Origin of the sequence: Bifidobacterium pseudocatenulatum DSM 20438 = JCM 1200 = LMG 10505 (genome assembly GCF_001025215.1) — a bacterium.
Classification (GTDB): Bacteria; Actinomycetota; Actinomycetes; order Actinomycetales; family Bifidobacteriaceae; genus Bifidobacterium; species Bifidobacterium pseudocatenulatum.
On record NZ_AP012330.1, the window covers coordinates 1,325,757 to 1,441,099 of the forward strand.

Annotated in this window: 97 protein-coding genes, 1 other RNA gene and 6 pseudogenes (2 of these 104 cut by a window edge); 36 read left to right on the forward strand and 68 right to left on the reverse strand. The window is 57.9% G+C overall.

Translation table 11 applies throughout. The annotated features are described in order from the left end of the window. The 5 genes from lanKC to BBPC_RS05590 form a co-directional block, all read right to left on the reverse strand. Positions 1-1,360 carry the 5' portion of a class III lanthionine synthetase LanKC gene (lanKC, locus tag BBPC_RS05570; RefSeq protein WP_033524048.1) on the reverse strand. Its footprint begins 1,298 nt before the window's first position, so 1,360 of the gene's 2,658 nt are visible here — the first part of the coding sequence; the start codon lies at positions 1,358-1,360; the stop codon falls past the left edge of the window. 22 nt (positions 1,361-1,382) lie between these two features. Further along, a complete protein-coding gene (locus BBPC_RS05575) occupies positions 1,383-2,132 on the reverse strand; it encodes an ATP-binding cassette domain-containing protein (RefSeq protein WP_004222520.1) in 750 nt (249 codons plus the stop codon). Between the two features lie 2 nt (positions 2,133-2,134). Then, a complete protein-coding gene (locus BBPC_RS05580) occupies positions 2,135-3,052 on the reverse strand; it encodes an ABC transporter transmembrane domain-containing protein (protein WP_004222521.1) in 918 nt (305 codons plus the stop codon). Next, positions 3,045-3,914, reverse strand: a complete 870-nt coding sequence (locus tag BBPC_RS05585; RefSeq protein ID WP_033524049.1) for a DsbA family protein — start codon at positions 3,912-3,914, stop codon at positions 3,045-3,047. The genes BBPC_RS05580 and BBPC_RS05585 overlap by 8 nt, the downstream gene beginning before the upstream one ends. Positions 3,915-4,559: 645 nt before the next feature. Continuing rightward, complete coding sequence (locus BBPC_RS05590; RefSeq protein WP_004222523.1) at positions 4,560-5,273, reverse strand: GNAT family N-acetyltransferase; 714 nt, start codon at positions 5,271-5,273, stop codon at positions 4,560-4,562. Positions 5,274-5,457: 184 nt separating this feature from the next. Between BBPC_RS05590 and BBPC_RS05595 the strand changes: the two genes are divergently transcribed. Further along, positions 5,458-6,207 carry an ElyC/SanA/YdcF family protein gene (locus BBPC_RS05595; protein WP_004222524.1) on the forward strand — a complete coding sequence of 250 codons (750 nt, stop codon included), beginning with the start codon at positions 5,458-5,460 and terminating at the stop codon, positions 6,205-6,207. A 144-nt stretch (positions 6,208-6,351) separates the two neighbouring features. Here BBPC_RS05595 and tig read toward each other — a convergent pair whose 3' ends face one another. The 8 genes from tig to BBPC_RS05635 all read right to left on the reverse strand — a co-directional run bounded on the left by tig (position 6,352) and on the right by BBPC_RS05635 (position 16,608). Beyond that, positions 6,352-7,713: a trigger factor gene (gene tig, locus BBPC_RS05600; RefSeq protein WP_004222525.1), complete on the reverse strand. Its 1,362-nt coding sequence runs from the start codon at positions 7,711-7,713 to the stop codon at positions 6,352-6,354. Between the two features lie 52 nt (positions 7,714-7,765). After that, positions 7,766-9,061, reverse strand: coding sequence for an HRDC domain-containing protein (locus tag BBPC_RS05605; RefSeq protein WP_033524050.1), 1,296 nt, complete (start codon positions 9,059-9,061; stop codon positions 7,766-7,768). Beyond that, on the reverse strand, positions 9,054-9,686 hold the full coding sequence (locus BBPC_RS05610) for a DUF3000 family protein (protein ID WP_033524051.1): 633 nt from the start codon (positions 9,684-9,686) through the stop codon (positions 9,054-9,056). Before BBPC_RS05610 ends, BBPC_RS05605 begins: the two co-directional genes overlap by 8 nt. A gap of 193 nt (positions 9,687-9,879) precedes the next feature. Beyond that, positions 9,880-10,761, reverse strand: a complete 882-nt coding sequence (gene pflA / locus BBPC_RS05615) for a pyruvate formate-lyase-activating protein (RefSeq protein ID WP_033524052.1) — start codon at positions 10,759-10,761, stop codon at positions 9,880-9,882. Positions 10,762-10,880: 119 nt separating this feature from the next. Then, positions 10,881-13,256: a formate C-acetyltransferase gene (pflB, locus tag BBPC_RS05620; RefSeq protein ID WP_004222538.1), complete on the reverse strand. Its 2,376-nt coding sequence runs from the start codon at positions 13,254-13,256 to the stop codon at positions 10,881-10,883. Between the two features lie 187 nt (positions 13,257-13,443). Then, complete coding sequence (locus BBPC_RS05625) at positions 13,444-13,638, reverse strand: hypothetical protein (RefSeq protein ID WP_003834504.1); 195 nt, start codon at positions 13,636-13,638, stop codon at positions 13,444-13,446. Between the two features lie 46 nt (positions 13,639-13,684). After that, entirely contained in the window at positions 13,685-15,382 is a 1,698-nt protein-coding gene (locus BBPC_RS05630) for an NAD+ synthase (RefSeq protein WP_004222539.1), read from the reverse strand. A 77-nt stretch (positions 15,383-15,459) separates the two neighbouring features. Continuing rightward, positions 15,460-16,608: a M20 metallopeptidase family protein gene (locus BBPC_RS05635; protein ID WP_004222540.1), complete on the reverse strand. Its 1,149-nt coding sequence runs from the start codon at positions 16,606-16,608 to the stop codon at positions 15,460-15,462. A gap of 132 nt (positions 16,609-16,740) precedes the next feature. Here BBPC_RS05635 and BBPC_RS05640 point away from each other — a divergent pair, with 132 nt between their 5' ends. The 6 genes from BBPC_RS05640 to BBPC_RS09920 all read left to right on the forward strand — a co-directional run bounded on the left by BBPC_RS05640 (position 16,741) and on the right by BBPC_RS09920 (position 21,299). Further along, positions 16,741-17,541 (forward strand): Cof-type HAD-IIB family hydrolase, encoded by an 801-nt coding sequence (locus BBPC_RS05640; RefSeq protein ID WP_004222541.1) that lies wholly within the window; start codon positions 16,741-16,743, stop codon positions 17,539-17,541. A gap of 196 nt (positions 17,542-17,737) precedes the next feature. Next, positions 17,738-18,583, forward strand: coding sequence for a MetQ/NlpA family ABC transporter substrate-binding protein (locus tag BBPC_RS05645; RefSeq protein WP_004222542.1), 846 nt, complete (start codon positions 17,738-17,740; stop codon positions 18,581-18,583). A gap of 87 nt (positions 18,584-18,670) precedes the next feature. Further along, a complete protein-coding gene (locus tag BBPC_RS05650) occupies positions 18,671-19,489 on the forward strand; it encodes a methionine ABC transporter ATP-binding protein (protein ID WP_004222543.1) in 819 nt (272 codons plus the stop codon). A gap of 1 nt (position 19,490) precedes the next feature. After that, complete coding sequence (locus tag BBPC_RS05655) at positions 19,491-20,171, forward strand: methionine ABC transporter permease (RefSeq protein ID WP_004222544.1); 681 nt, start codon at positions 19,491-19,493, stop codon at positions 20,169-20,171. A gap of 502 nt (positions 20,172-20,673) precedes the next feature. Next, positions 20,674-21,084: a hypothetical protein gene (locus tag BBPC_RS05660; protein ID WP_004222545.1), complete on the forward strand. Its 411-nt coding sequence runs from the start codon at positions 20,674-20,676 to the stop codon at positions 21,082-21,084. A 77-nt stretch (positions 21,085-21,161) separates the two neighbouring features. Continuing rightward, positions 21,162-21,299: a hypothetical protein gene (locus tag BBPC_RS09920; RefSeq protein WP_163237493.1), complete on the forward strand. Its 138-nt coding sequence runs from the start codon at positions 21,162-21,164 to the stop codon at positions 21,297-21,299. Positions 21,300-21,587: 288 nt separating this feature from the next. Here the strand turns inward: BBPC_RS09920 and BBPC_RS05665 are convergent, their stop codons facing one another. The 4 genes and pseudogenes from BBPC_RS05665 to BBPC_RS05675 all read right to left on the reverse strand — a co-directional run. Continuing rightward, a complete protein-coding gene (locus BBPC_RS05665) occupies positions 21,588-22,379 on the reverse strand; it encodes an Abi family protein (RefSeq protein WP_072043451.1) in 792 nt (263 codons plus the stop codon). A 9-nt stretch (positions 22,380-22,388) separates the two neighbouring features. Further along, entirely contained in the window at positions 22,389-22,592 is a 204-nt protein-coding gene (locus tag BBPC_RS10065) for a hypothetical protein (RefSeq protein WP_072043452.1), read from the reverse strand. A 254-nt stretch (positions 22,593-22,846) separates the two neighbouring features. Next, positions 22,847-23,668 (reverse strand): IS3 family transposase, encoded by an 822-nt coding sequence (locus tag BBPC_RS05670; protein WP_080704293.1) that lies wholly within the window; start codon positions 23,666-23,668, stop codon positions 22,847-22,849. Next, positions 23,629-23,997 (reverse strand): annotated as a pseudogene (locus tag BBPC_RS05675) (transposase); the annotation flags it as partial. The gene BBPC_RS05670 and the pseudogene BBPC_RS05675, both read right to left, overlap by 40 nt. A 722-nt stretch (positions 23,998-24,719) precedes the next feature. On the opposite strand from BBPC_RS05675, the gene BBPC_RS09835 reads away from it, so the two are divergent. Both BBPC_RS09835 and BBPC_RS05685 read left to right on the forward strand, forming a co-directional pair. Further along, on the forward strand, positions 24,720-25,097 hold the full coding sequence (locus BBPC_RS09835) for a hypothetical protein (protein WP_151245239.1): 378 nt from the start codon (positions 24,720-24,722) through the stop codon (positions 25,095-25,097). A gap of 183 nt (positions 25,098-25,280) precedes the next feature. Beyond that, positions 25,281-27,950 (forward strand): X2-like carbohydrate binding domain-containing protein, encoded by a 2,670-nt coding sequence (locus BBPC_RS05685; RefSeq protein WP_033524054.1) that lies wholly within the window; start codon positions 25,281-25,283, stop codon positions 27,948-27,950. Positions 27,951-28,099: 149 nt separating this feature from the next. Here BBPC_RS05685 and BBPC_RS05690 read toward each other — a convergent pair whose 3' ends face one another. Continuing rightward, on the reverse strand, positions 28,100-29,479 hold the full coding sequence (locus tag BBPC_RS05690; RefSeq protein ID WP_004222555.1) for an MATE family efflux transporter: 1,380 nt from the start codon (positions 29,477-29,479) through the stop codon (positions 28,100-28,102). Between the two features lie 342 nt (positions 29,480-29,821). Between BBPC_RS05690 and BBPC_RS09925 the strand changes: the two genes are divergently transcribed. Together BBPC_RS09925 and BBPC_RS05695 are read left to right on the forward strand one after the other, a co-directional pair. Beyond that, the gene (locus BBPC_RS09925) at positions 29,822-29,977 is read left to right on the forward strand and encodes a hypothetical protein (RefSeq protein ID WP_004222556.1); all 156 of its coding nucleotides are present in this window, start codon (positions 29,822-29,824) and stop codon (positions 29,975-29,977) included. Positions 29,978-30,081: 104 nt separating this feature from the next. Next, positions 30,082-31,425 (forward strand): tyrosine-type recombinase/integrase, encoded by a 1,344-nt coding sequence (locus BBPC_RS05695; protein ID WP_004222558.1) that lies wholly within the window; start codon positions 30,082-30,084, stop codon positions 31,423-31,425. A gap of 147 nt (positions 31,426-31,572) precedes the next feature. On the opposite strand, the gene BBPC_RS05700 is transcribed toward BBPC_RS05695, so the two are convergent. Continuing rightward, positions 31,573-32,340: a Fic/DOC family protein gene (locus tag BBPC_RS05700; RefSeq protein WP_004222559.1), complete on the reverse strand. Its 768-nt coding sequence runs from the start codon at positions 32,338-32,340 to the stop codon at positions 31,573-31,575. A gap of 2 nt (positions 32,341-32,342) precedes the next feature. Further along, positions 32,343-32,534 (reverse strand): antitoxin VbhA family protein, encoded by a 192-nt coding sequence (locus BBPC_RS05705; protein ID WP_004222561.1) that lies wholly within the window; start codon positions 32,532-32,534, stop codon positions 32,343-32,345. 117 nt (positions 32,535-32,651) lie between these two features. Here BBPC_RS05705 and BBPC_RS09645 point away from each other — a divergent pair, with 117 nt between their 5' ends. After that, the gene (locus tag BBPC_RS09645) at positions 32,652-32,879 is read left to right on the forward strand and encodes a hypothetical protein (RefSeq protein WP_141639771.1); all 228 of its coding nucleotides are present in this window, start codon (positions 32,652-32,654) and stop codon (positions 32,877-32,879) included. A gap of 88 nt (positions 32,880-32,967) precedes the next feature. After that, positions 32,968-33,798 carry a hypothetical protein gene (locus tag BBPC_RS05710; protein ID WP_004222563.1) on the forward strand — a complete coding sequence of 277 codons (831 nt, stop codon included), beginning with the start codon at positions 32,968-32,970 and terminating at the stop codon, positions 33,796-33,798. Positions 33,799-33,856: 58 nt separating this feature from the next. Here BBPC_RS05710 and BBPC_RS09990 read toward each other — a convergent pair whose 3' ends face one another. The 6 genes from BBPC_RS09990 to BBPC_RS05740 all read right to left on the reverse strand — a co-directional run bounded on the left by BBPC_RS09990 (position 33,857) and on the right by BBPC_RS05740 (position 39,383). Further along, complete coding sequence (locus BBPC_RS09990) at positions 33,857-34,381, reverse strand: hypothetical protein (RefSeq protein ID WP_004222565.1); 525 nt, start codon at positions 34,379-34,381, stop codon at positions 33,857-33,859. Between the two features lie 24 nt (positions 34,382-34,405). Continuing rightward, positions 34,406-35,380 carry a Fic family protein gene (locus BBPC_RS05720; protein ID WP_141639783.1) on the reverse strand — a complete coding sequence of 325 codons (975 nt, stop codon included), beginning with the start codon at positions 35,378-35,380 and terminating at the stop codon, positions 34,406-34,408. A gap of 76 nt (positions 35,381-35,456) precedes the next feature. Beyond that, positions 35,457-35,897, reverse strand: coding sequence for a hypothetical protein (locus BBPC_RS05725; RefSeq protein ID WP_004222568.1), 441 nt, complete (start codon positions 35,895-35,897; stop codon positions 35,457-35,459). Between the two features lie 21 nt (positions 35,898-35,918). Further along, positions 35,919-36,332, reverse strand: coding sequence for a helix-turn-helix domain-containing protein (locus tag BBPC_RS05730; RefSeq protein WP_004222569.1), 414 nt, complete (start codon positions 36,330-36,332; stop codon positions 35,919-35,921). A gap of 380 nt (positions 36,333-36,712) precedes the next feature. Next, positions 36,713-38,935: a type IA DNA topoisomerase gene (locus BBPC_RS05735; protein ID WP_033524055.1), complete on the reverse strand. Its 2,223-nt coding sequence runs from the start codon at positions 38,933-38,935 to the stop codon at positions 36,713-36,715. 19 nt (positions 38,936-38,954) lie between these two features. Continuing rightward, the gene (locus BBPC_RS05740) at positions 38,955-39,383 is read right to left on the reverse strand and encodes a hypothetical protein (protein ID WP_033524056.1); all 429 of its coding nucleotides are present in this window, start codon (positions 39,381-39,383) and stop codon (positions 38,955-38,957) included. Between the two features lie 427 nt (positions 39,384-39,810). On the opposite strand from BBPC_RS05740, the gene BBPC_RS05745 reads away from it, so the two are divergent. From BBPC_RS05745 to BBPC_RS05805, 11 genes are all read left to right on the forward strand, one after another. Next, complete coding sequence (locus BBPC_RS05745; protein ID WP_004222579.1) at positions 39,811-40,014, forward strand: hypothetical protein; 204 nt, start codon at positions 39,811-39,813, stop codon at positions 40,012-40,014. After that, a complete protein-coding gene (locus BBPC_RS05750) occupies positions 40,011-40,370 on the forward strand; it encodes a hypothetical protein (RefSeq protein ID WP_004222584.1) in 360 nt (119 codons plus the stop codon). Before BBPC_RS05745 ends, BBPC_RS05750 begins: the two co-directional genes overlap by 4 nt. 379 nt (positions 40,371-40,749) lie before the next feature. Next, complete coding sequence (locus tag BBPC_RS05755) at positions 40,750-41,037, forward strand: DUF4160 domain-containing protein (RefSeq protein WP_003830718.1); 288 nt, start codon at positions 40,750-40,752, stop codon at positions 41,035-41,037. A gap of 16 nt (positions 41,038-41,053) precedes the next feature. Further along, positions 41,054-41,302: a DUF2442 domain-containing protein gene (locus BBPC_RS05760; protein WP_004222590.1), complete on the forward strand. Its 249-nt coding sequence runs from the start codon at positions 41,054-41,056 to the stop codon at positions 41,300-41,302. A 460-nt stretch (positions 41,303-41,762) separates the two neighbouring features. Next, on the forward strand, positions 41,763-42,143 hold the full coding sequence (locus BBPC_RS05770) for a MobC family plasmid mobilization relaxosome protein (RefSeq protein ID WP_033524058.1): 381 nt from the start codon (positions 41,763-41,765) through the stop codon (positions 42,141-42,143). 2 nt (positions 42,144-42,145) lie between these two features. Beyond that, positions 42,146-43,771, forward strand: a complete 1,626-nt coding sequence (locus BBPC_RS05775) for a relaxase/mobilization nuclease domain-containing protein (RefSeq protein WP_004222595.1) — start codon at positions 42,146-42,148, stop codon at positions 43,769-43,771. Positions 43,772-43,814: 43 nt separating this feature from the next. Continuing rightward, positions 43,815-44,885, forward strand: coding sequence for a PcfB family protein (locus BBPC_RS05780; RefSeq protein WP_033524059.1), 1,071 nt, complete (start codon positions 43,815-43,817; stop codon positions 44,883-44,885). A 12-nt stretch (positions 44,886-44,897) separates the two neighbouring features. Continuing rightward, on the forward strand, positions 44,898-47,525 hold the full coding sequence (locus BBPC_RS09650) for a hypothetical protein (protein WP_004222599.1): 2,628 nt from the start codon (positions 44,898-44,900) through the stop codon (positions 47,523-47,525). Positions 47,526-47,599: 74 nt separating this feature from the next. Then, positions 47,600-47,905 carry a hypothetical protein gene (locus tag BBPC_RS05795; RefSeq protein ID WP_004222601.1) on the forward strand — a complete coding sequence of 102 codons (306 nt, stop codon included), beginning with the start codon at positions 47,600-47,602 and terminating at the stop codon, positions 47,903-47,905. Next, positions 47,902-48,222, forward strand: coding sequence for a hypothetical protein (locus tag BBPC_RS05800; RefSeq protein WP_004222602.1), 321 nt, complete (start codon positions 47,902-47,904; stop codon positions 48,220-48,222). Before BBPC_RS05795 ends, BBPC_RS05800 begins: the two co-directional genes overlap by 4 nt. 12 nt (positions 48,223-48,234) lie before the next feature. After that, complete coding sequence (locus BBPC_RS05805; RefSeq protein WP_004222604.1) at positions 48,235-50,070, forward strand: VirD4-like conjugal transfer protein, CD1115 family; 1,836 nt, start codon at positions 48,235-48,237, stop codon at positions 50,068-50,070. 26 nt (positions 50,071-50,096) lie between these two features. Here the strand turns inward: BBPC_RS05805 and BBPC_RS05810 are convergent, their stop codons facing one another. The 8 genes and pseudogenes from BBPC_RS05810 to BBPC_RS09995 form a co-directional block, all read right to left on the reverse strand. Continuing rightward, complete coding sequence (locus tag BBPC_RS05810) at positions 50,097-51,554, reverse strand: hypothetical protein (protein WP_004222605.1); 1,458 nt, start codon at positions 51,552-51,554, stop codon at positions 50,097-50,099. 55 nt (positions 51,555-51,609) lie between these two features. Beyond that, on the reverse strand, positions 51,610-52,149 hold the full coding sequence (locus tag BBPC_RS05815; RefSeq protein ID WP_004222607.1) for a hypothetical protein: 540 nt from the start codon (positions 52,147-52,149) through the stop codon (positions 51,610-51,612). Between the two features lie 14 nt (positions 52,150-52,163). After that, positions 52,164-53,867, reverse strand: coding sequence for a lytic transglycosylase domain-containing protein (locus tag BBPC_RS05820; RefSeq protein WP_004222608.1), 1,704 nt, complete (start codon positions 53,865-53,867; stop codon positions 52,164-52,166). A 4-nt stretch (positions 53,868-53,871) separates the two neighbouring features. Continuing rightward, positions 53,872-56,264 (reverse strand): annotated as a pseudogene (locus BBPC_RS10230) (VirB4-like conjugal transfer ATPase, CD1110 family). Positions 56,265-56,267: 3 nt separating this feature from the next. Next, on the reverse strand, positions 56,268-56,618 hold the full coding sequence (locus BBPC_RS05830; protein WP_004222615.1) for a PrgI family protein: 351 nt from the start codon (positions 56,616-56,618) through the stop codon (positions 56,268-56,270). A 34-nt stretch (positions 56,619-56,652) separates the two neighbouring features. Further along, a complete protein-coding gene (locus BBPC_RS05835; RefSeq protein ID WP_004222625.1) occupies positions 56,653-57,498 on the reverse strand; it encodes a type IV secretion system protein in 846 nt (281 codons plus the stop codon). 14 nt (positions 57,499-57,512) lie between these two features. After that, positions 57,513-57,746, reverse strand: a complete 234-nt coding sequence (locus tag BBPC_RS05840) for a hypothetical protein (RefSeq protein ID WP_008783366.1) — start codon at positions 57,744-57,746, stop codon at positions 57,513-57,515. Beyond that, positions 57,635-58,510, reverse strand: coding sequence for an LPXTG cell wall anchor domain-containing protein (locus BBPC_RS09995; RefSeq protein ID WP_004222632.1), 876 nt, complete (start codon positions 58,508-58,510; stop codon positions 57,635-57,637). The genes BBPC_RS05840 and BBPC_RS09995 overlap by 112 nt, the downstream gene beginning before the upstream one ends. A gap of 288 nt (positions 58,511-58,798) precedes the next feature. On the opposite strand from BBPC_RS09995, the gene BBPC_RS05850 reads away from it, so the two are divergent. Beyond that, entirely contained in the window at positions 58,799-59,833 is a 1,035-nt protein-coding gene (locus tag BBPC_RS05850) for an AAA family ATPase (protein WP_161658413.1), read from the forward strand. Positions 59,834-59,836: 3 nt separating this feature from the next. Then, positions 59,837-62,041: a S8 family peptidase gene (locus BBPC_RS05855; RefSeq protein ID WP_004222638.1), complete on the forward strand. Its 2,205-nt coding sequence runs from the start codon at positions 59,837-59,839 to the stop codon at positions 62,039-62,041. A gap of 321 nt (positions 62,042-62,362) precedes the next feature. On the opposite strand, the pseudogene BBPC_RS05860 reads toward BBPC_RS05855, so the two are convergent. The 8 genes and pseudogenes from BBPC_RS05860 to BBPC_RS09935 form a co-directional block, all read right to left on the reverse strand. After that, positions 62,363-66,687, reverse strand: a pseudogene (locus BBPC_RS05860) (LPXTG cell wall anchor domain-containing protein). Positions 66,688-66,797: 110 nt separating this feature from the next. Next, on the reverse strand, positions 66,798-67,730 hold the full coding sequence (locus BBPC_RS05865) for a hypothetical protein (protein ID WP_033500614.1): 933 nt from the start codon (positions 67,728-67,730) through the stop codon (positions 66,798-66,800). A 77-nt stretch (positions 67,731-67,807) separates the two neighbouring features. Beyond that, entirely contained in the window at positions 67,808-68,089 is a 282-nt protein-coding gene (locus BBPC_RS05870; RefSeq protein ID WP_004220361.1) for a hypothetical protein, read from the reverse strand. A 5-nt stretch (positions 68,090-68,094) separates the two neighbouring features. Beyond that, on the reverse strand, positions 68,095-68,766 hold the full coding sequence (locus BBPC_RS05875) for a ParA family protein (protein ID WP_004220362.1): 672 nt from the start codon (positions 68,764-68,766) through the stop codon (positions 68,095-68,097). 136 nt (positions 68,767-68,902) lie between these two features. Further along, the gene (locus BBPC_RS05880; protein WP_004220363.1) at positions 68,903-69,400 is read right to left on the reverse strand and encodes a WhiB family transcriptional regulator; all 498 of its coding nucleotides are present in this window, start codon (positions 69,398-69,400) and stop codon (positions 68,903-68,905) included. Continuing rightward, on the reverse strand, positions 69,397-69,651 hold the full coding sequence (locus BBPC_RS05885; protein WP_004220364.1) for a hypothetical protein: 255 nt from the start codon (positions 69,649-69,651) through the stop codon (positions 69,397-69,399). Before BBPC_RS05885 ends, BBPC_RS05880 begins: the two co-directional genes overlap by 4 nt. Next, complete coding sequence (locus BBPC_RS05890) at positions 69,648-70,802, reverse strand: helix-turn-helix domain-containing protein (protein ID WP_004220365.1); 1,155 nt, start codon at positions 70,800-70,802, stop codon at positions 69,648-69,650. The genes BBPC_RS05885 and BBPC_RS05890 overlap by 4 nt, the downstream gene beginning before the upstream one ends. Continuing rightward, positions 70,799-70,954, reverse strand: coding sequence for a hypothetical protein (locus BBPC_RS09935; RefSeq protein WP_004220366.1), 156 nt, complete (start codon positions 70,952-70,954; stop codon positions 70,799-70,801). The genes BBPC_RS05890 and BBPC_RS09935 overlap by 4 nt, the downstream gene beginning before the upstream one ends. A gap of 357 nt (positions 70,955-71,311) precedes the next feature. Here BBPC_RS09935 and BBPC_RS09660 point away from each other — a divergent pair, with 357 nt between their 5' ends. After that, entirely contained in the window at positions 71,312-72,025 is a 714-nt protein-coding gene (locus BBPC_RS09660; protein ID WP_080550607.1) for a GNAT family N-acetyltransferase, read from the forward strand. A 116-nt stretch (positions 72,026-72,141) separates the two neighbouring features. On the opposite strand, the gene BBPC_RS05905 is transcribed toward BBPC_RS09660, so the two are convergent. Next, entirely contained in the window at positions 72,142-72,510 is a 369-nt protein-coding gene (locus tag BBPC_RS05905) for a hypothetical protein (RefSeq protein ID WP_004220369.1), read from the reverse strand. Between the two features lie 382 nt (positions 72,511-72,892). Then, positions 72,893-73,396: a hypothetical protein gene (locus BBPC_RS09665; protein WP_004220372.1), complete on the reverse strand. Its 504-nt coding sequence runs from the start codon at positions 73,394-73,396 to the stop codon at positions 72,893-72,895. 123 nt (positions 73,397-73,519) lie between these two features. Here BBPC_RS09665 and BBPC_RS10275 point away from each other — a divergent pair. Then, a pseudogene (locus tag BBPC_RS10275) lies at positions 73,520-73,618 on the forward strand (hypothetical protein); the annotation flags it as partial. Between the two features lie 345 nt (positions 73,619-73,963). Then, a complete protein-coding gene (locus tag BBPC_RS10080; protein WP_022245121.1) occupies positions 73,964-74,503 on the forward strand; it encodes a peptidylprolyl isomerase in 540 nt (179 codons plus the stop codon). A 119-nt stretch (positions 74,504-74,622) separates the two neighbouring features. Here BBPC_RS10080 and BBPC_RS05920 read toward each other — a convergent pair whose 3' ends face one another. From BBPC_RS05920 to BBPC_RS05930, 3 genes are all read right to left on the reverse strand, one after another. Further along, positions 74,623-76,944, reverse strand: a complete 2,322-nt coding sequence (locus BBPC_RS05920; RefSeq protein ID WP_004220379.1) for a RelA/SpoT family protein — start codon at positions 76,942-76,944, stop codon at positions 74,623-74,625. A gap of 153 nt (positions 76,945-77,097) precedes the next feature. After that, positions 77,098-77,574, reverse strand: a complete 477-nt coding sequence (gene dut, locus BBPC_RS05925) for a dUTP diphosphatase (protein ID WP_004220381.1) — start codon at positions 77,572-77,574, stop codon at positions 77,098-77,100. Continuing rightward, positions 77,574-77,867, reverse strand: coding sequence for a DUF4193 domain-containing protein (locus BBPC_RS05930; protein ID WP_022245122.1), 294 nt, complete (start codon positions 77,865-77,867; stop codon positions 77,574-77,576). Before BBPC_RS05930 ends, dut begins: the two co-directional genes overlap by 1 nt. Positions 77,868-78,016: 149 nt before the next feature. Between BBPC_RS05930 and sepH the strand changes: the two genes are divergently transcribed. Then, positions 78,017-79,072, forward strand: a complete 1,056-nt coding sequence (sepH, locus tag BBPC_RS05935; RefSeq protein WP_004220385.1) for a septation protein SepH — start codon at positions 78,017-78,019, stop codon at positions 79,070-79,072. Positions 79,073-79,074: 2 nt separating this feature from the next. Here sepH and BBPC_RS05940 read toward each other — a convergent pair whose 3' ends face one another. Then, entirely contained in the window at positions 79,075-80,301 is a 1,227-nt protein-coding gene (locus tag BBPC_RS05940; RefSeq protein ID WP_171025364.1) for an alkaline phosphatase family protein, read from the reverse strand. An 85-nt stretch (positions 80,302-80,386) separates the two neighbouring features. Between BBPC_RS05940 and BBPC_RS05945 the strand changes: the two genes are divergently transcribed. After that, positions 80,387-83,074, forward strand: coding sequence for a DNA gyrase/topoisomerase IV subunit A (locus tag BBPC_RS05945; RefSeq protein WP_004220388.1), 2,688 nt, complete (start codon positions 80,387-80,389; stop codon positions 83,072-83,074). Between the two features lie 132 nt (positions 83,075-83,206). Here BBPC_RS05945 and BBPC_RS05950 read toward each other — a convergent pair whose 3' ends face one another. Genes BBPC_RS05950 through BBPC_RS05960 form a run of 3 tightly spaced genes read right to left on the reverse strand, consistent with a single transcriptional unit; the run spans position 83,207 to position 88,600 of the window. Further along, a complete protein-coding gene (locus BBPC_RS05950) occupies positions 83,207-87,820 on the reverse strand; it encodes a DEAD/DEAH box helicase (protein ID WP_004220390.1) in 4,614 nt (1,537 codons plus the stop codon). A 29-nt stretch (positions 87,821-87,849) separates the two neighbouring features. Continuing rightward, positions 87,850-88,065, reverse strand: coding sequence for a helix-turn-helix domain-containing protein (locus BBPC_RS05955; RefSeq protein WP_004220392.1), 216 nt, complete (start codon positions 88,063-88,065; stop codon positions 87,850-87,852). A 1-nt stretch (position 88,066) separates the two neighbouring features. Then, the gene (locus tag BBPC_RS05960) at positions 88,067-88,600 is read right to left on the reverse strand and encodes a DUF2975 domain-containing protein (protein ID WP_022245125.1); all 534 of its coding nucleotides are present in this window, start codon (positions 88,598-88,600) and stop codon (positions 88,067-88,069) included. A gap of 156 nt (positions 88,601-88,756) precedes the next feature. Between BBPC_RS05960 and BBPC_RS05965 the strand changes: the two genes are divergently transcribed. Then, entirely contained in the window at positions 88,757-90,244 is a 1,488-nt protein-coding gene (locus tag BBPC_RS05965) for a DUF4153 domain-containing protein (protein WP_138266768.1), read from the forward strand. Here BBPC_RS05965 and BBPC_RS05970 read toward each other — a convergent pair. The 4 genes from BBPC_RS05970 to BBPC_RS05985 form a co-directional block, all read right to left on the reverse strand. Further along, entirely contained in the window at positions 90,229-91,434 is a 1,206-nt protein-coding gene (locus tag BBPC_RS05970) for an MFS transporter (RefSeq protein WP_004220407.1), read from the reverse strand. The two genes, BBPC_RS05965 and BBPC_RS05970, sit on opposite strands and share 16 nt — an antisense overlap. Positions 91,435-91,640: 206 nt before the next feature. Further along, entirely contained in the window at positions 91,641-94,040 is a 2,400-nt protein-coding gene (locus BBPC_RS05975; protein ID WP_407711832.1) for a DNA gyrase/topoisomerase IV subunit B, read from the reverse strand. A gap of 16 nt (positions 94,041-94,056) precedes the next feature. Beyond that, positions 94,057-95,433: an RNA polymerase sigma factor gene (locus tag BBPC_RS05980; RefSeq protein ID WP_033524060.1), complete on the reverse strand. Its 1,377-nt coding sequence runs from the start codon at positions 95,431-95,433 to the stop codon at positions 94,057-94,059. A 161-nt stretch (positions 95,434-95,594) separates the two neighbouring features. Then, complete coding sequence (locus BBPC_RS05985; RefSeq protein ID WP_022245128.1) at positions 95,595-96,251, reverse strand: hypothetical protein; 657 nt, start codon at positions 96,249-96,251, stop codon at positions 95,595-95,597. Positions 96,252-96,457: 206 nt separating this feature from the next. Here BBPC_RS05985 and BBPC_RS05990 point away from each other — a divergent pair, with 206 nt between their 5' ends. Together BBPC_RS05990 and BBPC_RS05995 are read left to right on the forward strand one after the other, a co-directional pair. Further along, positions 96,458-97,552, forward strand: a complete 1,095-nt coding sequence (locus BBPC_RS05990; protein WP_004220418.1) for a polyprenyl synthetase family protein — start codon at positions 96,458-96,460, stop codon at positions 97,550-97,552. Between the two features lie 141 nt (positions 97,553-97,693). Further along, on the forward strand, positions 97,694-99,904 hold the full coding sequence (locus BBPC_RS05995; RefSeq protein WP_004220428.1) for a Stk1 family PASTA domain-containing Ser/Thr kinase: 2,211 nt from the start codon (positions 97,694-97,696) through the stop codon (positions 99,902-99,904). Positions 99,905-100,000: 96 nt separating this feature from the next. On the opposite strand, the gene BBPC_RS06000 is transcribed toward BBPC_RS05995, so the two are convergent. Continuing rightward, complete coding sequence (locus BBPC_RS06000; RefSeq protein WP_004220430.1) at positions 100,001-100,705, reverse strand: lysophospholipid acyltransferase family protein; 705 nt, start codon at positions 100,703-100,705, stop codon at positions 100,001-100,003. A 51-nt stretch (positions 100,706-100,756) separates the two neighbouring features. Here BBPC_RS06000 and BBPC_RS06005 point away from each other — a divergent pair, with 51 nt between their 5' ends. Beyond that, complete coding sequence (locus BBPC_RS06005; protein WP_033524062.1) at positions 100,757-101,329, forward strand: GlsB/YeaQ/YmgE family stress response membrane protein; 573 nt, start codon at positions 100,757-100,759, stop codon at positions 101,327-101,329. A 149-nt stretch (positions 101,330-101,478) separates the two neighbouring features. Here the strand turns inward: BBPC_RS06005 and trpD are convergent, their stop codons facing one another. The 4 genes and pseudogenes from trpD to hpf form a co-directional block, all read right to left on the reverse strand. Further along, positions 101,479-102,531: an anthranilate phosphoribosyltransferase gene (gene trpD, locus BBPC_RS06010; protein WP_004220435.1), complete on the reverse strand. Its 1,053-nt coding sequence runs from the start codon at positions 102,529-102,531 to the stop codon at positions 101,479-101,481. A gap of 259 nt (positions 102,532-102,790) precedes the next feature. Then, positions 102,791-102,970: pseudogene (locus tag BBPC_RS10305) on the reverse strand (SEC-C metal-binding domain-containing protein); the annotation flags it as partial. 167 nt (positions 102,971-103,137) lie between these two features. Then, positions 103,138-105,667: pseudogene (gene secA, locus BBPC_RS06015) on the reverse strand (preprotein translocase subunit SecA); the annotation flags it as partial. A gap of 212 nt (positions 105,668-105,879) precedes the next feature. Further along, positions 105,880-106,539 (reverse strand): ribosome hibernation-promoting factor, HPF/YfiA family, encoded by a 660-nt coding sequence (gene hpf, locus BBPC_RS06020; protein WP_004220442.1) that lies wholly within the window; start codon positions 106,537-106,539, stop codon positions 105,880-105,882. A 177-nt stretch (positions 106,540-106,716) separates the two neighbouring features. On the opposite strand from hpf, the gene rnpB reads away from it, so the two are divergent. Beyond that, an RNA gene (gene rnpB, locus BBPC_RS09420) (RNase P RNA component class A) lies at positions 106,717-107,079 on the forward strand. A gap of 73 nt (positions 107,080-107,152) precedes the next feature. Here rnpB and BBPC_RS06025 read toward each other — a convergent pair. The 8 genes from BBPC_RS06025 to miaA all read right to left on the reverse strand — a co-directional run. Further along, positions 107,153-107,833: a regulatory protein RecX gene (locus BBPC_RS06025; RefSeq protein WP_004220444.1), complete on the reverse strand. Its 681-nt coding sequence runs from the start codon at positions 107,831-107,833 to the stop codon at positions 107,153-107,155. 3 nt (positions 107,834-107,836) lie between these two features. Continuing rightward, complete coding sequence (gene recA / locus BBPC_RS06030; RefSeq protein WP_004220446.1) at positions 107,837-109,021, reverse strand: recombinase RecA; 1,185 nt, start codon at positions 109,019-109,021, stop codon at positions 107,837-107,839. 255 nt (positions 109,022-109,276) lie between these two features. Further along, positions 109,277-109,510 carry a DUF3046 domain-containing protein gene (locus BBPC_RS06035; protein ID WP_407711833.1) on the reverse strand — a complete coding sequence of 78 codons (234 nt, stop codon included), beginning with the start codon at positions 109,508-109,510 and terminating at the stop codon, positions 109,277-109,279. A gap of 87 nt (positions 109,511-109,597) precedes the next feature. Continuing rightward, positions 109,598-110,110 (reverse strand): helix-turn-helix domain-containing protein, encoded by a 513-nt coding sequence (locus BBPC_RS06040; protein ID WP_004220462.1) that lies wholly within the window; start codon positions 110,108-110,110, stop codon positions 109,598-109,600. Between the two features lie 60 nt (positions 110,111-110,170). Continuing rightward, positions 110,171-110,737, reverse strand: a complete 567-nt coding sequence (locus BBPC_RS06045; protein ID WP_004220465.1) for a CinA family protein — start codon at positions 110,735-110,737, stop codon at positions 110,171-110,173. 7 nt (positions 110,738-110,744) lie between these two features. Continuing rightward, complete coding sequence (gene pgsA, locus BBPC_RS06050) at positions 110,745-111,425, reverse strand: CDP-diacylglycerol--glycerol-3-phosphate 3-phosphatidyltransferase (RefSeq protein WP_004220466.1); 681 nt, start codon at positions 111,423-111,425, stop codon at positions 110,745-110,747. A 67-nt stretch (positions 111,426-111,492) separates the two neighbouring features. Next, the gene (locus BBPC_RS06055; RefSeq protein ID WP_033524128.1) at positions 111,493-114,291 is read right to left on the reverse strand and encodes an FtsK/SpoIIIE family DNA translocase; all 2,799 of its coding nucleotides are present in this window, start codon (positions 114,289-114,291) and stop codon (positions 111,493-111,495) included. A 197-nt stretch (positions 114,292-114,488) separates the two neighbouring features. Beyond that, positions 114,489-115,343: the 3' portion of a tRNA (adenosine(37)-N6)-dimethylallyltransferase MiaA gene (gene miaA / locus BBPC_RS06060; RefSeq protein ID WP_033524129.1), read on the reverse strand. Its footprint extends 129 nt past the window's final position; only the last 855 of its 984 coding nucleotides appear in the window; its start codon lies off the right edge, out of view; it ends in the stop codon at positions 114,489-114,491.

Sequence of the window (115,343 nt, forward strand, 5' to 3'; positions counted from 1 at the left end):
TCCCAAAGTGCTTTTGCACCATATAATCCTGACAGAACAACAACGAAGGAGCCAGATAATAAAGGGGACATATGGGAACAAAAAGGCGGTGCACTATAACCGCGAAGGCATACCAATCTTGTTGTTCATAGTTGCATACAGCATCGTTGGTAAATCCTGGAGTAGCGATATCTACTTGAAAATCTTGGGAAAGTTTTTTCGCCGCCTCAAAATCAATCAGTTTAATTTCTAAAGAATCATTAATCAGCACATTTGATAAGCTCAAATCTCCAACCGCAAATCCAATTCCATGCATTTTCGCAATTGCACTTTCCAATTTGGTTGCGATCTCTTTACACCCTCGCCAATAAGAATCAGAGCAATCCGTCCGAGCAGAGCATCCATCGAAAGGGAATTCCATTGCTATGTACTGCTGCAAATCTCGACCTTCAAAAAAATCCTCAACTAAAAATGCATGATTCCAGACATCAAAACAATCGACAGCATTCACAACATCAGAGAGCGGACTCAAGGAACGAAGGATTTGATATTCATGCTTGATTCGATGAAAAGCATCCAAACATGACCTATCACTGACCCCAACATTTTTTCGCCCTTCTTTAAGGATATATTTTTTGCCGTTTCGCGAAGCGAGATACACCCCACCGTTATTACTAAAATGGACAGCGGAGTCTATTTGATAATCCGTTAATTTTCCATTTGAGTATTCAATAAAATAATTATTCTCTTTAACATATATAGGTTCATCAACGAAAGAAGGCAAGGAATACAGCGGTAATTCTTTATCCGGTATTAAATCACCCTGAGGAGTCACTATCACAGGTACATTCTTTTCGTTTGAAAAGCGCGGCTTCAGAGCACCATATCTGAAAAATACATTACTATTTTGCCATTGTTTATCAGTTAAGATATAAGGACCATCATCATATTTACAAACAATGGTTTTTAAATCTTTTAGTAGCTGAATAAAAATATGTTCAGAACTGGGGTAAATAGTTATGAATTTACCTGACTCAAGTCTATCCGCATATTTTCCATTCGCCTGAATGAAACAAGTTCTACTTGAAAGATATTTAAAAGAAATAGATTTAACGAAAAGATATTCAGCAACATCATAGAGAACATTCTGAGCATCATAAATTGTAGAAGTGATATGAATTTTCCAACCTTGAGGAGGAAAAGAGTACATCAGACAATTGACATAAGTCCAATGCCCATCAGACCTAACGCCCCATTGCTCTGAGTTGTCATTCGTCGGCAAAACATAAGCATCTTCACAAGCATAAACAGGTTCGCTATAGTATATGGTCTCCTTATCTGCCGAGAAACGGAGGTAATCATCCGCCGAGTAACCAACCATCACAATTCCCTCTTCCCCTATATCAATCCTTCAAGAGTTGATTTTGAACAAAAAATCTATACGCTGGACATCTTTCAATGAGCTCTCGATGATCCCCCTGATCCAAAAGATAACCATCTTCAATAAAGAAAATAACGTCTGAGTCTATTATCGTAGACAAGCGATGTGAAATGACAATTGAAATATCATACTCATGCGATCTTAATAGGTTATCAAGCACACGTCTTTCTGTCTTCACATCAAGATTCGACGTTGCCTCATCCAAAATAAGTATCGGAGCTTTCCTTAAACAAGCTCTCGCAATCTGCAATCTCTGTCGCTGTCCACCAGACAAAGACATCCCCTGCTCACCAACACTCTTTTCCAAATCACCAACGGAAATAATTTCATCTAAGCAAGCATTTTTCAAACATTTATTAATGTCTTTTTCTGATGGCACAAAATCAAGACCAAAAAATAAATTTTCTTTAATTGTTGTAGAGAAAAGGAGATTATCTTGAGAGACGACAGTAAACCACCTTCTCCACTCTTCTAGATGCTGCCCATCAAGCAAGCTCTCATTGATAGCAATGGCTCCAGAATTTGCACTATATAGACCTGTTATTGTATTAATAATAGTCGTTTTCCCGGATCCAGATGGTCCAATAATTGCATATCGACCACCCTTTTCCAACCTCATACTAACATCATGAAGAACTTCATTATCATTGTAACCAAATGAAACGCTTTTCAGTTCCAAATAATCAACATTATTATACGCAAAGTTTTCCATATCTACTTCTCTTGAGATCCGATGACACGGTTGATTCTTTTTAAGGAACCTTTGATTGTTTGACAACTCAAATAAAAGGTAAATAAACCACCTACTGGAGTAACCAGCTGAAAGAATAACATTACATATGCAACAAACGAACCGTATGTCAAGAGATGTACGTCCATCAGATGAACACCATAGCAAACAATGACCCCAGTACAAAAAATCGAAATCAGATTTTGAACGGGCGTAACAAAAGAATATACTTTGTCATTCAAGAGATTAACTTCTTTTATTTCATTTACTCGTTTCTTGAATTTTAGAAGCATACATCTCTCTGCATTACATAACTTAACAGTGCGCATACTTCGCACTATTTCTGAAGTAAACGTATTTAATTTACCAATTCTCTCTTGCAGCATCATCGCATTTCTGTTATTAAATATACCTAAGGGAACAGCCAGTATCATCACTGCAGGAAAGATAATTAGAACCAAAATAGATAGTCTGTAGTTAATTACAGTAAGAGCAACGACGGAAAACAGTATATTGATAACACTCGAAACAAACTGAGGAATACTAGCCGCCACAAAATTCCTGACCAGAGAGATATCATATACTATTCCACTGGCGATTTCACCGCTATTTTCATTGTCAAAAAAGAGCATATCTTTCTCAAAAATTATATCCATAGCCTGAATACGCAATTCCGCCACATGAAGATCGGCCTCAGTTGAAATTAGCAATCCACCAATTGCACACAATATGAATTGCGCCGCAAAAAGAAAAGGGAATACATACAGTAAACTAAGATCAAATTTTTTATTATCTATAAAATCTTTTATCAAAAGAGGAACAAAGAATGATAACGTCGATCCAGCGATACTGCAAACCACGCCAAGAATCATTCTCTTGCTAATTCGCATAAATTTAAGCATCAGATTTTTCCGCCAAATATTTTGTATTAGTTTTAAGCAACTTTCCTTTACTGCCTATTCTAGGTTTAACATCCTCATCACCAACTTCTTCAGGTTTTAATCCTAAGCTTTCAACAAAAGCATCTGATAAGTCATCAAGCGCCATATCCTTCATTGACCAAATTCTCTTATTTACCCTAATCAATGGCGTCGCAAACCCCTCCCTCCCTGGAGCTATTAGGTCGCTTCGTAGTATTGTGTAATCATTACTTTTTTCAATCCATTCATCGTACTGTCCATTTAAACTTTCCTTTGCAATTTCTCTAGATATTCCCGCTTTAATCGCTTGTTCGATTATCTTTTCATCAGACATTTCTACATAATCTACTTCTGAAGGCTGGAACTTTTCATCAAATATTTCTGAAATGAATGCAACGACATGCTTTGGATCTTTTTCTGAAATGTAGGCTATGGATCCCGATACTCTGGCCGAATAATGGTCAGATGAACACTTGTCTAAAAAAATCACAGGATGAATTTCAAGCTTAATCTGACCACTCGTATACATTTTTCCTATATCATCATTTAATGTTCTATCAATTTGTGCACAAGCCGGACATAGGGGATCTAAATAAAATTCTACAGTCGGAATATCTTTTTTTGACCCAACTTGCACCAGTAGCCCGCCATCATTTGTTGCGTTTGTAGGTTTTCTTTTCACTTCTGATAATGACTCATACGCTTTTTTTATATCTTTAGCGTCACTTGCACTGTTTCTAGACATGAAAAGCCCAATAAATGCACTGGCGAGAAGTATAATAATTATAAATACAGTAAACAATCCGAGAATTGTTTGCTTTTCTCTTTCATTCAATCTTTTCATTACAGCATCCATCTATCAAAATGGCTATCTGTTAACTTCAAAACAGATAGCCACTGCAGTTTAAAACTGTTGCTCTTCTACTTCAGCAGAACCAACTCCACGAACTATGCCAATGATGCGTATTCGGATCACAATTAGGATCCGTCGAACAATTTCCATGCGTGTCAACACATGGTGGCCTTTTAGAGGTCATACTTGCAGGTTGCGCAATCAAAGCCTGTAAACTGAGCAAATCCTTCATTTCCACTCCTTTGAACTTCCAGACTCTCATCACAGCGAAACAGATAGAAGTCCAGAAACATTTCTTCCACTGACGAAACCCAGTTTGACACTTTTCTCAATTTCGTGTCTTATTCACTCTCTTATGTCATCCCTTAGATGACATTTCAAGCCATATATGGATCTACCATTTTTGACATGTAACGGCTCGTTTTTCATGATGGGTTACAGACATCATTGTCTGTAACCCATCACATTGCGAAACGGCCATCAGAACCTAGAAATCAGCCCTAGAAAGGACTGGGCATACTCTCTTCACTTGTTGCCGTCCAAAATTGCCGATAGATCGACAACCCAAATAAGTGAATGCTGTCCATATACTGACGCTTTTCCGAAAATATCACTTTCCATACAAGGCAGAAACGTTCAGCAACGCCCCTCATACAAGAAGAAGGAAAGCGCGCCGTCTTCCAGACCGCCTTGCGTAAAGGAGTCCCTGCGTACAGTACGTTCCGCTTTACGCGTCAAACCACGGTAATCATAAAAACCGTAATCGCAGGTAGTGTCAGTGAAGAGGAAATACTCGTTCATTCCAGCATCACGAAACACGTCAAGCATGTGGTTGAACAGCTTACGACCGACGCCCATGCCCCTCGCTTCCGGGGAAACCACGAACAGCGTTACCTCAGCCTGATAGCTTTTGCCGGCATCTCGCTTCAACATTTCATCGGCCTGCAAAATCGCAATCTGATCGGCAAGTCCTCGACGGCCATCCTTGCTTGTCAACAAGGGCAACGCCAAGCAATTTCGCGTAATAGCATGACGTATCCTCTGCGCTGTGGTAACACGGGATCTCAACGAGCCCAATACCACGCCAAGCACCCGACCATCACGTTCAGCGACCGTAGCCTCGGTGGTGCGGGAAAGAAAATCATGCATGTCGATGGCCGCGAGTCGATGCATATTACGCAAGTGAATCGCCTTGCGCAGCTTATACTTACGCAACCCGCGCTCATCGTTCGGAACATTCCCATTATCATCCGACTCATCATCCACATACCAAGCCTGACGGACAAGCTCTTCAAGCGCGGGAAAATCCGTGCGACGCATCGGTCGGAGCATAATCATTTCTGAAGTCATGCTCCCCCATCCTAGCCGCAGCCATACCAAAACTCCGCTCACGGATGACATAATGCGCATGGTATTGAAATAACAGGAATGCGTAGGATTTGTTGGCATTGGCATGTGAAGCTTGGGGGTCTGGGGGTCACAAGTTTAGGATGAGACAGGATTGCGTGTGACGCGCAATGAATGAGAGGTTCATATGGCAACGTTGGTTAGACGAATTGCGGGCGCGCTATGCATAGTGCTCGCCGCGGTATGTGTTTGTTACGCTTTCGCAGTGCGTAACACGCATTCCGGCACAGTATTCTGGATTGTCTGGCTAGCATTCGCGGCGCTGTTCGCCGTGCTTGGATTCGGAGTGCTCTTCCAATGGTGGGCGATGCTGCCAAGACTGGTCAGAGGTGTGGCGATCGCAGTCGCATGCGTCGGTCTGGTCGCATTCGGCACGGTGGAAGGTTGCATCGTCAGTCAAATGCATGCGCAAGGCAAATCGGATCTTGATTATGTGGTGGTGCTCGGCGCCCAAGTGCGTAAGTCCGGCCCGAGCCTTGTACTTCGCTACCGTCTCGACAAGGCCATCGAATATTTGGATGAGAATCCGAATACCATCTGCATCGTTTCCGGCGGAAAAGGACCGAATGAACCGTTCCCCGAAGCCCAAGGCATGGCTGACTATCTTAAGGAACATGGCATTGCCGAACAGCGCATTCTTGAGGAGCCGGAGTCAAAAACCACTGAGGAAAACATTGTCAACAGCAAGAAGCTGATCAGTGACGATAATGCTTCCGTAGGGGTGATCACCAACAATTTCCACATGTTCCGCGCGTTGCAGATTGCCGACAAATATGGTTTGGACAACGCCCAAGGCATTGCGGCTGGCTCTCCCCCGAACATGCTCGTCAACAATATGGTTCGCGAGTTTTTCGCCGAAATCAAATTCCTGCTGTAACTCATGTTTCGGCAATCTCTGTCTTGCCCTGTTTAAGGATGCCGAAACCGAATACGAAATAAATTGAGGGGTGGAATCCCATATGGATTTCACCCCTCAACGCTTTAGAAAGATGACTCTCGCAAGTCAGGCATTAAGCGAGACTCACTCTTCGGAAGCGAGTTCGTCAGCCACAGCGGCGGCTGCGGAAGCAGCTTCAACGCTCTCGGCTTCTTCATCTTCAGCGGCTTCGCCGAGGAAGGCGCTCAAATCCAAGGTTTCACCCTCGGACTTGAAGGTCACGGCACGCATGCCGGCAAGCAGGCCCTTGGAACGGCCAACTTCCTGCACTGCGGAGCCGAGCTGGCCGTTGCGCATGATGGCCTGGATGAAGGCGTTCGGATCCATGCCGTACTGCTGGGCGATGGAAGCGAGGAAGTTGAACACGTCGGACTGGGAGACCTTGACGTCCAGCTTCTCGGCGAGCACGTCGAGCACCATCTGGTCGCGCAGTTCCTTTTCGACGGTTTCTTCAGCTTCGGCCTTCTGCTCCTTGGTGGCATTGGCCGGATCAGCGGTCACGCCCTTGAGCTGCTGCTCAACCATTTCAGCCTTGACGCCCTTCGGCACCGGAATCTCCAGGCCCTCTTCGAGCTTGGCGATGAAAGCGTCACGAGCTGCGGTGGCCTGACGACCTTCGGCATCCTGGGAAGCGGCCTTCTTGAGGTCTTCCTTCAGCTCGTCGAGGGTGTCGAACTCAGAGGCTTCAGAAGCGAAGTCGTCGTCGAGTTCCGGCAGCTCTTCAGCCTTGACGGAGTTGACCTTGACCTTGACCTGAGCCTTCTCGCCTTCGTGCTCGCCTGCTTCCAAGGTACCTTCGAAGGTGGTCTCTTCGCCGGCGGACAGGCCTTCGAGAGCCTCATCCAGACCGTCAAGCATGGTTTCGGAGCCGAGCTCGTAGCTCACGCCTTCCTGGGAGTCGACCACTTCGCCGTCGATTTCGGCGGTCAGGTCGATGTTGGCATAGTCACCCTTGGCGGCCGGGCGATCCACACCCACGAGGGTGCCGAAACGCTGGCGCAGGGCTTCCAGACGGTTGTTGATGTCTTCGTCGGTGATTTCGGCCTTGGCGACCTCGATCTCCATGCCGTCGATTTCCGGCAGTTCGATGTCCGGGCGACGCTCAACGGTGGCCACAAACTTCAGCTTGGTCTCGTCCTTGGCGGATTCCGGAACTTCCTGAACGTCGATTTCCGGCTGGGCCATCGGACGGATGCCCTTTTCTTCGAGAGCCTTGGAGTACAGCTCCGGCACACCGTTGTTCACGGCTTCGCCAGCAACGGCACCGAAGCCGATGCGCTGGTCGATGATCTTGCCGGGCACGTGGCCCTTGCGGAAGCCAGGCACGTTGACCTGCTTGGCGATTTCCTTGCGAGCATTGTCGAGATACGGGTTGAACTCTTCCGGATCAACGGTGACGGTGAGCTTCACCTTGGTCGGCTCAAGATTCCTGACGCTGATTTTCACGCTTGCGCTCCTGAAAAATACGGTTCTTCACATTTCTGCCGTTAGGCAACCTCTACATGATAGCGCGACTCACGGACTCTGCAACCAGCGCGACCTGCCACGCCCTCGCGCCCTGCTCGGTGAGGAATTGCGCAACGTCACGTTTTTGCGGTTCGTCGGTCCAACACAGGTTGCGCAGATACTGCGGTTTGATGATGACGTCCGCGGGGGTACGCGTGTCTTCCGCTATCTGCGCCACCATCTTGCGTGCCTTGTCAAGCGTTGCGAGACGTTCCGGATAACGTTCCCTCCAGACTCGCGTCGCTCGTGGAGCGGATATGCTCTGCGCCTCCTGGTTTTGGGGATTGCCGCTTTCGATGACCGGCCATTCGCTTTCCGGCAGATCAAGCGCCTGTTGGATTATTCTCTTCCACATGCTTGGCTTGATTTTACGTTGGATCGGCGCGTAACGTTCGAACATTTTCTCCTGTTCGGCACCGGCTTGGATGCGTACACGCTCGTTGATGGAACGGACCGCCCTGAATTGCGCGGCGTTATGCGGCTTGCGTTCCGCCACTTCGATGATGGTGCTGTCGGCGAGCAGCAGTGTCGGCGAAATATCGTATTCGCGTGCCAGTTCATCTCGTTTGGTCCATAATGCTTTCGCCACGGCCAGGGCCTGGCGGTCCTTCATGATTTCGGTGATATGTGAAATACGCAGCCATGGGATGGGATGCTCCTTGCGTGGCGCAGTCCCTTCGCGCAGCGCGTAATCGAATTCCTCCTCAGCCCATTCGATCTTGCCTTGCTTTTGCAGTTCGGCGCGCATGGTCGTTTCAAGCTCGATCAGCAATTCAACGTCCAGCGCCGCATAATTACGCCAGTCTCGGGGCAGCGGCCTGTACGACCAGTCGGCCGCGGAATGCTCTTTGGCAAGTGTCAATCCCAAGTAATGCTCCGTAACGGCGGCCAAACCGAACCGTTTCATGCCGAGCAGTCTCGCGGCGATCTCGGTGTCGAACAACCGCTGCGGCTTCAATCCAAGATCATTGAATCCCGGTAGATCCTGCAAAGAATCATGCAGAATCCATACCGCATCGCCCACCGCACGATTGAAATCGTTCCAATCGGCACCTTCCGCAGCCAATGCCTGCGGATCAAGCAATCCTATGCCGGCACCGTCTCTTTTGAATTGCACCAACCAATCGTCATGACCGTATCGGAAGCCAGACGCACGTTCCGCATCCGCAGCCAAAGACCCATGCGAAGACGCCAATGCGCTGCAGTACTCGCGGAATGCCGGTAGGGTGTCGATCACATCGGGCACGCCCTCACGCGGCTCGGCCTGCAACCTTGGCTCGTCAGTCAACGGGATAATCCTCCTCGGATTGCGTCATGGACCGGAGGAACCTAGCCCACGCGCCCACTTGGGCGCCCGCGTCAAGGCCTCCATCGGCATAGTCTAGTGGCGTCCAAGACACACGAATCTCACATCCGGTTTCGGGAGCGTCGGACTGAGTGCCAAACGTCGTGCTTTTCGTGACTGTGACGGTTCCCGAAACATGTTCGACATCGTACGAACCGACACGGTCCATCATCGCATCCCAATACATGGACGGTATCAGACAATCGCCTTCGCCTCCAGACAACGGCAACGCGGCGAAAGCGACGCAACGCCAATGAGAATGCCAGTCATTTCGGTATTTGTGCGAATACAACACCATGATCCAGCCTGTGGAACGCGCCTCGTCGCATTGCATCTCAACTCCAATGCCGAAACTCGCCATGGCGCACGGCACTGGAATCTCACGATACGACACGCTTGGTAATCGAGGCATACGTTCTACGGAAAGCACGGCGTCCCATACCTTGTCTGGCACGCCGGAAGGTCGGGTCAACATTTGTTCAGGAGGGTCGGCGTAGGCGCACGATCCCCTACCTGTGGCACGCGCTTCGTTGGGCGTGCCTTGAGGAAAAGCATAGATGTCCACCATGATTCAAGGCTACGGCAGAGTCGCCGGTTTTGCGGTATTTCACAGCATTTCGCCACGCGTCGAATGTGAAGATTTTTTCGCGTGGCGAATGCTGGTTCAACAATTGCACGAATATTCCTTTTTCCAATCGCTGAGGCACTTTCAAACGATTGATTTGCCGGAATCGTTGGCTGGAATATGCGTGGCTTCCCGTTTAGTAGACGGTGAAGCCGTGCGATTGGAATTGTTCCACCACACGCTGTTTCATTGCCTCGGACGGCCCCTTCTGGTCTTCCAACGGGTAGGGAATGTTGAGCATATGCCATTTTGGACGGCCAAGCTGGTGGAATCCAAGCACATCGATATGTTCCACTGCGTCGCCGAACGACTCGCAGATCTTCGCCACATTCTCAACGTTTTCCTCGGATGAGGTGAGTCCGGGCACGAGTACGAAACGCACCCAGATCTTCTTGCCGGCCTTGGCCAGACGCTGTCCGAAATCGATGGTCGGTTGCAGAATGCCGCCAGTCACCTTCTTGTAGGTTTCCTCATCGCCAGACTTGACATCAAGCAGACACAGGTCGATGTCGTTCAGCATGTCGTCGGTATAGCTTGCGCCAAGGAATCCGGAAGTATCGAGGCAGGTGTGCACGCCCATCTCCTTGGCCGCACGGAACACGCGGGAGACGAATGCTGGTTGCATCATGGATTCGCCGCCCGAGAAGGTGATACCGCCATGCGTCGCCTTGAAAAGATCCACATAGCGTTCGATCTTTTTGACCATGGCCTCGTAATAGACGGGCTTGCCGTCACGCATTTTCCACGTATCCGGATTCTGGCAATACTGGCAACGCAATGGGCAACCGCTCATGAAGACGGTCATGCGTGTTCCCGGACCGTCGACGGACGTGTTGATGTCCCAGGAATGCACGAAGCCGATATCACCGCTTTTCAGCGCGTTGATGCGGTCACGCCGGTCCAGGCCGATCGGCGATTCGAAGCCTGACAGCCCTCCCATAAGCGTTTGGTTGACGTAGTTTTGCGATTCTCTGAGCATATGCCTTGTTGTGGAGCGAAAATGTACGTTCTCAGACATCGGTGTCCTTTCGTTGTATCTCTCCAATGGTTTCCCCACATTGTACAGGGAAAACCAAGGGGCGAAGCTTTCACGCTCCGCCCCTTGCACTCTACCGCTTCACACGGTACCGTTCAGTCTCAGTCGACGACGGCGCCCTGGTGGAACGTACGGGAGATCACGTCGAGCTGCTGCTCCTTGGTGAGCTTGACGAAGTTCACCGCGTAGCCGGAGACGCGCACGGTCAGGTGCGGGTACTTTTCCGGATGCTCGACGGCATCCTCGAGCTGTTCCTTGCGCAGCACGTTGATGTTGGCGTGGTACAGACCGTGGCCGTTGCCGGCGTCCAGAATGCCCACGAGGTTGCCGATGCGCTCATCCTCGTCGCGGCCCAAGCCATCAGGGGTGATGGTGTTGGTCAGCGAGATGCCGTCAAGAGCGTCGTTGTAGTCGATCTTGCCGACGGAGAACATGGAAGGCAGCATGCCATGGGAGTCCATGCCGTTCTCCGGGTTTGCGCCCGGAGCATACGGGGTGCCCTTCTTGTGGCCGGACGGGAAGGCGCCGGTGGCCTTGCCGTATTCCACGTTGGAGGTGATGGTCAGGATGGACTGGGTCGGGACCGCTCCGCGGTACACCGGCAGGCGCTTGACCTGGCCCATGACGGTGGAGACAACCCACTTGGCGATCTCGTCGGCGCGATCATCATCGTTGCCGTACAGCGGGAACTCACCCTCGGTGCGGTAGCCGACGATCAGATCGTCATCGGCGCCTTCGACGTACTCGTCCTCATGGCCCGGAGTGGTCTTGGCGTCCTTGTTGTAGATCGGGTAGACCTTGGCGTACTTGCATGCGGACAGGGAGTCGGCTGCGATGGACAGGCCGGACATACCACAACCGAGGGTACGGTACACTTCCTTGTCGTGCAGAGCCATCTCGATGGACTCGTATGCATACTTATCGTGCATGTAATGGATGATGTTCAGAGCCATCACGTAGGTCTCGGACAGCCATTCGAGAGCCTTCTCGTAGTTGGCCTTGACCTTCTCGTAATCCAATGAGCCGTCGGATTCCGGCTGGATCGGCTCGATAACGCCCTTGTCGATGACCTGCATGCCGGTCATTTCGTCGCGGCCGCCGTTGATGGCGTACAGCAGAGCCTTGGCGGAGTTCACACGAGCTGCGAAGAACTGCATCTGCTTGCCCACGCGCATCGGGGAGACGCAGCATGCGATGGCGGCGTCATCGCCCCAGTGGGAGCGGATTTCCTTGTCGGACTCGTACTGGATTGCCGAGGTGTCGATGGAGATCTTGGCGCAGAAGCGCTTGTAGGCTTCCGGCAGCTTCGGATCCCAGAAGATGGTGATGTTCGGCTCCGGGCCAGGTCCAAGGTGCTCGAGGGTCAGGGTGTCGAGCAGACGGAAGGAGGTCTTGGTGACCAGCGTACGGCCATCATCGCCGAAGCCTGCGTCGGACCAAGTCGCCCAGTACGGATCGCCGGAGAAGATCGCGTCGTAATCCTTGGTACGCAGGAAGCGCACGATACGCAACTTCATGACCAAGTTGTCGATGATCTCCTGTGCGTCGGTCTCGGTGATCTTACCGGACTTCAGGTCACGCTCGAAGTACACGTCGAAGAAGGTGGAGACGCGGCCGAACGACATTGCGGCGCCATCCTGGCTCTTGACGGAAGCGAGGTAGCCCATGTAGGTCCACTGCACTGCTTCCTGAGCGGTCTGTGCCGGACGGGACAGGTCAAGACCATATTCGTTGCCGAGGTTGATCAGCTGCTTCAGGGCCTTGATCTGCTCGTCATGCTCCTCGCGGAAGCGGATCCAGTGCTCGATCTCCGGCTCGGTGAAGTCGTTGCGGTACGGCACGGAGTCCTTGTCACGCTGCTTGAACTTGATCAGGGTGTTCACACCATACAGTGCCACACGACGGTAATCGCCGATGATGCGGCCACGGCCGTAGGCATCCGGCAGGCCGGTGAGGATCTTGTTGTGGCGGGCAACCTTGATCTGCTTGGTGTACACGCCGAAGACGCCGTCATTGTGGGTCTTGCGGTACTTGGTGAAAATCTTCTTGATTTCCGGATCCGGCTCCTTGCCGGCTTCCTTGATGGCCTGCTCGACCATACGCCAACCGCCGTTCGGCATCATGGCGCGCTTGCAAGGAACGTCGGTCTGCAGACCGACAACCACATTGTCGACTTCCGGAGAGTCGATGTAACCGGCGCCGAATGCGTCGATGCCAGCCGGTGTGTGGGTGTCGACGTCGTAGACGCGCTGCTTGCGCTCCACGGCCAGATAGTTGTCATCGAGGTACTGCCACAGGTGCTTGGTCTTCTCGGTGGCGTCAGCCAGGAAGGACTCGTCGCCCTCATAAGGCGTATAGTTCTTCTGAATAAAGTCACGGACATCAATGTCCTTCTGCCAGTTGCCCTCAGCGAAGCCTTCCCAAGCCTTAGCCTGAAGCTCTTCCGGGGAGACTGCCGTCGCATCAACTGCTGCCATTTCCACTCCTTCTGGGTGTTGGTTTGGCGACGCATCGTTACGTCGTCGCTAGTTATCGATTCTAGCTGCATAAACCTGTATAGAACCTGAGTTTACGAGGAAATAAAAGTGACATATGTCACACTTGCGAAGTATGAAAAATCGCGGTGCCGTAATCCGGACACCGCGATTTCTTATATCGCATCAACTACTTTTCATCGGAAGACCAGCGTTTCCATTCGCGATCCTGTTCTTCCCATTTGATGTTGCGTTCCTGCACGATCTTCCATGCATCGAGCGCGTCTTCCCTGGTTTTGTATGGTCCCATACGATGGCTCGCCGGTGAGATCATGCCCAGTTCAGGCTGTTCGGTAACCGTATTGAAATACCATTGCTTTTCCATATCACTCCTTACGAAGCGCGTAACGAAACAATAGTCCGCCGCTGTTCTATTCGCGGAACGCGTTGGTAATCGGCAAGCGGCGGTCACGTCCGAACGCCAATGCCGTCACCTTTGGCCCAAGCGGGTATTGACGGCGCTTCCATTCGGCACGATCGACCAGTCGCATAACCGTGTCGACGGTGGTCTCATCGAAACCGTCTGCCAGAAGATCCTCACGACCATGCGCATGTTCAATGTACATCGCCAGCACCTGGTCGAGCAGCTCGTACTCCGGCAGCGAATCAGAATCCTTCTGCCCCGGGCGAAGCTCGGCGGACGGGGCTTTCTCAATCGAATTGACGGGAATCATCACGCCATCCGGCAAAGGAGTCCCAGCAAGCCCCTGTTCGTTGCCCACGACATGCAATCCGCCGATGCCCATGCCTGCCGCGGCGGCCTTATTGCGCCAGCGAGAGATTTCCCACACACGGGTCTTGAGCAGATCCTTGATTGGCGCATATCCGCCGACCGCATCGCCGTAAATCGTGGAATAACCGCAGGCAAGCTCCGACTTGTTGCCCGTGGCGACAGCCAGAAGCCCCTTGGAATTCGAATATGCCATGACAATCACACCGCGAATACGCGCCTGCAGGTTCTCAGCGGCCACACCTTCAAGATCGAGCTGCTTCTGGAAGGAGACGAACAGCGGTTCGATGGGCTGAATGTCGTAGTGCGCTCCAATATTCTTCGCCAGATCGGCGGCATCATCCTTCGAACCGTCAGACGAGTACATGCTCGGCATGGAAATGCCATACACGTTAGCTCCTCCCACGGCGTCCGCGGCCATGGCCGCCACCAATGCGGAGTCGATGCCGCCGGAAAGGCCAAGGCACACGCCCTTGAAATGGTTCTTGGCCATATAATCCTTCAAGCCAAGCACGCAGGCGGTGTACACCTCTTCGTCCGGATCGGGCTTGGCTGCGATAGATCCAGCTTTCTGGCGTTCGGCAGTGGTGTCGAGGTCGAAGAAGCTCAGATCCTCCATGAACATCGGCGAACGTTCCAGCAGCGTGCCATCGGCATCGACCACGAAGCTGCCACCGTCAAACACCAGATCATCCTGACCACCCACCTGATTGAGGTAGACCATCGGCGCGTTCACTTCAGCCGCACGGCGTACCGCAAGATCGAGTCGAGTATCAGTCTTACCCTCCTCATACGGAGAACCGTTCATGGTAAGCAGCAAATCAATATGCTGCTCGGCAAGTTCTGCCACAGGACCGCCATCCTGCCAGATATCCTCGCAAATAGCCACACCAATACGTGCGCCATTCACATCAAGCACCATGGACTTATTGCCAGGACTGAAAATGCGGAATTCGTCAAACACGCCATAATTGGGCAGGAAGTGCTTGTCATAGCCGTCCCAAACCACGCCGTCATGCAATACGACGAGTCGGTTGCGTGGCTTGGATGTCTCGCGATCAGTGCCGACCGTGCCAACCACCACAAACAGGTCGCCAAGCCCATCGGCAGCCAGTTCGGTGGCGAGCCAGTTGGCTTTGTTCCACGCGGCTTTGCGGAAGGTGGCCCGCAGGGCGAGGTCTTCGATGGGATATCCGGTCAATGTCATTTCCGGGAATACGACGACTTGCGCGCCCTGTTGCGCGGCGCGGCGGACGTATCGCATGATCTTACCGGCGTTGGAATCAAGGTCTCCGACGCAGGTGTCGATTTGAGCGAGTGCGAAGCGAATGTCTGTCATAGCTGCCTAACCTACCGTTGATTTGTTGAACGTTTTATTTTCTTACGATCGCGAATTGAAAGCGGACCGCACGCGTGTCACGAAAGTTCGTTGAGCACCGTCAGCGCCGCGTTGGCGTAGAATTCCACGCCGGCCTGCAGTGATTCATCCAGACCGACGAAATGCGGGCTATGCCAATCGGGGCAGCCTTTCTCGCCATTGGAACCGATGAAGGCGAACACCGGCATGGTGACGGGCATGAAATCGCAGAAATCCTCCCCCGCCATCGAAGGATGGATTGGCTCGAGCTGCGCATAGTCGCGCACGTTGTCAGCGACGATTTTGGATAGTTCCATGTCGGAGACGAGCGGATTCTGAAAGTCATCCCAGTCGATGTCTGTGGTAATGCCGTAGCCCGCGGCGATGGATTGGACCTGCTGCTTGAAGCGTTTCTCGACCAGTTCGCCGTCGGACTTATGGAAGTAGCGTACGGTTCCTTGGAAGCTGGCCTTGTCCGGCACGACATTCCACACGTGGCCGCCGTGCAGTTCGGTGATGGACAGCACGAGCGGATGGAATGGTGAGACATTGCGGCTGACGATGGTCTGCAAGGCGAGAATCATTGTGGCGAGCGCCTCGATAGGACCAGTGCCCTTGTGTGGATATCCGGCATGTGAGCCGGCGGCATGCAGAGTAACGTGGAATTTCACGCAGCCGGCCATCATCGGGTCGGGGCCTACGGCGATCTGTCCGGGCGCGTAATTCGGATTGTTGTGGGCGCCGATGGCGGCGGATACGTCGGCGAGCAACCCCGCATCGACCATAGCTTTCGCGCCGAGACCGAGCTCCTCGGCAGGCTGGAACAGCAGTTTAATGGAGCCTTTGATGCGCTTGCGGCGTTTTGCGAGCCAGAATGCGGCTCCGAGCATGTAAGACATGTGCAGGTCGTGGCCGCAACCGTGCATCACACCGTCGTTGACGGACGAGAACGGCAGGCCAGTATCCTCTTGGATGGGCAGACCGTCGATATCGGCGCGCAATGCGATGCGCGGGCCTGGTTGCTCGCCGCGGATCAGGCCGACCACGCCGGTTTCAAGCGGGTTGTTGAGCACTTCGATGTCGTGCGCGCGTAGCAGTTTCTCGATATAGGCACTTGTCTCGTATTCCTTGAAACTGCGCTCGGGATGTGCGTGCAGATAATGACGGATCTCGATGATCTCCGGCGTGATCTCAATATGTTCGCTCATGGTTGACGATTGTAGGCGCAACCGGACGTTTTTCCTATTTTCGTGTTCGTTTTTCGTGCCGACAATGGCGTTTTCCGCAGTTTTTCCCCGTAAGCTGGATGACGTTTTGAACGGATTCACGGGGAGATCGGCATGTCATCGGACATCAAGGCTGCGTTTTTCGATATCGACGGCACTTTGACGAGTTTCGTCACGCATGTGGTGCCGCGATCCACCATCGACGCATTGCATGCGTTGCAGAAAAAAGACGTGAAGGTGTTCATCTGTTCGGGGCGCGCACCCTCCTATATGGGTGTGGTGCTTGACACCATTCCCGTCGAATTTGATGGCATTGTTGGCCTTAACGGCCAGTTCTGCACAACACGCGACGGCCTCGATTACCGTCATCCAATCGACCTGCACGATGTGGAGATCATCACCGACTGGCTGCAATCGCATACCGATGTCGTCGCCAATTACGCGGAAAGCAACTACGGGTATTTCAATCGCATCAACGCCGCTTTGGAACGTACGTGGAACAGCCTTGGCAAAACCGCGCCGAAAATCGACATATGCAATCCGCAGCAACGTATAGGAAACCATCGCACATTCCAGATCAGCCCATATGTGGATAAGGCAACGGAAGCGGAAATCGCCGGCATGTGCGGCAACGTGCGCGGTGTGAGGTGGCATCCCGACTTCACCGACCTGATTCCTGCGGATGGCGGCAAGGCGGTCGGCATGCAGGTCGTGCTTGAGCATTTTGGTTGGTCGAGGGACAATGCGATCGCGTTCGGCGATGGCGGCAACGACGTGGATATGCTACGTTTCGCCGGCATAGGCGTGGCTATGGGCAACGCCACTGACGAACCGAAGACCGTAGCCGATTACGTCACCGACAGTGTCGACGATGCCGGAATCTCGAATGCATTGCATCATTTTGAAATTCTGTAGAAAAGGTTTTTAAGAGTTTTCTTGCGATTCTATAAGACGGTTTTCGCGAATTTCTGCGTTTTTCATGCCCTTTATAAGTATTTTCAATAAGTGAACGCCGTGTTGCCGTCGATGGTTCCTCTATATTGGTCAATCGTTGGGTCCGCCGCGTGGCAAACGGGCGGCCCGTATAGCGAATTGAGAGAGGAACTCAACCATGCGTAACAAGAAGCTTCTCGGCGCGCTGCTCGCCGTCACCACGCTCGCGACCTTCGGTCTGGCCGGCTGCGGCGACTCTGGCTCCAACGGCTCCGCCTCCAAGGAGGATGACAAGACCATCACCGTGGCGGCCTCCCCGACCCCGCACGCGGAAATCCTAAACAAGGCCGTCAAGTCGCTCGTCGAGAAAGATGGTTATAAGCTCGAAGTCAAGGAGTTCACCGATTACGTTCAGCCGAACACCGCCACCGAGGATGGTGAAGTGGACGCCAACTACTTCCAGCACAAGCCGTACCTCGACAACTTCAACAAGGAGAAGGGCACGCATCTGGTGTCCGTGGAGGGTATCCACTTCGAGCCATTCGGCCTATACCCTGGCAAGACCAAGGATTTGCAGAATCTGCAGGATGGCGCCACCGTGGCCGTGCCGAACGACGCCACCAACGAGGCCCGTGCGCTTCTGCTGCTGCAGGATGCCGGTCTGATCAAGCTGAAGAATCCGAAGGACATCAACGCCACTCCGAAGGACGTCACCTCCAATCCGAAGAACCTGAAGTTCAAGGAGCTTGAGGCCGCCGTGGTTCCGACCGTCATCAAGGATGTCGACATCGCGGCACTGAACGGAAACTACGCCATTCAAGCCGGCTTCGACCCGACCAAGGACACACTGGTCACCGAAAAGGCCGACGGCCTGGCCGCGAAAACCTACCAGAACATCCTCGTGGTGAAGGAAGGCAACGAGAACACCGCCAAGACCAAGGAGCTCAAGAAGGCTTTGAAGTCCGACGAGGTGCGCGACTACATCAACAAGAACTACAAGGGCGCTGTGGTGCCGGTCTTCTAAGACCCGCTTCGGCTGCAAGAATTCAATGCCGCAGGTATACTACCCTGCGGCATTCTTGTTATGGAACATCAATAGGAACAGGACATTATGACGATTCAGATCGACCATCTGCACAAAAGCTATGGCAGTGGCGCCGAGGCGCATGAGGTGCTGCACGACATCAACCTGACCATCGATTCGGGTGAAGTCTTCGGCATCCTCGGCTCCTCCGGCGCGGGCAAGTCCACGTTGGTGCGCTGCATCAATCTGCTGGAACGTCCCACTTCCGGCAAAGTGCGCGTCGATGGTGAGGACATCACCGACGCGAAAGGCAAGGAGCTGGCGGACGTGCGTGCCGGAATCGGCATGATCTTCCAGAATTTCAGCCTGTTCCAGCAGCGCACAGTGCTGCGCAACGTCACGTTCCCACTGGAGCTCAACCATACGCCGAAAAACAAGCGCGAGGAGCGTGCCCGCTATCTGCTTGACCTGGTTGGATTGGCCGATCTGGCCGACCGCTATCCGAGCCAGCTGTCCGGCGGCCAGCAGCAGCGCGTGGCCATCGCACGCGCGTTGGCCAACAATCCGTCCATCATGCTGTGCGACGAGGCCACCAGCGCACTCGACTCCACCACGACTGCGCAGATCCTTGACCTGCTGCGCCGCATCAACCGCGAGCTCAACGTGACGCTGGTCATCATCACGCATTCGTTGTCCGTGGCACGCAACATCTGCGACCGTGTGGCCATGATTGATGGCGGACGCATCGTGGAGATGGGCGATACGGAGGAATTGTTCTCCAATCCGCAAAGCGACATTCTGAAAACACTGATCACCGATGCGAAAGTGGAGAACCATCGCCATAAGCATGATTCCGCTTCGTCCGATGAGCAGACGGACTCGCCGACCAAGGAAGAGGTGAAGTGAAATGGGACAGATTATCTCGCAATTCATCGCCGATTATGGCGAACTGCTGGTCGAGGGAGTACGTGACACGATCATCATGACCGCGGTAGCGACGCTACTCGCGTATGTGATCGGCCTACCTGTGGGCGTACTGCTCATCACCTCAGCAAAGAAGGGCATCCGCCCGAATGCGACACTCAACACCGTGCTCGGCTGGATCGTGAACATCGTGCGTTCCGTACCATTCATCATTCTTCTGGTGGCCATCATCCCGTTGACCCGACTGATTGTCGGCACTTCGCTCGGCGTGCCGGGAGCCATCGTGCCGCTGGTCATCACCGCGGCGCCGTTCGTGGCACGCGTGGTGGAGCAGTCGCTCGCCGAAGTGGACGGAAGTCTGGTGGAGGCCGCGCAAAGCTTCGGTGCCAGCAATCTGCAGATCGTGTTCAAAGTGCTGCTGTTCGAAAGCCTGCCGTCGCTGGTGCGCGGCGCAGCACTGACGTTCATCACCCTGTTCGGCTTCTCCGCCATGGCCGGCACCGTCGGCGCAGGCGGTTTGGGCGATATCGCCATCCGCTACGGCTACCAGCGTTACCAGTACGACGTGATGACCGTGGCTGTGATTCTGTGCGTCATCCTCGTACAGATCGTGCAGACCATCGGCGACGTGGCGTCCGACCACATCGACCATCACGAGCGCTAAACCGACGCTTTCATGCTCCTATATGCAAGAATCGGGTCTGAATAATTGTGTTCGGATCCGATTCTTGTATGCGAAGACACTGCTACGTGGTGCGCTTACTTGTTGAGTTCAACAACTCAATCTATGATATAACCTGTTTTTGCTCCGCATTTCCCCGACTCGATGGGAGATGATGGGATTCACGGCAAGGACACTCTACCATGCACCGAAATTCAAGTCAGAAACCAATCAGTATCCGGCTTTAATGGCGGTGATGGTCAGCTCGCCACGGTTCGTGTACCCGAGCGCCGTGAAAAACTCGGATATGCAGGGGCGCACAGTGGTCTCGCTCGGTCCGAGCCGTTTGGCGATATCTTGTTTGGTGGCGCCTAGACAAGAAGGAACAATCCCACTGCCATGTCAGGTATGGTAATCTCAAAACACCGTATAACCTCGAACCATCCAGAACATCGATAAACTACTTCAAAGACAAAAGAGGCGCGGCACGATTGCAGGGGCATTGATGACAGGAACATTACCAAAACAGCATAAAGCGGCGCGCATTATCGAGCATATCGTCCTTGTACTCGCACTGGTCTGGGCCGGCGGCTGTACCCTCATATGGACGCAAATAGACATGCCCCACAGCATCGTGAACACGACATCCTCTGACGGCACCTGCGAAGTGGCCATCGGCGAACTGGGCTCGCCCATGTTCTTCGGCCCAAGCACCATCACGATCAAAGTCTCCTGGGACACCGATTCCAACGTCATCGGAGCCGAGAACGTCACAGAAATCAAGACGGACCTGCACAACGACGGCAAATCATTGGACTCGGACAACTTCACCGTAACCTGGCACGGCAACATCCCGACCGTCACCACCCATGGCGAGGAACAGTCGGACCAGAGCTACACGTTCAACTGGAAATAACCACCCCGGACATCGCGCCTCTCCGAGAATAGTCCTCACGGCCGAGCAGATCCCACAGGGGCATAAGCATGAAAATCATGACTACCATCATCATGCGCGCCTCCGATGATAATCGTGGTCAGCTGTTTTTGGCCTTATTCCAAGGTTTTCAATTTTTGGGAAACCTGCCGATCAGTCTCGTCTTCCACGAGGCACCTACAGGCACCCAAAAATAATCCGGGAACGTTCCACCACCCTGCCGGCGCTCAGCGTCTTCGCCGACCGGCACGGAAAAGTGCAATACCCCCTGTGGTTTCATGATGTTCCGCCTGGGTGGTGCCCAGAAGCATTCGCCCGGCAGCACGTCTCCATGGCGGACAATAGACAGAACGATACGCGGCCCATACAACCGTCCCAGCCGCCAATGGCACCCCGAATCCCACAGGCCTATTGCAGACAGCCCAGATCAGCTGGCTCATAGTCCAAAGCCGCCTGCGACGCCACCGTCCCAATGGCAGGAACGGTCAGCTGCGCAGTATGATTTCCGCCCTGTCGGCCAGTTCCCGTTCGCGCACGCCCATAGCAGACAGGATCGCTTGTCTCCGCGACGGCATGGCGGAGGTCGCCCGTGCGACCAATGCGGAGAAGCGACCGAACAATTCCAAGTAATCGTCCTTGTCAAGCAAATAGCCAAGATCACCGATGGCCTGGTACACGTTCTCGTTAGCGCGCCCATCGTACCGGGCACAATAGCAGCGCTCGTCATGCGCGCACAGGTTGCGGTAGAACACCAGTCTGTTGAAGATGCTGTCCAACCGCTTGATGGTGATACGCCGCGGCCCGTCGTGCGTGTCCGCATACAAACCGGTGAAACTTTCGGCGACCGCCAATCGGACGGCCGGGGACTGGACTTGGAAGAACCATACCGTCTGGCCGAAAGAAAGATGGTTGGCCAGCACCCACAACGGGACCTGGCCGTTGTGGTCTTCCATGCAATGGCGGATATACGCCTTGCCGCCATAGTCGCCCCTGTTGCGCGGGTTGCCGTCCAACTCAAGTATCCGCTTGAAGACCTTGTCGATCAACGCCACGGCGCTCGGACGGCGCCTGGAATCATAATAGTCGGGATTGAGATACGGGTTGACCTCGTCGGGGTGCAGCCTGGTGAACTCATGCGCGCATACTGCCTTGAGCGCGGCCTCCGCCCGTGTGATGGCGGAAAACAACAGTTCACGCAACTCACGGTCGAACAGGAACAGGGCGTACAGATCATCGAAACGCGCGCCCGTCCCGTACCGGTCATCACCAGCGGTCAGGCATGCCTTTCAGTCGAGGAACAAATCCTTGTAGCCATTGACGATCGGATAATAGCCCTCGCGCCTGAGCACATGACCCGCACCGGCATCGACAGCCATGCCACGGGAGCGCAAAATGCGCAGCTGTTCGTCCACACTCCTGTAGGGCTTGCGCAACGACATGAATTCGACCTCCCCCAATCCGGCGATGAAAGCACTGAGGCCACCCCGCATCCACGGGATGGCCTCAGCGAACCGAACGAAGTCCAGCTTATTTCGCTGTTACAGAATAGCGCCGATCCCCCGCGAATGCAACCCAGCCGGACGTCGAGTGAGATGAAACCTCCATATCATTATTCCAAAGGCACACGCCGATCTATCAAGGCCACCACCAGAAAAACCCAAACGCCTCCAAAAAGAGACGACGCACGCCTCCACGAGACTGAATTGCGCCCCGTTTGTTGGACGTTGTTAATTAGGATACAGCCCTAGCCCGCGAGGGACATGCTCCGGAACTCCTCCGGGGTGTGTCCCTCGAGTCGTATCTGACGCCGTCTGGTGTTCCAATGGATGATGTAGGCGTCCAGTTCGCGCTTGAACCGCTCGTACGAGTCGAACTCCCGGCCTCGGTAGAACTCGTCCTTCAAGTGGCCGAACACCTGCTCGGTAGCGGCGTTGTCCAGGCAGTTGCCCTTGCGGCTCATGGACTGGCGGATGCCGAGGCGTTCGAGCTCGTCCCTCCACCATCGGTGCTGGTACTGCCATCCCATGTCCGAGTGCAGGATTGGCTCCGCGCCGGCGAGCAGGCGCCTCTGCTGCCCGAGGTCCGGACTGCGGCTCACGTCCCAGGCCACGATCTCCTTGCTGGCCATGTCGTACACGGGAGCGAGGTACGCCTTGCCGCCCGCGACCTTGAACTCGGTGACGTCGGTCCCGAGCTTGGAGAACGGACGGGCCGAGTCGAAGTCGCGTTCGAGCAGGTTATGCACGTGATCGCCCGTCTCGCCCCTGTACGAGCTGTACCTCCTCCACGGGTTCCTGGAGCGGATGGCGCATCTCAGTCCCATGCGCCGCATGACCCCAGGCACGCTCTTGGCCGACACCTTCCGTCCGAACTCGTGGACCAGGCACATGCGTATCTGTCGGTGGCCGCATCCGTTCGGCGTGCGTCCCCAGATCTCGCCGACCAATGGCTCGAGATCGGCCCGCGTCACACGCTCCGGATGCGACAGGTGATGGTAGTACGTGGATCTGGCCAGTCCCGCTATCCTCAGGAGGTGGTCGAGCCGGTGTCCCCGCCCTGCGAGCAGTCGGACGACGGCGCTTCGCTCGCGCCGCGTGACTTGGACGCCCGCAGGGCCCGGAGTTTTTCCAGGTACGCGACCTTCGCCTTCAGATAGGCGACCTGTTCGGCGAGCTCCTGCTCGCGCGTCGGTTCGGGTCTCGGTTTGGATTCCGAGCCTCTGGGCCTGCCCTTGGGCCTCGGCCCGAGCGCCTCCGGACCTCCGGCCCGGTATTCGCGGCACCAGCGTTCCAACGGCGCGACGCTCGCGATCCCGTGCATGGCCATGACCTCCGCCTTGGTCAGACCGTTCTCGACGTGGTCGCGCGCCGCGGCGACCTTCGTCTCCCCCACGTATACCGTATAGTCAGGAACGCTTTTATACCTGTTCTTATCTTCCGTATGAACCACATACACCGTTGGATAATGAAGACGCGTTCTCTCGGACATCGATACCCCCTTTTATCCCTATCTCGCTTATGTATGGCAGATACACCTCGGAAAAGCGTACTTAGGGGGTATGAGAACAGCTGTCATGACAACCTGACCTGCCATATATAAGCGAGATGTCTCAGGATAAAGCACGGAATCTACCATACGTAAGCGGGATAACCAAGCTTAAGCGCTCGTACGACACATTTTTGTGCACAAGACATCCCTCCGCAAGCGTCATCCGACCGCCTGGTGGCACGTTTCATATGCACAGAGAAAACACAGCCCGCAAACACCACACTCGAAGCATGACGCCAGTGGCTTTAAGGTAGAACCACGCCGATTCTGCTTGCTGATTAAGGTAGGCGATACGGGCTTTCTCTGGCATTCGTTGTCGACGGAAGCCCATTTGGCGGATCGCATGTTCCTCCTTTTCGGGTATGAAGGGAGTGTTCGGGCACTGGAGTGAGCATAACGTAATCATGAGAGAGCAGACAAAATAACTACGGCAGCTTCGATCTTGCGCGTTCCGCCCCTCTCGGTCTTCCCTCGGCGCATCTCTACGAAGTGCTTGACGGTAATTTCTTCCAAGGTGAAATCAGCTAGTGGGGCAAGTGTTTCTGTATCTGTGCATTCTTGGACCATCCGTGTTCATGATCAGTCTCGGGTCGAATCTGGTCTTCTCCGACGCCAACCCTCGCAAGATTGTAAAACGAGGCTGCACCACGCTCATCGCTTTTCTTCTGTTGAATATCGTGCGCGATGGGATTCCCGATGTAGTCGTTGCATTGACTGGCCACCCCAGTACTCTCGACACGTTTGGATACGATATTTTTGCGTCCGATATTCTGGGATTTGCGGGTTTCGTATTCCTGTTTTTCGCACTTGTCAAACATTTTCACATTGTTTCATTGGCTACGCCGCTGATTTCGTTATGCATGTTGACGGTTAACGATCTGATTCCGCCATTGCACAATGTCCATTGGACTTTACGTGCAGAAGCGGCTTGTCGCACGCGCTTCTAAAGCCTGATTTCGCATGCGCACATCCGCAAAGTCACGCAAATACTAGTTAGCGCAACACTACTTGGTGAGATTTGTTCCCGATGTTTTTCGTATAGCACCCTAGGTCAACCCTTTTTGGTATTTTTTCATTGGATATGCCATACGATGGGATATCTTTTCGGAGTATACGAGATTAGGGAAAATATGGTCAACCACCATAAAATGATTAATGCTGCAATCGCAACGCTTGCGACTTGCGCCATGTTGCTGCCGGTAGTAGGCAGCGCCAATGCTAATGAATCCTCGAATACCACCGTACTTGGTGCCGGCTATACGGCCACCAAGATTTCGCACCCCAATGCAGGGCTGGGCGAAGACGACGGTATCGTAAACGTTTTGAACGGTGAATCCATTGATGATCTCACGCAGGGTTTGCCCGAGCGTGGTCAGAACTATTCATGGGCTTCGGCCGGCTACGGCGACTGGATGTATGTGGGCACCTGCTATTCCGCAATGGGTTCCACGCTGAAATACATGGCTAACACCATGGGCACCAAGTATGCCAGCATCAAGGCCGCTTTGGATGTTGCGTTCAACGGCGAGCTGTTCCTCGACAATGGCGAGAACCACAGCTTGCTGCTCAAGATCAACGTCAAGACCGGTGAAGTGAAGATCATCGTCAATGCGATTGGCGGAGAGCATGCGGTCAACGGCTATCGTGCAGCCGTTGAATTCCATGACAAGCTGTACTTTGCTGCCGCCGCAAAGGGTCAGCCGTACCTGCTGGAAGTTGATCCGAACAGTGGTGATGCCACTGAAATCGTGTATCGTTCCGCTGCCATGACCACTGGTCTGAAGAAGGGCTACACTGCTGGTATCCGTGGTTTGACCGTGGTCAACAATCAGCTTATCGCCAGCATGATCACCGATAACGGTGCCACTATTGTGGCTTCTTCCAACCCGTCAGCAGGCCAGGATTCTTTCGCCACTATCGCTACCCAGACCGAGGGCCTGTACAACTATCCGGCATGCGCTGTAACTGATGGAGTGTTCGGTGGATGCGTGTGGGATATGGTCGGCTTCAAGGGCAATCTCTATGTCACTATGGTGACTGGAACCGCGAAGAACAACAAGCAATCCTTCGCACTCGTGCGCGGCACGCAAGATAAGGAAACCGGCAAGTGGACCTTCAAGCCGCTGGTCGGCGATCCGGCAGACGGCGCCAAGTACGAGTGGGGTTTCGGAGCGAGTCGTTCCGGCGCAGCCAACATGGTGGTATACAAGGGCCACCTGTACATCGGCGGCTACAACGATCCGATGAACGCTTTGGAGAAGGCCATGCAGATGGATTTCTCCGACCTGTACAAGGATCTGGAGAGCCCGGTCAACCTGTGGCGTATGGATGTTGACGAAGACGGCAACGAAAACTTCGAAATGCTCGCCGGCGAAGCCAACAACAAGTACTTCGGCGATTCCAAAGGCACCATCGATGGCAATACCATGCTGTCCGGCTTGGGCGACAGCGACGAGCAGAGCCGTCACCTGAACCAGTATGTGTGGCGTATGCAGTCCTACAACGGCAAGCTGTACGTCGGCACCTTCGACATCAGTGATCTTGCATACCCGGCAACCCAGTTCGCCAACGGCGACATTCTGAAGCGTACTCCGGAAGAGTGGAAGAAGCAGATCGAATACATCAAGATCTTCTTCGACTCTCTGAAGAAGAATGACCAGAACGGCACTTCCGGTACTATCGACACGGACTCTCAGGAAGCCTCCAAGCCTTCCGAGTCCGAATCTCAGGAAACCACCAAGCCGAGCGATGATGACATCATGCCGTTGAACGAAGGCGAAGCATCTGAGAGCGATCAAGCTGCACAGGCAGTTGAAGAAGCCGGCAAGACCGACGAAGTGGCCGCTGACGTGGCTACCATGCAGCAGCTGCTGGAGGACATGGGCGCTGATCTCAACTCCAAGCAGACCGACGTGGTCTCCCCTGACGGTGTCGCTCCGCAGGCCGCTGAAACCTACACGCTCGACGATCGTTACCAGTTCCTCGCATCCCTGCAGCGGCTGCTCGACCTGTACAACAAGAACAAGCAGTATCTGCCGGAATTCATTACCAACGAGCTCGACAAGTGGCTTACCGAAGAGAATCTGGAGAACTTCATCGACTTCGTGGGCGTGCTCAGCTACCTGCATTACTCCAACGATGAGACTCGTGGCTTTGACCTGATCGTCTCCTCCGATGGCACGAACTTCCAGACCATCAGCCGTAACGGTTTCGGAGATAACAACAACCACGGTCTACGCGTGTTCGCCGTCACCGATTCCGGTCTGGCAATTGGCACCGCAAACCCGTACCATGGCACTCAGGTGTGGCTGCTGAATGATGGTGAAATCAAGAATGCTGAGCTGACGAATGGCGATGCATTCGACTACGACAAGTATGATAGCGATAAGAAGAGCGCCAACGCCAACGGTCTGACCGTTGGCATCAACCCCAATGGCAATACCGTGGAAGACGTGCAGTACGACTACCAGTCACTGACCGCCGGCACGGATTACACCGTGGCCGATGACGGTTCCATCGTGTTGAGCAGCGCATTCCTCAATGGTCGCGAAACCGGCAGCACCGGTTCTGTGGTGGTGTTCTACAACCAGGGTGCACGCGTGCGTTTCACTGTGACTATCAAGGACAGCACTCCGAACGCACCGAAGAAGGATGATGACAAGCAGAATACGAAGCCTGCCGCACACAAGAAGGCAAACACTGCCAACACCGGTTCCAACGTAATCGGCGTTGTTGTGGTGGTCGCTGTTCTGGTTGTCGCAGCAGGGGCATTGTTCGTGTTCAAGCGCAAGCGTTCCTGAATTGCCAGAGCCTGTTCTTAGGACTCATTCCTAAGTTCGTCCGCATATAACAATCCCGTATGATTCGGTTCGCCGGAATCATGCGGGATTTTTTATTTTGCAGGAATCGCCCATCTCACGTCATGTCAAACTGCCATCACAAGCTGATTTCAATGTGCGATATGCAACCATGTGGAAGTTCCGATACGGGACCCATTGAAAATGGCACGCAATCCTACAAATAACAGATTCACCGCAAGCCACAGCAATGCCATACGCAGCGCGGAAGACGCCTGCATCGCATCGCATATCCAACCAATCGCAGCAAGACAGGGTACATATATTGCAGCCGTCGCCGTACACGTCAATGCAAGATAACGGTAATCCCCTGCCCCAATCAGAATGCCATCAACAGCCCACATCCAACCAGCCAACGGCAATGTCACGCCAACAACCACCATACCGACAGTGAGCAAATGCTGGATCTCAATCGACTGAGAAAACAGCGGGGACGCACACCATCCGGCAATCATCAAACCAATACCGATTACCGTTCCTCCGCATAATCCTGCCCTGCCAGCGATTCTCGTCAAACGCATGGCTTCATCCTCTTGACGGGCACCAATCTGCGCGGCAACCAACGTCTGACCGGCAATACCAATGGCATCAAGCATGTTCAACACGAAATTCCAACTGGAATTCACCACCTGATACGCAGCCAACACTTCCACGCCCATATGCGTAGCCAGCACCACATTCGCCACCAGGCATGCACGCAACGCAAGCGTGCGCAAGAACAACACCGCACCATCGCCAGCACTGTTCAACACTCCTGACAAACGCGGCCGTAAACGGGCACCTTCCGCACGAGTCCACAACATCGCAGGAACAATAAGCAACACTGCCATGAACCATTGCGAAATCAGCGTGGCCACTCCAGACCCAAACACACCCCAACCGAATCCGAGAATAAACAGCAGATCCAGCAACGTATTGAGTATCGCACCCAGCGTAGCAGCTACCAACGTGATGCGAACCTTCTGCAGTCCGCGGAAAATACCGTTGGCCGCATACACCAGCAACATGCCGGGAATACCGAACACCACGGCACGCACGTAGTCAACCGCGTTATGCAGCACACTCCCTTGGGCTCCCATGGCCATGCACAACGGGCGTGCAATAACGAACAGCGCCACAGACACCACCACGCCAATGATTCCAGCCAGCCACAGACCATCAACGCCTGCTTCCAAGCCTTCTCTTCGTTTGCCAGCGCCCAAAAGACGCCCCACCTGCGATGTGGTGCTATACGCAAGGAACACACATAGCCCCACTACAGTGAGCACAATGGTTGACCCGACCGACAGACCGGCGAGCGCCTGCCCGCCAATATGTCCGACGATGGCGGTGTCGATGAGCACGAATGCTGGTTCGGCGATAAGTTGCCCGAACGTTGGTATGGCCAGTGTGAGAATGGTGCTGATGGTGGTGCATGATGCGTTGTTTGCGGTATCTGTTTCGTGAGTATTCTGCGAAGTTGATGTGGTCATAATCGTAAGCGTCTGGCGTGTTGGGGACTACATGTGCAGTGTAAGGTCACGTGTTTCACCATTGCCGTTGATTGCTCAGATTATGACTATGCCTGTTTTGCGCTGTTGAGAATGCCGTTGAAGGTTTTCGCTGATTGTCTGCATAAAGGTAGAGGGGCATATAATTCCCGAACCGCTCGTGACGCATAGTCCAAGCTCCTGCGAGACCCATTCGGCCCTATCCAAACCCTAGTGGATTCCCGAATCCGCCTTCGCAGTAATACTTCATGTGACCGTCGAACTTAGCCCCGAACTCGTCAATGGGCTACCGCCTGGTCTCAAGCCCATGAGACACTAGGAACCATGACTACAGTTATCATGCGCACCACCGAAGGTGACATGCGCATGATGCTTCTTCTCTGGGATGCGACACTAGGAAACAGATCACTGAAGATTGTTGAAATCCCAGTCAAAACCGCTCCAAGAGCCCTGAACAATCCCGATTTTCCCGAAAAATAGAATCCCCACGGCCGAAGGATAGCACCTTATTCAAAATCACCGGCGTAGGCAATTACTCTTTCTTCTAATGGTTTTTCAAGAAGTAGAGAAAGACAAAACAACCGATGGCCAATGGAGACAGGAAAAGACGAAAATGGGGATGCGTCGTCGCCTGCAAAGACGCGGACGGAAGGATCGTCTCCTGGCAGGCCCGATACCAGAGTCCCGTCAATCCCAGGCAAAGAATCTACCGCCGATTCGGATTGGAATTCCAGACCGAGGCGTACCGCTGGCTCGACGAGGAGCACGCGCTCGTCATCGACCATAAAAAGGGGATCCGCAGGTGGACGCATCCGTCGGCGAGGACGATGCACGGCAGGGTCCTGTTCTCCTCATACGCGACGCGTTTCGTCGCCGACCTGCGGAAGAAGGACGGGTCGGAGCTGAGCGGCAGAAGCAAGCGGATCCAGAAGGCGGCGTTGGACAAACTGCTCCCCTGGTTCGGCGAGACGCCCATGTGCGACATCACCGAGGAATTCGTCAACGAATGGTACGCGAAGGCATGCGACGAGGTACGTCCCTCCGCGCTCGAGCACGCGGTCTGGCTGCTCAAGCGCGTGATGAGGGCCGCGACCGAGCGGCAGCCGGACGGGGGTCCGCCGCTATTGTCCTCGAATCCATGCAATCTCGTCACGAGGAAGAGACCGTCCAAAAGACGCGAGCAGGCGCCGATGACCAGGCAGGAGATCGACACGCTGGTCGAGGGCTTCCCGGAATACTACCGTCTGTCGATCCATCTCGCGCTGCTGGTGGGCGGGCTGCGCATCGGAGAGGTCTGCGGACTGCAACTCAGGGACATCGACCTCGACCACAGGCTGCTGTATGTGCGGCATTCCGTGACGCAGGGTCCGGACGATCTGGGCGAATACCGGCTCGACGAGACGAAGACCCCGGAAAGCCACCGAGTCGTGCCCATCCCCGCCCCGGTCTGCCGTCTCATCAGGGAACATATCGACAGGTTCTGTCCCGACAGGGATCCCGACACGATGCTCTTCCACGCGGTCAGGCACCCGGAACGGGTCCTGAACCCGACGACGATCCAACGGCAGTTCCGCACCGCGAGGAAAAGAATCAACCGCGAGGACGTGACGTTCCACTCCCTGCGCGCGACGCACGCGACGATGTTCATGATCCAGGGCGGCACGCTGCGCGAGACCATGGACGAGCTCGGCCATGTGGATGTCGACGTGGCCGTCCGATGCTACCAACGCGTGGTGCCGAGGCACAGGCGCGACGTCGCCGAACGACTGGCGCTCGAATATCTCCCCGCCGGGGATCCGGCCGGCATCAAGGCGCAGATAGCCCAGAAGGAAGAGGAAATCGACCAGCTGCGGCAGACCGTCGCCGGACTCCGGAGAAGACTGGAAGAGCTCGAAGACGACGGAGACGGGCGGAGCCAGTCCGGATAAGCATACCCAAAACCGAAAAACCGAAAAACCGAAATAATGAAAAACCAAAACCGGTGGAGACCGGCATCAAACGGAACAGGCCCACGCATCTAAGCGTTGCGGCATCTGCCGTCGCAACACTTAGATACGTGAGGCGTTATCCGAAAATCATCTCGACCTATGCCTGAGTTTCGGCTTTTCCTGCCCTGGAGGAACGATGGCACGCTGATAGGAGTAATGCTCGCACACATGTTGTCTCTGTGCGGGAGACATGTCGTATGCCTTGTTCGCCGGTTGCGCATACTCACCAAGATGGGCCAGATCATTCGACATGGTCAACGGTTCTGACAACGGCTTGACGATTCTCCTGAACATATCCTCAAGGGGACGCAGGTCGTTTCGTTGCATCCCCGCGATCGAGGCTTGATCGTTCGTCCTTTTGTCGATGAGTCCCCAATCAAAATGCCAGCCGGCCTCGCGCGCGATGATCTCCCAGAAAATGCGTTGCGTCCGCCCGTTGCCCTCACGGAACGGGTGAAGGATGTTGAAGTTGTTGTAGCTGACGCTCAGACGCTTCACGAATTCTTCATGACCGAGGCCTTTGAAAAGATCGTCACCGCGAAGCACCCCCTCGGAGTAGCGAACCCCTATGCTAAACAGCTCCAACGGTTGGAAGGGAAGCCCCTCGCCCTTGCCCATGTCGATGGTTCGTATCTCCCCCGCCCAGTCGTACACGTCCTGGAAGAGGAACCGGTGTATACGGCGAAGCTGTTCCAGCGTCCCCTCCGCAGGTGGGAGATTCTCTCTCAGAATGGCGGCGCGGGCGGAGCAGAGATCGTTCTCCGCAGCCGCCAGCGCATCCTTGTCCGTGGCGCCCACAAGGTTCCGCAGCACGTTCGTTCCTGGAATCAGGTAGGGATCGAAGACACGCGCCATCGTCACTCCAATCCGTAACGGCGACGGGTGCGGGAAAGAAGCTCGGCGCTGCCGATGCTCCCCCGCGCATATTCTCCGGCATCGCGTATGAAGGCCCTCGTCACGTCACCGCCTTCCAGCCGCACGGACTGCACCGACAGTCCGACGTTCTCCGTGCGGCGGCGCATCTCGGATTCAGATATCGTTCCGAACATTGCACCTCCTTTTCTCTTTAGATTCTAGCAAAACCGACGGCCCTTAGACGGAGCCGCGCCTGATTCCGCTCCTAAAGTCCTTCATTCCAGTCGCAATCCTTTCGCCAGATGCCACGCATGACACGTCAGGCACGCCACCGCACCGTCATCGCCCAGAAGGAGCGTCAGATCGGCAAGCTCCGGGACGAGGTGGAAAGGCTCAGGAAGATCCTGCTGGAACGGGATACCGGAACCGGTGAAAACCGGGAAACCGTTTTACCTAAAAACCGAAATACCGAAAGAACTACATACCGAAAAACCGGGATATGGAAACACTGGAAAACCGAGACAAGGAGAAACCGATGAACGAGAAGACCCTCGAACCGATGGTGATCGCGCTTTGAGACTGCTTATATCGTTTTGGACGGAATGAGCGTCAATCAGAAAGTTATGTATGATGGTTTCGCTTATTTATCTCGGTAAGGAGAATCCCATCTCATACAAGACAGTATTCGGCATGGACGCTTTCGATAGACATGACACCGATGGAGGAAACCAAACCGCGGATTCAGCCAGCGATATAAAGGTGTATCCTGAGTCCGCTTCGGGATGTTTGATTAACGACTTGGGCAAGTTGCTGAATATGAATCCGGATTTCTATAGACGACGGATCCGCCGCATTAGACCGGCTGCGATTGCCGTCGGGCTGAGCGCCATTTGCCTGATTGCCATTTTCTTGATTCCAAGTGAATCGAATCCGGTTTTCCAGAATTTCTTCAGCGCACTGTTTGGTTTCTTCCTCGGGTTGGCCTCCTCGGCATATGAGAAGTTCCGCAAATGGGCCGAACGAGTCAATCAGACCATGAAAGACGCTGAAGGAAGTATGCCGATATGGGAAGCCATATATAAGAATTCCATATTCTACGATGAATGCTTCATAACGCTTCCGGCGGCACGCGTATCCCCAACCTGGGCACAAAGAGCATGGATTAAAATCAGGTTCCCCTCATTGTCGCGCAAGTGGCATAAGTATTTTCGCAACGGAATGGCTGAACCTGGTTTGCAGCCATTATCCAATGAGAGGAAACGCAGAAAGCGGCTTCATTACCTGGAGTCGCTAAGCCGATGCGTCTTCATGCTCGAACCGTATCAGGCGACTCTTGATTATCTACTGGACTATTCGGATAAGATCCTCGGGGAGAAAATTCGTCAGGATAAAATCCTAAAGGGATATCTTCAGCCTGTCGAAGGAATCTACATTTACCAAAAAAATGTAGGTAAATGACGCATGCCAAGATACCGGAATACGGAAATACCGAAAAAACGAGATAACGGAATCGGTTTCAGCCCCCGGAATCCATCACCGTACGCCCCTTACCGAAGAGATGGTCGAACAGCTTCTGGCGAGGGGCAGAACTGTCAACAGCAGCAAGCACCAGACCATGCTTGCCATCGCTGCCATTAAAAATGACGACACGGACGACATCGTACAGAAGAAAATACAGATGACCGCAAAGTTCGTGGACGACTTCGCGACGGTTGCCAGGACATAGGCGAACGGGCAGTCCCAGCCCCTCGCTCAACGCCTCCACCGTGATGATGAACCGTATCGGACATTCCTCGGACATGAGATCCACGTCTTTGAGCTCGTCCACGTTGCCGGTGTTGTATGGAGGATCGATGTAGATGCAATCCACTTTGCCTTCGTATTCGGGCAGCAGGGCCTTGAGTGCTTCGAGATTGTCCCCATGGATGACCATGTTGCCGCAATCGGATCCATGCGAATCCAAAACGCTCTTTTCAGGGATGCGTTCGAGTACACGGTACGGCACTTGAGGGTGGTATGCGACCACCTTGTTCTTCCCCATCCACTCCAAGTCGGTGCTTTCGGCCTAATGGCTCATATGGCACCCAGGACCCTCGTGATCAATTCCGGCACTCTTGCCATCCCCGTCTTGCCGGGCAAGGTTCTGCCGCAGCGTGTCGCCGAACCTGTCCAACAGATCCGTTTTGCTGCGAATGGCGTCCGGCTTCCGACGCAATCCCTCGACCAGTTCGATGAACGCGTGTTCCTCCTGTTCCACGCAGTCGAGGAACACGAAACAGAACGCCACGGGATCGCCGTCCACCTGCCAGGTCTCCAGACTGCGGGCATAGTCGCGCTTGGCGTCATACTTGATCGCCACGGGACGATAGCCGTGCTTCAGCAGCATGAAATTGAGCAGCTGGCGGCCGGTCCGCCCGTTGCCGTCCATGAACGGATGAATATTCTCGAACATCGCATGGAAGCCGGCGGCCCTGAGCAGCGGATGAGCGCCGCTCGCGTCCAGCCCGTCGATCAGGGCCCGCAGGTCGTCGCGGATCTCCAACGGATCGGCGGTCTTGACGCGGGTCGCGGTGATCCTCGCCAGATAACCGTAGGGGCGGAACGTGCCACGGGCGAACGGCTGCAGGTCCAGCGCAGTCACCTCATGGACGCGCCGGACCAGTTCCTCATCCAGTCTCCTCCCCTCCCGGGCGTATTCGCGCACGTAGGCCATGCCATCCGCGACACCGCGCGCCGCGAACACGTACCGCGCCGGCGAATCCGACGGGACGAACTCGCCCTCCAAAACCAGGGACGTGTCCTCCAAGGTCAGCGTGGATCCCTCGATGGCGTTCGAATTGTAGGTGTAGCGCACCAGCCAGTCGCGGTCGTAATCCGCCAGCGCCATGCCCTCGACGCCGTCCAGGGGGTCCAGTGCGCGGGCACGGTCCTTCAGCGCGTCGATTCGTCGCAGGCGTTCGACGATTCCCAGCTCGCGTTCAAGGCCGAGCAGTTCCTCGGGCAGTTCCTGTATGCGCTGCGATAGCTCGGGATTGGCCATCATGTCCCTCTTTTCGTGTTCCGGTTGCAAAGTCCATTATTCCAGCCGCGGTTCGTTCCGTCCTGCGGCCTGCATGTCATAGGGAGGCGCGCCGGCCGTCCCGGGTCGATTCGAACGCCGCGGCCACCTCTTCCGATACCGGCATGCGCATCGTCACCCGGCCGGTTTCCTGCGCGGCGGCACGTTTCATGGCTCGGCGTTCGGCCCTGGTGGGCCGTTCGAGAATCCACTCGGCGAACGCGCGGATAAGGATGGACGCGACGATCACGCCGATGGATCCCCAGAAGCACGGGACAAAGTCCGGCTTGGAGTGGTCGTACCAGAACCAGACAATCAAAGCGAGGATCAACGCCAGGCCGGCGGCCAGGGCGGCGAGCTTGTGGAACACGAGGGCGAGCGTGCGGATGGGATGCGTGACCAGCCCCACCGCCAACGCGACGACGACGAGCAGTGAGACGAAGCCCGCGGCGATGATGGCGACGCCCAGGTATATCGCGAGCATATAGAGTCCGAACATGATCGGCCTTCCTTCTCTCTTCTATTCCGTTTCTTCGGACAGATAGGTGTAGTCGACGGCGACGCCCTCCGCCTCAAGCAGCACGGCGGCCTCGCGCACGGCGGCGGCGCGGCGCTTCACGGATTCCTCGGCCCGGACCCAGTCGGGCAGCCCCTCGGGCAGGTCGGAGACGCGGGAGAACGAGAGCACGGCCCGCTCATCTCCCCTGTGCCGTTCCACGATGGCCGCGACGGCGCGCCTGTGCTCGGCGAGATAGTGTTCGAGCATCTCCCGCATCCTTTCCGAGGGTTGGATCCGGTATTTCTCCGACTCGTATTTCTTGACCATGTCCACGGTGAGGTTCGCGAGCACGGCCGCGTCGTGCTGGGTCATGCCGATGCGTTCGCGCGTCGCGCGCATCCACGCCTTGGTCTCGCTCCAATCCTCTTCCGTCATGGTCCCTCCTGGATATAAGAAACCCGGATCCGCCTGCGCGAACCGTGATTATACTTTTAGTATAATCACGGTTTTCGACAGGGCGGACCCGGCGTTTCCCGGGTCACGGCCGCGGCCGTGACCCGTTTCGTCACTCGGACTGTGCCGGCGAGTTGCCGTCGGCGTCGGCTTTGCGCTGCTGGTCGAGCATCTGCTGCTGGATCAGGACGCGCTGCGCGCTCATCGTGTTCGTTCGGGCTTTTGTACATCACGCGCATGTTGCTCGCGGAGACGCTGGTCTTGAGCCAGAAGAGCACCACGGACGGGCTGAACCGGTCGCCGGTGACGTCGGTTCTCCCCCGTCGCGTAGGTGAATTCGGTCATGGTCTGCTGTGATTCGGTCATTTTCTTTTCCTTTCCTTGTTGTCGTTGAAGTCAAATGCGATGCCCTTGTCCTTGTCGATGAGGAGCGCGGCGTCGAACCTGCTGCCCTTCCTTGAGATGAAGCCCTCGAGGCTGACCTTCCGGCCGACGAGCAGGCCGCGCATGGTCGTGTCGGTGATGGTCTTGCCGGCCACGGTCGTCCAGGCGCTCCAGCCGCATCCCTCCGTGGTCTTCCATGTGCCGTCGGGTTGTTTCTCGCGCCGGTTGGTGGAGCATTGGAACACCTTGCCCGTTTTGACGACGGGCTTGCCGCATCGTGGGCATGGGCCGAACGATTCCGTGTTCCGTTTCCTCGTCTGCACATGGTCCTGCCGGACGGCGGCCTGGGCATCGGCCGGGATGCCGGCGGCGAGGTCGCGGAACTCCGTTTCGACCTCCGCGGCGTCCGTCTGTCCGTGTTCGACCTCCGAAAGGCGTCGCTCCATGCCGGCGGTCAATGCCACGTCCTTGAGCTTCGGGGCGACCACGTCGATCAGGGATCGGCCCTGTTCGGTGGAGCGGAGCTGCTTGCCCTTGCGTTCCACGTATCCTGTGCGGATCAGCTTCTCGATCACGTCGGCGCGGGTGGCCGGCGTGCCGATGCCTCCGGAATGGGATTCGTCGTCGTCCAATGCGGCCTTGAGTTCCTTGTCCTCCACCCAGCGGCTAGCGTGCTCCATCGCGGCGAGCAGCGTCGCCTCGGTGAATGGCTTCGGCGGCTTCGTTTTTCCCTCGGACAGTGTCGCCCCGCCTTGCGGGACCGGCGCGATGGAGACCCCGTCGGTGAGGTTCGCGGGGATGATGTTGTCAGCGGCCTCGTCCTCCTCGCCATGGTCCTCCTGCGGGACGGCATGCTCGATGGCGTGCCAGCCGAGGGAGACGGGCTGGTCGGAACGGCTGGTGAAACGGCATTCGCCCTCGGGCAGAAGTCGACCTTCGTCCGGATGCTTCTCGCACCAATGCGGGTCGATGTTCGCGACGACGTTCGTCACGTCGTGCACGTAGTCGTCGCCCACGGCCTCCCACATGCGTCGCACCACGCGCGTCAGCACGAGACGTTCGTCGTCGCCGAGCTCATCGAGCGCCGCCTTGTCGGCCTGCATGGTGGGAAGGATAGCGGTGTGGCCGGCCACCTTCGCGTCGTTCACGGTCAGTTCGAGATGTGGCCGTTCAGGTTTCGCGGACGGTTCGATGAAGCCGGCGGCGAGCCGGTCGCCTTCGGTGAGGCCACGCAGCGTGTCCAGGTCGTCGTGCGTGATGTACTGCGAGTCGGTGCGCGGATACGTCGCCAGTTTTTTCTCATACAGGGATTGCAAGGCGGCCAAGGTGCGGGCGGCGGTCAGGCCGTGCAGCCGGCTCATGTCCTTCTGCAATCCGGTCAGGTCGTACAGGCGGGGCGGCGCGTCGTGCTGCTGCTTGCGGTCGGCCTTGAAGATCGAGAAGGCGAAGTCGTCCGAGTTGACGATCCGCAGCAGCGTCTCGGCGTCCTCCCGCCTGTCCAGTCGTTCGCCGGCCAGCTTCCATCCGCCCATCGGGGCGACGACCTTCCAGTACGGTCGGGCCACGTAGCCGGTAATGTCCCTGTCGCGGTCCACGATCATGGTGAGCGTGGGCGTCTGCACGCGGCCGACGGTGAACCGCGCGTTGTAGACGAGCGAATAGGCGCGTGAAGCGTTCATGCCGATCAGCCAGTCGGCCTTCGCGCGGATCATCGCCGAATCGGCGAGCCCCTGGTATTCCGTCTCGTCCTTCATGGACGCGAGGGCGTCGCGGATGGCGTCCTCCTCCAGGCTCGCGACCCACAGGCGTCGCATCGGCTTGGAGACTCCTACATGCGTCACGATCCGACGGAAGATGGCCTCGCCCTCACGGTCGGGGTCGCATGCGTCGACAAGCATGTCGACGTCGCCGCGGCGCATCAGTCCTGCGACGACCTTGTACTGGCGGTCTGCGCCCTTGTCCCGGCTGACCTTCCATTGCCAGTCGGGTGTCGGGTCGATGGGCAGCGTGTCGAGGCTCCACTTTCCCCAGTCGTGGTTCTTGTATTCGTCGGGCGCGGCCAGGTCGACGAGGTGTCCTTGCGCCCAGGTGACCAGGTCGTCGCCGACCTGCACATAGCCGTCGTGCTTTTCCATGTGCCCGCCGACCGCCTGGGCGATGGCCTGGCCGACCGAGTGCTTCTCGGCGATGATCAGTCGCATCTCGCATCACGTCCGATCATCAGTAGTTGCCGGACGCCCATGCGGGCCGTCCGTCGTCCGAGGTGTCGGGTTCGGCGGCGTCCTTCGGGGCGGGCTCGTCGTCCGCCTCCTGGACGTCGGATCCGGTCGTCTCCGGATCCGATTCGGCGACGGTTTCCGGTTCGGGTTCGGCAGGCGGGGTTTTCCTTCCGCCCGGTGCGGCGACGAGCTCGCCCTTCGCGTCGAACGCGATGTTCTTCTCAGTTCCGGTCATCGCCAGCTTGTCCGCGATCATCGTCCGGCTCATGCCGGGGAACGCCTCCTCGAATTGCCTCGCCGCGTCGCGCAGCGCCTGTGCGCTTTTGCGGAAGTTGTCAAGACGGCTGTCGAACTTCTTCGCCGCCGTCTCCTTGCGTTTGAACGACTCGCGTTCGTCGCGCAGGAAGTCGTCCACGTAATCGGATGCCATGGTCCGTTTCCTTTCCAGTCTTGTTTTCATCGGTTCCCGGTTTCGAGCCGGCTGGAACCATGGTCGCGCGATTGGACACGCGCCGGTTTGGACAGTCGGACTCCGTCAGGATCACACGCTTGTGATCCTGGCTTCGCCGGAAACGGAGCGCGGCCCTGGGCCGCGCGCTATCTTCGCCGACCCTTCCGGGATTTCCAGGCGTCGACGCCTGGAAGGGAACAGTCGGCCGGCCATGGTTCATCATCACAGCCCCGCGCCCGCGTCTTCGGAACTGCGTGTTCCATGCTCCGCTCCGGGAGGGCTTCGCCCGATTATCCCGAAGCGGGCACGGCCCACGCGTCCTCCACCGCGCGGCGGGACCGCGAGGCTGCCCCATATCCGGCGAAAGGAAAACAGGAACGCCGGCGGGACACTAAGGAGTGGAACCATGCAGATGGAACCGATGGAATTGCAGCACACCGTCTTCGAGACCGACGGGGGACGAATCGACGCGATGTGGAGCGACGTGCGTCTCCACGCGGGCGACATCATCACGCCCGACGACCTCGACCCGCTGCTCGAAAGGAACGGGTGGATGCTCGTCATCAGGGACTGGTGGTTCACCGACGAGCCGTTCGGGCGCGCGGAATGAAAGGAGACATGGACATGAAGGAGAAGAACAGGGCCGAGGAATGGTTCCGGGCCAAACACGACGAGCTCGCCGAAACGGCGCGTGCCAACCTCGCCGCACACGACTTGGAACCCGGACAGGAGGCCTACCATCTGGACAGCCTCCATTATGCGACCGCCGAACAGATGGAGGCCATATGCCCGACGGGCATCGACTTCGACCGGTACGCGACTCTGGCGAACGGCAGCGTCGGATACGACGAGGCCGACGCGCATTGGGCCGACGCGGGATGGTGGGACGAACAGGCGCGAGCCATGTGGGACGAGGTCGACGACATCCCTGACGACGGCCTCTACTGGACAAGCGTCGAAGACTAAAACGTCATCGCCGTTCCCGGCCAAGTGACGCCCCGGGACCGATGCCGCCCGCATGACGCGGGCGGCGCCTCCGGCGGCCAGAGGACGACTACCGTCCTCTGGACTCCACGCGCCGGGAACCGTTCCCGGACCCGACAGGGCGTCGCCGTGGCACGGAGGCCACGTCTCGCCGACGGGAAACGGAGCACGGCACCAATGCCGCGCGCATCCCGAGGATTTTCTTTTGACCGGCCGGCTGACGCCTTGATCACAGCGGCACGCGGAACCCGTCAACGCCCGCGCAGCGAAACCCGTGGTTTCGACGCGTTCTCATGACGGAACCCGCTACCACCGCTAGCGCTTTCACTTGACCATCCGGTCAAAAGAAAAATATCCTAGAATGGAAGACAACGAAAACAAGGAGGCGGACATGCCGGTCATCAGCATGTTCTTCGGAATCATCATCACCATGAACGCGGACGACCATGTTCCGCCGCACATCCACGCCAGATACCAAGGACATGAAGCGTCCTTCACCTTCGATGGCAATCTGCTCAAGGGAGACCTCCCGCGCAAGCAGCGCAAACTGGTCGAGGCATGGGTGCTGCTGCATGCCGAAGAGCTGGAAGCCGACTGGGAGCTAGCCTTCAACCTCGAGCACCCATTCAGAATCGACCCGCTACGCTGACAAGGAGGCAACGGACATGACCATCGACTATTCAATCAAAGTGACCCAATGCGAGCCCATGCCCGGCTACAAGCTCAAGGTCACCTGCTCCGACGGCGCGACCGGAATCTTCGACATGTCCCGATACGTCGACCGCGGCATGTTCAAACCGCTCAAGGACCCGCAGACGTTCGACCGCGTGCGACTCGCGTTCGGCGTGCCCTCATGGCCCGGAGACATCGACATCGCCGCGGAACGCGTCCGCTCCGACATGCAAATCATCTAGGAACCCGCACACCCCTGCCCCGACCGTCATCAAGACGGCCGGGGCTTTTTCATGCCCGTATGCATGACGGACATGACGCGCCACCAACGACCCACCGGCCCCGCGATTTTTTCGCGGGGCCTTTTCATTTCCCGCGCTCCGAGTGTCCAAACCCGCCGCTGTTTCCACGACGGACGATTGGTGTAAGACACCGGCCATTCCCTCAAGGCCATGGGCGAAAGGAGCAAGGAGTGAACGCGATTATCCTTCACGGCATTCCGCAATCATGCCGTGCGAAATCGCTCCCAATCAATGAAATTGATATGGGAGTAGCAAGCGACGTGATTGTAGCTACAATCACTCGATTCGCGATGCGAATCGGCTTGCCGGGAAGACCCATGCCCCATAGTCGGCGGAGCCTCCAGACCGCTCGCGCGGCATCACAGAAAACCCAACTCCGCACCTCCAAGAGAGGTGCGGAATGAGCTGGGCAGCAGGCAGAGATCGGAACATCTGCAAGCGAATCACGTTCACTCAGGACGAGTGGGAGCAGGTGCGGAATCTGTATGAGGAGCTGACCAGGTACGCGCCGGAGCACCGGTCGTTCAGCTCCTACGCGCGCAGGATGCTGTCCGAACGACGCATCCACGTCACCGAGATCAGACCGTTGACGGACCCCGAGCCGATCGCGCGCGAGATCGACCGCATCGGCGTAAACGTCAACCAGATAGCCCACTGGGCCAATGCGAACGAGCACATCACGCCCACCCAGGTGGAGGAGATCCGCGCGTCGTTCGACCGCATCGAGCAGCTGCTCGGCGACCTGTTCGCCGACAGGCGCGAAGCCCGGAAGGACGCGTGAGCATGGCGGTGGTCAAGCTCGGCAGGCCCGTGAAATCGAATCTCGGCGGCGACAACGGGGCGATGGCGTACATCATCAAGCCCGCCAAGACCGACGGCGGAAGACTGGTCAGCTCGAACTACGAGCGGACCAGGACGGACCACGACGCACTGGCCGAAGGCATGCTCGACGACAACCGCAGGTCGCCGCAAGGCATCCGGAAGAACAGCCGGCTGGCCTACCACATCAAGCTCAGCTTCAGTCCCAAGGACCCCGTGACGCCAGAGCAGGTGCACGAGCTCGGCGTGGAGTTCGCGCGCCGGATCACCGGCGGCGAATACAAGTTCGTGGTCGCCACGCACACCGACCGGCACCACCTGCACGACCACATCATGGTGTGCGCCGCATCCCGGTACGGGCAGCATCTGAAGGCCGAGCTGCCCAAGGACATCATCGACCAGTGGCGCGCGGTCAGCGACGAGATATGCCGCCGCGAGGGGCTGAGCGTCGTGTTCAACCCCGTCGTGGAGGAACAGACGCGCAAGATGCGGGACGGTACGACAGCCGAAGGCGACGACGGAACGTCGCCGGCGCGCGATCCCAAATACGTCGATGAAGCATCCGTGCGGAGCGCGAACGAACCGGAGTCGACGGCGCGGAAGGCCTCGGGCGGGGAGCCGTTGGAGCGCCGGTACGGCATGTCGATGGAGGAGATCTACGCGGCCGCGAAGGGCATGGGGACCAAGGACCGGATCCGCATGCTGATCGACTTGACCTCGTCCACGGCGGAGAACTTCGAGGACTGGAGGGACATGCTCGACATCCGAGGCGTCGGCGTCGAGGTCCGCGGCCGGCACCTCACATATACGCTCAAGGACACCGGCTTCAAGGTCCGCGACGAGAAACTCGGCCAGGCGTACGACATGACGAACATCATGGCCGGATTGCAAAGCACGCCCGTCATCCCCATCACGTTCAACCGCCGGCTCGTCGCCAAACAGACCAGGAAGACGGTCACCGTGTGGCTGCCAGGCACCCACCGAAGGAAGAAGATCACGTTCGACGCGAAGCGTCTCGTGGACGACGGCGGCTCCACGCTGCGCGCGTTCCTTCCCCGCGACCGCGACCAGATCATCCTCGACCCGTCCAACCGGTACGCCGGCAAGACCCCGACGACCGGCCTCTACCAGTGGTTCGGCGAGCCCACGAGCCGGCTCGAACCGCAGACCACGCCCGAACGGCTGCCCCTCAGATACGGGGTCAGCCCGGCCCAGCAGCGGTACTACCAGGCGCAGGCGCGCCGCCTCGACCGCCTCGCCGGCGAGGCGAAGGCGTTGAACGCGGCGATCCGATGGACCCGCCTCGCGGGCGGCGACAGCGCCAAGGGACTCAGGCTGCTGCGCGGGAAGGTCCGCGAATCGCACGACGAGCTCCAGGCCGCCGTCATCGCTTTGCACGACGCGATCCAACGCGGCGACCCCGACCTCGTGGCCGAGACGCGCGGCGAGATGGAATGCCGCGAGGCCCTGTGCGACCGGTACGAGGACGAGCTGTCCGCCATCGAACGGGAGATCCACACGACCCGCGACCGCGAGCAGACGGAGACCGAGCAGCGCGAACAGCAGCACAAGCGTGGACGGTCCATCTGAACCGTCCCAGGAAACACCAACCGACAACAGAAAGGGAACCGCAATGCCAATCGAGGAACAGGCTGAGGAGAAGATCCAGAACGCCGTCCAGACCATCATCACCGGAGGCGCGAAGCTCATGCTCAGAATCCCCAAGGGCGTGGCCATGGCGATGCTCCGCTCCGGTATGAAGCTCGCAAAGACCGGCGTGCACGCCGCGGGCGCGGCCGTGAAGGACGGGATCGACAGCGGCGAGATGTCCGAGAAACGATTGCAGAGGAAGAAGGACGGCGACCTGCACGAGCTGCAACTCGACGACTCGACCATGCGCGAGGTGCAGCGCAGCCTCAAGACCGCCGGCATCGACTATCACCTCGAACGCACTGACCGGGGCCAGTTCATCCTGCACTTCGCCGGCAGGGACGAGGATCACGTCCGCCACGCCGTGCAACGCGCTTTCAAGGACATGGGACTGGACGTCGCCGACGAAGACTTCGCCGTCGAGCAGACGGAACAGCAGGAACGGACGACGGAACGGACCCGCAACGAACCGGAAACCCCGGCACGGGAGACGCCCGTCGAACCGGCCGCGAAGCCCATGCCGCCCCAGCGCATCGCATGGGACTTCGTGGATCCGGAGGTCATGGAGATGGCCGCGAACAGCCTCGCCGCCCGGCATCCCGAACTCTCGTGGGACAAGCTCATGGGCGACACGACATGGAACGAGCAGACCGGCCGCGATTTCGCGGACCGGATCATCGGCAAGGCCGCCGCCCCGAGCCTGCGCGACGAGCTCGACGCCATCCTGCGTGACGACTACGGGCAGGGCGCGCAAACCCAGGAGCAGAACCGTGCGCAGACGCCCGAGCCAAGCCGGGAGACGCCGGCAACGGAGCCGGAAAACCAACCGGAACCCACGCCGGCCGAGGCCCGGGCGCAGGCCGAGCAACAGCAGACACAGGACAGAGCAGACAATCCCATGCCGGCCGGCAAGGAGCAAAAACCGAAGCCGATCCGGTCGAAGAAGGCACTGCTCGAACGGTTCAAGACCCGACTCAACGAGAACCTCGCCGAACAGAAGAACCACATGCCACCCACCCAGAACAGGGACCGCACGCCCCGCAAGGGCCGTTGAAAGGAAGCCACAATGAACCAGCAGGAACAGGCGACGAAAAGCGCCGCGATCTTCCAGGACACCATCAACGGGACCAACGATCCGACACCATGGCCGGTGACCATGTGGGCCTCGTCCGGCGACACGATATGGACGGCTGGCACGGCAAGGACGGCCGGCGAGGACTCGGTGGGCATGATCTACGGTCCTGGCGACACCATCGTTCACCGGAACACGATCGCCGGCGACACCACCCGCGCCACCGAATCCTTCGCCATCCGACCGGCGGACGGGCAGAGCCCGATGGACGCGATGCTCGCGGGCATCGAACAGTGGAACCACCGTCATCCCGACCGGTGGGACACCGTGGCCGAGCCGGGCCGGTACCGCATGACGGATCCGACGACGGGCCGGCCGCTCCCGATGGGATGGAGCGACAGTCTCGCCGTGGCCGCGTCCGCGGCGGGCCGCCTCGACCCCGACCTGCTCCAAGCCAGCCTCATGCAGAACGCGGTCGAGCACGAGCCGCGCCCCTGCGTGTTCTTCCTGGAGGACAACGGATACGACCTCATGGTCTTCTCCTGGCACCGAAACCAGCAGGGACTGTTCGACGCGATGACCTTCAAGCACCTGCAATACGACGACCTGAGCATGCAGATCACGACCATCAGCCACAGCGAAGACATGAGGGAATCCTTCCCAGCGAAAAGCATGAGCGACGGCGAACTGCTCACCCAAAGCCGCGTCTACCGGGACGAATACCAGCACTGGCGCGAACAGGACGGCGGATCCGTCGCCCAGGGCATGACCGGCCGCGTCATGCGCAGCGGACTGCTCAAACCGGGACTGGAGCAGAAGCCGCTGCTGAACCTGAACGACGGACGGCGCGCCCCGGACTGGGACGAGTTCACCGACCAGGCCGCCATCTCGATCCTCCAGGGCCGCCCCGTCTCACCGACGCCAGCGCTCCCCCAGCAGGAACAGCCAGCGCAGTCCGCCGACCCCGCCACCGAGACGCAGACACCGGCCTGGACGGCCGCGATGGCGAAGCAGGTCTGGCCGAACGCGTGGGTGGCGAACAGGCTCGCGCATACCTATATATTGCGCGCGAAGGACGGCCGCGACTGGCCGAAGATGATCGTCGGCCTCCCCCGCGGCACCGTCATCGACGGACAGGACCTGACCGGCTGGGCCACCGACATGTTCATGAGCGGAAAGAACCAGAGGCAGAAGAACGAGGGGCGGGCAGTCAACCTCAGATTCAAACCAGACACCCCGGTCGAACTGTTCACCGGCCGCGGCACGGAACGCCGCACCATGCAGGTCGACCCGCAGACGCTCGTCCAGACGATCATCGACGCGCAGAAACGCAACCGCGACGCCGAGGAGACGCTCGACACGGCATCGGTGGAACTCGCCGACAAGACCGTGGAGGAATCCTGGCCGCAAATCAGCCGCATGCAGGGCCGGTTCACGGAATACCAGCGCGCTGGCACGTACAAGCCGGCCGTCGCAATGAAATGGGCGCGCCGACTCGTCGACCGGACCGCCGAAACGGACGAAGGACGGTGGACCAGCCGCCAACGCCGCCAGGCCGCCGGACTGCTCATCCAGGAACTCGCCGCCGCGCAGGAGACACTGGCCGAACCATTCGCCCACGAGGACGAATACCGGCAAAAACAGGCCGAACTCGAACGACTGACGTCCAAACCCGACGAGACCCGCGAGACGGAAGGTAGAGACCAGAAAACCACGCAAAAGGAAAGGAGCGAGAACATGCCATTGACCCAGGAAAACGTCAGACGACTGCTCGAACAGGACCCCGACATCACCGGCATCACCCAAGGCGGCAACGCCATGGGCAACTACCTCGAGGCAAGGCTCACGGACGGACGCGCCGTGCAGATCGACTTCCACGACAACCCCGCATGGAAGGACACGGACCGTCTGGCCGGCCGGATCGAGGTGTCCTACGCCAACCGCCCACAAGCGGAATGGCAATACGACGACAACGACATGGCCGACCGCGAACACACCGTCATCGACCCCTCCGACCCCGACGCGGAGGGAAGACTCGCCAAGGCGGTGAAGGCGAGGGAGGACGCCGGATACCTCGTGACGAAGGTCGAGGAGGATCCGGCCATACTCTACGAGCGGCACCGCAAGGCGTCCTGCCTACACGCGAGCCACATCCTGGAACGATACGACTCCCCCGACCCGACCGCGGTCGGGATCCTCCACGGCATCGTAAGCGAGGTCAACGCTCACGACCCCGAGAACGACATCGCCGCCTACCTCACCTACCCGTCCGACAAGGCGGTCCAGCTCGCCGGCGACGGTCTCACCGAAGCGGACATCGCGGAGAAACGCGAGATGGGCGGATGGGACCCGCGGACGGACCCGCTCATGCGCATCAACGAGCAGGGCGACTGGACGGGCGTCACCCAACAGCAGGCCGACCAGCTCGTCTGGGACAACCGCGACGAGATCCTCGCCCGCGCCTCATACGACAGTGAACTGTCCACGTGGACGCTCCACCAGCTCGACCAGCTGAAGGAGCCCCAGCCGGCCCAGAGCCTGGACCGCGACCGGCCGGAACCGGATCGCGAAGCACCCGCACAGACAGAATCCACGACAAAGCGTCGCGGGCCAAGACTGTAGATCCTCTCCAGCCACGGGCGGCGCGCTTCCGCGCAGCCCCGCATTCATTCCACACGAAGGAACAGAAGACACACATGACAACAGAAGCAAACGACCAGCCGGAACCCGTCATCTGGTTCGAGGGCACCCTCATCAGAGATCCGCAGCCGCACGGAGGACAGGACGACTGGCTGCTCGAGACACTGGCCGACGCCGACGGGCCGAAGATCACCATCCATGCCAGCGGCGAGGATCACTCGGCGAACATCCGCGACAACGCGCACAAGGGATCTCGCCTCATGGTCAAAGGCACCGCCGGAGACGAGGGCTCCGGCATCGATATCGAGGCCACAAGCCTCGCATTCGACCCCAGCCACGACGAGCCGGACGGGGAGCAATGACACGGACCACCGTCAGCGGCATCAGACCGGACAAGACCGGCACCGGCGAATGGATCGACATCAACAGTCACGTCGGCCGGCTCATGTCCACGATCATGGCCGGCGGCCGACCATTCAGCATCGACGCCGACCCGGCCGGCATGACCATCGTCACGCCCCTCCCACCCCCGGCAGCCGGCCCGGACACGGAAGCGGCCGGCGGGAACGACTCCAAGACCGGAACGGACCCGGACGAAGGGCGGATCACCAGCAGGAAGACGCTGTACGAACGGTTCAAGACCCGACTCAACGAGAACCTCAACGAAAGAAAACAATAGAAAGGAACAACCATGGAACGAATAAGAGGAATCGCCATCAAGACACTGACCATCCTCGCGGGATTCTGGCTCGCCGACCTCGCGGCCACCCGCGTCCAGGCCGGCATCACGGCCGGCGAAAGCGTGGAACGGATCATGGACGACATGACGACCATGCTCCAGCATCCGACCGCCCTGGGATTCGACCGGACCAGCCTCCTGTGCGGACTGGGCGGCGCGTGCGCTGTCGGCCTGTTCCACCTCTACCGGTGGAGCACGAGCCAACGCAACTGGAGGGACGGCGAGGAGTACGGGTCCGCACGCTGGTCCACCAGCCGGGAGATGGCCCCATACACCGACAACGACACCAGGCAGAACCTCCAGATGACAGCCACCGAGGGCCTGAGCCTCGACGCCCAGGCCACGCGACGCAACCTCAACACCACCGTGATCGGCGGATCCGGTTCAGGCAAGACCGCCACGCACGTCATCCCCAACATCCTCAAGGGCAGCATGAACTACGCCTGCACCGACCCGAAGGGCGAACTCTACGCGAAGACCAGCGGAAAACTGAAGAAGATGGGCTACACGGTCAAACAGCTCGACCTGGTGGACCTGACCAGCGAGACGAAATTCAACCCCATGCGCTACATCGACCCCGACAAGCCCGACGTGGCGATCATGCGCCTGGTCACCAACATCATGGACAACACCAACGGTTCCACACCCAAGGAGCACCAGACCGACGACTTCTGGACCAAATCCGAACGCAGCCTGCTGACCGCGCTCACCGCGTTCGTCTACTACCTGCCCGACGACATCCTCAAGGACTGCCTGAACATCGACGCAGGCCAGACCCTCAACGCGGTCGCCGACATGCGCGATCTGCTCGAAGCCAGCGAACAGGACGAGACCAAGGAAAGCCAGGTCGACGCCGTCGCCCGGACCGCCACGGAGATCTATGAGGAGACCCGCGCCGAATGGAATCGCGACGGCGCGGACCACGACGATCCGGACCTGCGCGAGGCATGGCGTCTCGCCCAGGGCCTGAAGTTCGCGGCCCGCCAGTACAGGCCCTTCACCCAGGGCGCGGGAGAGACCAAGAAGGGCATCATCATCAGCCTCGGCGTGCGTCTCGCCCCATTGACAGTCGGCCCGGTCCGGGAGATCCTCTCCGACGACAACCTCGGTATCGACCGGATCGGCGGATATGCGGACGAGCACAAGGGCGGATACAAGCATCCCAACGGGAAGACGGCCATCTTCCTCGCCCTGCCAGACGAGGACCCCACCTTCAACTTTTTGGCCGCGATCTTCTACCAGTGCCTGTTCGACAGCATCATCCGCCGCTGCCGCACCTACCCCGGCGAATGCCTTGCCACACCATTGCACTGCTTCCTCGACGAGTTCGCCAACGTGGGACGCATCCCGAACTTCGACAAGCTCATCGCCACGATCCGCTCGCGCAAGGTCAGCGTCAGTATCATCCTCCAGACCATCGCCCAGCTCAAGACGATGTACAAGGACTCGTGGGAAACCATCGTAGGCAACTGCGACTCGGTGCTGTTCCTCGGCGGCAACGAGCAGTCCACCACTGAATGGCTCAGCAAGCTGCTCGGCAAGGAAACCATCGACATCCGCACCACCAGCGACTCGAAGGGCGTGTCCGGCAGCCACACCACCAACTACCAGCGCACCGGACGCGAACTCCTCACACCCGACGAGCTCGCGCAATTGGACAACGACAAATGCATCTACAGCCTGCGAGGACTCCACCCGTTCCTCAGCCGCAAGGCATGGCCGGGAACCGCCATCGCCAGACCGAAATCCACGCTCAGGCACTCCAAAGAATGGAAGGCAGCGGCATGAAGCCCAACAGCTACACCTTTCACGAATCAGAGCCCCGGATCGCTGCCAGGCAATCCGGTGCCCCCGTCTGATGGCGTGGGCACGGACCATCCCGGCGAGGCTCCGCCCGTATTGGTGGAGGACGACGAGCCTCCCGAAGACGGGCGTCGTCCGGTTCCGGAACCGGATCCGGAACTTCCTTGGGATTGCGATTGGCTTCCTCCCGAATATGAGGGCGTTTGCCGCTGTGGAGCCGATTGGGATTGCGACGCCTGGGCCTGCTGCTGCGCGGCGGCGGCAGCCGCGGCCGCTTCCTGTTCTGCCTTGGCCTTCGCCTCCGCGTCGGCCTTTTCCTTCGCCGTCTTCGATTCGTTGACCTCTTTCACGGCTTTCGCGATCGCATCCGCGTCACGGGTCTTGACCGCCTTCAGCAGGGTCTCCCGGGTCTTGTCGTCCGCCACCCTGCCGTCGGTCTGCTTGTACAGCGCGTTCGCGTCGTCCACGGTCTTGTCGAGCTTGCTGTCGGCGACGGCCTTGGTTGCGGCCTTGAGGTCGGTGAGACGGTTCTTGAGCTCTTTGGTCGTTCTGTGCAGCGACGCCGTGGTCCTGTCCAGGTCGGATGTGGCGGCGTCGGACGCGCAGGAACCGCTGATGGTGGTCGTCTTTGCGCCCAGGAGCCGGTTCAACGCATCAAGGGTCTTGGGATCCGCGACCTGGCCGCGACTGGTGCCTTTCAATAGTTTGGAGGCTTTGGCCGTGGTCCTGTCCAGGTCGGACTGGATGGTCCTGCGTGTCGCTTCGGCCGAGTCGCATGCGCTGATTGCGGTCTCATGCGCCTCTTGCCGCATGGCGGCGACGTGGCGGTTTTTGATTTGCAGTCCCATCCAGGACACGGCTATGAGGCTCGCGGCCATGACGATCGCGACGAGCGCTTTCCCGGCCGGGAAGACGCGGCGCACCTTCAGATCGTCGAGGTCGGCCGAGTAGGTGACGGCCGCCGACAGCCCTCCTGGTCTTTCGGTCTTCCCGGTTTCCGTCGGCTCCGGTTCCGATATGGGCGGGAGGCTCATTGTGGTTGGCTCCGGGGCGGCGACCTGTTCGAGCGCCGCGAAATCGCCGTCGGCGTCCTTCAGGGCCTTCTCCGCGGAATCGTCGGGATGGGACTGTTCCGGCTCGGCGGTCCGGGTCTCATCCACAGATTCCATAGATGCCGGCACGGGTTCCTGCCCCGGCTCGTCTTCCGGCGGCAGCGGCGCGGACGGTATGGCGACGCGACGGCGGCCGCGCATGGACGCGGGCGGCAGCGGCGCGGCACCGGCCGTGTCAAAGCCTTGCTCCTGCGCGGTATGCCACCATTCGGCGAGCTCCGGCCACGCGTGTGGATGTTCGGCGATCAGGCGCATCCATGGACGCCAACCGGGCTCGTTGGCCATGGCGTACAGCTGGTCGACCGTAAGCTTGGGGCTGAGAATCGGCTCACCCGTCTTCCTGTCGATCCTGGTCATTCCTCTCCGCCCTCGTCTTTGATGAGGACTGGCTGATCCCGTTCGTTTGCCCTCATCACTTTTGTTCCTCTGGTTTGCCTTCATGCACCCGGTATCCGCCTTCCAATGGGCCCTTGACCGCCGCGCATCGCCAGCCGTCGTCAGTGAGCGTGTAGTCAAGCACCCAGGATGCCTCCAGCCCGGTGGATACGGCGCATGTCACCACCCGCCGCCCCATGGACACGGGGAAGCCGGTGAACTCGGTCTCGGGCAATGGCTGCGGGGCTATGGATGATGCCGGTATGTCGAGGCCGGCGGCATCCGGCGTGAAGTATTCGCCTTCGAGTTGGCCTCGTTCGTCGCCCATGTAGACGCCGAGCGCTTTCGGCGCGAGATCGGCGCACGGATCATCCTCCGTCGGCGTCGCCGGCTCGGTCTCTTCGTCTCCAGCCGTTTTTTGTCCGGGTTCGGTTTTCGTTCGCGGCCGGGCGACGGTGCTTTGCGTGTCCTCCGCGGTTCCGTTGCCGGCGCATATCACCGCGACGTTTCCTCCCAGGATGAGGAGCGCGACCGCAAATCCCGTCGCGGCGATGATCCTGTTCCTCTTTGGTTCCATGCTTGGTTTTCCTTTCAATGGATGTAGCGGACGCCACTTCCGGCTGCGGCCAGTTGGGAGGCGCTGATTTCGCGTGTGGATACGACGCCGAGGCCAAGCACGTTGGACTCGCTGATCAGGATCGACCCGTCCCCGCGGACCTCCTCGACCATGGCGACATGCCCGTAGCCGGCGGACGCGCCCAATACTCCCGGTTGGAACACGATGACGCTGCCGGCGGATGGGGAGCCGTCCACCGTGTAGCCGGCCGACGCCGCGGAACCTGCCCATGTGGCGGCGTTGCCCCACCCTGGTATCGGTTTTCCTATGTCGGCTCTTCTGGTCGCGGCCCACCAGGTGCACTGCCCCCATGGGTATCTCGTGTCCGGCGTGATGCCGGCCGTGGACACGATGCCGCCGGAGACCGTCAGTTTCGGTTCGAGGGAGCCGACCGTACCACCCTCGGCGGTCCCCGTTGCGGTGTATTTGGTCGCTGCAAGTTCCTTGATCCGCCGCACATAGTTGATGGTTTCCTCGAAGGGCGGCACCATGCCGTATCTGAGCACGCTGCCCAGGCCAGCGTTGTACGCCGCGAGGGTCAGCTCCAACGTGTCGCCGGTCAGTTTCCCGGACTTCTTGGCCGTCTCGACCTGCGAGGCGAGGCCGCACATGTAGTTGCCCTGGCTCCAGATCGCGTCGTGCGGGTTCCAGATGTCGGCCTTGCCGTCTCCGTCGCCGTCCTTGCCCGCGGACGCCCAGGTGGACGGCATGAACTGCGCAATGCCCTGCGCTCCGGCGGAGCTGCCGGCCTTCGGATTCCAACCGGACTCCTGGTCGATCTGGGCGGCGATGACGCCCGGCGTGACGACCTGGCAGATGGATCCGGCGCGGATCACATCGGCCTCGTATTCCGCGGGCACGCCCGAGACCGTGGATTCGCTGGCGCTGGATCCCAGGAACGCGCCCATGGCGGCCAGAAGCACGCCGAGCACCGCGAGCATGGCCGCGATGACGGGCATGATGGGAAGGCTGATGGAGGCGGCCCCCGCTATGGCTCGGGATACGCTCGTGCGCGCGAAGTTCGCGGCGGCGCGGGCGGCACGCATGGCGGCCTGTCCGGTGGCTTTCACGCTGCGTACCGCCTTGACGGGCGCGCGGCGACGCCGCCAGATGAATTTGGCCGACGAGTTGACGCCCCTCACGCCTGTGCGTGCCGCTTTGAAGGACAGGTCGCGCGTGGCGCTTCCCAGCTTCGACGCGAAGTCGTCGTCGGCAGCGGTGAGCCTCGCGCCGGTCTTGTCCATCCAGCCCATGCCGGTGGATCCCATCCGTTTGACGCCCCGGCCTGCTTTTCCAAGACCTGCGCCTATGCGTTTGCCGATCCGCCGGCTCGCCTTGCCTTTCGCGGTGAACTTGCCGATCTTCTCACTGGGCTTCGCCTCGGACAGCACCTTGGGTTTACCGACCGCCTTGCGCATCCCATTGCCCGACCGCAGGGCGCGTTTGCCGCGGTTCATGACGCGGCGCGCCCTGCCGGCCGTCCAGCCCACGCCGTGCATGGTGGAGGACATGCCGTATATGCCGGCGCGGCCCGCCATCTCGGCGGCGGTGTGGCCCATGGAATCGGCGATGTCGGTCCGGTCCGCACCGAACTGCGCGGCGCTGGACACCACGCCAGTGGCCGCGCGTCCGATGCGGGCGCGCGTGCCTCCGGCGTGGTGGGCTTGGGTTCCGCTCATGCGTTTACTTTCCTTCCTGGAAGGTCGTGGAATACAGACGGTAGAGGTCGCCGCCCGCGGGGATGCGACCGTCGAACGGCACGTAAGCGCTGCCGATCTTCATGAGTCCCTGGCCGGGCAGCACGCCGGTGAAGTACTGACGCTGCTCCTCACTCAGGGTCAGCAGCTCGCACAGGGCGTCCGCGTCGGTGCTGTTCTGGCTCAGGAGCATGAGGAAATCGCTGTTGGACAGCATCTCGCGCGCGTCCTGGAGGTCGAGGATCTCCTCGACGTTCTGCGTGATGCCGGTGACGCCGAGCCCGTATTTGCGGGCGCGCTTGTAGATGTCCTTGAACTGGGCGGCGGCGTACTGGTTGGAGAAGAAGCGGTGGAACTCGTCGACGTACAGCCAGGTGCGCCGCCCGTTGGCCTTGTTGCGGATGACGCGGTTCCACACCTGGTCGATGACGACCATCATGCCGAACGTGCGCAGCTCGCCGGACAGGCCGGACACGTCGAACACGGTGAACCGGTTGGACAGGTCCACGTTGGTCTGCCCGTTGAAGCCGCTCATGGAGCCGGTGATGTACGGGTTGAGCGCGTCGGCGAGGTACCGGCTCACCTGGTCGCCGCCCGCCTGCAATTCGTCGTGCAGGTCCTGCAATGTGGGCTGGACCACTCCCCCGCCCTGGTTGCGGTAGCGCGTGTACAGGTTGCTGACGCACTGGTCGACGAGTCCCTTCTGGAGCGGGTCGAGGCCGTCGATGCCGCCTATGAGCGCGCCGATCATGGAGACCACGTTGTTGGTCTTGTCCTTGACAGGGTCGGAAGCCGAGTCGTCCTCCAGGACGATGTCCATCGGGTTGACGCGCGTGCCGGTGCCGGCGCTGATCTGGATGATCTGTCCGCCGAACGCGGCCGCGAGGGCGAGGTATTCGCGTTCCGGGTCGATGACGATCACCTCGTCGTCACGGTTGAGGAACATGCCGGCGATCTCCTGTTTGACGGTGAAGGATTTGCCGCCGCCGGACGTGCCGAGCACGAATCCGTTGGAGTTCATGTGGCTGCGCCGGTCCGCGAGGATCGGGTTGCCGCTCCTCGCGTTGCTTCCGTAGAACAGTCCGTGCGGCTCGAACACCTCCTGCGTGGTGAACGGGATGAGGATGGCCGCGCTGTTCGTGGTCAGGGTGCGTTTCATGGGCAGAGGGTTGTTGCCCAGCGGCAGTTCGGCGGTCAGTCCTTCCATCTGCATGAACTTGAGGCTCTCGGCCGTGCAGGACTGCGCGTTGACCTTGGCCTTCACGTTCCTGCACGCGACTTCCAGCTCCTCCTGGCTTGCCGCGGACACTCCGATCACGATGATCGAGTCCACGAGCCTCTGGTTGGTGGAGCGCAGCTCGTCGCGCAGTTGGCCGAGCTGTTCCTGCTGGTCGGCGAGGTCATCGGGAAGGTCGTCGGGGTCGAGGCCCTGTTTGCGGTTCTTGCGCCGCTGGTCCATGACCTGCATCTTGACCTCGGCGTTCTTGCGGCGCACGAGCGTCATGCTTTCGCCGCGGTCCATGGGGCGAGGTGGATGCTCACGTCGACGCGGGCGCGCAGTCCGGTCAGGTCGTTGACCAGCTGGTCGGACAGTTCCGGCGGCAGGCTGGACACCCACATGGTGCGATGCAGGTATTTCGAGTCCAGGGATTCGATGTCCAGCTGGATGGGGTTGCGCGCGTCGATGCTCCACGGGCACACGAGGTCCTTGGTGTCGGGCTTGCCGGGCTGATGCTCGAACCGGCGTTCGTCGAACCGGAACTCCTCGCCGGGCCGGAGCACCTCGGCCATGAGGCGCAGCCGGTGCTCGCGGTCGAGCCGGGTGGCCTTGCATGCGTCGATGGAGCGCATCTGGCTGACGAGGTTGTTGCACAGGGCGTTCAGGGTCGCGACGGCGGCCTGCTCGTCGCTTTCGCGGACGGTGACGGTCAGGGTCTTGACGGTGCTGGTGTTGCGGCTGACGGATTCGAGTTTGCCTTGGGCGAGACGGTTGTAGTCGAGCCGGTAGTGGTCGAGGCTGTCACCGGTCTCGTCCATCATCACGTCGGCGAGGATCTCTCGCACGCCGCGTGAGCGCGTGTAGGAGGCGATCTGCACGCTTTGCCCGGCCTCGAAGCTGTTGATGAGCTTGGCCCACCGGTCGATGATCTCCATCTGATGGGATTCCGGGCTCAGCTGGTAGTTGATGTCCTGGAAGAGGATGGTGGCGCTCCACCGTCCGTCGCCCAGGCTGGCGATCCCGTTGCGCAGCATCGCGTCGTAGCCGATGAGCTGCTTGACGCCCTTCGGCAGACGCGTCGCCTTCTTTCTCCGCGCCTTCGCCCTGGCTTCGGCACCGCCTTCAGCCGGCGCGGCCTGGGGTTTCTTCTTTCCGAACATTCCTCACCTTTCCTTGATCGTCGGTTTCGCGCCGGTGCGGTATGGTCTGCCCGGACCGTCGAGCAGGTAGACCTCGCGCTGCGTGTAGTGGCGCAGGATGTATTTCAGGTATTTCTCGGGCATGAGGCCCTTTGGCCTCACCCATCCCCATATGGCCACGGGCAGGCCGGGCGGGAAGATCAGGTACATGGCGAGGTTGGGGTCCATGCCCAGGCCGAACCACAGGCCGATGTACCCTCCCCCGCACACGACGGCGAGGATGACGGCGGCGAGGCACTGCCGCCAGCTCATCCCCATGAACACCTTCGACTCGATGGTGGTCAGTTCCCTGTAGACGGGCATCTGCAACGCCATGATGATTGCTTCCTTTCGTGGATTGCGTTGTGTTTCATTCGCCGCCGAAGAGCTTCTTGGCGACGGAGTTGGCCGCCATGACGATGCCGATGAGCATGACGCTCGCCAAGAGCAGGCCGATGAAGTTGTCCATCACCCAGCCGGAGAGGCTGTCGCCATCCTTGAACTTGCTCGGGTTGAGCGTGCCGCCCACGAGCGTGCGGTACATGAGGATCGCCAGATACAGGGTCGCGCACTGGAACACCAGAGACGCGTACTGCTTGAAGTAGTTGATGCCCCACTGGCGGGTCTCCTCCTGGGCGATGAAAGCGATCGGCAGCGGGTTGAACGCGGTGAGCATGTATATCTGCACGAAACGCAGGAGGATGACGACGGTGACGACGATGGTCGCGCCCTTGGAGACGAGGAACGGGATGAGCAGCAGGATCAGGCACGGTATCTGGCCCATCCAGCCGGCGGAGTCTATGGCGTCGCGCATGCTGTCGCCAAGGCCGAGGCCCGACGACGCGCCGGTGGTGAGCGCCGCCGAATGGATGCCGCCGAGCACGCCGTCGCCGACCTCGTCGATGGCCTGGAGCATGAGCTCGCTGTGCTGGGCCGCGGTGAACACGAGCGTGAGCTTGAACATCGCCATGGCGACGAGCTTGACGCCCAGCTCTCGGTCGCCGTCCGCCCGGGTGCTGACCCTGGCGAGTTCCAGGACGCACATGATCGCCAGTATCGTGCTGGCTATGGGTTTGACCGCCGAGCGGGCGACGGTCAGGCTCAGCTGGTACATGCCCGCGTTGTATTCGGCGGGGGTCTTCAGCAGGTCGGCCACAAGGTCGTCGCCGACGCCGGACCCTATCGAGTTGAGGATGCCGACGATGAAATCGACCATGCGCGGCCTCCCGTCTACAGGGCGATGTTGGAGAACAGGGCCGCGGCCGCGATGATCAGACCGCCGCCGACGACCTGCCAGACGCCCGACTGGGTGGCGGGGCCGTTCTGGTCCTTCAGTCCTCCGGCCAGGGTGATCACGCCCCACACGGCCCACAGGCCACCGCCGATGATGGCGAACTGGCTGAAAAGCTGCAACGCACTGGTGACGACGCTGCCGCTGTCTGCCGCGATGGTGATTCCGTACATGATGTTTTCCTTTCGACTTGTTTTGGATGACATGACCACGGTATGGCCGTCGAGAAGGCTCCGGTTTGGACGTTCCCGACGAACCCGAAGAGGCTCGGACGATGGTATGGAAAAGGCCCCGCCGACCGTTCGCCGGTGGGGCCGTCGGTGAGCTTGAGGTCCCTGGCCCGGAACCACGCGCCCTCACCCGTGCTGGAATCGACCTTGCTGGTGTTGGTGATCTTGAACGCGATCTCCAGCGAGTCGCCGTCCATCTTGAGCGCCTGCTTGACGTCGTCGCGGTCGCCGAGCCTCTCGCCGGATTTCACGTCGTACTTCTCCAGGTGCAGGCCCGGGGTCATGTCCGGCGTGCGGGTCCACACGACGTTGGATTCGAGGCCCTTGTCGTTGAAGTGCTCGGTGAACCGGTTCTCGACGCGGCCGGCGGTCTTGATGCGCTTGCACTGGATATACGCGGTCCAGTCGTTCTCGTGCTCCACGTCGGCGGACACGAGCGCGCGGTACGCGTCCGTGGCGGTGATGACGGCGGTGCCGTCCTTGTAGTCGAGGGTGAACAGGTCACCGCCGAACTTCTCGGAATCGAAGCCGCTGCCGGCGAGCTTGTCGCCCTTGGCCGTGATCACGGCGCCATCCTTGTGCAGGTCGCGCGCCGCGTACACGGCCCACAGGCCGCCTCCGATGATCGCGAACTGGCTGAAGAGGTCGAGCGCGCTGGTCACCACGTTGGATCCCGCCGCGAGGATGATGCTGTCATGTCCGTTCATTCGTCCCTGCCTTCTTTCCTTGGCTTGGCTTGTTTGACAGGTCAAAGGTAAGGCGCGCGCGACGGGGCCGGGTCGGACACCTTCGCGGGGGGACGCCGCATCTTCCGTTGGATATGGAGCAGTTGGAACACTTTTATCTCAATTGAATCAGAATGTCCCGCGAGCTTCAGCATGTTGCAGAATGTCAATAGACTATACTTGGCAAACGTGGAACAGGATTCAGATATTAAAGATGAAATTGTCCAGCTTGTTAAATTTGGACTTGGTGGGCAGTTGAATGACTTTCGTATGTACGTGTCTAGATTGATACGCAAATACAGGGTCGGTGATGCGTCGTTCTCAAAGGCGTTGGAATCGTTACTTCAGTCCAGCGATGTGCCCGATATGACACCGATAAGGGAATTAGGCCATGCGTCACGTCGGACTGGGGAGGCGCCGATCCTTCCCGTGGGCCAACGCTCCGATGTGGAGAAGCCATTCCTGCCTGAGCGGATTGTCAAACAGGTAGAGGGACTGCTCGAGGAGCGCGAGAACGCGTCGGTCCTCGCCCTTAACGGTCTTTCCCCGACCTCGACGGCGATTTTTACCGGTCCTCCCGGAGTGGGGAAAACCATGACCGCACGGTGGATAGCCTCCCAGCTCGGAATGCCTATGTACCGGCTTGATCTGGCCGAGACGATCGGCAGGCATCTCGGGGAGTCGGGCAACAACATCAAAGCAGCATTTTCGAAGGTTCGTGTCACTCCGGGAATTCTCTTCCTCGATGAGATCGACGCCATCGCGAAGACCAGGTCGGACGACTCGGACATTGGCGAGATGAAGCGCGTAGTGACTGTTCTCCTGCAGGAACTTGATGACAGGAACCCGGCGAGCCTCATACTCGCGGCAACGAACAACATGTCACTCATCGATCCCGCCGTATGGCGTCGGTTCGAGTTACGAATAGATTTCCCTATGCCGGACGAGAAGCAGATCATGAATGCGCTTGAAAGCGATTTCAGCGCATCGGACAGTCTTGGAGGGGTTTCGGCCCCGTGGATTGAAGCCCTGGGCATCGTGATGAAGGGGGCGCCTTTCAGCGAGGTGAGATCCGTCGCGATGCGCATAAGGAAACGGTGTGTGCTGAGGCGGTGTCCGGCGGAGGATGCCATAACCGAATACATAAGGGAGAACACGGAAGGGCTGACCCACGCGCAGAGGATTAGCCTTGCGGTCGCGCTCGTGGAGACCGGCGCGGTGACGCAACGGCTCGCCTCCGAGATGACCGGGGTGTCGCGCCAGACTATACGACGCAGAACTGAGAAAACGAATTCGAAAGGATGATTCATGGGACGGCATTATCTGATAGGACACGGCGAACGGCTGTCTGAACCGATTGTTCTTCCCCGCGGCGGGGCGACGCCGAAAGATATCTACACATACGAGGAATCGCGTGCGCGGTTGCAGCCGGAACTGCACAGTGCGATTGCAAATCTGCCGGACGATCCGGCCCTCGCGCCGAATGATGTGCACGTCTTGCAGATGGTGTTGCATCCGAAGTATCTGGCAAAGTCTTATCATCCATCCGGGCTGCTCAGGGCGGCCGGCCTGTCCTTGGTGGGCAGCAAGCCGGTACGAATCACAACGGCCGACGATCCAGACAAAGGTGCACGTCTGTCTAGGACGTTGCTGGTGGCGGGACACAGGCAATCGCTGGAGCATTTCGATTCCCTGCTGCAGGACCCCGACGTTCGATGTGAAGAGTACGCAGGTATCAAGGACATCGTCAGAATCGAGCGTATCGACAACTACGCATTCGATGACAAGTATCATCCCGCGCCTTCCAATGACGCATGGTACGAACTGGTTCTCCATGAGCTGGACGAGGATTTGGCGCCAGATAATACCCAGAAGTTCTTGGAGCTCGCGGAAAGGCTCGGAGTAAACGTCGAAGAGCGAATGAACTTCAAGGCCAATAATCTGTTGTATCTTCCGATTCGGGGACCGGAAGAAGCCGTCAAACGGCTTGCTGAATACTCCAGCGTCCGCGCTCTGCGCCCAATGCCGAGGTTGGGGCTGAGCCCAATCAGCTCCGTGAGGAGCATTCGGGAACCCGTTACGCTTCCCGAACCTCCGAGTACGGCGTCTCAGCTGGGGGTTGCGGTGCTTGACGGAGGGCTGCCGCCGGATAACCCGATATCGTCATGGGTGGACTATATCAAGGCGAATCCCGATGCCGATGATGACGAGCGGTTTTTGGAACACGGGTTGGGGGTATGCTCGGCGCTACTGTTCGGCAGCCTTAAGTCCGGCCAGCAGCCGCTGCGCACGCGGATAACGGCGGTGAGGGTGCTTGATTCAGAAACGAGGTCCGATGATCCGATCGCGATGTATAAAGTGCTCAATAACATCGAGAATGTGTTGGAATCGTACCCCTTCCACTACGTCAATCTCAGCCTCGGTCCAGATTTGCCGATTGAGGATGACGATGTGAGCGCATGGACGTCGGTTCTTGACCAGATTCTTTCTTCCAAGGACATGCTGCTCAGCGTGGCGGTCGGTAACAACGGTGAAGGGGATGCCGAAAGCGGGAACAACCGCATCGAATCACCGGGTGACGCAGTCAACGCCCTCGGAGTCGGGGCGTGTGATTCTGAGGATGTGTATTGGATGAGAGCCCCGTATTCTGCTGTCGGCCCGGGGCGAAGTCCCGGGATCGTCAAGCCCGATTTGGTGGCGTTCGGCGGAACGGAGGGCAATGAATTCATGGTGCTTGGCCCTGGAACGTCACCTGCAGCGGTACCGGTTATGGGAACGAGTTTTGCCGCGCCCAACGCGCTACGGCAGGCTGTGCGTATACGCGAGATCTGCGGCCCGGAAATAACTCCGCTGGTGGCGAAAACGCTGCTGATTCATGCAGCGGAACGCAGAAGGGAAGACAATATGAGCGAAATCGGATGGGGGAAGGTTCCATCCGACGCCACCGAAATCGTCACGACTGAGGACGGGCGTGCTCTTGTCATCTACAAGGGCAGCATCAGGCCGGGGAAGATAGTGCGGGCGACCATACCCGTGCCGCCACGGCTTGATCATGGTGACGTAAAGATTAGAGCGACGTTTTCTTTTACCTGCCGGGTGGATCCCCAATCCCCGGATTCATATACGCGTTCTACGCTTGAGGTCACGTTCAGGCCTGACGCGAACCGAATTGATGAGGGAAAGAAAACGGCAAGGACCGATTCCTTCTTCAGCCGCAACCGCATGGGAACGTCCAGTCTATATCCCGTAGAGGCCGAGAGAAGATCGGATCAGGGGAAGTGGGAGACGGTACTGCACTCCGAGAGGCAATTCAAGGCAGCGAGACTCGCCAAGCCGGTGTTTGACATCCACTATAACGCCCGTGAAGAGGGTGGCGCATCGCTCAGCGTAACGGACAAGTTGGAATACGCGCTTGCGATTACGATTTCCGCCCCAAAGATCGGGAATCTCCATCAGCTGATACTGGACGCATATCCCCAGCTGATTTCTCTTGATCCTCTCCTTGGCGTGTGACGCGCGTTTCGTCGGGGTTCGCCGGTGTCCGGTGTCCGACGGTTCGGTGCGCAAGGGAAAGGGGTGGCAGGCCGGATCCGACCTCATTGGGATCCGGTCTGCCACCCCGTTCTGGTTTCCATGGTGCGCGGGAAGGGGTTCCCGCGGCGTGCCCCCGCCGGGAGTCGAACCCGGCGCCGTCACAAAGGAGAAAACAAAGACGGTACCGGTGGGGGCCTTGGGCGCGTCCGGGAAGGGAAAGGATCCGGGCGCGCCCGTGGGCCTGTACGGCGGATCATGGGGAACGGTCCGCCGCACGGGCCCGGGGTCAGGTTCGTCGGATCACTCCTCCGAGCCCTCGGTGTCGGCCGGGGCCTTCGCCTCGCGTCGGCGGGACGCGATCAGCAGGGCCGCGCCTCCGCTGAGCACGACGACCGCGGCCAGCGCGATCAGCGCGATGCCCGCGCCGGTCTGGGCGAGGCTCTTGCGGTAGCCGTTCCAGTCGTCGGTGGCGGACTCCACCTTGGTGTCCGCGCAGTAGTCCTTGCCGTCGATGGTCACGACGTCATCGGACTTGCTCTCGGTCTCGGCCTCGGGCTTGGAGCCGTACTCGTCGTCCGAGGTGCCGTCACCGAACGGGGCCGACGTGTCGACCGGACATTCGGTCAACGGGGTGCCGGTGACCTTGGCTCGGTCGGTGTGGGTCTTGGTGACGCCCTTGAGCGTGCCGGTGACCTCGACGCTTTCGCCGGGCTTGAGCACCTTGGTGTCCCAGTCGGCCGGGTACTTGAGGTCCACGACCTCGCCGTCGCCGACGATGGTGGAGTCCTCGAGCTTGATGTCCTTGGTGCGGAACACCGCGCCCTGCTTCGTGTCGGGGTCGGTCTTGCTCGTGTTCGTGATGGTGAACACGATCTCCGTGTCGCCGGAGACGGTCAAAGCGTCCTTCGAATTGTCGCGGTCGCCGTTCGGCCAGCCGGACTTGCGGTCCCACTTCTGGACGTCGATGCTCGGGGTCATGTCCGGGGTGCGGGTCCACACGACGTTGGATTCGAGAGTCTTGTCGTTGTAGTGCTCCGTGAACTGATTCTCGTGGCGGTCGGTCACGGCGAGGCGCTTGCACTGGATGTAGGCGCGCCAGCCGGCCTCATGGGAGTCGTCGGACACGAGGCCCTGTAGCGGTCGGTCGCTTCGATGGTGACGACGTTGCGGCCGTCGACGGTGGCCGCGGAGAGGGTGAAGAGGTCGCCGCCGAGCTTCGAGCTGTCGAAACCGGAGCCGGCGATCCTGTCGCCCTTGGACGCGAGGACCTCGCCGCCTGAAAGCAGGTCGCGGGTCGCGTACACGGCCCACTGGCCGGTGTATTCGTCGAAGGCCGGGTCGAGGGAGTCGACGATGTCCCACTTGTCGACCTGCGGGTAGGCGCGGTTGGCCGGCAGGATGGAGCTGTCGAGCTGGTAGAGGAAGCTGCGGCCCTTGTAGATGCTCTTGCCGTTGGCGGATGCGCCGCCGACCTTCACGGTGACGTCCTTGGCCGGGTTGATGGGCTTCAGGGGGTTCGTGACCTCGTTGGTGTCCTTGCGGATCTTGTTGAGCACCTGCGTGGCCTTGTTCTTCACGGTGTAGCCGTCGGTGACCTTGATGACGGTCATCGGCATGGTCACGGTGTACGTGTGGCCGAGAAGCGTCTGGTCGATGGCGGGCTGAGTGAGCGGGTCATGCTCGTCGGACTCGCTGTAGGCCTTGAGGTCTTCCGGCTGCGGGTCGCCCTTGACGGTCTCGCCCGTCGCGGGGATCTCGGTGTCGACCAGCTTGGCGTAGGCGTAGAGCACGCCGTCCTTGTCCTGGATGTTGAACTTGGAAGTGACGTCCTTGCCGGTCTCGTCGGTGATCTCCACGTTGGTGGCGTCGAGTTTCAGGTACTCGTCGTCGTAGTCGTCGGTCATGCCGAGCCTCCAGACCTTGTAGGCCTGGTTGTCCTGCCTGGCGTCGATGTCGACGCGGTAGTAGATCTCGTCTCCCAGCAGGGCGGTCTTGCCGTCGATGCTGATCGTCGGGTCCTTCTGCGTGTCCTTCTTGACGGGGTCGAGCTTCGGCGGGATGTTGAACACCTCGTTGCTCGGGGTGATCGAGTTGTTGAGGGTCAGCACCCACTTGTTGCCGACCTTGTGGTCGGTGGGGGCGTCGTCGGCGACGGTTCCCTCGAAGCGGACCTGGAGGCGGGGGCTGGTGCCGGCGCGCCACTGGCTGATCGTCTCCTGGTCGGTGACGGTCAGGGTGAACATGTGCTTGGAATCATCCCACGTGGTCGTGTACTTCTTCTTGGACACCGGCTTGCCGGTGTCCAGGTCCATCATCTCCAGGGTCTGCTTGTCCGGTTTCAGATAGGCGTCGTAGGAGTCGGTGAAGCTCACGGACTTGACCTCGTAGGCGAGGTCGGCCGGCAGTTGCGGCTGGGTGTTGAGCTGGTATTCGACCTTCTGGCCGGGCTGGACGACTTTGCCGTCCACGCTCTCCTGGTCGCCGCCCTGGCTCGCCTCGGACACGACGTCCTTCTTGACCGGTGGGATGTAGCCGCAGATCTGCGGTTCGTTGGTCGGTTCGGTGTGGTTGTTCACGGTCTCGGAGCCGCTGTTGGTCAGGTTCTTGCCGGTCGGTGCGGCGCAGAAGGTGAGCTCGTCGCCCGCGGCCTTGCCGTAGTCCTTGCGGACCTGTTCCGCGCCCTTGCCGTCGGCGAAGTTGATCTTGCCGGGGATCAGGAGCGTGACCTGCTTCGGGTTCTTCAGTCCCTTGAGCCCTTTGAGGTAGGAGGTCTTGGCGGCGGCGGTGGCCTTGGTGCCTTGGACTGTGATGTCGAACTGGTCGGTCACGTCCTTGCCAGTGTTGACGATGTCGCTCACGCTGCTTTCGCGGTCGGTGCCCGCTTCGGCCTCGTAGACGCGGATGTTCTTCGTGTCGGCGTCGAAGATGTAGTCGGCGGCAGTCCAGTCGTCCGTGAGGACGAGCTTCTTGGGCGCTTGGATCAGATTCTTGCCGATGGTGCCGTTGACGACGCTGCCGAGACGGCTACCGTCGAGGTAGGTGTGCGAGTCGCCGCCGGTCTTGTTGGTCTCCTGCGGGTCGATGACGGCCTGCCATCTGCCGTTCTGCTCGAAGATCCAGGACTTGTCCGGGTTCGGCTGCCAGGTGTCGAACTCCTTGCTGCCGGCGTCGGCCTCGGGCTCCTGGTTCCACTTGCCGGTCGCGTGGTCCTTGACCTTCCTGAAGTCCTTCGGCTTGCTGACGGTGATGTCAAAGCTGAACTCGATCTCGTGGTCCAATGGCATCTCGCCCTTGTCGGCCGTGCGCACGGCGGTCACGGTGTTCGCGGCCTTGTCCCATCCGATCTGGAACTCGCCGCTCACGTCGCGGTCGTTGTCGCTCTTGTCGACGAGACGGTAGTTGTCGACGGTGCAGTCGACGCCGTCGGCGGTGATCTCGTCCTTGAACGCCATCTCGTAGCCGCCCTTGCCGGTGCCGTAGGTGATGACGGTGCGGTTGGTCATGCCGTCCGCGCTCACGCCCTCGTCGATGGTCTTGACCGGCGGGGATGGCGGTTCGGCGCTCACGCTCCAGGTCTCGGCCGGATCCTTGTCGGCCGTGTCGACGGCCGCGTTCATCCTGCCCTGCTTGGCGATCTGGATGTCGATCCAGTATTGTCCTTCCTGCCAGTGGTTCATGCCGAAGTCGGCGGGCGTGGCGAGGTTGTCGAGCCGGGTGTCGCCGTTGTTGGCGAAGGTGATCGGCTTGCTGACCGTCTTGGCGGCGACGTAGCCGTTCTTCTGGCCCTCGTAGTGGATGATGGCGGTGCCGTTCAGGCTTTCCTTGATGCTGCTGCCGTTGTTGCTCGCGTGCAGGATGTCGCTGATCGGGTCGGTGGAGCCGACCTTCAGATCGGTCCTCTGCCCGTGCGTGGTGGAGACGCTCAGCGTATAGTTCGGCGGGACGGGCTGGTACTTGTCAAGCGCGATGATGACGATGCTGGCCGTGCTGGACACGTACCGTTCCATGAGCTTGTCCACGCTCGTGGACGGATCATCATCAAACGCGGTAGAGGTCTTATAGTGACGAGTCCCAGCATAGTTGTAATCGCCTGGTGCGATGTACTTGTTCCAGTTGTCCTTCCACACGCTCTGGTCGTAGATGCCGGACCCGTTCCATACGCTGGTGGTCGTGCCGTTGCCCGAGACCGCGCCGACCGCGACGACACGGCAGTCGCCGTCGCCCTCGCCTGGATGGCGCTGGTGGAAACCGTCCACGCAACGGTCGTTCGCATCCTTCAACGCGGCTGCGGCCTTGCCGGCTGAGTCGTCCATCCTCACGCCCGCGTTGGCCATGGCGCTGCTCACGCTGTTGATGTCGGTCGCCGGACCCCATGAGCCGGACGCGTCGTCCTTGTACTGCCAGAACTGCGTTGCCGCGCCGCTGCCGCCGGTGCCGGGCCTGTTGCCGGCCTCGCCGCCGGCGTAGGCGGTGCCCGCGGTCAGGCCGCCAGCCAGGGTGACCACGGCCGTCAGCAACGCCAACGCCTTCCGTTTATTATTGGTGGAAACCAATGTTCCTCTCCTTTCAGAGATTCTGCACTTGACTATGTCGGGTCGGGAATCGCGATCCCCGACCGATACCATTGCAACCCGGTTTCACTGACTCCGGTTTGGACATTCGCGCAGGAGACAGGAAAGGGCCGTCCCACGGATGTTCGTGGAACGGCCCTGAAAGAGAAACGGAGTCGACCGGCTTAATGTTGGATTGGGATGGAGCAATCCTCCAAACTACAGGCACCTGGATCACCGTGTCCGCCGCTGGTCGGCCCCGACCAGCCTGACCCACCGGACGACGAGCCGCCCGTCGAATCCGAGGATGCGCCCGCCGAACCGGCGTTTGTGTAGGAGCGGCCCGAACTCGTGCCGGCGTTCGTATAGGACGGCGTGTACGACTGGGCCTGCCGTTGCGACTGTGCGGCCGCAGCGGCGGCGGCCTGAGCCGCGGCCTCCTGTTCGGCTTTCGCCTTCGCGGCGGCCTCCGCGTCCGCCTTCTCCCTCGCCGTCTTCGATTCGTTGACCTCTTTCACGGCTTTTGCGATGGCGTCCGCGTCGCGTTTTTTGATGGCGTCCAGCAGGCTTGCGCGGGTCTTGTCGTCCGCCACCTTGCCGTCGGTCTGCTTGTACAGCGCGTTCGCGTCGTCCACGGTCTTGTCGAGTTTGGACGTTTCGACCGCGTTCACCAGCCTGTTCAGGGACTTCCCGTGCGTCCAGTACCATGCCGTGTTCGCGGTGATGGCCTTCGTGGCCGTGACCACGGCGTCCCTTGAATCCGCTTTGCAGGACACGGTCTTCGGCGTGGATGCCTTCATGGCCTTGGATAGGACGTCAAGGGTCTTCGCGTCCTTCACGCTTTTCACGTCGGTCTTCGCCATACTGGCGGCCTTGCCGTTCAATAGCGCGTTGTACGCGGTCGTCGCGACGTGGAGACGTTCGCTCGCTGCCGCGCAGTCCGCCTTGGCTTCGGCCATGAGACGATCCGTGTGGGTCTTCCACACGATGCCACCCGCCGCGAGCAGCGCAATGACGGCAACGGCGATAATGGCGACGGCCCGTCCGCGATGCGGTTTCTTCGTCTTCTCTTCCATAGGCTCGGACGAAAGTTCGAAGGTCTCCTCTTTCTCTGTCATTTGTCCTCCTTGTTTCTTAGGCTCACAGCTTATCGGATCGGCGGGGCCATCCGCATCAAGAATCATGATGCGGTCCATCATTCCCCTCCATTCAAGCCCAAGTACATCTCGAGGGCGGAATCGACCACCTCCTGGATGCGCATGTCGTGTTCGGCGGCGTAGGTCTTGAGCCTGCGTCGGGTCGAGGCGCGCAGGCTCACGCTGGTCTTCACCCAGCCCTCCGCGTCGTTCGGTTTCACGGTCCTCCGGTTTTTCGGTATTCCGGTTTCCACCGATTCCGGTCTTCCGGTATCCGCCGGTTCCGTCCGGTCGCTGTTGAGCAGCGCGGTCAGGTCGCGCGGACGGGGCGTCAGGTTCATGTTCCTCACAGGTCCTCCTCCTTGTCCTTGAGCTGTCGCATGGTCTGCTTGAGTTCGGCGGCCAGGTCGCGGTACTCGTGCAGGCGGGACCCGCGGGGGCGGGTGGATTTCGCGTTGAGGATGTCCTGGCGCTTCGGGATCAGCGTCTCGAAGCACGCGATGTCCGAGTCGTCGATCCACGCCAGCGCATCACGCAGAGCGGTCGTGTTGGCCTCGGTGCGGCACAGGAGGATCGCGGCGGGGATGCCACGATTCTCGCACAGGCTCTTCACGCCGGCGGCCTGGTCGAGGTCGATGCGGCTGGGGCTCGAGGGAATGACCACGAGGTCCGCGTTGTTCACCGATTCGTCCAACGCGCGCCCGTACGGGGCGGAATCGATCAGCACCCAGTCGACGGGGTCGTCGAGCCGGTCGTTGATCCCGTGCAGGTGCTTGATGTCGGCCGGCGCGGCGGACATCACGTCGAACGGCAGCGGGTCTCCGATCTCGGCGGCCAGGTACCACCAGTCCTTCGCGTCGCCCTGCACGTCCGCGTCGGCGACGAGCACACGCTGCTCGCCCCGGGACTGGTCCACGAGGGCGCAGGCCAGAAACACGGCGCTCGTGGTCTTCATGCTGCCGCCCTTGCCGGTCGCCAATGCGATCACCATCGGCTCGCGGGTCTTCTTGTCGTTCATCGGTTTCTCCTTATTTCAGTATGTCGGTATCCGGTTTTTCGGCATTCCGGTTAGTTGGTTTTTCGGCATTCCGGTTAGTTGGTTTTTCGGCATTGCGGTTTATGCCGCGTCCCACGCGGATCGCGACGGGAAGCGGTCAGAAGAGGCTGCCCTGGACCAGGCCCTTCGGCACGGGCTCGGTCGGGAGGAACAGCGGATCGTCGTGCGTGCATTCGCGGCGCGAGCGTTGGCGGCGTTTGGTCCGTCGCCAGTAGTCGCGGCCATCACGGCGCATGCGTGCGGCCCAGTCCGGGTGGTCGGCCAGCCAGTCACGGACCCGACTCTGTGGGATCCGGTGCAGGCCGCCGTCGGCGATGTGGAGGTCGCGGGCGATCAGTCGGGCGAGGATCCAGCGGCTCGCATAGTCGAGCCCGCCGTACACGGCCTTGTCCTTCCAGCCGTTGACGAGAGCGCGGCTGATGCAGTCGAGGCGCATGGGGCACGCGGCACACAGCATGCGGCCCTTGCCGCGCATCCGTTCGTCGACCAGGTCCCGGCCATCGTCGTCGGTCGTCGTGTTCCACATGCGATCCGCCATGGCCGGGTCGACCGCGGCGATTCTCGCGCAGGCCGGCATCATGTCCCGCCCGTTCATGGCCGCCGTCCTTGCGTCATCGGCGTCTTGCGGGCCTGGAGGCGTCCTATGGCGGTTTCGCCGGGATTGCGGGCGGCCCATGCCCGGGCGTATTGGATCAGCAGGCCGACGGCCTTGGGATGGCCGAGGCGCTTGTTGCGCCAGTAGACGGCGTGCAGCTGCCAGATCAGGTCCGCGTGCCCGTCGAGCTGCGGGTTGGCGAGGAGGAATTCGCCGAAGCCCGCCTCGGAACAGTCGATGCGCGTGGTCATGCCGTCGCCTCCCCTCCGGCCGTCGCGTCCTGGCCGTCCAATTCGGCCAGCGTCTCCACGGCCCAGTCGGGCAGCCATGGCGCAGCCTCCGGTTCCGGCACGGCCGCCGGAACCGTCTGTGCGTGTGCGTCGCCGTCTGTGCGGCCGGCTGCGAGGATCATGTCGTCGTTGAGTTCGTCCCAGTGTCTGGCGAGGGCCCGGCCGGTGCGGATGCGTTTGGGCCACCAATCGCCGTTCATGGCGAAGCCGATCGCGTCGACCATCACGAGGGTGGGCCATTGCGCTCCCTGGTCGACGAGCCTGCGGTACAGGCCGATGATGGCCTTGCGGTCGGCTTTGGTCGGTGAGGGCGTGGCCAGGCCGAGCATCGAGCGCTGCTCGCCGAGCGAGGCGAGGACCCGTCCGGCCGCTTCGGCGATCTCGGTGTCGTCCTCGTCGGATTGTTCGGTTCTATTTTTTTCGGCGGCGGTCGCCCCGCTTGCGGGGAGATGCCCCGTAGGGGCAGAGGGGAAGGAGGGTTTACTCGGAGGGTTTACCTGGAGGGTTTTATCCTTATATATACAGCCCTGCGAGATTTGCAGTGCTGGAGGTGCGGCATTTGCAGTGCTGGGGGTGCAGCTCTCGCAGTGCTGGCCCTGCGGGATTTGCAGTGCCGTTTCCGAATCGTTTTCCAGCCCTGCGAGATTTGCAGTGCTGGAAATCGGCTTCGTTCCAACGTTTTCCGGCAGCACGTCCTTGGATTCGCCGTTTTCCACTATGGTCGACGCCATGGGGTCCACGGTCCCGCCCATGGTCGCGGGATCCTGTTCCGCCGTGTGCGTCTCCCTGATCCACGTGAGGGTCGACGGGTCGGATTCGACCGCGAGGTCCCACACGACCTGGCAGTACTGTGGCAGACGGTTCCTGCCGCCCTTGCCGAGGCGCGCATAACGTTGGTCGCCGCGGCGGATGAACCCCCGCTCCTGGAGAGTCTTCAACGCGGCGCGCACGGTGCGTTCGCTCAGTTCGGTGACGTTGACGATGGTCGCGATCTTCGGATAGGCTGCGGTGCCGTCGTCGTCCGCGCGGTCCGCCAAGTAGACGAGCACGGCCTTCGCGCTGGCATTGCCCACATGGCATCTGAAGGCCCATGACAGTGCGATGTTGCTCACGGCCGCTCCTCCTCACGCTGCTGGGCGGCACGGCGTTCGGTGTCCAGTCTGGCGGCCTGCTCGTCGCCGAGACGTGCCGCCCGGCACAGGGACAGCGTCATCAGCCATGAGAACGCGACGAACACGATCAATACGATTGCAAGCCAGTTCACGCGAGTCTCCCTTCCATGGACGGGTGCGCCATCATCGACGCCAGACGACGGGAATCGGTGGAAACCGGACCATTATGGCGGGCGAATGCCGCCACAACCGGGAAAGTCCAGACCGGCGCCTGAAAATCCCGGTTACACTCGGGAAACACAGAGCAAGACATGCGGAATGCTTTAGTAAAGTCGTTCACGTGTGATCACTACTCCAAGACAATGCATTGAGCGGCCACGGACCGGGATCCGGCAAGATACGGGATCCGCGGCCGCTCGGAATATTGGTTGCACCGCCCGTCCCCGACGCTCCAACATCGGGAACGGGCATTTTTCTTTTATCGATTGCAGAGAAAGAGAGAATTCCAAATGAGATCAGACCATCGCACCACCTCCCTCAACGAACCTGATATTCGTCCGGCGAGAAACCACGCCGAGGCAGAGGAAATCGGAAGTCTCCTGCTCGAAGAAATCGCGCATCCAGGATTCATTCCTGGACCAGAGTTCGTCTGGCAGGGTCAAGGCTTTCTCAGGCCGACACTCATAGGCGCATGGTCCCAGAACCGCTTGGTAGGTGGTGCCTCGCTCAGTCCATACATGGAACACACCAAGGCCTTTTTGGGGATTGGTCGAGCAGACGCAGCGCAGGCGGTCACACGGCTGGTAGCTGAAACGGACGGCATTGCCGTCAGCCCCGACCATCGGCGCGAAGGCATCGGACGAAAGATCAAGCTGTTCTGCGACTCCTTCGCGGCACAGCACCACGCTGCGATCATGGTCTCCGTCACCACCAACGAAGCAGCGGCAGGCCTCAACAACAAAACGAAACACATCGTGTTTAGACGATGCGACGGCCTCGTCATCAAATACGTAGACACGGTCGGCAAGCCACTCATATGGCTTCATGACCTGGATGGGACGATCCCCGAAGCGGCATGGTCCGTCTCCGTACTCGGCAAAACGTATGGACCGACCATAGTCGTCGGTGAGCAACGGGCCATACGGAGTAAAAACACCTCCCAAGACAACGGCGTGCAATGGATCCTTGCCGTTGATGCATTTGGCAGCGACATCAACGCCTAGCTTCTCCGGGTCGATGACAATCGGCTCGTCAAAGGCGAAGTCGTCCGCCTTCCTCACCTTCACATCGAAGGACTTGCCACCGCCGGACGTGCCGAGTACATAGCCATTGAATAACTTCATGCCGCCCTCCCCTCGGTCAACAGCAGGTTCGCCACCACCCGTTCGCGGGTGGAGAGCTGTGCATCGACCTCCCGGAAGGCATGCGTGTAGGCATGCGTGGGGCGGAGCCAGGTGTCGGCCAGCCCGCAGGTCTCGCCAAGGCGCAGCGCGAGCAAGGCGCAGGCCGGGCAGAGGTTCAGAATCCGGGAATCGAGCTGGTCGATGTAGTCGCGCCAGCCGTTTTCGGCGAGAAACGCGTCGAAGCCGTCAGACGTCTCCTCGTTCCAGCGGGTCGACCAGATTGCTGTGTGGCATCCGTCGCACACCTCCACATAATCGCTCCGGCCCTCCGGCCAGTTATACTGCTCGAAAATTCCACCAGCCATCACATAACCTCCTGTACACCATTGGGGAAAGCTGTCTCATATGGAATGAGATCCTGAACGAAATCGGCTGAGAGACCATACTGTTCGCGGAGAACGGCACAGTCTCTGCGCTGCCAATGTGTATGCAGATTGACTTTCTGAGTCACGCTGGCCGGCGACTGATGGAGCTGAACAGCAAGCTGGCGATGAGTTAATCCCACCTCCGCCATCCACCTCTTCATATTCGACATCGTTAACCCCATTTCAGCTAAGTTAAAATTTCTAACCTCAGTATATGGGTTGGTTTTTTTAACCTCAAGTTAGGTTAATTTACAGCGTGTCGAAATTTAAAAACCGCATCTCCACAATGCGGTTTCAGCACTAGAGAAAGGAAACTTTTAAATCAAAGATAAAATTGAGCCACCATGACGGCCCATTCCTGCAAAGGTCTTTTCACAGAAGCAATCAGACGAGGCTTTTGTCCATCCAGAATATCCTCATCTATACAAAAGTTTCCGAATAACGCATCACAATATGCGCAACCATTTGACATATAACGCCCCGCCCTACGCGAAGATCGATATTTAATTTGCTTCGCGGCGGGATGCCCAGCAATTTCCAAAAGCTCCTTAGCATAACACATATCTATGCTTTCCCAAGCTTCCACCAAGGAAATACCACTTTCGCAGTCAAGGGGACAAAGATTAGTAATTGCCACAGAGGTCCGTCCACATCTCCAACAGGATCGATCAATGCCATATATCCCTATATCTACGACCTCCCCCAAGCGATGCAACGTTTTTTGAGCAGCAGGAAGAAAAACATTCGACAACATGAGTTCGCCCATGCAGACATTTTTTCGCCCCGTAAATGCAAACATGCCCAATAGGTTAGCAATATTAAACATTGTTTGATATAGTTATCTTTATTTGGAAAGGATTAACCGATGGAAGTCACGGAAACTTCAGAACAGGTGAAGATAGAAGCGCAACGTTTTGAAGACGTAGCGCGTTACAACATTCGCCGCTATATGCGATTGACCGGCAAGATTCAGAAAGACTTAGCCCACGCCTTAGGAGTTTCGAGGCCCACTATCACCCTGATGCTTAAAGGAGAAACAAAACTTAATTTGCGGCAAGTGTTCCTTATTGCCAAAGCTCTTGGCGTGACAGTCGAAGATCTCATCGATGATACTTATTATTGCCAAGATGAAGAGTTTATGAAAAAGCTGAAACCGACGACTGATGCCGAGAAGCCAGGTGCTTTGGTAGGTGCCGGTGCGCCCAGGTTCCTTGTCAGTCCCTTCAACCCCGACGCTCCGGCCGAGGGCGGAATCTCGGGTGCGGCTAAAGGTGCCTTGGCTGGTTTCGTGCCATCCGGAGTCCTGTCCGGTTCGGGATCCCCGTCCATGCCCTCAAAGCATGACGGGATTGGGGTTCCCGGCCGGTCTCAAGCCCATGAGACACTAGGAACCATGACTACAGTTATCATGCGCACCACTGAAGGCGACATCAAGATCAACCTGTTCGACGACAAGACCCCGGAAACCGTGGCCAACTTCCTCGGCCTCGCCACTGGCGAGAAGGAATGGGCCGACCCATTCACCGGCCAGCCGAGCCACAAGCCGTTCTACGATGGTCTGACCTTCCACCGCATCATCAAGGATTTCATGATCCAGGGCGGCTGCCCGCTGGGCACCGGCACTGGCGGCCCGGGCTACAACTTCGATGATGAAATCGTTCCAGGACTGACCTTCGATCGCCCATACCTGCTGGCCATGGCAAACGCCGGCCTGCGCCGCGGCATGGACGGCAAGATCCACGGCACCAACGGCTCCCAGTTCTTCATCACCACCGTGCCAACCGAATGGCTCAACGGCCATCACACCATTTTCGGCGAAGTCGCGGATGACGAGTCCAAGGCCGTCGTCGACAAGCTCGACTCCGTGGCAACTGACCGTTCCGATGCTCCGCTCGAGCCGGTCGGCATCACTTCCATCGAAGTGCTGAAGTAAGTTTCGCATCAACAAGACTTACGGCAAAACAATGAAAAGCCCCTCGCGTGAGGGGCTTTTCATTATCTCCGAGAGAATCTACAGCAGTTCAGATGAGTCTCACGACCGCACTGATCGTGTCATATTTTGCGTAAACGAGGTTCGGCGGAGTCCTTGGCACCGGTGATACGATACACATCGAACACGCCTTCAATCTTGCGCACTGCGGCAAGCAAAGTATTCAAATGCTGGGGGTCGGCCATTTCGAAGCTGAATTGGCTAGTGGCCACACGATCGGTTCCCGTGGAAATGGAGCCGGAAATAATGTTCACTCCATGGTCGGAAAGCACGCGCGTCACGTCGCTCAGCAGATGCGGGCGATCGAGCGCCTCCACCTGAATCTTGACCATGAACACGCCCTTGGTACTCGTCCACTGCACGTCAACCACACGTTCCGGCTGACGCTTCTGCAAGTCCAGCATGTTCTGGCAATCCACACGATGCACGGACACGCCCTGATTGCGGGTGATGAAGCCGATGATGTTGTCTCCCGGCACCGGCATGCAACATCGGGCGAGCTTGACCCAAATGTCTCCCACGCCCTTGACGGAAATGCCCAGCGAGCTGGTGGTCTTCTTGGTGCGTTCCACCTGCTTGAGCGGCAGAGCCTCCTGCTCCACCTCCTCATTCACCTCGTCGCTGCCCGCATCACGGACCAGATGCGAGATGACATTCTGCGTGGAAATCTGCCCTTCGCCAATCGCCACGAACACGGCTTCGGCATTGGCAAGATTCAGCTCATCAGCAACACCGACCAACGCCTCGGGAGTCAGCAGAGTCGCAATCGGAAGATTGCGCTTGCGCATGGCTCGTGTCAGCTCGTCACGACCTTCTTCGATGGCCTCGGTACGACGCTCCTTGCTGAACCATTGGCGAATTTTGTTGCGTGCCTTCGGGCTCTTGGTAAAGCTCAACCAGTCACGAGACGGACCAGCCGATTCGGACTTCGACGTAAGCACCTCGACGGTGTCGCCGTTTTCAAGCTTGGTGTCGAGCGGTACCAGACGTCCGTTCACGCGGGCGCCCATGGTACGGTGGCCGACTTCGGTATGCACCGCGTAAGCGAAATCGATCGGTGTCGCCTCGGCAGGCAACGATACGATCTTACCTTTTGGAGTGAACACGTAGACTTCGGCAGCACCCAGATCTTCCTTCAGGGAGCCAAGGAATTCATTGGAATCCGGGGTCTCACTCGTCCAGTCGGCGAGCTGCTGAATCCACTTGAAATTGTCAGCCTCGCTCAGCTCCTGGTTCTCGCCACGTTTACGATCGGACTTATCGGGCGAGCTCAGCGCACGGCCAGCTTGACCGTTCTCCTTGTACTTCCAATGCGCGGCGATACCGAATTCCGCACGGCGATGCATGTCCCACGTACGAATTTGAATCTCGACAGGCTTGCCGCCAGGGCCCACCACCGTGGTATGCAGGCTCTGGTACATGTTGAGCTTTGGCATGGCGATGTAATCCTTGAAACGGCCCGGAACGGGGTTCCAACGCGCATGCACCGCACCCAACGCGGCATAGCAATCCTGAATCGTGTCGACGATGATGCGCACACCCACCAAATCGTAGATATTCGCAAAATCATGACCACGTACGATCATCTTCTGATAAATCGAGAAATAGTCCTTCGGACGTCCCGTTACGTACGCCGTAATGTTCTGTTCGTCAAGATCTTCGTTGATCTCCGCGAGAATCTGCTTCAAATACACGTCTCGCTGGCCTGCGCGACGGGCCACCAGCACCACGATCTCGTTGTAGATCTTCGGATAGAGCACTTTGAAGCTGAGCTCTTCCAATTCGGTTTTGATCGCGTTCATGCCGAGACGATTGGCAAGTGGCGCGTACACGTCAAGCGTTTCATGCGCTTTCTTCTGCGCGCTCGGAGTTTTGACGTAACGCCAGGTACGCGCGTTGTGCACACGGTCGGCGAGTTTGACGACCAGCACACGCACGTCGCGGCTCATCGCGACCACCATCTTGCGAATGGTTTCGGCTTGCGCGGAATCGCCGTATTCCATCTTGGAAAGCTTGGTGACGCCATCGACCAAACCGGTCACGGTATCGCCGAACTCGGCGCGGCACTCATCGAGCGTATAGTCGGTGTCCTCAACCGTGTCGTGCAACAGGCCGGCGGCCACAACCAACGGTCCCATGCCGAGATCGGCAAGAATCTGCGCCACGGCCAACGGGTGGATGATGTACGGCTCGCCCGATTTGCGCCGTTGCGAAGAATGCTGCTTGACCGCACGCTCATAAGCGCGCTCAAGAATGCTTATGTCCTCATCGGGATGATGGTATTCGCACATCTTCAGGATCGGCTCAAGCGGATCAAGCGGATTCGTGCTGATCTCGCAGCCCAACATTCGGGCAGAATGAACCTCACGCTCAACGTCACCCATCGTCCACCTCCTCGCTCGCAATGCTCCCTATACTACCCGCGCCTCACCGTGCATCCGAGGCATCCGACCGCGTGTTGCACGGCCAAATACCCCCGAAACCATTGAGACGTCAGCGTTTGCCGATTCCTCTGCGACTAAGCCAGTGCGTTCAGCTCAGGAAGCCACGCCTGTGGAACCAAACCCACGCTCAGCGCGATCCGACCCAGGCAGCGTTTCCGCCTCGATGAACTTCGCTTCGACGTAACGCTGAATAACCAGCTGCGCGATACGGTCTCCCGGATGGAACGTCACGGTGTGTTCCGGATCAAGATTGATCAGCGGCACCTTGATCTCACCACGGTACCCCGCGTCGATGGTTCCCGGCGCATTGAGCACAGTCACACCCTGCTTGACGGCAAGACCGGACCGTGGATGCACCAGAGCCACGTAACCCGCTGGAAGGGCGATCGCCACTCCTGTAGGCACCAGTGCCCGCTGGAACGGCTTCAGCGTGACTTCCTCCGTAGTGCGCAGATCAGCGCCAGCGTCACCGGCATGGGCATAATACAATTCCGCCGGATGGTCAGGATCCAGCGACTTTACCAGAACCTCGACGTTTTCCGGTTCGTTATATGCTTCGTCGAACGCCATCAGGCAGCGCACTCCTGACACACCGGCTGACCGTCGTCAGTGGTGTAGGCAAGCTGGCTACGGTGCTTCACCAGGAAGCATTCGGAGCAGATGAACTCGTCACCCTGCATAGGAATGACGGTCACCGAGGCGTCCTCATTGCTGAGGTCCGCACCGGGCAGCTCGTAATCTTCGGCGATGGCGTTCTCGTCATCGTCCATATCGTTGGAAGTGTTCTGGGAGCTCTTGCCCAAAGCCTGGAGCGACTCCTCGTCCTCGTCTTTGTTGCGCGGGGAATCATAATCCTGTGCCATCGAGATTCCTTTCGTCATCTATGGTGCTTATGCGCCATAGGATACATGACTTTTACCCCGCATAGGATACACGAATCGAAATACTCGTAAAATCCGACACGTGGGGCACAATGGAATAAACAGAAATTCTTGAAGGAAAGTGGTGTGTTGTGCCTGGGAATTCACTCGAGGAAGCGCGGTTCGATCATGTCAGCGACACCGGTGAACTCGTCTTTGTTTCAGGTGCCGGAAAGTTCGCTGTAAAGATCGACGAAGCGCTTGAAAGAGCCATTTTGGAGGCCAAGCAGATTCGTTCCGAAGTACAGGAGGAACAGAAGACACGCATCCCACCCACCCTGCCGATTTCGCAAATTCAATCGTTGATTCGCGCTGGCGCCGATCCCGCGCGTGTCGCGGAAAGATATTCGTTAAGCGAAGCGCTTGTTCGGCGTTTCTCGGCTTCGGTCGAAACGGAAAAGCAATATGCGATCGAGCAGTTTCTCGCCGTTCCAGCGCCGAAGGAAAGCCGCGTACGCACGCTTTCCGAACTGATCGAACGCACTTTTGCGGCAGCGCGGGTGCGCTTGGAAGATGTGACTTGGAAGGCCACCAGACTTGGCTTGGAGCCTTGGAAAATCAGCGCTCAGTTCGTCTCCTCCGGTCACAATGTCTGCGCGGAATGGTCGTGGAACATGCACGACAATGCCGTAAGCTGCCTGAATTCCGCAGCACGAAAACTCATTGGAGAACAGGACACGTCGAAAGAAGGACACGCCGAGAAACACGCCGATGAAAATTTTCTCGTGTCACTGAATCTTCCCGGAAATTCCGCACGGTCGGCGCGTATCGAGCAAACGGTGTCCGCATGGAACACGCCCGAGCCGTCCATGCCTGCGGCCCGTCCCGCGGCAGCGCCTTCCGTTCCGATCGCGCCAATCGGCGGCGTGTCTAATGAATCCGACACGCCTGACACGCCGAACGCGCCAGCCATCGCATCCGACTTGCCTCTGCCGAGCCGACCGGAGAACCCTGCTGCAGGAGCCAATACAGCCAGCGCAACAAACACCGACACACGCAATACCGTTCCATCCACGCCGGAGCCTGCTTCGAACATGGCGAACGAGAACCAGACACTTGACCCGCATAGCCAGAACACCACCAAATCGAAGCGGCGTGCCGGACGTTCCGCCGTGCCAAGCTGGGACGAAATCCTGTTTGGCGACTGAAGTTAGGCCACGTCGATCAAGCAGGGAATGTCGGATTCGAGCATGGTGAGCGACCCGTGCACGCTTGGCAGGTGCATCGCCTTTTCTGCTTGCGTACGTGAGTCCACAATAGTGACGACTTTGGCGGCCGATACGATCACATCGCCGATCATCGGTTCGACGCGAGCTTCCACCGGCCCATACACGCCTTCATCCATTGCCTGCGAGCGCGTGCGCACCTGCGCACGGTCCTCCAGCACGCTGCGCCATCGTGTGGCGATGTCTTCTGGATTCTCGCCTTGTTCCGCGTAGAGCATGACGCAACGCGGCTCACCGCCGACATGGGCGACGCCCTGCATGAGCCGCTGATCCTGTGCAATGTCAATCACAGATTCGGGATCAGTGGTGATCATACCGTGGTCCGCCACAATCACAATCAATGTGCCTTTGGGCACGCTGCGGCGGAGAAGGCCGAGCTGAGCGTCAACACGCTCGTACGTGCCAATCCATTTGTCGGAATCCCAACCGTAATTGTGCCCGACCTTATCGGTATCACGCAGATACAGGTACGTCAGTCCGGGCGTTTTTGCCGCTTGCGCCGCGGCTGCAATCCGTTTTCGCGGATCATCGTTGGAAATGTAGTCGCTGCCCCGTAACGCCGCCTGCGTCAACGCGGAAAAGGCGAATTTCGGCAGTCCAGAACTGGTCACTCGAACATCCTGCGCGCTCAGCCGTTCGAAAATGGTCGGTTGTTGCTGCAATTCAAGCGGAGGAATTGCGTTTTTGAAGGAAATCAGCTGGCATATTTCATCGGTTTTCGGATTGAGCTGCGTGTAACCGGTCATACCGGTCATACCGGGGCATGTTCCCGTACCGAAGGTAGACATGGCTGCGACGGTGGTGCTTGGCATGCATGTTGCGATGGGACGTTGATTGGCGGTGTCGTTCATCAGCGCACGCAAGTAGGGGGCATGTCCCAGCCTCATGTTGAGATTCCAGTAGCCGAGACCGTCCACGAGCGCCACAACCACGGAAGTCGCATCGGGAATGCCGAGCGCTCCCTGCAAACGCTTCGGATCAGGATGGACTGCCGTTGGCATGGGGTATCCGATGGCGTTGGAAACAGCAGGAAGTACCGATGACAGGTGCAACGCTCCCCCACGGGTTCCTTCAGATGACACGTCATCGCCGTAGCATGCCGGTTCGGTCATGGTGAGCAGCTCTTCGACGCTTGGCACTTCAACACTCATAATTCCCATTCAAGCACCGCGGCGGTACCGGCTGGTAGCATTGCTAGGTTGATTACCATTACTTTTCCGTGAGGAGATTCACCGCATGGTGTCGCACCGCAAACCGGCAAAACCAGCCTTTGACCCGCGTACGGTCAAAGAGAACATCGTCGAAACACCGTTGAATGAGGAGATGAGCAAGTCGTTCCTCGAATACGCGTATTCGGTGATCTATGCCCGCGCGTTGCCCGATGCCAGAGATGGTCTGAAGCCGGTGCAACGCCGCATCATCTATCAGATGGGCCAGATGAATCTCAATCCTGATCGTCCGTATATGAAATCGGCCCGTGTGGTCGGCGAGGTTATGGGCAAGTTGCACCCGCATGGCGACTCCGCCATCTATGAGGCGATGGTTCGTCTTGCGCAGCCGTTTGCGATGCGATTGCCGTTGGTGGATGGCCATGGTAACTTCGGTTCCCTTGACGACGGTCCTGCGGCCTCCCGTTACACTGAGGCGCGTATGGCCCAGGCAGCGCTTGGTATGAATGCCAATATCGGTGAGAATACCGTTGATTTCACGCCGAATTACGATAACAAGCTGCAGGAGCCGACTGTTTTGCCCGCTGCGATTCCGAATCTGCTGGTCAATGGCGGTTCCGGTATTGCCGTCGGCATGGCCACGAATATGGCGACGCATAATCTGGGCGAGGTGGTTGCCGCGGCCAAGCATCTGATGCATCATCCTGATGCCACGTTGGAAGAGCTTATGCGCTATGTTCCAGGTCCGGACTGGCCAAGTGGCGGCGTGATCGTTGGGCGTAACGGCATTCGTGAGGCGTATGAGACCGGACGTGGCGCGTTGACCACGCGTTCAGTGACGCATATCGAAAATGTGACGGCCCGTAAGAAAGCCATCGTCGTGACGGAACTGCCGTTCATGGTGGGGCCCGAACGAGTGCTGGAACGTATTTCCGAGGGTGTGAAGAATCGCAAGCTGGAAGGTATTTCCGGGGTGATCGACTTGACGGATCGTCATAACGGCACTCGTCTTGTCATTGAAATCAAAACCGGTTTCGATCCGAACGCCGTGCTTGCGCAACTGCTCAAGCACACGCCGTTGCAAGACAATTTCACTATCAACAATGTGGCGTTGGTCAACGGCCGCCCGCACACCATGGGTTTGAAGGAAATGCTTCAGGTGTGGGTGGACCATCGTCGTGTGGTGATTCGCCGTCGTAGCGAATTCCGTAAGAAGAAGGCGTTGGAGCGTCTGCATTTGGTCGAAGGCCTTCTGCTTGCGATGGTCGACATTGACGAAGTGATTCAGGTGATTCGTTCGTCTGACGATGCTGATGCCGCGAAGACGAAGCTGATTGCCGTATTCGATTTGGATGAGATTCAGGCACAGTACATTCTTGACTTGCGTCTGCGTCGTCTGACGAAAATGAGCCGCATCGAGCTTGAGTCGGAACGTGACGATTTGAAGCAACGTATCGAAGAGTTGGATCGTATTCTCGCTTCCGCCGAAGCGCTCGACAATGTGGTGATCTCCGAAATGGATGAGGCCGTCGCCACGTATGGCACGCCTCGTCGAACCGTATTGCTGGATGAGGATGCCGATGGTAAGCTTGTGCCTGTTGTGGCGCATGGTGATGATGGCGTGTCCGCTTCGGCTATGGCCGCAGCCCGTGCCGCCGCAACGGTCTCTTCCGCAGCAGCTGATGTTGCCGCAGCCGCTAAGGCAGCGACGAAGGCCGGTGAAGACAATGCGGCCGCTGTGGCATTGCAGATTGACGACGAACCATGTGCGGTGATGCTGTCGGCCACGGGTTTGATCGCGCGAACCTCCGAAGATGCGTTGGAACGTTGGGAGAATCGTTCTTCTGCCGACAAACGTGTGAGGGACGATCAGATTATTTCGATTTTCCCTACCACCACACGTTCCTCATATGGTTTGATCACATCTGCCGGCCGTCTGATTGTGGCGCATGTCGTGGAGTTGCCGGTTGTGTCTGCGGATGGTCCGCTCCATGTGACTGGCGGCGTCCATGCCGAAGAGTTGATCGGTATGACGGAAAATACCGATCCGATTCGCGGCGAACGCGTGATTGCTGCGATTGCCATGCCAACTGCCGATGATTCCGGTGATCATGCCGCAGAACCTGCTCCTCTTGCATTGGGCACGCGTAATGGCGTGATCAAGCGTTGGAATCGTGAGTCGCCCACCACGATGGATTCATGGAGCATCATCGATTTGAAGGATGACGATGAAGTGCTGGCTGCCGCTGAAGCGCGCGATGAGGATCGACTGGTGTTTGTTTCTACCGACTCGTCTTTGCTGACGTTTGATGCGAAGAACGTACGCCCTCAGGGCCGTACCGCGGGCGGCATGGCAGGTATCCGCTTGGCTGAAGGCTGCTCGGTTGCCGCGTTTGCGGTGATTCCCGCCAACAAGGTGGCTTGGAATTACGAGGAGGGAGACAATGGCCTGTTCTCCGCGTCTGGAGCCGTGGTGTTGACGGTTGCCGGCGATTCCGAAGCACTGCCGGGCACGGAGAATGGTTCAGCGAAGGTAACCCCGTTGGAGATGTACCCGACAAAGGGTCGCGGTACCGGTGGCGTGCGTTCGCAGCGTTTCCTTAAGGGGCAGGATACGTTGATCCTCGCCTTCGTGGGCACATATCCGGTACATGCTTCCACGGAGGGCGGTGCCGGCGTGGAATTGCCGAAGCCGGATATGCGTCGTGACGGTTCTGGTACGGAACTTTCCGCGCCAATCGCCATCGTCGGCTGACCCATTGCAATGTGACGTGCCCGCGTTTTGCGAAGTTTGGAATCGTTTAGGATTCCGTTCGTAGGACGCGGGCATTGTTGTTCCTGCGTTTTCGTCCGCGCTGTCACTATGCATTAGCGATGATGATCTTTTTCAACAGTAAAGTTTCATGCCTTGCGGACTATCGACGAAACCTGCGGCGTAAAGGATTTGCCGGTATTCATTGCGTGCTTTCAATGATGTTCCGTTCATTTCGCTGAAGCTGATGCTGCCGCTGGGTTGGCGCTGCAATACGTAGGCAAGTTCGGCGCATGACGGTCTTAATATTGTTTCGTCTGCGGTGAAGCTGACAATTTTATGGCTTTTTGGTACGGAGAACAGTACCGGTTCGCCTTGTTTGAGCACAATGATGGACCCGGATCTGCGTGCTGGTTTGAGGTAATCCTGTTCTGGCCAGGCGATTGCGGAACCAGTGAGATTGGCGGGATCGATCACGTCGAGCGCAACGCAGGATTGACTGTGCCATTGCGTGTCGCTGCGCAGCGCGTCGACGGTGTCTCGTTCCGCGAATTGTGCCGCGCCAAAACCTTTCACGAACATGCCTCGGACCAGTGTGCCATGTTCTTCCATTCGTTTGAGTACCGGATAGAGCGCTGAAAATCCTCCGGCAATCCGTTCCTTGTCAACCAAAGGAGCGGCAATCACGCCGTATCGGTCCAGTAATGAGTCGATGAGCGCCAGCTCACGCTCCTCTACACTTGCCGTATGCGCCATGCCAATGCCGGTATCGCTGTTTTCGAGCATGCCCGGCTCGATAACACCGTCTAGTGGTTTGTTTGGCATAACGGTTCGCCCGTCGCCACAAGATACTGCGGACCATAATCCACTCAGCGCCAATGGTGTTGGAGGACGCATGGTGACGCGTCTACGCGCGGCACGACGGGGTGCGCGAACGGTTTTGCCTCCGTGCAGAAGCGCTCGTACTGGTGCGAACGAACTGTTCGTCATTTTCCCCTGCCATACCAGTGACCATAAGGCTTCTTCGAACTGCCGCTCGCCCCATGCCGGAAAGATGATTTCGCCCGTTTCGGGGTTCACCTGCGCTTCGGCATGCTCAAGCCAGATGGTTTTTGTCACGGCTGAAAGCAGTTGAATAGGAAATGCTCCGCCACCGCTTAACGCCGTTAACACGGCATCCGGCATGATCAACGTTTCATTATCGTTCAGCTTATCCACCGCCGATTCAGGCTGGTTGAGCAGCAAGGAACCTGCTGGATAGAAGGCGATCTCACCAGCTTCTTTGGCGTTGGATCCACTTGCTTTCGAACCGACCCACACCACATCCGACGATGAGATGAGTTCGTCGAGCATACTAGGCTGATAGTCACGCACACGTGCCGGGAATACCATGGACTCCCATACCGAAGCGTTCAGGAACACGCCTTCCAACTGCTCGATGACACGCATCAGACCATCAACGCCTTCGTAGCGTTCACCTCCAACAGGGCCAACGCCCTGACGATTAAGCAGAAACGCCTGATAGACGCTCGGATCGACCGGTTTGACGGCCTTTCTGGCCTTGGCAAGAGACAATGCTCGAATACGCCGGAAAACATCCTTGTGGAGCCATTGCTGAATATCGTTCTTTTCGGAAGTCTCACCTGAATCAGTGAATCTTCCCTTGATGAGTTCTCCTCGGGCATCCAGTTCATCAAGCGCATGCACCGCCTGAGCCGCGTCAATGCCCAGTTCGGCAATCATCTTGTCAGCGGTGAATGGTCCATGCGTTTTGGCGTATCTTGTTACGCGCCCGCTGATATCTTCTTCGGCGAGATCATTCCAGAATGTTCGCCCAGCAAGCTCGCCCTCCACTTGTGTAATAGCTTCGGCGTCCAACAACGATGCCATATCCGTGCTTCCTAGAAGCCGTTCGAGCACTTCCAGATCCATGGACAGCAACTGCGTGCTTCGTTCGGCTTGGGGCACGTCATACTGGTACATCACCGATCCGACGAAGCCGAACAGCATGTTCTGCGCAAACGGAGAAGGTGTTTCAGTAGTTGCCTCCGATAAAAGTATTGTTCCCGCATGCAGGCCTGTCATAATCGTGCGTAATGCCGGCAAATCATATACGTCCTGCAGGCATTCGCGCGCAGTTTCCAACAAGAGGGGGAAGTTCTTGCAAGTACGAGCCGCATTCAACAGTTGCGCGGCCTTCAACCGCTGCTGCCAGAGAGGCACACGCTTACCGGGACGTGTGCGCGGCAGAAACAGTGATCTGGCCGCACATTCGCGGAATCGAGCCATGTAAAGCACGCTTTCGCCAACTTGCGTCTCAACAGTGCGTTGCAATTCGTCCACGTCGAATAGCAACAGCTCACGTGTAGGCAAATCGCCGTAACCGTCCGGCAATCGTAAAACAATGCCATCGTCGACCGCGTACACTTGACCGTCGAAACCAAACCGCTGTTTGATTCGAGTGGTGATGGCTAACGCCCAAGGCTCATGCACGCGCCTACCATATGGTGAATGGATGATGATGCGCCAATCTCCGCCTTCATCCCGGCAACGCTCCACCACGAGATCACGATCCGAAGGAATCGTACCGGTCGCTTCACATTGCTCGTCAAGCAGTTTGGCAAGATTGCTTATGGCATTATGGTCGAGACCATCTCGCTCCAAACGTTGCGCGGTCTCACGGTTGAACTGTGCTTCCAATACAGTCTGAGCCGTATTCTGATCACCATTCTTTGCTGGTTCACGCCTATGCAATCCTTGGCTGAGCTCACGCGTCAAACGCCCTTGCGCCAATCCGAAACCATAATCACGCCCATCCTGATCCCCATGCCAAAATGGCAAGCGCGCGGTGCGCCCGGGAGCAGGAACCACCACTACCCTATCTCGTGTGATCTCCTGAATCTGCCAGGTGGAAGTCCCCAAAGTGATGACATCTCCCACGCGGGATTCGTATACCATTTCCTCATCAAGCTCGCCCACTCGCCGAGGACCTGGACCAGAGCCCTCTTCTGGAAGCACCACCGCGTACATGCCACGGTCGGGTATGGTGCCGCCACTGGTCACCGCCAAGCGTTGCGCTCCTGGACGTGCGGAAATCAGCTTTGCCTCTTCGTTGTATTGCAGCGGTGGACGGAATGCGGAAAAGCTCTCACTGTTGTAGGCGCCCGTCATCATGCCGATGACAGCGTCGAACATAGACCGGTCGAGATTTTGGAAAGGTGCGGAACGACGCACAAGCTCGTACCAATCGTTCGTGGAAAGATCTTCCATGGCCGCGGCTGCGACGGTCTGCTGTGCGAGCACGTCCAGAGGGTTGCGGGGCATATGCAATGGTTCTATAGCCCCTTCCCTCATGCATTCCATGCTGGTTGTTACGCCAATAATCTGTTGGCGGGTTATGGGGAAGAACAACGCGTGCGAGACTCCGCCGACATTGTGGTCGGCACGGCCCACTCGCTGCAATCCCGATGCGATCGACAATGGGGCGGCCACCTGAACCACGAGATCCACCGAACCCATATCGATGCCGAGTTCCAGGCTGGAAGTGGCCACCACGCAACGTAATTCGCCGCGTTTTAACTGTTCTTCGATCTGTTTACGTCTATCTTTTGACACGGACCCGTGATGAGCCATGGCAATCGCATCAATGTCTTCATGCGATTCAACCAGCATGGTGGTGGATCCTACCACCGAGTCATAGTGCCCGGCAAATTGCTCGCGGCCCTCCGGTGAGCCCAAGTCACGGTGCTCACTCAGATCAGTTGCCACCGTGCCCTGTTTCGACTCCGCATACATGTCGTTGAGCCGTGCGGTGAGCTTCTCCGCCAGTCCACGCGAGTTGACAAATATCAATGTGGTTCGGTGCCGCAACACCTCGTCGAGAATGGACCGTTCAATGACCGGCCATACCGAACCGCCTGTAGCGCTGGTGTCGAGCATATTGCGCAATGGTTCCACGGCTTTTAAATCCATGGCCGGAACAGCGCCGGGGTTCACCACCGTTACCGGTTGCGAACCACCGAGAAACCGTGCTACTTCCTCAACGGGATTAACGGTTGCCGAAAGCCCTATGCGTTGCACTGGATGCCCAATCAACTTATCAAGGCGTTCGAGGCTGACAGCGAGGTGCGCGCCGCGTTTTGTACCTGCGACCGCATGAATCTCGTCGACGATCACCGTCTCCACGCTCGTCAATATGCTGTTCGCCTTGGAGGTGAGCAGCAGGAATAGTGATTCCGGCGTGGTGACGAGAATATCCGGCGGATGGCTGACGATTCTTCGACGTTGTTCAGGTGTGGAGTCGCCGCTGCGCATGGCCACTTCGACATCGGGGATGGGCAGCTCCATCGCCTCATACTGCTGGGAAATTCCCTGCAATGGCAGTTCAAGGTTCTTCGCCACATCAGCGCCAAGCGCCTTCAGAGGCGAAATGTATAGCACTTTGACGCCACGCTTCGTTTTCTTGCGGGAGCCTTTCCCTGCAGCTTTTTGTTCCGCATGGCTCTTGGCTGCCGCGATTTCGCCATGAACATCCACTCCTGCGGAACGCGTCCCGCCCGCCATAAGCCGGTCAAGAGCCGAAAGGAACGCACAAAGGGTTTTACCCGACCCTGTGGGCGCCACAACGAGCACGTTCTCGCCGGAATGGATGGCCGGCCACACCTGCTGCTGGACTTCAGTGGGCCGACTGAACGCATGTTTGAACCATGCCTTGGTCGGCTCTGAAAACAGGTTCAAACATTCGTACATACGTTCGATGATCGCATTACCGCAAGACGTTATTCATCTTCGTCGGCAACCCATTCGAGCACATCTCCCGGTTGACAACATAACGTCTCGCATATGGTATCAAGCGTGGAAAACCGTATCGCCTTGGCCCGCCCGTTCTTCAACACCGAAACATTGACCGGCGTTATGCCTATAGCCTCCGCCAGCTCATTGACGCTCATCTTCCTTTTGGCGAGCATCACATCAAGGTTCACACGAATGGCCATATCAGATCACCGCTGCCAGTTCATCACGCTGTTCGATGGCCTGCATCAACAGCGAGCGCATCACCACCATCAACAGTTCGAACGCCGCGATCAGTAGAAGCGCCGCCACTCCGACCGCCAGCACGACGTATGGAAACATTTGCCCGTCAACCCCCATCGCAGCCATCAGAAAGCGTGAAGGCGACAACCAGATTTGACCGACCATCACGGCGAGCACCAGCATGCCTTCAATCCCCGCATATACGAGAATGTGATTCACCCAACGCATGGCCTTGCCGGAAAAGACATCACGTTTTTCAACCAAGGTCAGCAATCTCCACAGCGGCACCAACGCGAACTCGAAGCAAGCGACAATCAGCACTGCGGCAACCGCATACAGCCAATGCATCGAGTCAGCGTCGGCATACTTGGAAGCAACGCCAGCGGATGCCGCAATCGCACTGAACTGCAGTCCGAGGCAGCATATTGCAATTATCACAATCAGCACACGCAATACGCCAATCACCATGGAACGTTTCGCTGCGGAATTCGGCATGATATCCGTCTCCTTCAATCCAATAAACCTGAATATCGATAATAATCTATCGATATTCGATATGCAAATCTTGTGAAAGTATGTTAGTCGATATTTTTCTATCGTTTTTCGATATGTACGATGACGTCCAACATATCTCAGAAAGGAATCATTATCATGCCGGAACCAGCCAACACTTCCCCATCGCAGACTTCGCAATCCCAACAATCATCGCCATTACCAGAAGCACAAGAAACCCAAGAAACACCAAAAACACAAGGGAGCCAGCCAACACATGAACCATCCGCGCATCAGGAGGAACAACCTTTGGCGAAACCCAAAATCACGCGGGAAGAAATAGCGCAACGCCCCCTCAACAAACGCGCGGTCATCACCATTGGCGCTGCATTTCTCATCACTTTCGCATTCGACCGTCTGATCTGCAGCATACCTCCGACATGGCTTATCGGATATGAACTGCCGGTTTTCTGGATCATCTGTGCTCTTACCGTAACCGCGCTGCACTGGAAAACCGCACGAAAACAAGTTCTTGTTTGGCTTGTTTTGGGAAGCATCGTCGCCATTGGCGTGTGGAATACACTCGCTCAGTCGACCTGGTGCTATTCGAGAAATGACGAGTACGCGCTCACCACGCAATTCGTTCAACCGGCGTTGCTTATGCTGCACTGTCAGCTGGTCAACGGGCGTTACGATGTTCGCCGTCCACTTCAAGTTGCCTGGAATTGGCTTACCGGCTGGTTGCAGCAGCCGTTTATTCACATTCGCGATTTTGCGGAACCGTTTTCCGTCATATTCGCAAGATTTGCAGTCGCGTCGAAGCAACGTTCGAAAGCGCGCGAAATCGGCATTGCGCTACTGATTTCCACTCCATTACTTCTGACGATCGTACCATTGCTCATCGGAGCCGATCAAATAGTTCAATATGAAGTGCTGAACGTTTTCAGTGATTTCAACCCGATGACGATCACTCTGCACATCATGTTCATCGTGTTGCCGTGGCCTTTGCTGTTCTCACTGCTTATTGGACTCGACGATGAACCCACTTCCACGCCTCCGGAGCAACGATTCTCCCTCAGCTCGGTAACTGCGTTCGTGGTATTGGCCGTGACTTTGACTGTGTACATGCTGTTTTGCATCGTACAGATCCGGTTCCTGTTCGCAGGATTGTTCACCGATGGTTCGATCGCACTGCCAGACGGATTGACCTATAGCGAATACGCACGCGGCGGATTCTTTCAACTGCTGGCAGTCACGGCCATTAATGTGACGCTATTTGGTTTGGCGATCGCACTCGCGCCACGTACGCGCATGCTCAACGCGGCACTGGTAGCATTGCTGGCGTTAACCGCCGTCATTCTAGCTTCGGCGGCGCTTCGGTTAGGACTGTACATCAACGCATACGGTTTGACTTGGCTGCGGTACCTTTCGGCGTCATTTATCGCCCTGCTTGCGATCGCGATTCTGCTATGCCTTATTCGCCTGAAAATACGACAACTGCCATTGGCTGCAACCATGACCGCACTGCTTATCGTATGGTACGTGGCGCTCGGCTTCAGCAACCCGAACCATATATGCGAAATCCACAATGCGGCTCATGGTATCGCAATGGCAATGGCGACAACACCGTATCAGTCGATGGTCTGACCAGCGCACTTTTTACGCAGGCTCTCGTGCATGATCATCATCAGCACCAGGAAAGCCAACATGTACAGAGGGAACCACAGCACACTGATATGCTGTGCGATCAAGCCGAATACCGGCGGCATGCACATCGAGCCGACGTATGCGCATGCCATTTGCATGCCGACGATCGCCTGCGATTTGTCTTCGCCGAAATATGCCGGCGTGGAATGAATGACGCACGGGTAGATCGGTGCGCAGCCAAGACCGACAATCATCAGTCCCATAATGGTGCCGATATTGCGAGGCAGCGGCAGCAACATGATGACGATACCGGTCAGCACCAGCGCCTGCCCCAGGCGAATCATGGCCGGATCATTAAACTTCATGGTCAGAAAACCACTCGCCAAGCGACCCACGGTGATGCCGATGCAGAACAGGCTGGCCCACATAGCCGCCGTGGTCTTATCGATGCCCTTGCCAAGCGCCATGTAGCTACTAGCCCACAGCATGGCCGTCTGCTCCAATGCGCAATAGCAGAAGAACATCACCAGGATTTCTTTGGCGCCACGAATGGCGAGCACACCTCGCACACCAAGCGGTTTGCGAGTTTCATCATTGGCCGTTCCGTCGGATTCGCCGGAAACTTCGCCCGTCTTTACCTCGGAACGCTTCTTCCACAGTGGCAGACTGAAAATAAGAATGGCGGTGAGCACAACCTGCAGTATGGAGATATAACGGTAGCCCCACGACCATCCTTGGCCGGCGCCCAAGGCGAATCCCATGATGTATGGGCCAGTCAACGCGCCAATGCCCCACATGGCGTGAAGCCAGCTCATGTGACGGCTCTCGTAGTGGATCGCCACATAGTTGTTGAGGGCCGCGTCAACGCCGCCCGCACCCAAGCCGTACGGAATGGCAAGCAGAATCAGCACCCAATAGTTAGGAGCAACGGAAAAGCCGAACAATGCCAACGCCGTCAACGCCACGGAAACCGCAGTGACCTTGCCCGCACCAAAACGCAAGGTCATACGATCGGAAAGCAACGCGGAAACAATGGTGCCAGCGGAAATCGTCATGGAAATGCCGCCAGCCCACGAAATGGGAGCACCCAAATCGACACTCATCGTCGGCCATGCGGCACCCAGTACCGCATCCGGCAGGCCAAGGCTGATGAACGCCACATAAATCACCGCAAGCAAAAGATTAACCACGCCCTACTCCTTCTTGATCGGTAGCCGCAGAAGACAATATCCGCCATTATTGTAAGCACATATAGCTACCAATCGGTAACTACTTGATTGCACTGTCTACCGTAGAATCTTCAATCTTTACCACACGGGATCGCATACCATCTTCACTAAAAAATACCCTCCGAAACGTCTTGACGTAGCGGAAGGCGAGCTGACGACAACCTCGATCAGGTATCGATCTTCGAACGGTCGAAATCGTCGGCATTCTCAACGATGAACGCTTTACGCGGCGGCACGTCATCGCCCATCAGCAGACTGAAAATCTGACTGGCCTGTTCGGCGTCTTCCATACGGATACGACGCAGCATACGTGTGCGTGGATCCATAGTGGTGTCGGCCAGCTGGTCGGCGTCCATTTCACCCAGACCCTTATAGCGCTGAATGTCCTCGTTATAGCTGATGTGCTTCTTATCAAGATCAGCCAATTTGCCGGCCAGCTCATCGTCGGAATACGTGTAGATATACTCCCCCTTGTGAGCTCCGGTCAAGGCGATGCGGTGCAGCGGAGGCACGGCCGCATACACGTGACCGTACTCGATGAGCGGCCGCATGTAACAGTAGAACAAGGTGAGCAGCAGAATGCGGATGTGCGCGCCATCGACATCTGCATCGGTCATCATAATGACCTTGTTGTAACGTGCTTGCTCGATGTCGAAGCTCGCTCCGGAGCCAGCGCCGACCACCTGAATGATCGCCGCGCATTCCTTGTTCGACAGCATCTGCGACAACGACGCCTTCTGCACGTTGAGAATTTTACCTCGAATCGGCAGCAACGCCTGGAAACCGGAATTACGCGCGGCTTTGGCGGTGCCAAGTGCGGAATCGCCCTCCACGATGAACAGTTCGGCCACATCGTCATTGCCTGGCTGGCAATCAGACAGTTTCGGTGGCATGGATGCCGATTCGAGCGCGTTCTTGCGTCGCGTCACCTCTTTGGTCTTACGTGCTTGGATGCGGGCGTGCATTTCGCCGACGATCTTTTCAAGCACGCGGCCGGACTGTTCCTTATAGCCACGTTTGGAGCCGGTGATCATCTCGCCGAACTGCCTGTCGGTCATTTTGCTGACGATCGGCTTGACCTGCGCGGTGCCGAGCACATCCTTGGTCTGACCTTGGAACTGTGGTTCGGCGATACGCACAGTGACGACGGCAACCAGACCTGCCAGAATATCGTCACGTTCGACTTTCATGTTGGAATCTTTGAGATTCACTTTGAGCTTACGTGCATTGTCTTCGATGGCTTTGCGAATCTGCTTGGTCAGGCCCAACAGATAGCCATCCACATGGGTTCCACCGCCCGGGGTTTCCACCACATTGACGAAGCTGCGCATGGTGGTGTCGTATCCGTTGGTCCACCGCATGGCGATATCGACGGCACAATTTCTCGTAACCTTCTGCGCGTGCAGTTCACCGCCATCGCCAACGGCTTGGGTTTCCTCAACATAGGTGTCTTCGCCAGTGATACGCCAAATAGCGGAAACCGCTTCGCCTTTGGACAGGTAATCCACGAAATCCTTCACACCGCCGGTATGGCAGAATTCCTCGATACGGGAGTGGGTATACTTCGATCCCTGAGGTTGTGCCGCAACATCGGCTTCCTCGATCTGCTCCGCAGCTTCCTCGTGCCCGGCAGCGTCATGTTCAGATTCATCGCTTTCGGCAATTTCCTGCGGTTCATCACCTGCAGCATTTGCAATATCGTCGACTTCCAGCATTTCGTCGACTGATTCATCGCCGGTTTCCGGAATATTCTCATCGATAACAGTGATTTTCAAACCCGGCACCAGGAAGCTGGTCTGCCTGACGCGATCAATCAGCTGCTCGTAGCTGAATTCCGCGGTGTCGTTGAAAATCTCCGGATCAGCCCAATAACGAATGCGAGTTCCCGTGGTCTTCGGACTGACCTTGCCAATGATTTCAAGCTCAGTCGGACGGTTTTTACGCGTGCGTTTGAATGGCGCATCCGGAGATGGGTGCTCCGGATCAGCATCGGTATACACACCAGGATGACCCTGATGGAATGACATATGATGCGTCTTGCCGTCACGATCCACTTCCACGTCAAGACGGGAGCTCAACGCGTTCACCACTGACGAGCCCACGCCATGCAAACCGCCCGAGGCTCCGTACGAAGAGTTACCGAATTTCGCGCCGGCATGCAATTTGGTCAACACCACTTCCACACCGGTAAGTTTGGTTTTCGGCTCGATGTCAACAGGGATACCGCGGCCGTTATCGGCCACTTCCACGGAACCGTCGCTGTGCAACGTCACAACGATATGATTGCAGACTCCCGCAAGAGCCTCATCGACGGAATTATCGATGATCTCCCACAGGCAGTGCATCAGACCTTGGCTATCGGTGGTGCCGATATACATGCCCGGGCGCTTGCGCACCGCGTCAAGACCTTCAAGCACGGTAAGACTACCTGCGCCGTAATTGTCCTTGTATTTCGCCATTTTCCTCATTCTGACTTGCAGTTTTGCTTCGGTTTTCATCCATAAGAACGTCTTGTAGACGTAAGAAGTCGAGAAATTCGATATTCTTACCGAATTTCTCGACTTCATTCACCTCTTGTTTCAATCACTGATCAAGGAAGTCACGCAGCGTCTGCGAGCGAGACGGGTGACGCAACTTCGACATGGTCTTCGACTCGATCTGGCGAATACGCTCACGGGTAACGCCATACACGCGGCCAATGTCGTCGAGCGTCTTGGGCTGGCCATCTTCCAAGCCATAACGCATCTTGATCACGCCAGCCTCACGCGGAGACAACGTTTCAAGCACCTGCCTGAACTGCTCCTGCAACAGCGAGAAGGCAACCGCGTCGGACGGCGCGATGGCGTCGGTGTCTTCGATCAGATCGCCGAACTCGGAATCGCCATCCTCACCCAACGGCGTATGCAAGGAAATCGGCTCACGGCCGTACTTCTGCACTTCCTGCACCTTCTCGACAGGCATGTCGAGCTCGCGTGCAAGCTCATCCGGCGTGGGTTCGCGGCCAAGATCCTGCAGCATCTGACGCTGCACACGAGACAGCTTGTTGATCACTTCGACCATGTGCACCGGCACGCGAATGGTACGCGCCTGGTCAGCCATGGCTCGGGTGATGGCCTGACGAATCCACCACGTGGCATAGGTGGAGAACTTAAAGCCCTTCTTCCAGTCGAACTTCTCGACGGCGCGAATCAAACCGAGGTTGCCTTCCTGAATCAAATCCAAGAACAGCATGCCACGGCCGGTGTAACGCTTAGCCAACGAAACCACAAGTCGCAGATTGGCTTCCAGCAGGTGGTCCTTGGCCCGCCTGCCATCGTTCGCAGCCCACTTGAGCTCACGCTTGCGTTTGAAGTCCATCTGGTCGGATTCGGTGTCCAGCAGGTGCTGGGCATACAGACCGGCTTCGATACGCTCGGACAGATCGACTTCCTGTTCCGCATTCAGCAGGCTCACACGACCGATCTGCTTCAGGTAATCCTTGACCGGATCAGCAGTCGCACCCGCCGCAATCACACGACGCTTCGGATTGCCGGATGGGGTCAGATTCTCATCATCATCGTCATCACGCACCACGAAAGCGCCCTTTTCCTTAGGCTCTTCCGGCTTTTTGCGTTCTTCCTCATCCTCGTCGTCATCATCTTCAGGTTCGGATTCCTCGTCGTCGTCGAGGTCATCCTCGTCATCCGAATCGACGTCATCGAGATCGGCGTCGAAATCGTCAAGATCGGCGTCGTCTACCTGAGCGTCCTCATCGTCAAGTGCATCATCCTCGAGCGGCTCCTCCTTCTTGGCAGGGGCGCTCTTCTTCGCGGTAGTCTTGCGAGGGGTCTTCGTTGCGGTGGTTTTCTTCGCCGCACTCTTCTTCGTGGAGGCCTTGCGCGTGGCGGCTTTCTTCGTGGAGGTGGTCTTTTCGGTCAGATCAGCCTGTTCCATGCTTGCCGTCGTTTCCTTGGTGGCCAAACTTATCCTCCTATTGATCCTGCCTCGAAGCGTATACCACATGGACCCACTTCTGGCAAGGGCAAATCGTCAACTATGTGAGTAAACCATCTTGCAAGGACGATTATTCCCGCATAATGAGGCCTTCACGCGCAAGTCACGCCACTTTACGGCGTGTTGCCTTATGTTTCCGACGTCCAGGCAGGACCAATACGTCGTTCAACCGCCGAGCATACAATCGCCGCCAGCGAACATTGATCATCTATCGCGAGCGCGCTGATGGCTGATGCCATGGCTCCTTCCTGGCCCATCCACCACATGATGTAGCTGATCACGGCGAACGGCTGCGCCCGATATGTCTTCGGAATCATATCGATAATGTCGAACAGCATGTTGATCGCCTGATCGCAACGTTTCATATCGGGTCTGGCTAGGGGATCACGGAATGAATCGCTGAGCAGCTGTTCCAGACGCTGCGCATTACGAGACAGCTTGGGTCTTTCGGCGAAACTCATGAGAAAGTCTCGGTCGGCGTATCGTTCGTCAACGATGGCGGAAATGAGAAATACGTCACGAATGGACAGCATCCGATTGATGCCCACCGTAGTCCGCATGATCATATTCCGGTCAAGACCGCATTCGGCATGGAATTCGCCTTCCGAATGGGAAACGCTCTCGTCCGATGCCTGCGCAAGCGCGTCCATCCATATGAAAAGCGGTTCACGAATGAACGAACGCACTGTTTCGCCCACGCCGTCGGATCTGCAATCCCTTTCGAATCGGCTGATGGCTTCTTCCATTTCAGTCCCGGTGATGCGTCCGGTTTTGTTGGTTGTCATTATTCTGCCCTCCTTGGCATGGTCTATCGGCTTCCTCGCTCGCCGCTTATATGGCACTATGCCCGATGAGCCGATGCGATGCCGCTTTTTTCGAGGCCTGTGGTCGGAGGATGGCTTCTTCGGCGTTTCGCAAAATGATTTCGGTACCGCAACTATTGCAATCATTGAGATTTGGTCTTGTCGAATGCCTGTGGATAACTGTTGGTATGACTAGCTCCTCCGATTTGGAACAGATTGAATCACGCATTGTTTCGTTGGTGAAGGATTTCGCATTCCTTCATGCGGACGATTCGGTTGCCTCCTCTTGCAGGCCTATTGCCGACATGGTCGCCAAGCAGGCGGTCACGTCAAGTGAGGGTGGCAAGCGGCTTCGCTCCTTGCTGACGTTGGATTCGTTCCGCGCATTCGCTTCGGAGGATGTGCGAGAACGTGATTTCGACGCGCTGCTCGATTTAGCGTGCGCGGTGGAAGTGTTCCAGACCGGTGCGCTGGTGCATGATGACATCATCGATGATTCCGATCTGCGCCGTGGCAAGCCGTCTGCGCATCGCGCATTCTCCACTGGTACGCATAGCGAGGCCATTGGCCATGGCTTGGGCATCATGCTCGGCGACATGTTGGCCACGGCAAGCGTGGACATCGCGGACAAGGCAGCTTCCAAGCTCACTCATGGTTCCGATGTGGTCGCGGCATTGCTCAACATGCACCGCGAGGTCGAAGTCGGTCAAGTACTTGATTTGGCCGTAGAGCTCAATCCGTTGGACGATCCAGACGAACTGGTGGAAGCTTCATTGAACGTATTCCGCTGGAAAACCGCCAGCTACACCACCATTGCCCCACTGGAATTCGGCATGCTTGCCGCGGGTATAGGCAAAGACGATGCGAGGAAGCAGGCATTGGCAGTCGGCTTGCCTCTTGGATTGGCTTTCCAGCTTGCAGACGATCTTCTGGATGTTGTCGGTTCGAGCAGCAATACGGGCAAGCCCGTTGGAGGAGATATCCGCGAAGGCAAGCGCACGGTGCTTCTAGCCGACGCCATCAACGCGGCGAACGACACGCAGCGGCGAGAGCTCATCGACATGTGGGAGGCCGATTCGCGTTCCGAAACTCAAGTAAAACGCGCCATTGAACTATTTGAGCAAACAGGAGCCATCGAACGTTCCCGCGGTAGAATCGCGGATTTGTGGAATGAATCGAAAACAGCTATCGAAACATTGAGCCTTTCCGAATACCACGAGTCACTGCTCATCGAGGCCTGCTCACGTTTCGTGCCAAGTATTCACGTCCAAACACGCGCGTGACACGCGACCTGCGTGTTTTCCAACCAACATCCGGACAGGACGCGCGTTCGTTGCACAATCCGCAAACCTCTGCTTGTAGACTACAAGTGGGAACACGTTCGAACGTGAGTTGTTTTGAAGAAGGAACCGTAGCGATCAACCATGAGTGAAGCTCCACACGCCCCTGAAGGTCAGGTCATCGAGGGCCGGTATCGGGTCGTCAGCAGAATCGCCGATGGCGGCATGGCCACGGTGTACCAAGCGGTAGACGAACGTCTGGAGCGCACGGTCGCCATCAAAATCATGCATACCCAGCTGGCGCAGGGACCGCACCGGGACCAGTTCGTGGAACGATTCCATCGTGAAGCCCGTTCGGCCGCGGCCATTGCCAATCCGCATATCGTGCAGGTGTATGACACCGGCGAATTCGACGGTCTCGATTATCTCGTCATGGAGTATGTTCACGGCGTGAACCTGCGTTACGAAATGAACCAGCAGGGTACGTTCAGCGTTCGAGAGACGTTACGCATTATTGGCGAGACATTGGATGGCCTCGCTTCCGCACATCGTGCGGGCGTGGTGCATCGCGACATCAAGCCGGAAAACATCTTGCTTAACGACCGTGGCCATGTGCAGATCACCGATTTCGGCTTGGCTAAAACGGTATCGCAGGCCACACTCTCCTCCACCGGCATACTGCTGGGAACAGCAGCATATCTAGCACCGGAAATGATTGAGAAGAATCAAGCCACACCTCAGGGGGATTTGTATTCCGTGGGCATCATGGCTTGGGAGATGCTCGCCGGCAACGTGCCATTCACTTCAGATAATCCAGTAACACTGGTATTCAAGCATGTTCACGAGGATGTGCCAAGCATTGCCGCCGCTTGCAAAGGCATCAATGAAGGCGTGGCCGCATTCCTTGCCCATCTCACGGCTCGCGCGGTCGAGGCTCGTCCAGCAGACGCATCCGTTGCGTTAACCGAGCTGCAGCGTCTGCAATCGACGCTTGCGGTCAGCGATTGGCAGTATCGTCTTCCCCCGGTAGACGTCAGCGCTTCCGACGGTGCCGCGCCCGCAAATAACGGTGCGCCAACCAATGTCGGCAATCCTGTTCCTCCCGCTCCCCCGGCACCGCCGACGCAGCAATTCGATGATCGCACACGCAAGCTGGACAGGGTCAGGACGAACGCAACAACCGTCATGCCGGTGCAGCAACAGAACATCGATCCAGAAGCGACGACACGTTTCTCGCTGCCGGCAGACGGCATCGTCAATAGCCTTGACAATGCCGTCGACAGCGCTGCATCGCAATCCCCCATCGCGCAAAGCGACGAATCCGGCAATACTCCAAACAGCAAATCCGCGAAAAAGCGTCGCACACCGCTCATCGTCGCAGGCGTGGTGGCGCTGCTGCTTGCATGTGGCGCCGGCGGTTGGGCATGGTGGTACTATCAGGGCCCCGGCAGCTATTGGACCATGCCCCAGCCGGATGGTATGACATGCGACGCGTCCGCAGCATGCCCCATCACCAATGTGAAGTGGAGCGACTACGAGAGTCTGCTCAAGATTTCCGATATCGAATATGAGGTGTCGGAAGAGTATAGCGATTCCGTGGAGGAAGGCAATATCATCTCCACCGACCCGGCGAATGTCGGCGATCGCGGCAGCAAGCGTCGTAGCCAGAAAGTCAAGGTCGTGGTCTCCAAGGGAGTCCGGCAGGCGACGGTTCCCGCCGATATTCTCGACGCGACCAGCGCATCCGGCAAGGATCCAATCAACGCGCTGAAGAAGGCTGGATTCGATAATGTCGAGCAGACCGCGGCTTCTGATGACACGTATTCCATTGACGTGCCTCAAGGGGCGTTGCTGTCGTTAAGTGTGGATCCCGGCGCCACATTGCCGCATAATACGACGATCACCGTCACGGTGTCGCAGGGGCCAAAGCCAGTCACTATGCCCGATATCGTCGGCAAGACGAAGGACGAGGCACAGCAGGCGCTGGATGATCTTAGACTCACCACCAATTGGACGGAATCCTTCGACGACAAGATTCCACAGGGGCAGGTGATTTCCGCTTCCGTCAACAACGGTGATACGTTGCATTGGGGAGACAGCGTCGACGTGGTGGTTTCCAAAGGACCGGAAACCATAACCCTGCCGAATTATGTGGGGCAGAAAGCCTCTGACGCCAAAGCCGCATTGGAAAAACTCGGATTCACGGTCAAGGTAAGTTCGCAGCTCACGTTGGATTCCAATCAAGACAAGAAGGTCGCTTCGCAGGATCCGGTAGGTGGCACCGAAGTGCGTCTTCGCGACGAGAACGGCATACCAACCACCATCACATTGAAGATGTATTCCTCACTGTTCTAAAAAATGCATTACCTGCTTTGCCAAAACATCATGGTATAGGCATAAGGAAAGCCCCGGCTCGTGTAGTGTCGTGCCGGGGCTTTTCTCTTTGGTTTCTCAGCTGTTCGCCTGTTCGGCGGCTTTCTGAGCCTTAAGCTGTTCCTTGACTTTCTGAGCGTATTCGTTCACGTATTCCTGACCGCTCATCTTCTGAATTTCCATGGTCACGCGATCAGTCAGCGTGCGCAAATCGTCGTGCGTGATCTGGTCGGCGGGCTTCTTCTCCACGGCAATCGGTTCGCCGTAGATCACTGTGGTCTTGCCCTTACCAGGAATAATCTGACCGGGCTTCTGCAACTCGCGAGATCCGATAATGGCGGACGGAACGATTGGGCATCCGGTTTCAAAAGCAAGTCGCGCAGCTCCGGTATGACCTTTATAGAGGCGACCGTCAGGGCTACGCGTGCCCTCAATATGAATGCCGAACAGGTGGCCGTCTTCGAGGATTTCACGCGCGTGGTTCAATGCGCCAAGCGATTTCGACCCACCGGAACGATCCACGGGGAACACGCCAACCGAAGTGAACCACCACTTCTTGAACTTGCCTTTGATGCCCTTGCCTTCGAAATACTCGGCTTTGCCCATGAAATGAATCATGCGCGGACAAGTCAGCGGCAACAGCGCGTCATCGATGACGGCAAGATGATTGGCTGCGATAATGGCACCGCCTTCGCGCGGAATGTTTTCAAGTCCCTTGGCAGTCGGTCCCATGCGGTGGATGGCGATCGGTCCTAGGCCTTTGACGAAAAACCAGTAGAGCATTTTTCACGATCCTCCTAGCGGATGGCCATCCGCTTGATTACAGTTATCAGTATGACTGACCTCAACAATAGCAATGCCGATGAAGAACGCCCAAATGCCGCGCCGAATGGTGGCGAAGGGGCTTCTTCAAATGCGGACGATTTGGATGCCGCATGGGCTGAATTCGCAAGTTCGCATGCCGACGATTTGCAGGCCGTGGAGCATTCTCGTAGCGCGAAACGTTTTGAAAAGCATGCGCAGCGCCGTGAGAAGGAGGCGTTGCTTTCGATTCAGGATTTGGATCAGGGCACGTTCACTGATGACACTCCGCAAGGTCGTGGACCGCGCGATTTCACTGGTTCCAGCTGGTTGGACACCGATAGTGTAATGGATCGTTACGGTGATGATTTCACTCCTCCGAATCCCTCCATCGGTCATGTCAAGATATCGAAGTTGGTGTTTTGGGTGCTTTTGATCGCTGGTGTCGCCGGTATCATCGCATCTGCATTCATGCCTGCTTTGGCTGGGATTTTGGGATCGATTTTCGGTGTGTGCACGTTGATTGGCGCTGCTGGATTGATCGTACAGCACAAGGGACATACACAAACCCGCCGCGATGTTTTCGATGATGGAGCTCGCGTATAGCAACATATGGAGAAGACTGCATCAGCTACGTCTTTTGTGCTCTTCTCTGTGATATTTGTCGCTGCGATACGTATAAGGCGTGTCTCGTCGTTGAGTGTTTTGACGAGACACGCCTTATACGTTCTTATGATCTGCTATTTCGCCGAATATCAAGCTTTCTTGGACTGGGCGGCGGTGATCCACTGGTCAAGCAGTGCCGAGGCCTTGCCTGAATCAACGGTTTCTTCGGCAATGGCATAGGCCGCTTTGAATCGTTCAGTCAGGCTGGCATCAGCTGGCACCTGATGGCCGTCCGCAACAATCGCGGATGCCGCGTTGAGCAGGGCGGTAGTGCGGAAAGGAACGTCCTTGCCTGCAAGGAAGTCACGGAACAGCTGAGCGTTGAGCTCCGGCTCTCCACCCTTTAAGTCAGCCACCGTCACCTTGTCGAGACCAAGCTCCACAGTCGGATCGAATTCACTCTCAGTGACTTTGCCGTTGCTGAACTCCCAGATGGACACCGGACCAGTCGGAGCCATTTCGTCAAGTCCCTCGCTTGACGTGTACACCATGCCGGTCTGTCCATTAGCCGCATATACCGCAGCCATGATCGGGCTCATTGCGCGATTGGCACAGCCCACCGCCATGTGCTTCGGCGAGGCCGGATTGGTCAGAGGTCCAAGAACGTTGAATACGCATGGCATGCCGAGCGCCGCACGGACAGGTCCCACGAAGCGCATTGCCGGATGGAATGTGCGTGCGAAAGCGAATGCGATGCCGCATTCGTTGCCGACCTCAGCAACCTGTTCCGGTTCCAGATCGAGCGGCAGTCCCAGCGCCTCGAAGCAATCGGCAGTGCCGCACTTGGAAGAGGCTGCACGATTGCCGTGCTTCACGACTTTCGCTCCGGCTGCGGCAGCCACCACCGCGCCCATGGAAGACAGATTCACCGTCGCGGCGCCGTCTCCACCGGTACCGACGATATCGGTGGTCTCACCGTCGATATCAAGTTTGATGGCATGGGAGACCATGGCCTTGGCCGCTCCACGCACCTCATCCGGAGTCAAGCCAAGCTGCTGCTGGGTTGCCAGAACCGCACCGACGGCCGCCGGATTAGCGTTGCCGTTCATGAGGTCATCGACGAACCACTCGGATTCCTCGGCACTCAGATGGTCCCCTCCGACCAGCTTGGTGAGGATCGACTTCCATGTGATTTCAGCCATGATGCCCTCCTTGACGCTTCAGCATGTCACGTTGTTGATACGATATCGCCGCCATTGTAACCGTTCTACATTTCATGGTTTTTCAACGTCCATATCACGAACAGGTAATTGCAGAAAAGCGCTCATCATAAACAACACAGACATTTTCAATATCTATCTTCCGCATATCGGGCAACGAGCATGAAACAAAAAGGCGGTCTGCGAAAAATCCGCAAACCGCCTTCATTATGCGCGAATCATCAGAGCATCACACGATATGTCACTGTTCGTTCTGTCCGTGGCACATCTTGTACTTACGACCGGAACCGCACGGGCACTGGGCGTTCTTGCCAGTTCCCGGGAAGGTGCGGCCATCCGCCCACGGAGAGCGCAATTCCTCGCTCTTCGGGCGCTTATTGGCAGGAACCTTGCCCTCAGCATGGCTGATCGGCTGCATGCCTACGATGCCAGGCTCATTCTTCTGTTCTTCGGCCAGTTCGTCGATGACGGTCTTCTCGGCCTCATCGTCGGTTTCCGGCTCGGCAGGAGCGGTTTCACCGGTCGGCTGCGCTTCGCTATCCAGGCCCATCACCGCTTCGGCTGCGTTCACGGCCTCTTCCTCATCGGATTCGGTTTCGGCGTCTTCGGTGGTGGCGACACGATCGATGTCAACGTGGAACAGCAGCTGGATGGTCTCCTCCTTGATTGCTTCAATCATGGAGTTGTACATCTGATAGCCTTCGCGCTGGTATTCGACCAGCGGATCGCGCTGACCCATACCACGCAGACCGATGCCGTCCTTGAGATAATCCATCTCATACAGGTGTTCGCGCCACTTGCGGTCAAGAACCGCGAGCACGACACGACGTTCCAGCTGACGCAGACCCTCTTCACCAAGCTTGGCTTCGAAGTCGGCATACTGGTCCTTTGCGTCGGAAACGATAAGCTCCTGCAGGGCTACGATGGCCTTGTCTCCCTTGAGCTTGGAGACAGCGTCCTTGGCGGCTTCCGGATCGACGGCAATCGGGTACACGGCGTTCAGAGCCTTGAACAGGCCTTCCCAATCCCAATCCTTCGGCTTGTCAGAACCCTTGTTGGCGCCCTTGATGTAGCTCAATACCGTATCGTCGATGAACTTGAGGATATCCTCGTGGATGTCTTCGCCCTTGAGCACAGCCTGACGCTCGGCGTAGATGACGGTGCGCTGCTTGTTCATCACGTCATCGTACTTGAGCACGTTCTTACGGATTTCGAAGTTGCGGGATTCCACGGCCTTCTGTGCGGTGCGCACGCCCTTGGAAACGCTCTTCGCTTCGATCGGCTCGCCTTCCGGCATGCCCTTGGCCATAACGCGGGCCACGAGCTGGGTGTTGAACAGACGCATCAGATCGTCTTCGAGCGACAGGTAGAAACGGGACTCGCCCGGATCGCCCTGACGTCCGGAACGGCCGCGCAGCTGGTTGTCGATACGACGGGATTCGTGACGCTCGGTACCAAGCACGTACAGGCCGCCGAGTTCAACGACCTCTTCATGCTCGTCCTTGACCTGCTCCTTGATTTCGGCCAAGGTGCCCGGCCAACGCTTCTCGTACTCGTCCGGAGTGTCATCCGGAGAATAGCCTTCGGACTTGAGCTTCGCATCGGCAAGGAACTCGACGTTGCCGCCGAGCATGATATCGGTACCACGGCCTGCCATGTTGGTAGCCACGGTGACGGCGCCCTTACGGCCCGCGACGGCCACGACGGCGGCTTCCTTGTCATGCTGCTTCGCGTTCAGCACCTGGTGGGGAATGTTGGCAACGTCAAGCAGGGACGACACGATTTCGGAGGATTCCACGGAAGCGGTACCCAGCAGCACCGGCTGGCCCTTCTTGTGGCGCTTGGCAACATCGCGCACGATGGCGGCAAGCTTCTCCTTCTTGGTACGGAAGATCAAATCGTCCTTGTCTTCGCGAATCATCGGCTTGTTGGTCGGAATCGGGAGCACGCCCAGCTTATAGGTGCCCATGAACTCCGCGGCCTCGGTTTCTGCGGTACCGGTCATGCCCGACAGCTTGTCGTACATGCGGAAGTAGTTCTGCAGGGTGATGGTGGCGAAGGTCTGGTTCTCAGCCTTGACTTCCACGTTTTCCTTGGCTTCGATTGCCTGGTGCAGACCTTCGTTGTAACGGCGTCCCGGCAGGATACGGCCGGTGTGTTCGTCGACGATGAGCACTTCACCGCCAGTCACCACGTAGTCGCGGTCGCGCAGGAACAGTTCCTTGGCCTTGATGGCGTTGTTCAGGTAGCCGATCAGTGCGGTGTTGTTCGGCTCGTACAGGTTGTCGATGCCGAGATAATCCTCGATCTTGTTGATGCCTGGATCGAGAATGCCGACGACCTTCTTTTTCTCGTCGACCTCATAGTCCTCGTCACGGGTGAGCTTGAGCACCAGACGTGCGAACTGACGGTACCAACGGGTCACGTCGCCTTCGGCCGGACCGGAGATGATCAACGGGGTACGGGCCTCGTCGATGAGGATGGAGTCGACCTCATCGACGATGGCGAAGTGGTGGCCGCGCTGCACCAGATCGGACTTTTCCCACGCCATGTTGTCACGCAGGTAGTCGAAGCCGAACTCGTTGTTGGTGCCGTAGGTGATGTCGGCGTTGTACTGCTTGCGGCGCTCCGGCGGTTTCTGGTTGGTGATGATGCAGCCGGTGCTCATGCCGAGGAAGCGGTAGACACGACCCATCAGCTCGGCCTGGTAGCTTGCCAGGTAGTCGTTGACGGTGACGACGTGCACGCCCTGGCCGTCGAGTGCGTTCAAGTATGCCGGCAGGGTCGCCACAAGGGTCTTGCCTTCACCGGTCTTCATTTCGGCGATGTTGCCCCAGTGCAGCGCCGCGCCACCCATGAGCTGCACGTCGAAGTGGCGCAGGCCCAAGGTGCGCTTGGATGCCTCGCGCACGGTGGCGAAGGCTTCCGGCATGAGCTTGTCGAGGGATTCGCCATTGTCGAGACGCTGCTTGAACTTGGCGGTCTGGCCCTTGAGCTCTTCGTCGTTGAGCGCTGCAATCTCATCTTCCAGCGCGTCGGTCGCCTGAGCTACGTGCTCAAGCTTCTTGATCTGTCGGCCTTCGCCCATTCGCAGGGCTTTGTCAACGATATCTACCACAATCACTCCCTTTGTGTATGCGAGTTATCTCATCTGAGATTAGTCGCTGTTTAACGATTTCCGAAAAACACCGTCCATTTTACGTAACTTTCAGCTTGTTGCGGCCTTCTTCCATTCGACACACCACCTTCAGACATGAAAAAGAGGCCCGCACATACACTGCGCGAGCCCCGTTCGGTCAGATTATCTCCCTATCCAACCTGTTGCACGTCTTACTTCGCCACATTCTCCGGGGTGTCGATCTCGAAGACGCCATAGCTCCAGCCGTGACGATGGTAGACGACGGACGGACGACCGGTCTCCTTGTTCACGAACAGGAAGAAGTCATGTCCAATCAGCTCCATCTCATACAGCGCCTCATCGATGGTCATCGGCTCCGCGATATGCAGCTTGCGACGGATGACAATCGGGGTGTCGCCTACTTGGACTTCGACGGACTCTCCCGGACCCAGCTCAGCGGCGACGGCTTCGGCCGGGCTGTTATTCGGCACTTCGACCGGCTCCTCAACTTCTGGAGTCGGCTCGACGACACCAAGATCGACCGGGACCGGATCGCTGTAGCCACGACGATGATCCTTGCGACGATCACGGGTGCGACGCAGACGGAGGGTCAGCTTGTCGAGCGCCATGTCCAGAGCGCTGAACTCGTCGGCGCTGGAAGCCTCGGCGCGCACCACGGTACGACCTGCGATGACGGTGATTTCAACGCGCTTGGCGGTGTCGGCCTGACGCGGATTGCCCTCGTGCGACAACACAATCTGAACACGCTGCGCATCCGGGGCGATAGCGGTCACACGATTCATCTTGCTTTCGACAACGTCACGGAACCTTTGCTTAATCTGCGTATGACGTCCGGTAACGACGATTTCCATGTGGACCTCCCTAGACTCAAGCGGTGTTACCCGCTATATACGGACCAAACAGCTGCTTCGCTGTTCGGTAGTCAACATTGTAGCCGCAACATTGTGATTTCACTGAAAAGTTGACGCAAGAAAAATAAAGTTTTTTTGATTTTCCTTTCGTCCGTTTTTTTGCTATCATAGTGCATTTGAGACCTCTTGATGGCCGCGACCGATCCGTCGGTTGAGGAACTTCCGGGCTCCATAGAGCACGATGGCGGATAACGTCCGCCCAGGGCGACCTGAGAGATAGCGCAGCAGAGAACAGACCGCTTATCGGTTTCGACCGGTAGGTAAGGGTGAAACGGCGGTGTAAGAGACCACCGGGCCACTGGTAACAGTCGGCCGCATGGCAAGCCTCATCGGGAGCAAGGCCAAGCAGAAGGCGTTTGAGGGCTGCTCGCCCGAAGCCTTCGGGTAGGCTGCTAGAGCCTGACGGCAACGTCAGGTCGAGATGGATGGCCATCCGTGCCTGAGGCACGACAGAACCCGGGGTATAAGAGGTCTCACTCCTTTATCACACCGACCGATTCCCGTGGCGAAACAGTGTTTGAAAACCGCATAACCACTATGCGAATCAGTCGTTTCAGACGAACAATTCCTGTGCGATTTTCCGCAGAACTTCAGGATTATGGCCTTTCCGCCCACCAGCACTCCAGAACCGTCTTTTACGCACCTCGACATCCAATCCAGCAGTTTTTCTTGCTGTCCGACGTCCCAGCTCCCATGCAGCCTCGGCGAACACGCCTTGGGATTCGGCCTCATCGCACACACGTTGCGCGAGCTGGCGGTCCACACCTTTGCGTTTGAGCTCCATGACCGCTCCCCTATACCCCATCAGTCGTGATGCGCAGTACCGCACCGCGGACTGGGCGTACGCCTCGTCGTCGATGAGACGGACCCGAATCAGTCTGACGATCACATCGTCCACCACCTCGGAGGCATACCCCTTGCCGATGAGTCGCTCCCGTATCGCGCCTGACGGACGCGGCGCCGCATCAAGCAGCCGAAGGGCCGCCTCCCTGCATGCATCCAAATCATTCGGATCGTCAGGAATCCGCGACACGCCGACTGCGACACGCCCTGAGTGTCGTGCGTGTCGCGCACGCCTCGGCGTGTCATTGCCGCCAATGGACGGAGTTCGGTCGTAATCGAATTCGGTTCGACCGGCCTGCGGCCGACCACCGCAGGAAAGGGCAAGGCCCCCAACCTCGGATGATACCGGCTGGAGGCCCTGCTGTTCAAGAAATCGCTCAGCGCTGATCATACGTCACGCCTTGCCGGCTGACTTGGAAGCCTTTGCCGCGCCTTTGGCTGCTTCCGGCTTGCCAGCATCCGCTTTCGCCTTCTCCTCGCTTGTGGCATTAGACGCAGAAGCCTCATTACCATCTTCGGCAAATTGGTCGGTGGGCTCAATGAGACCAAACTCGGCCTTCACCTTATTCTCGATCTCTTCGGTAAGCTCCGGATTGTCTTTCAAGAATTGGCGTACGTTCTCACGGCCTTGACCCAGTTGGTCGCCACCATAGGTGAACCATGATCCGGACTTCTTCACGACATTGACCTGCAACGCCATGTCAAGTACGGAACCTTCCTTGGAAATGCCCTCGCCGTACAACACGTCGAATTCAGCGGTCTTGAACGGCGGAGCCATCTTGTTCTTGACGACCTTGACCTTGGTGCGATTGCCTACAGCCTCATCACCATTCTTGATGGTCTGGATACGTCGAATATCCATGCGGACGGACGAGTAGAACTTCAACGCCTTGCCGCCGGTGGTCGTTTCCGGATTGCCGAAGAACACACCGATCTTCTCTCGAAGCTGGTTGATGAAAATGGCGGTGGTGCCCGCCTGAGCCAAAGCGCCAGTCATCTTACGCAATGCCTGGCTCATCAGTCTTGCCTGCAAACCGACATGACTGTCGCCCATTTCACCTTCGATTTCGGCCTTCGGCACCAGTGCAGCCACTGAATCGATGACGATCACGTCAAGCGCACCAGAACGAATCAGCATATCCGCGATTTCCAGCGCCTGCTCGCCGTTATCAGGTTGGGAAACAATCAACGAATCAGTATCGACGCCGAGCTTGCGCGCATAGACCGGGTCAAGCGCATGTTCCGCATCGATGAACGCGGCGACGCCACCGTTTTTCTGGGCATTGGCCACCACATGCAACGCCAGTGTGGTCTTGCCGGAGGATTCCGGACCATAAATCTCCACGATACGGCCCTTCGGTAGGCCGCCGATACCCAATGCCATATCCAATGCCAGCGATCCAGTAGGAATCACCTCGACATCCTGCTCGGGACGATCGCCCAATCGCATGGCCGATCCCTTGCCGAAACTCTTCTCGACCTGCGCGAGCGCCGTATCAAGCGCAGCCTGACGACGCGGGTCGATGCCGTTCGCGGACTTGTTCTGTGCGGCTCCCTTTGCCGCGCTCGTCTGTGCCATGACTACTCCTTTTGCTGACTATGACGAATGGTGGCTTCACCGTAAGGCCACGGCATTCGTTCCCGCAAATCTAACGGCCGTTGTGGTCGGAGGATATGCGATCTAACGAGTCATAACCAACATTTCTTGGAAAATCAACGTTTTCACGCGATCTGAAGAATTTGGAAACAGCCCGTCTAGGTTGTTGTCTGTGGATAACTATATCCCAACATGCGAACATCTGTTCGAAGAGGCGTGTTGTGTTCGGAAAACGTCTCAGCGCACCGGCATAGGAGGCGCGTTATGGTCCTTGCCCCAACGCTGGGAATCGGGAATGCCCATCTGGTCGCATAACACATTCCAGACCACTCGCGGCTCCTCACCAGCGCCAAGCGCGTCCACCGCCGTCATGCCGCCAAGACGATCAAGCACCTGGTCATGCGCCAGCGCTCGACCATAGCTACGACCAAGCACCTCTTCAAGTAACTGCCAAAATTCACGTTCCTGCACGTGCCCCAGTGTACACAGACTTGAATCCATGTACAGACACGAAAAACGCCCGGCGAACAATCGCCGGGCGTCAACCTTACATTCGAATCAGGCAGCCACAGAATCGAGATAGTCAGCCACCATGCGAAGCATCTGGGCTGTGGACAGCCCCAAGGACTGCGCGATGGACGACAGCAGTTCGGAACTGGCCTCCTTCTGGCCGCGCTCCACTTCGGAAAGGTACCCCAAAGACACCCCGGCCTTTTCGCTGACCTCGCGAAGCGTCTTATGATCTCGCGTGCGCAGGTCGCGCAGCACATGGCCTATGGCTTCACGCAGCGAAACCTCCTTAGCCTCATCGGGCTGTTCCTGAGCGTGCGGCACAGCATGCGTGCGTACCCGATCGGAGTCCTCTTCCTGCCACATTCGCGTCAATGCGGCCTGACGCTCATCCTTGGCCTTTTTCGCAGCGCGCGCACGAAGCACCTGCTGCTGCGCGAACATCACAGCGCGCCGCTGAGCCGGCGTAAGCTCCCTGACACGAGCTCCGGCAGCCTGCGCAGTCGCAGGAGCCATAGCCTTGAGTTCCCTCTGCTCTTTGGTGAGTGTCATCATTTCCATTCATCAGCCCCTTTTTCGTGCGTACGTCTGTCCACTATGGTCAACACTCATCTTTGTGGATTATTCCTGTGAATCCGCTGAAAGCTCCCTCAGCTTTTGCAGAATACAATGCACGACGCCGCGTCGCACGCTCTCCCTATCTCCCTGCAGGCGAAGCTCAAAAGCCTCCGTTCGCCGAGAGCGAACACCTCCGAACCCCTCCGGCAGGGAACAACCGACATATGCAAGACCTGCCGGTTTATTTCCATCAGGTCCAGGCCCCGCCACTCCCGTGGTCGACAATCCAATAACGCAGTCGCCATCCCCCTGCTGCCGATACAGCCTCGCCGTTCCGGCAGCCATCTGGCGGGCCACTTCAGGATGGACAGCCCCCTCGCTGCGCAGCAGTTCCGCATCTACGCCAAGAATCGAGGCCTTGGCACGAATGTCATACGTCACCGCGGAACCGAGAAAAACCTTCGACGCTCCCGGCACGCGCACGAAAGCGTCGGCCAACAGGCCTCCCGTCAACGATTCGGCGGCTGCGATCTTGAAATGGTTGGTTTCGCAATATGCAAGAACGGCCGCAGCCAATTCATCGCATTGCGATTGGTTGGCGGCAGCCGTCTGGTTCATAGATTCAGTCATGAATGCCTTACTTGGTTTCTTTTCCGGACTTGCCCGCGGACTTCTTACGGCCGCCGAACGTATTGACCAGATACTCGCCACCGGAATACAGGCAGAGAATCAGCGCAAAATAAATCAGCGCATACGTGATGGTGTAGTAGACGGTCATCCACATCGGGGTGTCGTTGACCCCTTCCGGCGCCAAGCTCCACATAGGCAGCATGAGCATGGCCAGACCAATGCACTGGCAGAGCGTCTTGTATTTGCCTGCCTGGGATGCGGCGATGACCTTGCCGCCCGTGTCGATCACAAAGAAGCGCATGACGGTGATGCCGATCTCACGAATCAGGAACAGGGCGGTCACGACCCATCCCAGCACCGGATTGCCAAATTCGTTGAAGATGGCGGCAACGATCAGTGTGCCGCAGGTGAGCAGCTTGTCGGCGATCGGGTCCATCAGCTTGCCAAGTTCAGTGACTTGGTTGTATTTGCGGGCCATCCAACCGTCAAGCTTATCGGTGCATGCCGCGATGATGAAGATGACAGCGGCAACCCAACGCATGGTGACGTTGTCCACGCCCCACGCGCCGGCTTTGGCGTACAGCGCCAAAAACACGATGACCAAAATGATACGAGAGAAGGTGACAAGGTTCGGCGGCACGTTCCAGCCGTCAAGCAACGATGATTTGCGTTCTTCTTGCTTTTCCATACCGTTCACGTTACCCTGACACTTCTACTTGCTTACCAATTTGCGTTTCATACGGAGCGTTCCCCAGTCACATCGCCGCTTCGGAATCCGCCGCCGAAGAGACTCCCGAACTCAGCGACGAGGTCTCACCCTTGATGAAGGCGAGCACCTGCGGCAAGTCCTGGGGCTGCACCAACACCTCGCGCGCCTTGGACCCTTCGGACGGCCCCACGACGCCACGTGACTCCAGCAGATCCATAAGGCGGCCAGCCTTGGCGAATCCGACACGCAGTTTGCGCTGCAACATGGACGTGGAACCGAACTGCGAGGTGACGACCAGTTCCGCCGCCTGCAGAAGCACATCCATATCGCCGCCGATGTCTTCGTCCGGCTCAATGGCCTTCTTGTCGGCTTCCTTGGCCATTTCCTCGATATCCTCACGGTAATGTGGCTTGCGCTGGGTGCGTACGAATTCCACGGCACGTCGGATCTCCGACTCGTCGACCCATGCGCCCTGCACACGCAACGGTTTGGCCTGTCCCATCGGCAGGAACAGCGCATCGCCCTGTCCAATCAGAGTTTCCGCGCCAGTGGAGTCGAGAATGACTCGAGAATCAGTGGCCGACGAGGTCGCGAACGCCAAACGCGAAGGAATGTTCGCCTTGATCAGGCCGGTGACCACATCGACCGATGGACGCTGGGTGGCGAGCACCAGATGCACGCCTGCAGCTCGTGCCAGCTGCGTGATGCGTTGGATGGAGCTTTCCACATCATTCTTGGCCACCATCATCAGATCGGCCATCTCGTCGACGACCACCAGAATGTACGGATATGGAGCGACCTTGCGCTTCGATCCGGCAGGGGCATGCACCTTGCCGGCGCGCACGGCAGCATTGAAGTCCTTGATATGGCGGAATCCGAAGAATTCAAGATCGCTGTAACGAGCATCCATCTCCTTGACCACCCATTCGAGCGCCTGCGCAGCCTTCTTCGGATCGGTGATGATCGGCGTGAGCAGATGTGGAATACCCGCGTATGCCGATAGTTCCACTCGCTTCGGATCGACCATGATCATGCGCACCTGATCCGGCGTCGCCCTCATGATCACGGATGTCAGCATGGAGTTGATGAAGCTGGACTTACCGGAACCGGTGGCGCCTGCCACCAGAAGATGCGGCATCTTAGTGAGGTCCGCCGTTACAAAATGGCCTTCCACATCCTTGCCCACGCCTGTGAGCATCGGATTCGGATCGTTTCTCGCCTTGTCCGAACGAAGCACATCGCCAAGCACCACGGTTTCACGGTCGGTGTTCGGTATTTCGATGCCGATGGCGGACTTGCCTTCGATCACCGACAGGATGCGCACGTCGGAACTGGCCACCGCGTAGGCGATGTTCTTCTGCAGATTGGTGACCTTCTCCACTTTCACACCCGGACCAAGCTCCACCTCATACATGGTCACGGATGGGCCTCGCAGAAAGCCGATGACTTTAGCGTCGACATTGAACTGCTGGAATGTGACCGTAAGAGCGCGGATCACACGATCGTTCTCCGGAGTGTGCACGGCATGCGGCGCGCCTTGCTTCAGCATGCCGAGATCAGGCAGATGATAGGGGCCCTCCGGAATCTCACCGGACTCGTCGGAAACGCCCTCTCCGTTCGATCCGGCATCCAGATCGTTCACGACCTCATTGGTCGCCGCATCGACCATGACCTGCGACCCGTTGGACGTGCCGTCCTCGTCGATGACGGCCCACGGGTCCCCTACAGCCACGCCAACGGATTTGATCTCGTCGGACGCCGCCTGGCCGGCAACCGTCGGAATGGTTTCCGGGATCTGCGGCATGGTGCCGCTCGCCAAACCGATTGGGTCAGAGGAAAGGGAACGCACCACAGGCGTCTGCGGCATGGCGACGGTTCCACCGAAATCCTGAGCGGAATGTTCGTCGGATGAAATGCTGCGCGGCCGCGAGACGCTCTGGTATGGTTCGTCAAGCATGGTTTCCGCCGTTTCGCCATGCCGTTCGGCAGCATTACGAAACGCCTCATCACCGTCGTAATGATCGAGTCCGTCCTGAGCGCCCTGCTTCTTGGATTTCGATGATATCCATTGCTTTATGAGGGAGAACGGCATCGGCTTCTTCTTTTCAGCCGCCACATCGTCGGCTCCATTATGCGCCGGCACGCCTTCTGCGAACGACAGCGTGGTATCTCCTATACGCACTTCGTTCGGGAATTGCTCGGTCTCGTCATCAACCTTTTTATTTGCACCGAATCCAAAACGGACCTTCAATGCACGTACTTTGTCGGGAATCTCTTGAACCCCTGTATTGGTAATCAGCAACAACGAGAACAAAATGACGACCACGAAAATAACGATGGCGAACGCCTTGGAAAGCCCCCATGCCAGCGGGCAGCCAAGCACATAGCCGAGCAGACCTCCCGCATTCTGCAGCAACGCCATGTCGAAACCTTGGGCGTCGGACGCGAGCGCCGCATCGAGTATGGAGCAGACGGACCACAGAATCATGGACCACCCCGCCACCATACGCACATTGCCGCTTTTGCGCTTGGTCTCATATATGAGGCTGAATGCCACCAGCGCCAAAAAGACCGGCAGGATGACGCTCATCAGACCAAACAGGCCGGAAGCCAAGGCGTGGAGCATCCGGCCGAACACGCCCTGCACCCGGAACCATTCCGAAGCGCAGAACATTACCGCGAGAATCACCAGAATAAAACATGCGATATCACGTCCGTACTTGGTCAAGACACCCATCACAGGCGACGGCTCGACCGCGTCCATGACCTTGGTCTCGCCGGAACGTGCCTTGCCCGTGGACCCTTTGCCGCCGGATTTCGTATTGGAAGATGCTGTTCGTGCCATAACGGTCATGATTTTACCCATGGGAGGCGCCATGACATGGCACTTCCTCGAATCGCACACATTTTCTAACTTAAGTGAACACGCAATTTCACTGATTGGATTCCGCCAAGATCGTCACCGTCAATCTGGAGGCCAAGCCGGAGAAGACCGTGGATAAGGTGGAAAGCTTCGACGAATACGGCAGCGGGAGTTTCATTTCAGGCGAGGTCTCCGAGATGATGCTGGGTGTAGGCGTCCGCCTGTGCGTCTATGACGTCATAGGCACCTGCATCGGCATGTTCGATGATGGCCATCGCGTTGTCTAGCAGCGCCGGATTGAGCGCTTGGAGCCAGTGGATGCGCGGGTCACGACCGAACCATCCCATCTGCTTGCGTGCCAGACGCTTCGTTTTCTGCGCAATGTCCATGAACGTGTCGTTCAGGTCACGCAACCCGTCCAAATAGTCGACGACCTGCTGGTAACCGAGCGCTTTGGCTGCGGTGATGCCCAGCTTGGGACGGATACGTTCCACTTCTTCGATGAATCCGCCTTCGAGCATCTGCTTGGTGCGAATATCGATACGACGGTCCAGTTCCTCACGCGGCAGATCGAGACCGATTTGCACGGTGGGGATGACGTACCGGTAGTGCGGAAGGCTTGCCGAATAGGGTCGTCCCGTCACTTCGATGACTTCCAGCGCGCGGATGGTTCGTCTCGGATTGTGCGGGTCCATGCGCGCCGCCGCTTCGGGATCCTTGGCTTTCAGCTCGTCGAACAACGCGCCCGCGCCTTCGGTTTTTTCCCGTTCCTCAAGCGCCTTGCGTACTTGCGGATCGGTGCCGGGGAAGGAGATGTCGTCGATGGCGGCCCGTGCGTACAGGCCAGAGCCTCCGACGAGGATCGGACGCACTCCCCTGGCCTGTAGTTCGGCTATTTTCTCGCGGGCGAGCTCTTGGAACCTCGCCACGGACATGGCGTCGTCCGGTTCGATGATATCGATGAGATGATGCCTGACCTGCGCCTGCTCCTCAAGGCTTGCCTTGGCCGTGCCGATATCCATGCCCCGATACAT

What these genes read in the sequence shown, in the direction of transcription:
- BBPC_RS05695 (WP_004222558.1), top strand. Translation starts at nt 30,082, where the DNA reads ATGGCCAATGGAGACAGGAAAAGACGAAAATGGGGATGCGTCGTCGCC.
- BBPC_RS10065 (WP_072043452.1), bottom strand. Translation starts at nt 22,592, where the DNA reads ATGCGGGGTGGCCTCAGTGCTTTCATCGCCGGATTGGGGGAGGTCGAA.
- BBPC_RS05870 (WP_004220361.1), bottom strand. Translation starts at nt 68,089, where the DNA reads ATGAACCTGACGCCCCGTCCGCGCGACCTGACCGCGCTGCTCAACAGC.
- BBPC_RS05590 (WP_004222523.1), bottom strand. Translation starts at nt 5,273, where the DNA reads ATGACTTCAGAAATGATTATGCTCCGACCGATGCGTCGCACGGATTTT.
- BBPC_RS05815 (WP_004222607.1), bottom strand. Translation starts at nt 52,149, where the DNA reads ATGGAACCAAAGAGGAACAGGATCATCGCCGCGACGGGATTTGCGGTC.
- BBPC_RS05835 (WP_004222625.1), bottom strand. Translation starts at nt 57,498, where the DNA reads ATGGTCGATTTCATCGTCGGCATCCTCAACTCGATAGGGTCCGGCGTC.
- BBPC_RS06025 (WP_004220444.1), bottom strand. Translation starts at nt 107,833, where the DNA reads ATGATCAGCGCTGAGCGATTTCTTGAACAGCAGGGCCTCCAGCCGGTA.
- BBPC_RS05995 (WP_004220428.1), top strand. Translation starts at nt 97,694, where the DNA reads ATGAGTGAAGCTCCACACGCCCCTGAAGGTCAGGTCATCGAGGGCCGG.
- BBPC_RS05725 (WP_004222568.1), bottom strand. Translation starts at nt 35,897, where the DNA reads ATGTTCGGACTCTATATGCTCGCGATATACCTGGGCGTCGCCATCATC.
- BBPC_RS05945 (WP_004220388.1), top strand. Translation starts at nt 80,387, where the DNA reads ATGGTGTCGCACCGCAAACCGGCAAAACCAGCCTTTGACCCGCGTACG.
- BBPC_RS05760 (WP_004222590.1), top strand. Translation starts at nt 41,054, where the DNA reads ATGACCATCGACTATTCAATCAAAGTGACCCAATGCGAGCCCATGCCC.
- BBPC_RS05920 (WP_004220379.1), bottom strand. Translation starts at nt 76,944, where the DNA reads ATGGGTGACGTTGAGCGTGAGGTTCATTCTGCCCGAATGTTGGGCTGC.
- BBPC_RS09650 (WP_004222599.1), top strand. Translation starts at nt 44,898, where the DNA reads ATGAACCAGCAGGAACAGGCGACGAAAAGCGCCGCGATCTTCCAGGAC.
- BBPC_RS05805 (WP_004222604.1), top strand. Translation starts at nt 48,235, where the DNA reads ATGGAACGAATAAGAGGAATCGCCATCAAGACACTGACCATCCTCGCG.
- BBPC_RS05770 (WP_033524058.1), top strand. Translation starts at nt 41,763, where the DNA reads ATGAGCTGGGCAGCAGGCAGAGATCGGAACATCTGCAAGCGAATCACG.
- BBPC_RS05580 (WP_004222521.1), bottom strand. Translation starts at nt 3,052, where the DNA reads ATGCTTAAATTTATGCGAATTAGCAAGAGAATGATTCTTGGCGTGGTT.
- BBPC_RS05940 (WP_171025364.1), bottom strand. Translation starts at nt 80,301, where the DNA reads ATGAGTGTTGAAGTGCCAAGCGTCGAAGAGCTGCTCACCATGACCGAA.
- BBPC_RS05975 (WP_407711832.1), bottom strand. Translation starts at nt 94,040, where the DNA reads ATGAAGTCGAGAAATTCGGTAAGAATATCGAATTTCTCGACTTCTTAC.
- BBPC_RS09995 (WP_004222632.1), bottom strand. Translation starts at nt 58,510, where the DNA reads ATGAACGGACATGACAGCATCATCCTCGCGGCGGGATCCAACGTGGTG.
- BBPC_RS05960 (WP_022245125.1), bottom strand. Translation starts at nt 88,600, where the DNA reads ATGCCGAATTCCGCAGCGAAACGTTCCATGGTGATTGGCGTATTGCGT.
- BBPC_RS06005 (WP_033524062.1), top strand. Translation starts at nt 100,757, where the DNA reads ATGACTGACCTCAACAATAGCAATGCCGATGAAGAACGCCCAAATGCC.
- BBPC_RS05850 (WP_161658413.1), top strand. Translation starts at nt 58,799, where the DNA reads ATGTACGTGTCTAGATTGATACGCAAATACAGGGTCGGTGATGCGTCG.
- BBPC_RS05585 (WP_033524049.1), bottom strand. Translation starts at nt 3,914, where the DNA reads ATGAAAAGATTGAATGAAAGAGAAAAGCAAACAATTCTCGGATTGTTT.
- BBPC_RS05730 (WP_004222569.1), bottom strand. Translation starts at nt 36,332, where the DNA reads ATGACGGAAGAGGATTGGAGCGAGACCAAGGCGTGGATGCGCGCGACG.
- BBPC_RS05645 (WP_004222542.1), top strand. Translation starts at nt 17,738, where the DNA reads ATGCGTAACAAGAAGCTTCTCGGCGCGCTGCTCGCCGTCACCACGCTC.
- BBPC_RS06040 (WP_004220462.1), bottom strand. Translation starts at nt 110,110, where the DNA reads ATGGAAATGATGACACTCACCAAAGAGCAGAGGGAACTCAAGGCTATG.
- recA (WP_004220446.1), bottom strand. Translation starts at nt 109,021, where the DNA reads ATGGCACAGACGAGCGCGGCAAAGGGAGCCGCACAGAACAAGTCCGCG.
- BBPC_RS06000 (WP_004220430.1), bottom strand. Translation starts at nt 100,705, where the DNA reads ATGCTCTACTGGTTTTTCGTCAAAGGCCTAGGACCGATCGCCATCCAC.
- BBPC_RS05575 (WP_004222520.1), bottom strand. Translation starts at nt 2,132, where the DNA reads ATGGAAAACTTTGCGTATAATAATGTTGATTATTTGGAACTGAAAAGC.
- BBPC_RS05750 (WP_004222584.1), top strand. Translation starts at nt 40,011, where the DNA reads ATGAAAGGAGACATGGACATGAAGGAGAAGAACAGGGCCGAGGAATGG.
- BBPC_RS05610 (WP_033524051.1), bottom strand. Translation starts at nt 9,686, where the DNA reads ATGGTGGACATCTATGCTTTTCCTCAAGGCACGCCCAACGAAGCGCGT.
- BBPC_RS05735 (WP_033524055.1), bottom strand. Translation starts at nt 38,935, where the DNA reads ATGCGACTGATCATCGCCGAGAAGCACTCGGTCGGCCAGGCCATCGCC.
- BBPC_RS05720 (WP_141639783.1), bottom strand. Translation starts at nt 35,380, where the DNA reads ATGGCCAATCCCGAGCTATCGCAGCGCATACAGGAACTGCCCGAGGAA.
- BBPC_RS05865 (WP_033500614.1), bottom strand. Translation starts at nt 67,730, where the DNA reads ATGACAGAGAAAGAGGAGACCTTCGAACTTTCGTCCGAGCCTATGGAA.
- BBPC_RS09925 (WP_004222556.1), top strand. Translation starts at nt 29,822, where the DNA reads ATGACTACAGTTATCATGCGCACCACCGAAGGTGACATGCGCATGATG.
- BBPC_RS05635 (WP_004222540.1), bottom strand. Translation starts at nt 16,608, where the DNA reads ATGAGCGAACATATTGAGATCACGCCGGAGATCATCGAGATCCGTCAT.
- BBPC_RS09665 (WP_004220372.1), bottom strand. Translation starts at nt 73,396, where the DNA reads ATGTTTAATATTGCTAACCTATTGGGCATGTTTGCATTTACGGGGCGA.
- BBPC_RS05955 (WP_004220392.1), bottom strand. Translation starts at nt 88,065, where the DNA reads ATGGCCATTCGTGTGAACCTTGATGTGATGCTCGCCAAAAGGAAGATG.
- BBPC_RS05905 (WP_004220369.1), bottom strand. Translation starts at nt 72,510, where the DNA reads ATGGCTGGTGGAATTTTCGAGCAGTATAACTGGCCGGAGGGCCGGAGC.
- trpD (WP_004220435.1), bottom strand. Translation starts at nt 102,531, where the DNA reads ATGGCTGAAATCACATGGAAGTCGATCCTCACCAAGCTGGTCGGAGGG.
- BBPC_RS09645 (WP_141639771.1), top strand. Translation starts at nt 32,652, where the DNA reads ATGACACGTCAGGCACGCCACCGCACCGTCATCGCCCAGAAGGAGCGT.
- BBPC_RS05630 (WP_004222539.1), bottom strand. Translation starts at nt 15,382, where the DNA reads ATGACAGACATTCGCTTCGCACTCGCTCAAATCGACACCTGCGTCGGA.
- BBPC_RS05795 (WP_004222601.1), top strand. Translation starts at nt 47,600, where the DNA reads ATGACAACAGAAGCAAACGACCAGCCGGAACCCGTCATCTGGTTCGAG.
- BBPC_RS05780 (WP_033524059.1), top strand. Translation starts at nt 43,815, where the DNA reads ATGCCAATCGAGGAACAGGCTGAGGAGAAGATCCAGAACGCCGTCCAG.
- BBPC_RS10080 (WP_022245121.1), top strand. Translation starts at nt 73,964, where the DNA reads ATGACTACAGTTATCATGCGCACCACTGAAGGCGACATCAAGATCAAC.
- BBPC_RS05965 (WP_138266768.1), top strand. Translation starts at nt 88,757, where the DNA reads ATGCCGGAACCAGCCAACACTTCCCCATCGCAGACTTCGCAATCCCAA.
- BBPC_RS06045 (WP_004220465.1), bottom strand. Translation starts at nt 110,737, where the DNA reads ATGACTGAATCTATGAACCAGACGGCTGCCGCCAACCAATCGCAATGC.
- BBPC_RS05990 (WP_004220418.1), top strand. Translation starts at nt 96,458, where the DNA reads ATGACTAGCTCCTCCGATTTGGAACAGATTGAATCACGCATTGTTTCG.
- BBPC_RS06055 (WP_033524128.1), bottom strand. Translation starts at nt 114,291, where the DNA reads ATGGCACGAACAGCATCTTCCAATACGAAATCCGGCGGCAAAGGGTCC.
- BBPC_RS05985 (WP_022245128.1), bottom strand. Translation starts at nt 96,251, where the DNA reads ATGACAACCAACAAAACCGGACGCATCACCGGGACTGAAATGGAAGAA.
- BBPC_RS05800 (WP_004222602.1), top strand. Translation starts at nt 47,902, where the DNA reads ATGACACGGACCACCGTCAGCGGCATCAGACCGGACAAGACCGGCACC.
- BBPC_RS05855 (WP_004222638.1), top strand. Translation starts at nt 59,837, where the DNA reads ATGGGACGGCATTATCTGATAGGACACGGCGAACGGCTGTCTGAACCG.
- BBPC_RS05830 (WP_004222615.1), bottom strand. Translation starts at nt 56,618, where the DNA reads ATGGCGTTGCAGATGCCCGTCTACAGGGAACTGACCACCATCGAGTCG.
- BBPC_RS05685 (WP_033524054.1), top strand. Translation starts at nt 25,281, where the DNA reads ATGGTCAACCACCATAAAATGATTAATGCTGCAATCGCAACGCTTGCG.
- BBPC_RS05930 (WP_022245122.1), bottom strand. Translation starts at nt 77,867, where the DNA reads ATGGCACAGGATTATGATTCCCCGCGCAACAAAGACGAGGACGAGGAG.
- hpf (WP_004220442.1), bottom strand. Translation starts at nt 106,539, where the DNA reads ATGGAAATCGTCGTTACCGGACGTCATACGCAGATTAAGCAAAGGTTC.
- BBPC_RS05840 (WP_008783366.1), bottom strand. Translation starts at nt 57,746, where the DNA reads ATGTACGGAATCACCATCGCGGCAGACAGCGGCAGCGTCGTCACCAGT.
- BBPC_RS05700 (WP_004222559.1), bottom strand. Translation starts at nt 32,340, where the DNA reads ATGGCGCGTGTCTTCGATCCCTACCTGATTCCAGGAACGAACGTGCTG.
- pgsA (WP_004220466.1), bottom strand. Translation starts at nt 111,425, where the DNA reads ATGGAAAAGCAAGAAGAACGCAAATCATCGTTGCTTGACGGCTGGAAC.
- dut (WP_004220381.1), bottom strand. Translation starts at nt 77,574, where the DNA reads ATGGCGTTCGACGAAGCATATAACGAACCGGAAAACGTCGAGGTTCTG.
- pflA (WP_033524052.1), bottom strand. Translation starts at nt 10,761, where the DNA reads ATGTCTGAGAACGTACATTTTCGCTCCACAACAAGGCATATGCTCAGA.
- BBPC_RS05650 (WP_004222543.1), top strand. Translation starts at nt 18,671, where the DNA reads ATGACGATTCAGATCGACCATCTGCACAAAAGCTATGGCAGTGGCGCC.
- BBPC_RS05880 (WP_004220363.1), bottom strand. Translation starts at nt 69,400, where the DNA reads ATGAACGGGCGGGACATGATGCCGGCCTGCGCGAGAATCGCCGCGGTC.
- BBPC_RS05885 (WP_004220364.1), bottom strand. Translation starts at nt 69,651, where the DNA reads ATGACCACGCGCATCGACTGTTCCGAGGCGGGCTTCGGCGAATTCCTC.
- BBPC_RS05690 (WP_004222555.1), bottom strand. Translation starts at nt 29,479, where the DNA reads ATGACCACATCAACTTCGCAGAATACTCACGAAACAGATACCGCAAAC.
- BBPC_RS09990 (WP_004222565.1), bottom strand. Translation starts at nt 34,381, where the DNA reads ATGGGGAAGAACAAGGTGGTCGCATACCACCCTCAAGTGCCGTACCGT.
- BBPC_RS05875 (WP_004220362.1), bottom strand. Translation starts at nt 68,766, where the DNA reads ATGAACGACAAGAAGACCCGCGAGCCGATGGTGATCGCATTGGCGACC.
- BBPC_RS05755 (WP_003830718.1), top strand. Translation starts at nt 40,750, where the DNA reads ATGGAAGACAACGAAAACAAGGAGGCGGACATGCCGGTCATCAGCATG.
- BBPC_RS05640 (WP_004222541.1), top strand. Translation starts at nt 16,741, where the DNA reads ATGTCATCGGACATCAAGGCTGCGTTTTTCGATATCGACGGCACTTTG.
- BBPC_RS05950 (WP_004220390.1), bottom strand. Translation starts at nt 87,820, where the DNA reads ATGTACGAATGTTTGAACCTGTTTTCAGAGCCGACCAAGGCATGGTTC.
- BBPC_RS05710 (WP_004222563.1), top strand. Translation starts at nt 32,968, where the DNA reads ATGATGGTTTCGCTTATTTATCTCGGTAAGGAGAATCCCATCTCATAC.
- BBPC_RS05745 (WP_004222579.1), top strand. Translation starts at nt 39,811, where the DNA reads ATGCAGATGGAACCGATGGAATTGCAGCACACCGTCTTCGAGACCGAC.
- BBPC_RS05810 (WP_004222605.1), bottom strand. Translation starts at nt 51,554, where the DNA reads ATGACCAGGATCGACAGGAAGACGGGTGAGCCGATTCTCAGCCCCAAG.
- BBPC_RS09660 (WP_080550607.1), top strand. Translation starts at nt 71,312, where the DNA reads ATGAGATCAGACCATCGCACCACCTCCCTCAACGAACCTGATATTCGT.
- BBPC_RS05660 (WP_004222545.1), top strand. Translation starts at nt 20,674, where the DNA reads ATGACAGGAACATTACCAAAACAGCATAAAGCGGCGCGCATTATCGAG.
- BBPC_RS05595 (WP_004222524.1), top strand. Translation starts at nt 5,458, where the DNA reads ATGGCAACGTTGGTTAGACGAATTGCGGGCGCGCTATGCATAGTGCTC.
- BBPC_RS05820 (WP_004222608.1), bottom strand. Translation starts at nt 53,867, where the DNA reads ATGAGCGGAACCCAAGCCCACCACGCCGGAGGCACGCGCGCCCGCATC.
- BBPC_RS05705 (WP_004222561.1), bottom strand. Translation starts at nt 32,534, where the DNA reads ATGTTCGGAACGATATCTGAATCCGAGATGCGCCGCCGCACGGAGAAC.
- pflB (WP_004222538.1), bottom strand. Translation starts at nt 13,256, where the DNA reads ATGGCAGCAGTTGATGCGACGGCAGTCTCCCCGGAAGAGCTTCAGGCT.
- BBPC_RS05740 (WP_033524056.1), bottom strand. Translation starts at nt 39,383, where the DNA reads ATGGCATCCGATTACGTGGACGACTTCCTGCGCGACGAACGCGAGTCG.
- BBPC_RS05775 (WP_004222595.1), top strand. Translation starts at nt 42,146, where the DNA reads ATGGCGGTGGTCAAGCTCGGCAGGCCCGTGAAATCGAATCTCGGCGGC.
- BBPC_RS05625 (WP_003834504.1), bottom strand. Translation starts at nt 13,638, where the DNA reads ATGGAAAAGCAATGGTATTTCAATACGGTTACCGAACAGCCTGAACTG.
- BBPC_RS05655 (WP_004222544.1), top strand. Translation starts at nt 19,491, where the DNA reads ATGGGACAGATTATCTCGCAATTCATCGCCGATTATGGCGAACTGCTG.
- BBPC_RS09920 (WP_163237493.1), top strand. Translation starts at nt 21,162, where the DNA reads ATGACTACCATCATCATGCGCGCCTCCGATGATAATCGTGGTCAGCTG.